We start from the raw sequence: 115,343 nt of genomic DNA, 5'->3' as shown, positions 1-115,343 counted from the left end.
TTGATTCTTCCATAGAGTTCATCAGGATAAAAGCCATCTCCAACAGCCAATGTCATAAGAAACTGAACCAAAACATCGAAACACAGAACCTGTGGTTCCCGTGGTTCAACAACTTTTTGTTTTACGGCTTCTTTTAACGCTGAAACTTCGATCAGCTCTAAAGAATGGGTTGGAACACAATATATTTTTGAAGTTTCAAAAGGGGAGTGGCCGCTGCGTCCTGCTCTTTGAAGGAAACGGGCAACTCCTTTGGCAGATCCAACCTGAATAACGGTGTCTACAGGCTTAAAATCAATACCCAGATCGAGGGATGATGTGGAGACAACAGCTTTTAACTTTCCTGAACTTAAGTTTTCCTCAATCCAGATTCTTAAATGAGCATCAATAGAACTGTGATGAATGGCAATCTGGCCTGCAAAATCAGGATGTGCATCCAACAATAACTGATACCACATTTCACTCTGACTTCTGGTATTCGTAAAAACAATGGTAGATTTTGAATCCAGAATAATGGGAACTACTTTATCAGCGAGCTTATTGCCAAGGTGCCCGGCCCATGGTAATATTTCAATTTCATTGGGAAAAACCGGGATAATATCTATCTTTTTGTGCTCTTTGGCGGTTATTTTTGTTTTTTTAATATCATAGGGAATAAGCACGTCCATGGCTTCATCCAGATTTCCGATTGTTGCCGTAATTCCCCAGATCTTCATTTTTGGGGTATATTTTCTAAGCTGTGAAATACCGAGTTCTACCATCACACCACGTTTTGAACCTAATAGCTCATGCCATTCATCCACAGCCACGCATTTCATATCGGTGAAAAAGCGTTCATTATTTTTCTGAGCGAGAAGCAAATGAAGACTTTCAGGGGTTACCACAAGAATTTCCGGCATTTTTTTCACCTGCTGCTGTCTTACTTTGGGATCGGTATCTCCGTTTCTTACACCTACCGTCCAATCGAGCCCGATTTCATCAATAGCTTCCTGCATCGCTTTTGCAATATCTTTGGAAAGAGAACGAAGAGGTGTTATCCAGATCATTTTCAATCCTTTTTTGTAATGTTCTGGATGATTGAGAAAGTCTGAAATCAAGGCTAAAAACACGGAAAAAGTCTTCCCAAAACCGGTGGGAGCAACCACCATTCCGCTATATCCGTTTCCAAATTTCTTCCAGGTTTCCAGCTGAAATTTAAAAGGGGCAATACCTTTATCGGTCATCCATTGCTGGATGATCTTTAATCCGGTGGTATGTTCAAAAGCTGCCAATTTATATTTGATTAAAATACTATTGTATTAATTTTTTAATTTCTTCCAAATCATCAATCTCATCTACCGTTTTGTCTTTTCGCCATCTTACAATTCTGGGAAAACGGAGGGCGACACCACTTTTATGACGGTTGCTGAATCCTATTCCTTCAAAAGCAATTTCAAAGACCAGTTCTGCTTTTACAGTTCTTACAGGACCAAATTTTTCAATGGCATTTTTGGTTACAAACCGGCTCACCTCCATGATTTCCTTGTCTGTTAATCCGGAATAGGCTTTAGCAATAGTTACCAATGTATCACCGTTTTTCACGGCAAAAGTATAATCGGTGTAGTAAGCACTCCGCCTGCCGCTTCCTTTCTGAGCATAAATCAGGACCGCATCAATGGTTAGCGGATTGATTTTCCACTTCCACCAGTCGCCTTTTTTCCGTCCGGAATGATAGGGAGAATTTTTTTGTTTCAGCATCAGTCCTTCACTGTTTATTTCCCTTGAATTTTCACGAAGAGCATCCAGTTCTTCCCATTTCTCAAAATACAGACTTTTTGAAATACTGATATTTTCGGGCTTTTTATTCCATAATAACTCTTCAAGAAGAGCTCTTCTTGCGGAAATAGGCTTTTCTCTCAGGTCGTTATTTTCAAGTTCCAATAAATCATAGACAAAAACTTCAATCGGAATTTCCGAGAGCATTTTTTTTGTTAAAGTTTTTCTGTTTAATCTTTTCTGTAATTCATTAAAATTTAAAACCTTACCCTCCTTTACCGCAAGTATTTCTCCATCCAGTACAAAATTACCTTTCATGGCTTTTATGACTTCTGTGATTTCAGGAAATTGTTCTGTAACAAGTTCTTCACCTCTTGACCAGATGAAAACTTCGTCATTTCTTCTGATGATTTGTCCGCGGATTCCGTCCCATTTGTATTCTACCAGCCATTCGTCGGGATTTCCCAATTCTTCAGCCGGTTTTTCCAGAGGATAGGCAAGGCAGAAAGGATAGGGTTTTGAATTGTCAGGATTCACATTTTCCGCATCAATAAGTTCTCTGAAGGAAACTTCATCCGGCAGCCATTTTCCCATTAAGCTGTGCATCAGGGCACTCGGTTCCTGGCCGGAAAACCTGGTCAGGGCATTGATCAACGTTTTGTCTGATACTCCGATTCTGAAGCTCCCGCCAATTAATTTATTGAAAATCAGACGTTCGGTATAATCCAGGCCATTCCAAGACTGCAGTACAAATTCTTTTTTTTCTGCATCTGTCCTGCCTTTTAAACTTACGATATCATTCATCCATTCTGATAAAGTACGTTCTATTTTTTCCTTGGGAGGAGGCAGTATTAAGGATAATGTTTCTCCCAAATCGCCAACAGAAGAGTAAGATTCCTGAAACAGCCAGTAAGGAAGCCGGGTAATTTCCAGTGCCCAATCTTTCATGTAATTGGTATTGACATTTCTTTTGGGCCTTTTCCCGGTAAATAAGGCGATAAACCATACTTTGTCTTCATCAGGAGCACGTTCCAGATAATCGATGATGGCATCAATTTTAGCGTTGGTCTTATTGGTGGTTTCCAAAGCGTTGATAAGTTCTGCAAAATGTCTCATGATTCCGGGGTTTCAAGGGTTTCTTTTTCAGATTCTTCTTCATCCTCACCATATAATGTTTCGACCACATCAGATTGGATTCCGATTTCGTTCAGATATTTTGAAAAAACTTCGGTTTGTCCGTGCGTTACGTGTACAAGCTCTGCTTCTGTTGCTTTCACAGTCTGTAACAATCCTTTCCAGTCTGCATGATCACTCATCGCAAATCCTGCGTCCGCACTGCGCCATCTTCTGGCACCGCGAACCTGCATCCAGCCGGAGCATATTGCAGTAGCCGGATTCGGAATCTTTTTAATTACGTTGCTGTCGAGTAAAGCAGGCGGAACAATCACAATTTCGTGTTCCACTTCTTTCGGACGTTCCCTGAAATCTGCAATGGTATATTCAGGAAGATCAATTCCCACTGCTTCAAAGGCTTCATTCAGTTTTCCGATGGAATAGTGAACGTATATTTTTCCCAGTTCTTCCACGGCTTTCATAATACGCTGGGCTTTCCCGAGAGAATATCCAATGAAAACAGAGGTTTTGTTATTTTCTTTATTCTTCAGTACCCAGTTCTGAAGTTTATTATTTAAATCCGGAACTTCCAGCCAGTTGTAGATGGGAAGCCCAAAAGTACTTTCTGTCACAAATTCATTACATTTTACCAGCTCAAAAGGAGTGCTCAATCCATCATTCTGAACTTTATAATCTCCTGAAATTACGGTTACATATCCTTTATATTCAAGCATTATCTGTGCAGAACCAATGATATGCCCTGCAGGATGAAGCGAAAGTTTTACTCCGTTAATGGTAATAACTTCTCCATATTCCACGCCCTGGCATTCGATATCCGGTCCTATTCTTTGGTACAAAATAGGTTTTGTAAAATGATGACAAAGGTATTTTTTCATTCCCCAACGGGCATGATCGGCGTGGCCATGGGTAATAACCGCCATATCCACGGGTCTCCAGGGATCAATATAAAATTTCCCTTGCGGGCAGTAAATTCCTTTTTTAGTAAATGTGATTAATTTCAATGGTGTGACTGGTTTACAAAAATACGCTTCAAAAACTTAACCAATTTTAATAATATGGTATTTTTTATTAAGTAAAAACTGATTGTTTTACGGAAAAACATCAAAAAAAGCTGTCTCCATTTGAAAACAGCTCATTATTTTATTTTTCATTCAAAACATTGTTTACATAATCAATCCATTGATAATCTGGGATGGACTGATCAATGAAATAGTCAGGCTGAATGCCTTTTCCATCAATGGCCATATCCGGAATACGGAAACTTTTGGAGAGCGAATATCCCAGTTTAAATTCGTTGCAGGGTGAATTTACAAAATACATATTGGAAATATCCAGCACTCCGGCAGTAGTTGTTCCAAAGAGTTTTACCTTTTTACTTTGTCTGGCAACGAGTAAAAACTCTTCTGCAGTACTACCATTTCCATTATTGATGATAATTCCTACATTTTTAGGGTAAGGAGAAATTTTATCCATCTTATTGATTCCTACAGTACTTCCATCATCCTGTAAACTTACATACTTACCCAGATTCTGGCTGAGTTTATCATACGCTTTTTTCAGATATTCTCTTTCGTCTTCCGGTATTCCGTATTTCTGGTAATTTTCATAAAGATCCAGCATTCTCTGATTATTCAGTTTCGTAGAATAAAACTGCGTTCTGACACTTCTGACAGGATTGGTGTAGAGATAAGGAATAATTTTAGCAAAACTGTTATCACTACCGCCTCCGTTATACCTGATATCAATAATAAGATTTTCCGTACTTTCGATTTTAGATTTGTTGGCTGTAATTACGCTGTCTATATCTTTTTTCAAAGCCCCGTTGAATGAAGGAATCCTCAAAAGCAATGTTGTTTTGTTAAGTGGTTTCAGAAAAGGTTTTTGAGCCTTTATTGCTTCATAGTGTGTTTCAATTCCTTCTTCCTTTTCAAATGCAGGGGAAACTCTTCTCAGGATAAAATCATTGATTTCAAGATAGTTTTTTCCCACCAAACGTATGCTCTTTATTTCCTGACCGGATTTATTTCTTACATAGAAAGCTCCTTTCGACCTGTCGGCACTGAAAATCAGTTTTAAGTCATTGGGTTTCCAGTTTTCAGCTCCGGATTTGATGATAAAACCTTTGTATACATCTCCAAATTTTTTAATCCCTATGGTATAAGGTTCGGTTTCCCAGATTCCTTCAATATCAGAATCTTTTTTAGAAACAATTTCTTTTTTAAATTTATCAATATCTATTGTTACCGTTTCTGTTTTTCCATTTGTGGTTGAGGCTGGTGCTTGAGACTGAGATTGCTGATTACTTTTTTCGATCATTCTGATGGAAAAATGCCCGGATCTGAAGAATGTAAGCCAATCATAAATAGTCTGGGTACATTCCGTATCAGATTTTGCATTTTTGATTTTTTTCAGAAAATCATCGTTATGGGCCTGGTAAGCTGAAATTCCCTTTTTATCAATGATATACTGATATCCGGCATCATTTTCTTCAAAAGTCTTTTTTACCCACTGATAATTACTTTCACAATTACAGTTTTGAGCATAGCTAAAAGAAGAAGAGGAGATAAAAATTAAAAGGAGTATTTTAATTTTAAGCATAGGTTGGTTTTTAGTTTTTAAAGGTTACAAATTTAACGATAAATCTATCTTTTTATGATGTAAAAAGAGGTTATTAAACAAAATCTTATTCCACTGTTTTTTTTTTGAGCTTTTCAGCAATATAAAAATGAACCTTGAGCCAATATTGCCCTTTGAAAAATTTTTGAATTTTGGAGCATCATTAAAAAAGAATACAATGAGTAAAACAATTTTAATTACAGGCGCAGCAAGCGGATTTGGAAAGATTGCTGCTTTCGAGCTTGCTAAAAAAGGGCATCAGGTAATTGCTACTGCACAGATCTATCCTCAGATGAGTGATTTAATCCGTGAAGCCAAGGAACATGGAATAACCTTGATCGTGGATAAACTGGATGTAACCAACCCAAGAGATGTGGAGTATATTGTAAAGAAATACAATGATATAGATATTCTGATCAGTAACGCAGGAATTATGGAGGGAGGTCCCATTGCAGAACAACCGGTAGATATTATCCGTTCTATGTTTGAAGTGAATGTTTTTGGTGCGTTGAATCTTGCACAGGGTTTTATCAAAAAATTTGTTGAAAAGAAAAGCGGGAAGGTTGTTTTCACCTCTTCAATGGGAGGTTTATGGACTGTTCCTTATGTTGCTGCTTATTGTGCTTCAAAACATGCGCTGGAATCTATTGCAGAAGGTTTAAGAACTGAACTTGCCCCATTCAATATCAAGATTGCAACCTGTAATCCGGGTGTATTTGGAACAGGTTTCAATGACAGGGGAGTAGATTCTATTTTCCACTGGTATGATCCGAAAATCAATTTCACTCCGGAATCTGCTTTTGATGGAGCTGCAGAATCTTTAGCGCACCAGCTTGATCCTCAATCTATGGCTGAAGTAATTGTAAATGTAGCTTTAGATGACAACAGTAATTTCAGGAATGTACATCCAAAGGAGACTGAAGATTTTGTAAAACAGCTTCAGGCAGATGCATGGAACACAAAAAGCTAATCATATGGAACTGAATTATAAAACTGCCGAAAAAGTCTTACATGCAGCAAAGGAAAAAGCATTATTGATGAATATTCCTGTGAGCATTGCCGTGGTAGATAGCGGTGGACATCTTATCGCATTAGCCAGACTGGACAGTGTTTACGGAGTGATTGATTTTGCCCTTAAAAAAGCAAGAACGGCGGCTATGTTTGGAGTTAACAGTGATATCATGGAAGAAATCATTTCAGAAACAGGTGTCCATGGCTATGGAATGCTGAACTCTAACGGAGGGCTTCTGACTATCGCAGGCGGTGTCGTATTACAGGATAAAGCCGGAAAGATTATCGGCGCAATAGGTTCTTCAGGGGGAACTCCGGAACAGGATAAAGAAATTGCCGAGGCAGGAGCGCAGGCTATTGCGTAAATTTCAGATATTTGTATCATGGAAAATACTTCTGAAATCATATTTGATAAACTGGTTTATTCATGCGCATTTGAATCTTACAGAGGTCATGAAGAGTTTATTCCTGATTATTTTCTGGGTTTTCAGATTTCAGGAGAAACGCATGCTTTTCATGAACAGGGGAAAACTGTGATCAAAGAAAATACAGTAGTTCTGGTGAGGAAAAATCAACTGATCAGAACGATCAAATATCCTTCCGCTAACGAAAAGTATCAGTTTATTTCTATTACGCTTGATGATGAAACATTAAGACAGTATGCCACGGAGAACAGAATAGCAGCAAATACACCTTTTCCGGGTAATCAGCAGTTGTTTTTTGAGCCTGATGATTTCTTTGGGAGTTATTTTGCTTCTCTTATTCCTTACATCAATAAAACAAAGGAAATTCCTCCAAAGTTAGCGGTATTAAAAGTGAAAGAAGCCATAGAGTTACTTTTGCTGAGCAATCCGGATTTTAAAAATCTTCTTTTTGATTTTTCCGGGCCTCATAAGATTGATCTTGCAGAGTTTATGAACAAAAACTATATGTTCAATGTTTCCGTAGATGCTTTTGCAAGGCTTACGGGACGCAGTCTTTCCGGATTTAAAAGGGATTTCAGTAAAATATTTAAAATGGCTCCCAAACAGTGGCTGAAAGAAAAAAGACTGAAGGAAGCCTATTATTTGATTAAAACTCAGGATAAAAAGCCTTCAGATATTTATCTTGATCTGGGCTTTGAGAATTTATCTCATTTTTATTCTTCTTTTAAAAAGAAATTCGGAGTAACGACTACGGAGCTTTAAGCATTGCTGGTTTGCCGTAAATGCAAAGACACAGGAAATACTCTTGTGTCTTTGTATTTACCTTTATGTAACGAATAAAACATTCAATAAATATTTGATTACAAATACTACACAAGAACCGGATTATTTTTCAAAATCATAAAAGTTGATTCCTGTTTCTTCATTTTTAATTTTTACAACTCTCGTTGCCAAAGGGTAAAAAATAAATTCTCCGGCACCCTGAATTTTTGCCTCCAGAAGGTGTCCGGCCAAAGCTGTGTAATCTTGTCTTCCGAGCGTAATGTGAAGGTGCAGGGTTTGTTTTCCTTCTATTTCAGAAACATTTCCGGAAATATTGGTGACTTCCATCTGTTCTTTGAAAGTCCTGTCCACATATTTTTTGGTGGCCGGATTAACGAAACGGAGAGTGGCTTCACTCACAGCTCCTATTCCTGTTACTTCTCCCGCCCGGATATTCTGATTCTGGATAAAGTCGGTTAAAGTTTCTACAATATTGGAATGATTTTCAATACTAACGATGTAAATATGATCCACTTTCCTTGCAGACCAATGGTTTCCTTTATAATTCATGATTTCCATATTATTGTATTGTTTTCAAATAATTGATGATTCCTATAACGTCATCCTGACCGAATCCTTTATCATGTGCATTCTGATAGGTTTGAACCAGAGCCTCAGACAGAGGATAATCGGCACCTGCATTTTTGGCAAGAAGGATATCTTTCAGCATCAGGTCAAGGGCAAATGCCGGAGCGTACTGATCGGCAGTCAGCATAGGTGTTTTTACTTTGGTTGCCCCGCTTCCGCTCGCACTTTCGTTGATTATTTCCAGCATGTCTGATCTTTCAATCCCCAGCTTTCCGGCCAATAAAACTGTTTCTGCAAGCCCCTGATAAATGGCAGACAGAAAATAATTGACAGATAATTTTCCTGCAATACCTTTTCCGTTTTCACCTAAATGTTTTACAGATTTTCCCATTTTCAAAAGGTAGGGTATAGCCCGTTGAAGGTCTTTTTCTTCACCTCCTGCCATAATGATCAGGGTTCCTTCCTTTGCCGGCTGGGTGCTTCCTGCTACAGGTGCATCAATAAAGGAGGCCTCTTTTATTTTCACAGCAGCAGATGTTGCTGCAGACGCTTCGGGTGAGATCGTACTCATATCTACAAAGAGTTTCCCTTGAATATTTAGTGGAAGAATTTCTTCGTATACTGCTTTTACAGCAGTGTCGTTGGTTAGCATTGTGAATATAATATCACTGTTTTGAACAAGGTCTTTAATCTGGGTGCAGACTGTAGATTTTTCTTCAAAATCTTTGGCTTTTTCAGAAGATCTGTTATACACTGAGAGCGGAAATCCAGCTTTTTCAATATTCTTTGCCATAGGATGTCCCATATTTCCTAATCCGATGAATCCGATTTTTTCCATAGTATTTTTTCTATTTTTTATTGAGTAAGTCTTAATATCCTGATTGAAGAAGAGTCCTCTGAAAGGAGATCAATGAGTATATAAAATACGTTTGTTTTGCAGCAAAATATCGACCAAACAATCCCTTTACCCAATTAAGATTTAATTATATTTTTATCCATAAGCTTTTAAAACCGGATAAACTTTCAGAAATTTGCAGCAAATAAGAATTAATGAAGATCGTAGATATAGACAACTGGAACAGAAAAGAACATTTTGAATTTTTTTCTAATATGGCAAGCCCTTATTTTGGATTTACAACGGAGGTGGACTGTACAAAAGCTTATGATACCGCCAAAGAAAAAGGGTATTCATTTTTTGCCTATTATTTTCACAAATCTATGGTGGCCGTTAATAGAGTAGATGAGCTGAAACTCAGAATTATTGATGGGCAGGTGATACAGTTTGACACTGTTCATGCCGGCAGTACAATCGGAAGACCGGATGGTACTTTCGGTTTTTCATTCACTCCTTTCTCAGAAGATTTTGAAACATTCAATGCAGCGCTACAGGAGGAAATAAAAGGAGTACATGAAACCACAGGGTTAAGATTAAGCAACGGAAGACTGGGAAAAGATCACATCAGACATACTACTATTCCATGGAATTCATTCAGTGCGATATTGCATCCTACAGATTTTAATACAACAGAATCAGTTCCAAAAATCGCTTTTGGAAGATTCAATATCCGTGGAGGCAGAAAATATCTACCCGTTTCTATTGAAGCACATCATGGGTTGGCAGATGGCATTCATATAGCCAGATACCTGGAAGAGTTCCAGAAAGAACTGAATCAGGAATAAGACATTATAACAAAAGCCGGACTTAAAACCGACTTTTGTTTTTAGTAATAAATCTTCCCACGTTCTATTTTCAAAATCTGATCCTTTTCCATCTGTTTTATGGTGCGTATAACGGTTTCCACACGTAGTCCCGTCAATGAAGCAAGCTGCTGCCGGGTAAGAGGAATCTGGAAAGTATAAGGCTTTTTATCATCATGATAGCTTTTCAGATAATCCATCAGTAGTTTTAGTCTGGAAACCGGATTTTGAAAAGAAAGGTTATAGAGCATGATATATTTATAGTACATCCTTTCTGCAAGGCACTGATAGATATTTAATGAAATTTCGGGATTATCCTGGATCAGCTTCAGAAAGTTCTGTCTCGGCATGATGAAAATACCGGAGTCTTCCATTGCAATGGCATTCATCGGGTAGGGTCTGTCTACAAAAAGTAAAGATTCTCCAAAGCTATGGCCGTCTGATAATATATTCTGGATAAACTCTTTCCCGTCTTCCATATAATTATTAAGCTTAACTTTTCCTTTTTCAATCTGGTAATAATACATTGGTAAATCTTCTTCCCGGAAAATAATATCTTCTGCTTTATAGTTTTTAATTTCGGCTCCAAATGAGATGAGTAAATTTTCAGTGATCATAGTTCTATTTTTATTTTCAGCTAAAATTTTAAATGCTCTTTAAGAGACTGTTTAATGCTTCAAAATTTATAATAATAAAGGAACTGTGATTTTCTTGATTTCCTATGCAATGTGGTACCATTAATATACCACATATAATCACTTTTTTTGAGTAATTCTTTTGTTTAAATATTGATCCAGATCATAAAAAGTAACCTTGGTAATCCACTACATTTACAACCCATCAAAAAGTAACAGTACAAACAATGGCAAACAGGCTGATAAAAGCTGTTAAGAAATTTTATTAAAAAAATAACGTGGTATCTATGTGGTACACGCTTTTAATAAAATTTTAATCATTTTTTCTTTCTTTGCCAATATAAAATTGATATAAAATTCACATGTGGAATTTTTTTAACATAATTATTCAATAAATACAACCTATACACTATGAAACATTACATTATATTAACTAAAAGTAACAGAATTTTGAATACATAAAAATTAATTTACCCTCAATTAGTAAATCAGCAAAATACAGATAGAAAAGAGAAAAAAAGACTTTGTACTGATATGCGCAAAAGATGCCGTATCTGAAATAAGTAGAGATGAGAAAGTATTATGAAAAATAAAAAACCTGAAACGAACATAGAGGATTTGAATCAAAAGATTCTTGTACAAGACGAAATTATGGCTCTTGCCAAAGCAAATTCTCCACGACTGCTGAATAAATTCAGACTCGTCTATCCCGATTTTTTTAAGAAGTTATCTGCTATACAGCCTGCACTAAAAAATTCTGAATTGATCTTTTGTATTTACCTTAAGCTCAATATGACAACAAAGGAAATTGCAACCTGTATTTTTGTAACTCCAAAAGCGATACAAAACAGGAAAAACAGGATCAGAAAAAAACTCAATATCCCTTCGGAATTTGATATCTATAAATGGTTTAATGAAATTTAAACCATTTTTTTTAAACTTCTACAATAGTTTTATCCAAATCGTGATACAAAAGGATTTTCCAGCGGTTTTCTTTTGCTTCTTTTTCCCACTTCAGCCGTAATTCCATCGCCTTTCTACCGTCAAAATCATTTTTGTAAGCTAAATGATATTTTAAATAAGAAGCCTGCGGGAGGTCATCAGCTCCATAGAAAACAGTTTCATTATTTTCTCTGATCCAGAACACCTGCATAAAAGGCGTGTGTCCGCCTGCAACTTCATAGGAAATTTCATCTGTGATCTGTCCTTTATCATCATTCATCCATGTGATATTCGGGAGCTGAATCAGTTTTTCCAGGATCTCAAAATCAAAAGACGGATTGCCTTTATTTTCCATTGCAAAATCCAGTTCGCGTTTCTGTATATAAATCTGAGCGTTTGGAAAAGCGGCTTCAAAACCATTTTCTGTGAGCTTCACAGCTCCTTCAATATGATCTTTATGAAGATGGGACAGCAATAACCTGGTGACTTGTTGAGGACGGATATTTTCCTTTTCAAGAATTTCTGAAACCACAGTTGTTCCGGTACTGTTTTTCCAGCCAATGCCAGCATCCAGAAGGATATGGTCATTCTCAGTGATGATAAGAAATGGTTGAACCGACATTTTGATTCCACCAGCCTTATCAAAATTTTCTTCTGTTAAAAGCGTAAAATCCTTGGTTTTGCTTGCCGAAAAATTGCCTTCTTTAAGTGGAATGATTTTCATGCTGCAAATTTCCTTATTATTTCTAAGATTCAAAAAGTTTTTCGTCAATATATATTATCCATAAAAACAATCAGACAGACAGAATACTGAAATCATTCTACTTATCTCAAAATCACGCAGCATTCGTAAAAATGTAAAAGAAAAGAGCAGATTATTTCCTTTTTTAATGATTATCTTTGATCTCTTAAAAATCTGACAGTATATATCGTTATCTGCTTTCAGACTACTTTCAATTCAAATAAAACTTTATACGTAATGCAGGAGAATTCTTCCAATGGTATTTCCCGGACTGTTATCTGGCTTATGGCCGTTATTTCCGGACTGGTGGTGGCGAACAATTATTATAATCAGCCTTTACTGGCCCTTATTTCAGAGGAACTGCAGGTTTCTGAGAGTGCAGCAGGTAAAATTTCTGTACTGACTCAGATCGGTTATGCGTTAGGGCTTTTGCTGATTGTTCCGTTGGGAGACAAATTTTTCCGCAAGAAACTCATTTTAATTGATTTGTTTCTTGTTTTCGGATCACTTTTATGGATGACTTTTGCTACTCAATTATGGATGCTGTATGCAGCCAGCTTACTGATCGGGACAACTTCAGTTATTCCACAATTATTTGTCCCTATTGCAGCAGAACTTTCATCAGATAAAGAAAAATCCTCCAACATCGGATTGGTAATGTCCGGATTATTACTCGGGATTCTTCTGTCCCGCTTTGTGGGAGGAATTGTAGGAGAAGTCTGGGGCTGGAGAGCTATGTTTGGAATAGCGGCAGGATTGATGGTCATTGTCTGGTTAGCTGTCTATAAGATGCTTCCGGAAATGTCGCCCAATTTTAAAGGTAGCTATAAAGAGCTGATGCAGTCTGTAGCTCATCTTGCAAGAACACAGCCTGTTCTTCAGCTGGCATCATTCCGTGGGGCAATGGCATTCGGTTCTATGTGTGCTTTGTTTACCACATTGGTTTTTCATATGGAAAAACCACCTTTTAATGCAGGTTCTTCTGTCGTGGGAAGCTTTGGATTAGCCGGGGCTGTAGGAGCTTTAGCTGCTGCTAAGGTGGGAAAACTTCAAAAGTATCTGGATATTAACAGAATTATCTTGTATTCTTTACTGATTGTCATCGGAAGCTGGGGCTTTACCTATTTTGCAGGTGAAACCTATTGGGGACTGATTGTAGGAGTAATTCTTGTAGATTTAGGGGTACAGTCAAGCCATATTATGAACCAGACCAATTATTTTTTGATTAAATCCAATGCCGTTAACAGACTGAATACAGTGTATATGGTTTCTTACTTTATTGGAGGATCACTGGGAACATGGCTGGCTTCTATTGCCTGGCAAAAGGCTCAATGGACCGGCGTATGTCTTGTAGGAACTGTATTTGGAGTACTGGCTTTGATTGCCCATATTTTGTTTTCAAAAAAAGTCAATAAAGCAAACGCAGAAATGTAATTTTTTATATTTATGATTCGTTTAAGAAGCGGGATTTTATCTTTGATAAAATCCCGCTTCTTCTATTTTCATGTTTATTCAATTCGCGGATCTGCAGAACGCAGCCAGGTTCTTCCCAGCTGTGAGGATTAAATTGTAATAATTTTTGTTACATTAAATAAAATACCCTATCTTTGTACTATTAATTTGATTTAAAATTAAATACAATGAAAATAGAAATCTGGTCGGACGTAATGTGTCCGTTTTGCTATATCGGAAAAAATAATTTTGAACAGGCTTTGAATAAGCTTCCTTTTAAAGATGAAGTAGAAATAGAGTGGAAGAGTTTTCAGCTGGACCCAACTTTAGATCCGAAAGAAACTCAGGATACCATTCAATATTTCAGAGAGAAAAAAGGAGTAGCTGAAGCCCAGGCTGCTCAAATGCTGGGACAGGTTACCCAAATGGGAAAAGGGGCCGGAATTGATTTCAACTTCGGAAAAACATTGATCACCAATACATTCAGCGCTCATAAATTGCTTCATCTGGCTAAAAAGCACAACAAATCCAATGAAATGGAAGAGGCATTATTTATCGCTCATTTTATTGACGGCAAAAATGTTGGAGATACTGAAGTTTTGACAGCTCTTGCTGAAAGCTTAGGGATTGACAGAGAAGAAGCACTGCAGGCTATTACAACAGATCAACTGGATTATGAAGTGAATCAGGATATTCAGGAGGCAAGAAACAATGGCATTTCCGGAGTTCCTTTCTTTGTTCTGAACGGTAAATATGCTGTTTCCGGAGCTCAGCCTGCAGAAGTATTTGAAAATGCACTCCAGCAGACTTACAAAGAAACAGTGAGCCCGTTTAAGGATCTTTCCGGTGGCGGCGGTGCTGCATGCGACGCTGATGGATGCAGTATTTAAGATATGAGAACCCCAAAATAAATATTTGTTTTGGGGTTTTTAATTTGAATAGAGTCTTGTATCTTTGTCTTACAGCAACAAAAGCTGTATAAATCTGATTTTACAATGATAAAAATTAACGACGAAACCCACTATTCAATTGACGATACTCTTTTTGTTTTTGCATTGGATTCTGAAGCAGGAACTGTATTTGATGATAAAAATAAATTGATTACCGGCATAGGAAAAGTAAATGCGGCCATAGAATTAACCAAAGAGATTCACGCAAGAAAACCTAAGCTGATCGTGAATTTAGGTTCTGCCGGAAGTAAGGGATTTCACAAAGGAGAAGTGGTATGCTGTACAAAATTTATTCAACGTGACATGGATGTAAGAGGGCTTGGTTTTAAATTATATGAAACTCCATTATCAGGAGTACCACCTATACTGGAATATGGTCTAAAAATGGATACTTTGAAAGAAGGAATCTGTGGTAGCGGTGACAGTTTTGAAATGAACCACTCCGAAACAGATTACAATATTGTAGACATGGAAGCCTATCCTCTGGCATTGATTTCCCAACAGGAAAACATTCCGTTTTTATGCCTGAAATATATTTCTGACGATGCAGGAAGTGACGCAGTAGATGATTGGAGCGTACAGGTACATCTGGCTTCTGAAGCCTTTAAGAAAATACTTTTTTCATAACATTTATTCTTATCATTATGAGTTCAATTATCATTAATAAAGCCTCCGCCGAAGATGTAGAAATTGTACAAAGTTTAGGAAGACAGACGTTTTCCGAAACTTTTGCAGAAAATAATACGGAAGAGGCTATGAAAAAGTATCTGGAAGAAAGCTTTAATACGGAAAAAATAAAATCAGAGCTGAATAATCCTGATTCTCTTTTCTATATTGCCTGGGAAGAAGACAATCCGGTGGGTTACCTGAAAGTGAATTCCGGGAAGGCACAGACCGAACTTCAGGACGAGACCAGCCTGGAAATTGAAAGAATCTATGTAAAGAAAAGCCATCATGGTAAAAAAGTAGGCCAGCTTCTTTATAATCAAGCTCTGGAAACGGTTAAGCAGCTTGGTAAATCATACTTATGGCTTGGGGTTTGGGAAAAAAACCTGAGAGCTTTACAATTTTACAGAAAAAATGGATTCGTTGAGTTTGATAAGCATATTTTCAGGCTTGGGGAAGAAGAACAGACCGATCTGATGATGAAAAAAGTATTGGACTAATTTTCTTCAAAATAGAAAGATTGTATTAACCACTGATTGCACAGATTTTCACAGATGATTATGTAATACAATTTTTTATACCTTCTAAATACCAAAATGAACCATTCAGAATTTACAAAACATATTAATCACTATTATCCTTTATCTGAGGAAACCATTAAAGATTTATTGGATATCTGTACAGAAGAATATTACCGCAAAAATGATCTTCTGCTGGAATCCGGTTCTATGGCCAGGTATTATTATTTTCTTAAATCAGGATTAATAGGGTATTATACAGTAGATGAACAGGGAAATAATATCTATAAAATTTTCTTTGAAGAAAACAGCTTCATAGCTTCTACAGCAGCCATTATTAAAAACGAACCCAGCGATTTCAATATGATTGCACTGGAAGACTGCTCAGTAATACAATATCCCGCAAAAGCTTACCGTGAACTGCTGAAAAAACACCATGATCTGGCTCTTTTTCACCTGCATTATCTGGAAAAAAACTGGGTGGTAAAAAAAGAACCTTTGGAAGTTTCTCTGAAGTATGAAACAGCAAAAAAAAGATATTTGCAATTGCTTGATAATGCATCTCTTTACAACCGATTAAAACAGCATCACATTGCTTCTTATCTGGGAATTACACCTACACAGCTCAGCCGGATCAAAAAAGAAGTTCAGGGAGATACCTACTAATTACATTGTATCCATATTTTTAATAATCAGCTATTAATGATTTATTTCATGTTTCTGGGATATATCTCAATATTATGTTAAATTTACATTATATCACAAATAAGAGATATAATTAAAATATTAACCAGACATGAAGTTACATCACACGTATTTCTATCATCCTGATTTTGTAGAAAATAATACAGCTGTTATTGAACATTTTGAAAACCAGGAAATTTCAATGCAAAAGATTCAGAATGCTTTAGGCAGGGCAGAACGTTTTATTATTCCGGAGAATTCTTTTGAAACAACACTTTCTATGGGAATTGAAGCTGCAAGAGGGGTTCTTAATGAAAGTAATATTTCTATTCTCGATATAGATGTTATTATTTTTGTAAGCAGTTCTCCTGAACATTATATTCCCTGTGACGCTATCCACATCCACCATGCGCTTAACGGAAAACCGGATACCTTATGTTATGATATGAACGCCAACTGTATTGGAGCATTTATAGCGCTGGATCAGGTGTCAAAATATTTAAAAGGGACCCGGTCCGGAACAAAAGCTTTGATAGTTTGTGCCGAAAAATTCTCGGGGATATTAGATCCTGACAACCCGATTACTGCTTTTTGTCTTTCAGATACTGCTTTTGCTTTTATCGTAGAAAATGATGGAGACGACACCTCAGGGTTAATAGATGTATTATATCATACAGACAGCAGCTTTTGTAATACCGTACTTTATCCACCTAAAGGAAGTTCAGGTCATCATCACGGCGATCTGACAACCTGGGATCGTATTTTCGACGGAATGGGAAGTGTCAATTTTGCACTGGAAAATATCCCCCTGTTCTTAAAGCGCAATCAGATAAATCTGAAGCAGATTGATTTGTTTTTATTTTCACAGTTTTCTATCAAGAATATCAATATAATCCGTGATTACTTTCAGCTGCCGGAGGAAAAAATTCCTTTTTACTCTAAAGAGCTTGGGTATACCGGAGCATCCAGTCCATTTTTAGCTTTAGACCAATATCAAAAAGAAGTAAAATCATTAAAAAAAGGAGATTATATTCTTATATGGACACTGGGAACAGGCTATCAGGCAGGATTAATGCTTTGGAAATATTAATCATTGACTGATCTAATTTTATTAAAAGAATTAACAAAAGCTTCAACCTATGTTGAGGCCTTTCTCTTTTTTATGCTGCAATTTTGCTCTGTCAAAGATGCATTGGTACACAATATGTTTTAAAAATTACGATACCAGTGATTATCATTAATTAAAATTTTTTCAGCATGAAGAAGCTTATCAACATTGTAGTTGTACTGACAGCATTTGTACAGTTATCAGCACAAAAAATTATTCATCAGGAAATTTTCAGTCCGAAAATGAATAAAAAAATCAAAACAGTGATCATCACTCCCAATTTACAACCTAATACCAGATATCCGTCCGTTTATATTCTTCACGGCTTCAGCGGTAATCCGGACAGGATTATCAAGCAGGATATTCCTGATCTGGTTAAAAAAGCTCAGCAATTTAAAACCATTTATGTCCTTCCGGATGGAAACTACAGTTCATGGTATGTAGACAGCCCGATTGTTAAGGATTCCCAGTATCAGACCTTTATTGGAAAAGAACTGGTAGAATTCATCGGTAAAAATTATCCTGTGAAAGCTGAGAAAAAATTCCGCGGGATTTTAGGATGGAGTATGGGAGGTTATGGAGCTACCAATATCGGGGTTACGTACAACAAGACATTTGGAATCGTGGGAAGTTCATGTGGAGCACTGGATTTCAACTCGTTCGGGGAAGGATATCAGAAATATATGGTGAATAAAGTGCTGGGACCATTGGAGTCTATCAATCCGAATTTCCTTACGGACAACAAAATAAAACTGATGGCCGCAGCAGATCAGCAATATATTTTCGACTGTGGTACAGAAGACACTCAAATGATTAATATGAACAGGAATTTTCATAAAAAGCTGACTGAAATGAAGATCCAGCATCTCTACACAGAATCTTTAGGCGGGCACGTTCCGGAATACTGGAGCAGATCATTATCTGAACAATTGTCTTTATTTGACAGGTTTTTTAAACAGTAAATTACTCCACAAAAGACACAAAGTTTTTAACCAAATAAATTTTTAGAGCAAATTTTTATGCGGAATAAGTACGCATAAGTTTTGCTAAAATCTTTGATTTTCAACTTAGTGTGAACTTTTTTTGCAGCATCATTTTAAACTTGCTTCATTGAACTAAAATGTATTAATATATAAGCTTTTGTGACTTTTGTGGTTTGTAAAGTTTTAAAATTTATAAAAAACCTTTTTGAGCTATGCCCAAAAAGGTTTTCGATTGATTGAATGTTCAAAAATGCCAACTAACCAGGCATTCTATTAAAAATGTTGAAAGTTTTTCCCCAAATGCTCCTCTATCACAAAGAACGGATCTTCCGTAAGGGTGTGTGCTCTCATATCGATAAGACTTACTTTGCTCATCATACGAAGCATGATCCTTCTTTCACATGGCTGTTCTATACCGTCAATATTTCTTATTCCCGCACGGAAGGCCGATCTTCCATGAGCACATAAGTGATTATTAACAAGAATAACATCACCAGCCTGAGGAGTAAATCCTGAATAAATCAAATGTCGGGCTTCTTCCCAGAACTCATGCAGTGTATGCTGCGCTTCATCAGACTGTCTGATGCTGGAATTGAAAAGCTGTTCAGCAGCATCGAATCTCATGAAAGGAAGGCTGTAATTGCCATACAATACAGAATCCAGGGTTTCTTCTTCACTGTTTCCCGTTTCCAGGTTGGCATCTTTCGGAATTTTATAAATAGGATCAAAAAGAGCTCTGTACTTTTCCCCGATAGACTCATGAGAACGGATGGAATATAGCGTTGAAGGAACCTGCTCTTCGTTTCTCACATACATAAAGCTTAAAAAATCAGCCTGATGTTTCAGAAAAGCGTCTTCCGTATGGACATATAAATCTGTAGAAGATCCTGATCCTGTCTGTGTTTCTTTCATTTTTTCATCAGGAATGATGGCATGGATCAGTCCGCCGCCTTTACGCTGTGAATAATATTGTACCGGTTTTGATGGAAGTGCGCCATGGATAAGGGCACATGCAAAGCCATATAAATTAAATTTTGAATAATCGGCCGCCTGCCAGTTGGGAGGAGTAGAGCCTATATTCTCCTGATCGATATCCATGAGTCCGGTAAAGATCAGTGCACCATATTGATTTTTTGAAAAGTCACTCGCAAAATCAGCCGCTATATGCAAAATTCTCTCGGGTAAAAAATAAGACGCCAGCTGATGCACATGCTTAATAAAATCACGGTTTTCATAAGTGTCATACTTTTTCTGAAGATGCAATGCCGCATCTTTTATCATTCTTCTTTCCTGAGAGGTGACTTCTATGACCGTAGGAAGCAGTTTTACAGCTGTTAAACAGTCTTTATCTAAAATTTCTGTAGAATTCATTTAAAAAAATTTGGTGTTAAATAATAATTTTTATCTTTGTTTTTAATTATTCTAAATAACAATAGTCGAGTCAAATTTAGTAATAATTATGCAATCACCAAATAAAATATAATAAAAAATGTAAAATTTAAAAACCTGACTATCAGATATATATAATCATATATCGAAAAAACCACAACAATTCAAAGATTAAAAAAATCACATTACAAAACTTTTATGAACAACAATTTAATATCCCTTGAAGAGCACGCAAGTACAACTTCACCCCACATTTCGGGGAATTTTGGGAATATTTTTCATCCTGACAATTATGATCATTATCGTAATGCTGTCAACAGTACTTTGGACCTGGTTCAGGAATTTCTTCACAGAAACAACAAACCTTTCAGCGGTATAGAAGCCAGAACAATGAAAGGAATGGTACAACAGATTGATCTAAATCAAAAATTATCCAACTATAATGAGCTTCTGGCAGAAGTAGATGAAATCTACGTGAAACATGCCACCGCTTTTCACCTTCCACAATATGTAGCTCACCTTAACTGCCCTGTAGTAATTCCGGCATTGGCAGGGGAAATCCTTGTAAGTGCCATCAATTCTTCACAGGATACTTATGATCAGAGTGCCGGAGGAACCTTCATGGAAAGAAAACTGATCGACTGGACTGCCGGTCAGATTGGATATAATACGAATGAAAGCGACGGTGTTTTCACCGCAGGAGGCTCACAGAGTAATTTAATGGGATTGGTCATGATGCGTGACTGTTTTTCTCAGAAAAAATATAACCACAATATTAAAATGGATGGTCTGCCAGTGGAAGCAAGCCGTTTCAGGATATTTGTTTCCGATAAATCTCACTTCAGCAATCTGAAAAATGCATCCATTATGGGATTGGGTGAGAAAAGTATTGTTAAAGTTCCGACCGATGACCGTTTCCGTATGGATATTTCTCTTTTAAAGAAATACATTAAGAGGGAAGAGCAATTAGGAAATATTCCTATCGGAATCGTAGCGACAGCCGGAACTACAGACTTTGGAAACATTGATCCACTGGATGATATTGCCAATATTGCAGAACACTATAACATCTGGATGCATGTAGATGCCGCTTACGGTTGTGCTTTATTATTAAGTGAAAAATACCGTGATCTGATTAATGGCATTGAAAGAGCCGACTCTGTAACGATTGATTACCACAAGTCATTCTTCCAGCCGATTAGCAGCAGTGCTTTTATTGTTAAAAACAAAAAAGAACTGTTGATTCTTAAACACCACGCCGATTATCTGAATCCAAAAGAAATGGACGAAGAGGAAATTCCGGCACAGATCAATAAATCCATTACGCAAAGTACAAGAAGATTTGATGCGTTAAAACTTTGGTTTACCATAAGGATGATGGGGAAAGAACAGTTGGCAGAATATACGGACACCGTGATTGATCTTACCAAAGATGCTGCAGCGATGATCTCTGAAGATGCTGATTTTGAACTCCTTTCAGATTCCGACTTAAGTGTTCTTGTTTTCAGATATGTAAATCCGGAAATCCGTGATCTGAATGCCTTGAATCAATACATCAAGATGAAATTGTTCTATAGCGGAGAAATCCTTGTAGCCAGTACAAAAGTGGATGGGAACTTCTATCTGAAGTTTACCTTCCTGAACCCGATTACGACTACGGAGGACATTCATCAAATTCTCACCACAATCAAAAATCATGGAAAAGACTTTAATTCAGAAAAATAAAACGGGAGAAAAAGCCCGGGAAATTACTTTCAGAATTCTGTTGAACGGAATGCTGAGAGAACTGGGAAACGGAAAATTCTATCAGGGCGTTCCGAAATATGATCTTCTTACAGCAAAGGCTCTTCAGAACAGTGATTATTCATTGTTTATGAGATTTGAAATGAAAAAAAGCGGACTGTTTTTATTTGCTCCGGTTTCCTATCGTTCCGAAACTCTTTTTCATGAATACGGATCTGTTTTGTGGGCGGTAGATCATCAAAACCAGGAAGTTTTTGAAGTGAATGATCAAAAGCTTACTGAACTGGTTTACAAAGAACTTTCTGAAACTACAAATGAAACGGGTTTCAGAAACTTTGTGGAAAGAATTCAAAGCAGCTTAAGAAATCTGGAACTGACAACAGAAGCCTGTCTTCAGGATGATCAGCTTTTAACGTATTCTTTCCTTGAATCTGAGCAAATGCTTCCCGCAGGCCACAATCTGCATCCTTTCACCAAATCAAGAATGGGATTTTCTGAGGAAGAACAGTTGTTATACGGCCCTGAATTCGGAAAAGGATTCCAGCTGGACTATTTCCTGATTCATAAAGACTGCATCACGGAAAAGTCACTTCCAGGAATTTCTGCAAAAGAAATCTTTGAAAAATGGACTTCACTGCCAGAAAGCTACGATTTTGAAAACATCAATGATTTTTACATCGTTCCATGCCATCCATGGGAGGCACAATATCTTTTATCAACAGCAGAATACCCTGAAATGCTGGGTTCCGGTAAGATCATTCATATCGGACCACTAGGTGAGGATTTTTATGCAACATCCTCCATAAGAACGGTATACAATCCGGATTTCAGCTGGATGTTGAAATTCTCTCTGCATGTTTTAATGACAGGCTCCGTGAGAGCCAATAGTTTAAAAGATCTCAACAGAGGATATGCTTCCGCTATCTGGTGGCAGCAGGAAAAAGCCTCATTTGAAAATGACTTTCCGAATTTTAAACTATTGCTGGAGCCTTCCACATTAAGCGTTCATTATGAAGGGAAGAATATGGACAGTCTGAATATACTGCTCCGTGAAAATCCTTTTTCCAATGAAGATAAAGTGATTCTATTGGCAAGGCTTTGTCAGGATGAATCTACAGATGGATTCAATTTTACGGCGCATTTCTTTAAGAATGTTGCGAATCAATTGGGTGTAGATGCAGAAAAAGCAGCTATAATCTGGTTTGAAAAGTATGTAAATCTATTGCTTTCTCCTTTGAACAGATTGTACAATCAATTAGGCATGGCGCCGGAAGTTCATCAGCAGAATCTGCTTGTACAATTGGATAATCAATTGCTTCCTCAATCTATTTATGTGAGAGATGGACAAGGTTATTTAATCAAAGAAAGTTTCAAAGGACAATATGAATCTTTGATCAAAGATTATCCTGAAGTGGAAGACCTTTTCATCAGGGATGAGCGTCTTCTGGATATTATTTCTCACCATCTTCTGGTAAGTAACCTGAGCGCACTGATTGCTTCAATAGGTAAGACGGGATTGGTGAAAGAAAGAAGATTAATCCATATTCTGTACAGGGAATTTGAAAATCTTCATGACAGTGAACCTTCATCTTTAACGGATTATGCTTTGAATCAAAGATATTGGGCCGTAAAATCAAACCTTCAGTCGGCGGTTGCTGATGTAGACGGAGGCGTGAATGCTTCTTCAATTTCTTATGCTAAAGTTCCGAACCTTCTTCACAAACATTTCTTTTCGGATCAGTTAATCAATCCGCAGGGAACAGAGGTTTTCTTCAAAAGGTATTTCCAGAAAGAGGATGTTACTATGAGTATGCGTCCTATAGATCTTGAAAATGACCTTGAAATGCTTCATGAATGGTTCAACCGTGAACATGCCGTAAAAATCTGGCAGATGAACTGGCCTATTGATGAGCTGGAAACCTATTACAGACTGATGCTTCCAAGTGATGAAGCCCACAGTTACATCATCGCAGGAAACGATGAACCTTCATGCAATATCGAGGTGTATTGGGCTTGCAGAGATATCGTAGGCGATTATTATGAAGTATTGCCAACAGATTACGGAACGCACCAGTTTATTGCACCGACTGATCCAAAGAAAAAATTCGTTTCTCCATCCACACAATCTATGGTGGATTATGTTTTTGCACAGCCACAGGTAGGAAAAATGGTTGGCGAAGGATCTGTAGACTCGCTTGCGTCTATGATGAACAAGGCCCATGTAGGCTTCAAAGTAGAAAAAGTAATTGAAATGCCTCATAAAAAAGCCAATCTGAACTTCTGTTACAGAGAATGGTACTGGGAAAAATTCCCCCAGAATAAAGAGGTACAAATCACCACAAACATCACAAAAAATGACTAACGAAGCCGTATACAATGTAATAGGCATCGGTATAGGCCCTTTCAATCTGGGGCTTGCCGCATTATCCAATCCGATTCCGGAACTGAAAACCCTTTTCCTGGACCAGAGAGATGGTTTCGACTGGCATCCGGGACTAATGATCGACCATGTAACCCTGCAGACTCCATTTTTATGCGACTGCGTATCCATGGCCGATCCAACGAATCCTTTAAGCCTTTTGAATTATCTGAAAGAAACCGGAAGACTGTATAAATTTTTTATCAGAGAAGATTTTTTCATTCCGAGAAAAGAATACAACCGTTACTGCCAATGGGTGATTGAACAGCTTCCGCAATGCCGTTTTTCTACTCAGGTAGTGGATATTACGTATGAAGACGGTTTATATCATGTAACGACTATTCATACCAAAACCAAAGAAACGACTATTTTTAAAACGGAAAGATTGATTTTAGGAACAGGAACACAACCTCATATTCCTTCTTTCATTCCGAAGGATGATTCCCGTGTTATTCATACCAGTTCTTATCTGTATAGAAAAGAGGAATTGTTATCTCAAGGAAAGAAAATTGCCATTATCGGATCCGGACAGAGTTCAGCAGAAGTTTTTTATGACCTGCTTCAAAACAGGAACGAAGAAACCCAACTGGGATGGTATTCCCGTCCGGACAGATTTTTCCCTATGGAATATTCTAAACTGACGCTGGAACTTACTTCTCCGGATTATGTTGATTATTTCTACAACAGAAGCGAGTCTGCAAGAAAAACAATTTTAAGCAAACAGCAAGCTCAGTTTAAAGGAATCAACTACGATCTGATCAATGATATCTACGATTTTATTTACGATCTGAATATCGATAATGCTGATCCTAATCTTAAAATTATCCCTAACAGCCAGCTGAACAGAGTAGACAACAGCAATCCGGATTTTATCAATCTTGAATTTACCCAACTGGAACAGGAAGTCCCTTATGATCAGGAAGCTGATTATCTGATTTTGGGAACAGGATATCGTTATCATGAGCCTGCATTCTTAAAGAATATTCAGGATAGAATTAAGAGAGATTCCAGCGGATTGTTTGATGTTAACAGAAATTATTCAATAGACCACAACGGAGGAGAAATCTATGTGCTTCATGCTGAAGTACACACTCACAGCTATATTTCTACAGATCTGGGAATGGCTGCGTACCGTAATTCCTATATCATCAATGATATTCTGGGAAGAGAGCATTATAAAATTGAAAAGAAAATTGCTTTCCAGGATTTCGATGTAGAAAAATATGCCGATTTACCAATTGTCAAAATTTAATCAAAAAATGAACACCAACTTAAAAAATACAGTAAGCCAGGAAAACTGGAATCAGGCCAACAGAAACCTAATGGCCAAAACCATCGCAGAATTGATGCACGAAGAGCTTCTAAAACCGGTGGTAACCTTTGAAAATAAAAACGGATATACTGTTTTTACCCTTGAAACCGGAGTTGAAAATATTGTCTACAGCTTCCGCGGACAGGAAAGAATGATGGATTACTGGTATATTGATAAAGACAGCATTACAAAAACAGAAAACGGTGAAGATTTGTCTTCTGTAGATGTAGCGGCTTTCTTTCTGGAAATGCAATCAGTTTTTGACTTAGACCCTTATACCATTGCAAGATATACAGAAGAATTACTGCATACTTTGTATTGTGATGCTTTAATCTTATCAAGAGGAGTGATGTCTTCAAAAGATCTTGCAGATGCGGATTATCAGACGGTAGAGCATAATATGACCGGACATCCTTGGGTAATTGTGAACAAAAGCCGATTAGGTTTTTCTCCAAGAGATCTTAAAACATTTGCCCCTGAAGCCGATGAAAATTTAAAAGTAATCTGGCTGGCTTCTCATAAAAGCAGATCATCATTCCAGTCTTTGGAACATATTGACAGAGATGAGTTTTACCGTTCAGAAATAGGAGAGGATTTATACAATGATTTTCAGCAGCAGCTATTGAGCAAAAGAAAAGTTGTTGAAGATTATCACTTTATCCCTGTACATCCATGGCAGTGGGAGCATAAGCTTCAGATTCATTTTGCCGGAGATATTGCTTCAGGACTTTTAATACAATTGGGCGAAGGTAGTGATACCTACAGTCCGCAGCAGAGTATCCGTACTTTATTCAATGTAGATCATCCTAAAAAGAGATACCTGAAAACGGCTGTTTCTATTCTGAGTACAGGAAATATCAGAGGATTATCACCTAAACAGATGAAAATTGCTCCAGCTATTACAGATTGGGTAAAAGGCTTAATTAAAGATGATGCTTACCTTGAGAACAAAGAGACTATTTTCCTAGGAGAAGAAGCTGCCATCACTTATTTACATCCACAATATGGAGCTATTGCCAGCGTACCTTACCAATATAATGAATTCCTTGGCGCATTATGGAGAGAAAGTGCTGAAAATTATCTGAAAGAAGATGAGCAAATGGTAACCATGGCTTCTCTGCTTTATGTAGATGAAAATGGAGTTCCATTGGTTCAGGCATTTGCAGAAAAAGCGGGTGTAAGTATCAAAGAATGGATTGAAAGCTATCTTGATGCTTATCTTACCCCATTATTACACATTTATTACACGCATTCATTATGTGTAACACCGCACGGAGAAAACATTATGGTGGTTTTGAAAAACGGAGTTCCGAAGAGAATCGTCATCAAAGACTTTGTGGATGATATTGTACTTACTACAGAGGCCAGAGAAAAGCTTCCTGCACATCTTGCAGACGGTTTGATCCAGTCTTCCAATAAAGAAAATATCCCATTGTTTATTTTGCTTGGAGTTTTTGATGCCTTCTTCAGATACCTGTCGAATGCTTTACATACGTATTCCAACTTTAATGAAGAGACGTTCTGGGAACTGGTTCACAACTGTGTAGAAAATTATAAAGCTGAGAATACCCACCTTCAGGAACGTTACGAAAAGTATGACCTGTATGTTCCGGCATTCAAAAGATTCTATATCAACAGTCTGCGTCTGAAAAATAACGGTTACAGTGAAAACAAGGCATTTGCCATTCCGAGAAAAGACGGAGCACTGCCTAACCCGCTGTATCAGATTGCCAATAAAAATTCAGTAGCAGCAGTATGAGGAAATTCCTGCATATCCTAAAAGAAGGAGCGGTTTTTACCTATGGAGCCATAGCCGGAAAGAAAGTTGAACTGACTTCCGGAAGTATCAACCGTTCCATCTTTAGTCTTGCCATTCCCATGGTGATGGAACTTGTCATGGAATCTGTTTTTGTGAGTATCAATCTATTGATTATTGCAAAATTAGGCGACAAGGTTCTTGGGCTTGTGGGAATAACCGATAACTACGTCAACTTTGCCTATGCCATAGCAGTAGGTTTGGGAATTGCAGCAGCAACCCTTACCGCCAGAAGAGCGGGCGAAAAAGATAAAGAAGGAATGGGAAGAACAGCCCAATATATCATCTTGCTAGCCCTGTTTTTTGCAGTGCTTATTGGTGGGGTTTCCTGCTTTTTTGCATCAGAAATTGTTGATTTTTTGGGAATCAATGCCAGTACGGTAACCGAAGGCGTTTCTTTCTCAAGACTGGTCTTTCTGAGTATCGGGCTTGTGATTCTCCGCTTGTCTGTCAATGGGCTTTTCAGAGGGGCAGGTGATGCCGATATTGCCATGAAATCACTTTGGATCTGCCATATTTCCAATATCATCTTTGCGGTAATCCTTGTTTTCGGATTAGGATTTATTCCTGCTTTCGGATTGATGGGATTGGCGTATGCTACGGTTTTATCAAGGACATTAGGAGTTGTATATCAGGCATTCATATTCGCCACAGGAAAAACCAGCATCAGCATCAGAGTTCCTTTTCAGCTTGATCTTACATTGTTACAGAAGATTCTGAAACTCGCCTTTGGAGGATTGGTTCAGTATATCATTCCTACATCCAGCTGGCTGATTATGGTGAAAATCATCTCTACTTTCGGAACAACCGCGCTGGCAGGATACATTATTGCCCAGCGTATTGCTTCGGTCGCAACAATGCCTGCCTGGGGAATAGGAAATGCAGCAGGAGTGCTTACAGGACAGAATCTCGGTGCCGGAGAACCGGAACGTGCAGAAAAAACAGTCTGGAGAGCAGGAACCATCAACATGACTTATCTGGTCATTGTAGCCTTATTCTGGCAGATTGCAGCAGAATATGTGGTGAAATTTTTCACTACAGAACCGGAAGTTGCCAGATATGCGGTTCAATACATCCATGTGGTCTCTATGGCTTATCTGCTTTTAGGATTCACCATGGTGATCAGCCGCGCATTGAATGCAGCCGGAAATATTATGCAGGTTACCCTGCTTTATATTGTCATGTTTTATGTAATTCAGCTTCCTATGGCTTATCTCTTGGGGGTAAAGCTTCATTGGGAACTGACAGGAATATTTACCGCTATCGTTTCTTCGGAAATTGTCTTAGCAGTGTTATTCCTGATGATTTTTAGAAATGGAAAATGGAAAACTATAAAAATTTAAAATGAACACTACAGAAGAATTTTATGAAATTATCGCCTCTGCCATCGCTATAAAAAAAGAATTGGTAGATGAAAAGCTTACGTATCAGGAAATCCCGGAATGGGATTCTATGTCTCATCTTCTGATCGTAGAAGCGCTTGAACAGTTTTATCAGATCAAATTTGATTTTAATGATATTCTTGAGATGGGAACCGTCGGAAAAATTCGCGAAAAAATGAAAAAATACGATGTATTCGTAGAAAACTAAGCTTATGAAAATTTTAGAAAATGTAATTGCCAATAAGAACTTGGGGTTTACAGATGCTTCCACCGGTACAACAATACCGGTGGGAACACTGTACCGGTCTTTAGGCTTAAACCCCGTAGAAAAAGGCCTGCTTTTTTTGTACAATGATAATCAGCTTCCAAGCATTGAAGTGCTCCTCAATTTTTATGGAACAGCACATACCATTGCGTTACTGGGACAGAAACTTCATGAGGAATTTAAAGAACGTATTGAGGCAGAATATCGTCCGAAATACATCTTTGATCCACAAAGGGAAACCATTGAAGGATACTCTCTGAAAGCATTCTCAGACAACATCAGAATCTTTGCAAAGGATGATTATAAAGCTGAGATTATCATTCACCCTGACATCAAAATCCTATTGAGTACTTCAGGAACTACAGGTGTACCGAAGCTGGTTAAATTATCTGATGAAAGTCTTTATCAGAACGCATTGAGCATCCTTCAGTACATGCCGATTCAGGGAACTGATGTAGTTCCTTTAAACGTACCGATCAACTTTGTATACGGATTCTCTATTTTCACGACCAACTGTATGCGTGCCGGAAGAATTGTCTGTACGGATAAAGACATTATGCAGAAAGCATTCTGGGACGAAATGGAGAAGTACGGCTACAGTACTTTAGGCGGAGTTCCCTTTCTTTATGAAAACCTGAACAGAATAGGATTTTTCAGAAAAGATTCTCCAAGTCTCAGATATTTTACCCACACCGGAGGTGTGATTAACGCGGAATTGAGAAAAACTATTTTCTCTTATTGTCATGAATTTAAAAAAGAATTCTTTGCACAATACGGACAGACAGAAGCAGGCGGAAGAATGGCTTACCTTACCACAGAAGGATTGCTGGAAGAAGAAACATCAATCGGAAATGTGGTGGAAAGAGGAAGCTTCAAAATTGATCCTGAAACGGATGAATTGCTGTTTTCTCATGTCAGTATTTTCGGAGGCTATGCCAATAAACTGGAAGATCTTGCCACTTATGAGCAGCCTTCCATACTGCATACCGGAGATACCGCCAGAAAAGGTGAAAACGGAATTTATTATATCACAGGTAGAATAAAACGTATCATGAAGCTTTTCGGAATACGCCTGAATCTGGATGAGGTAGAATTCATTCTTAAAAATGAAATGCAGGGCAATACCTTCGTATGTCTGAATGCCAATGATAAAAAAATCGTGGTGTTGTATGACAATCCGGAAATAGATCCTCAGCTCATCACCGAAACCATTAAAAATAAACTGCGTATTAATCCGCAATATGTACGCACAGAACTTATAGAAACATTTCCTTTATCACAAAACGGTAAAATAAACTATCCCCTGTTACAAAACTTACAGCATGAAAACATCTAAAACCCTTATATTACTTCTTGGTCTTGCTTTATCTTCCAACTCGCTTTCTGCACAGCAGGGCGACAGAGTTCATGGCAAAATCATGCTGTCTGAAAAAGCACCAGTAAAAAATGCTGTTTTAAGACTTGTCAACACGTCTTATCAGGCAAAAACCAATAATTTAGGAGAATATTACTTTGAAAATGTGCCACCTGGAGAATATACCCTTCAGGTGGTTTTAAATGACATCGAACTGATGAGAGAACCCATTCACATTCAGAAAGATGTCTATGAAATCCCTGCGATCTACGCTCCTTTACACAACAATGTGATTGAAGGAATTACCGTATATGCAGTGAGCAGAAATAAATTTCTGGATAAAGACAGTACTTCAGTGGCCAAAATGCCTCTGAAAGTTCTTGAAAATCCACAAGCTTATACAAGCATCAACCAGCAGATCATGAAGGAACAGCTTACTTACGATATTTCGGAAGTATTGAAAAATGTTCCGGGTATGGTAAAAATGCAGGGAAGTCCGGGAAGAGGCTCGGGAGACGGAAGTTTCTACTACAGCCTTAGAGGTTTCCCTACGAAAGTATCGATGGTAGACGGTGTTCCTGCAACCACCAATGGTGAGATCGATCCTGCAGATATTGAACGTCTTGAAGTCATCAAAGGACCTTCAGGAACGTTGTATGGAGGCGCGGTAACTTCGTTTGGAGGCCTGATTAATGCGGTAACCAAAAAACCGAAAGATTATTTCGGAGGAGAAGCTTCTTATCTGATGGGAAGCTACAACCTGAACCGTGTTACCGCCGATGTTTACGGACCGATTACAGAATCCAGAAATATGTTATTCCGTTTAAATGCGGCGTACCAGTATCAGAATGGTTTCAGGGATTCTGAATTCAGAAAATCATTCTTTGTAGCCCCAACTGTAAGCTACCAGGTCAATGAAAGGTTGAAATTTAATCTGGGAGCTCAGATTTATAATTATGAAGGAACCAATACTCCGATTATTTTTCTGACCAGAACAAGACCCTATGTTGCTCATACACCAGATGAACTTGGATTCGACTGGAAAAGATCTTACTCCAACAATGATATGACTTTAAAAGCTCCGTCTATCAATGTAAAAGCAGAGGCTAATTACAAAATTTCGGATCATTGGACTTCGCAAACGTTGCTTTCAAGAAACTTCAGAAAAACGGAAGGATTATATCAATACCAGTTTATCAGAGGGACAACCAGTGATGCCCTGCTGGAACGTAATGTACAGTGGCAGAACTCTGAAGCTTCTTCTACAAGTGTTCAGCAGAACTTTAATGGAGAATTTAATATCGGAAAAATTAAAAATAAAGTGTTGATCGGATTAGATTATTTAAATCAATCGATCAACAATAATCATTCTCCGATTGTAGTATATGATTACATTGATGGGACAAATCCTACGGGGCCGGTAGTGGCACCTGTAACCGGAGTTTATGGTAACATCTCCAGAGATCTGGCTCTTCAGAAAATTCAGACTGCAACTCAGGCTGCTATTCTGGCAGGTAAAACGCCTTTGGTAAGAAATAGCACTTCATCCAACCTTTACGGAGCTTATATTTCAAACGTAACCTATATTACAGACCGTTTGATTACGCTTTTAAGCTTGCGTATGGATCATTACGAAAGTAAAGGACAGCTTAATCTGAATGATAACAAACGTACCGGTGATTTCAGTCAGACCGCATGGTCTCCAAAAGTAGGAATTGTATATCAGATCGTTAAAGATCAGTTATCTGCCTATGGTAATTATATGAACGGCTTCAGCTATACAGCTCCTGTTACCCAGCAGTTACCGGACTATAGCGGAGATATGAAACCACAGATGGCCAATCAGTGGGAAGTAGGAATCAAGGGAAATCTTTGGAGAAACAAAGTGAATTTCACGGTTGGATACTACGATATCCTTGTCGATAATATCCAGAGAGGAACCGGAGTGATCCGTGACGGAAAAGAATACAATATTGTTGTTCAGGATGGAAAGCAAAGAAGTAAAGGGATTGAAATCGAAACCATCATGAATCCTGTTCAGGGATTAAATATCATGGCCGGATATAGCTACAATCACAGCAGATATGAAAAAGCTGATCCTGCTGTAGATGGGCGCCGTCCTGAATCTGCAGGTCCTGCCAATGTATTCAATTCATGGATCAGTTATATTCTCCCGATCAAAGGACTTCAGGGACTAGGAGTAGGTTTTGGAGTAAACCGTGTTGGAAAACAGATTACCGGAAATAAAGTGGTTACCGGGCAATTTGTATTTCCTGCCTATACTTTGGTGAATGCTTCCATTTCTCTTGAAAAAGAAAGATACAGATTAGGATTTAAAATGAATAACCTGGGCAATGCACAATATTTTGCAGGGCAGGGAGTGGTAGTCGCTCAGATGCCTCGTAATTTTGTTGCTGAGGTAAGCTTTAAATTTTAAGAATGAAGCTGAAATTTAGAAAAATTGCCTATCAGTTACATCTATGGCTCGGACTCGCGTCCGGGCTTATAGTTTTTATTATGGCCGCTACCGGATGTATCCTCTCTTTTGAAGAAGAATTAAAACATAGTGTTCACCCCAACAGATATTTTGTTGAAAATATCGGCAGAAACAAACTTTCATTGGCTGAGCTCACGGAAAAAGCAGAAAAAGCACTTCCCGAAGGTTTAAAAGTCAAAAGGGTAGTGATTCCTTCAGATCCTGCACAAACCTACGTATTCCGTACCCTGAAAATGAACGATGAAGCATGGACGTATTGGGGAACTTATCTTTATTATTACCGGATTTATGTGGATCCTTACACCGGAAAAGTGCAGGAAGTAGAAGATGCAAAAAAAGATTTCTTCGAAATTGTACTGGATCTTCACAGAAGACTTTTGCTGGGTGAGAAAATAGGAAAAGCAATTACCGGTTATTCCACACTGATACTGACGATTATTCTTTTTTCCGGGCTTGTGATATGGTATCCCCGTAAAATGAGCAAAAGCATGCTGAAAGGAATGTTTTTCATTAAAATATCGGCCAACTGGAAAAGAATCAACTATGATCTTCATAATGTGCTGGGGTTTTATTCCGTAATTCCTTTACTTATTATTTCGTATTCCGCATTGATATGGAGCTTTGAAGATGCAGACCAATGGATAAGGAATACATTAAATGGAAACATTCCAACAGAAAAGAAAGCCAAAAGTACAATTCCTTCCGAAGAATTTTCAAACCGGGAAAATATTCTCAATCTGATTGGAAATACTATGGAAAAAGGATTGAAAGACAAAAAATCTGTACTTGTCAACTTTCCAAGATCGGAAGAAGGAACCTACTATGCTGAGCTGACGTATGACGGAAGACAATACAGAAATGAACATTTTAATTTTGATCAATATTCAGGAGAAGTTTTAAAATCTCAATCGTATAAAAACAAAAATATAGGATATGGAAACGCATTAAGAGAAAGAAATTATGATCTTCACACCGGAAGTATCCTGGGACTGACCACCAGAATTATCTATTTTCTGGCAGCAATTATCTCACTATCACTCCCGATTACCGGTTTTATTATCTATTTGAATAAGAAAAAGAAGAAACCAAAACATAAGAAGAACAAAGTAGTTTTTCCTACTCATCATTAATAAAGAGAAGAGGTTATCTCAAAAGTCAAATGACGTGGTTTTTGTGGCTTTGTCATTCTGACGAAGGAAGAATCTCATTATAATTTAACTAAGAGATTCTTCACTACATTTCATTTCGTTCAGAATGACACTTTACGTAGCCTCTTCACTTTTACTATTCAAAGCAAGAATATCCAGTATCAATTTTATCGCAGATAAAATCCTCGCGCCTTAAAACACATTGTTTTGGTCATTATTTGCGCCTTCGCGTTCAAAAATAAAATAATCTTTTTTTGGAAAGTCGCAAAGGCGCAATTTTTTTAATATTCATGCATTTTTAAGACGCAAGAATATTTCGACTTCGCTCAATATTAGATTTTCAGCAGGAAATATGATGTATTTTTTCACAAACTTTATTGGTATCTATGAAAAATCTGCAAAATCTCCTAAATCTGCGAGAGATTTAATCACCCAATCAATCCCTTCACATTTTTTGAAAACACCTCAATCCCTTTATTCATCTCTTCAAAATTAAGATCTCCAAATCCCAGACGCATCGCTGTAAGACCTTTATTCTGATACAGTAACGTTTTAGGAATGAAAAGATTGTCTTTTGCACAGTTTCGGCTCAGCTGCATCAGATTCAAGGGAATATTCCATTCCAGCCATATAGCGAGCCCTCCTGAAGGTTTCTGAAAAGTAATAAAATCACCCAAATTCTCTTCTAACAACAAAGAAAAATAATCACGCCTTTCCTGATATACCTTTAAAGATTTTTTCAGATAACGGTTGATTTCTCCCTCTGCAATCATTTCTCCTAATGCCCTTTCCATCAGAATATCTCCCTGACGGTCAATAATTCCCAGATATTTACGCATTTCTGTCATCAGATTCTCAGGAGCCACAATAAATCCTGTCCTGAATCCCGGAGCCAGAGATTTTCCGAAAGAACCGATATAGATCACCATTCCGTTGGTATCAGCACTGGCAAGGGGAAGAATAGGGCTTTTATCGTAGTGAAATTCATAATCATAATCGTCTTCCAGAATAATAAATCCGTATTCATTGGCAAGTTCCAGAAGCTCGAAACGTCTTTGAGCGCTCAATGCAACCGTAGTAGGATAGTGATGATGCGGCGTAAGATAAAGCATCCTTATTTTCTGCTTTTTACAGGCTTCACGAACGCTTTCTACTATAATTCCTTCTTCATCAATCGGAATCGAAACAATATCAACACCAGCTTTCACAAAGATCATATTGACTGAAAAATAGCTCAAAGCTCCCACCAATACGATATCACCTTTGGAAAGAAGGATCTCGGAAACAATATAAATACTCATTTCCGTACTTCGGGTGATCAGCAGATTATTCTTGGAAATAGGAAGCCCCCGGGAAAGATTCAGGTATTGGGATAAATGTTCTTTAAAAAATTCACTTCCGTCATGATTATAATGTCCAAAAGCTTTCTGGCTGGATTTGCGTTTCAGGATAGAACTGTAAAACCGGGAATGCTGTCCGATTTGCGTTAAGCGGATATCCGGTACCCCATCATTAAAGACATATTTACAATTGGAATACTCAAAAGGATTATCTAAAATATTGGATGTTTTAAATGAAAAACCAGTCGAAACTGGATAATTCTGAAGGTTATTTTGCTTAAAATCATTCAATTTAACAGGTTTTTCCTGATCTTTTCCAATAACAAAAGTTCCTTTGTTGGGAAAACTCTCCGTCCAGCCCTGGGCTGATAATTCATCATATACTGCAACGGCCGTATTTCTATGGATCTCCAGCATTTCACTGAACGTTCTTGTCCCCGGCAGCTTCGTTCCAAAAGGAAGAAACCCTCTCTGAATCGCATTGATCAGCTGATTGGCAATTTGCAGATAGATAGAAGTCTCTGATTTTCTATCAATTTTTATAAAACTTTCGTAGGGAATCTTAACCGGACTATCCATAATATCAAAACTGGCACCATACAACCATCCGGCAATATACTACTTTTGACATCAAAATAAAAATCTATGGAATTTCATCATCTGTTAAAAAAAATTGTACAGGAAGGAAGTATCCACGCCAAATGGCTGAACACGCTTTCTTTTATGGAAAATGCCGGTGCAAGAAAAATATCAAAATGTGAACATCCAACCCTGGTTTCTCAGATCCAGCTGAAACATGCTGCAGAAGAACACCGTCATGCTTATTATTTAAAAAAACAAATTGGCAAAATAAACCCTGAGCTTTGCAAAACCTACGAAAGCACAGAACTTCTGGCGCCTATCGCCACAAGCCAATATCTTCACTCATTAGATATCAAAGCTTGCCGATATCTTCAGAAAGCTTTCCAACTTAATAAAACAGATATTAAATATGCTGCCTATCTTTTCGTAACCTATGCTATTGAAGTCCGTGCAGATGAACTTTACCCTGTTTATCAACAGGCACTTACCGAAGCTTCTTCTAAAATTATGGTAAAATCCATTATCCTTGAAGAAGAAGGACATCTGGAAGAAATGATTCATCAGCTCAATGAATTCTCACCAGACTGGAAGCACCATGCAGATCATATTCTGGACATAGAAAAAGAACTGCATAAAGAGTGGATTAATGCGATTACAGAAGAAGTAGCTCAATTAAATTATGCTTAGCAATACTTCCCGTTTTCAGGAATACCTTGATAAACGAAAAGAGAAGGGAACCTTAAGAAGTTTAAGGCTTCAATCCGATGGAATTGATTTTTATTCCAATGATTATCTGGGGTTTGCAAAAAGTAAAGACCTTCAGCAATTACTGTTGCAAAAGATTACAGATCATCCTCAACTACTTTCCGGAAGTACAGGTTCAAGATTGATTAGCGGGAACAGTGATATGGCGGTTTCCGTGGAAAATTATATTGCGCAGAAACATCATTTTGAGTCCGCATTACTTTTTCCATCCGGATATAATGCAAATCTGGCTTTGTTTTCTACGCTTCCCAACCGCCATGATACTGTGATGGTGGACGAACAGATCCATCGTTCAGTACATGATGGCTGCAAACTATCCAATGCTAAAAAACTGAAATTCAAACACAATGATATCGAAGATCTTGAAAATATTTTAAAAAGACAGAAAGGACATTGTTATATCGCGATAGAAAGTCTTTATTCGATGGAAGGAGATTTTGCTCCTGTTCAGGACATCGCTGTGCTTGCCAGTCAATACAAAGCCTCTCTGATTGTAGATGAAGCCCATGCATTTGGGGTTTTTGGATATGGATTGATTGAAAAATACCGCTTACATAATCATGTTTCGGCAGCGGTTATCACTTACGGTAAAGCTCTTGGAAGCCATGGAGCAGCCATTCTTTGTAATGAAACAGTGAAATCTTACCTGATCAATTTTGCAAGTCCATTCATTTATACAACATCAGCACAGGATTTTCAATGGATGAGCATCAAAACAGGATATGAATTTTTAGATCAAAATCATGAACTGGCTGAAAAACTTAAGAATAACATCAAAGTTTTCCGAAGCAGAAAATTACAGTCTCCATCGGCAGAAACAAGTCCGGTTCAGGCTATTGTGATCCCGGACAATCAAAGACTGAAAGAATTACAGGATATTTTATCTGAAGAAGGGTTTTTGACCTATGCTATATACAGTCCAACGGTAAAAGAAGGAAGCGAACGCTTGAGGATATGCCTTCACAGCTTTAATACAGAAGAAGAAATTATAAAACTGACAGGAATTATTAAAGAATTTATTTAAAACTTTCAACAGCCGAATCACGAATCCCGAACCCCGCATCACGAAAGACATGAAACTATTTATAACAGGAATAGGAACCGAAATAGGAAAAACAGTATGTTCAGCTGTTTTGGTTCAGCATTTTAAAACAGAATACTGGAAACCCATACAATCAGGCGATCTGCATTATACTGACAGCCATAAAATTGAAGCATGGACAGACACCAGCTTTTGCCATCCGGAAACTTACCGTTTAAAGCTGGCAGCATCACCACATCAATCAGCAAGAGAAGAAAATATCACCATCAATCTGAATGATTTTCAACTCCCAAAAACAGCAAATCCACTCATTGTAGAAGGAGCCGGAGGTCTTATGGTACCCATTTCAGACACTACATTTATGATTGATCTGATTGAGGAATTAAACATTCCTGCAGCGCTGGTTGTAAGAAACTACCTGGGCTGTATCAACCATAGCCTGCTTTCAATCTTAGCCTTACAACAGAGAGAAATTCAGCTGGAATATTTAATTCTTAACGGAGATTTTCCGGAAGATACAGAAAGAGTGATCTGCAGTTTTATCGAAAACGAAACAAAAATTATAAAGATTCCGGAAATCATGAATACAGATAAGGAATCTATACACCTTGCTGCAAAGCAATTAACAATAACAAAAATAGGATAATGGATACAAAAACAACATTGAGAAACAACTGGACTAAAGAAGAAATTGAGGAAATTTACCATTTACCTCTGATGGAACTGATCTATAAAGCAGCCACCGTACACCGCGAATGGCATGATCCTTCTGAAGTGCAGATTTCCACATTATTATCTATCAAAACCGGCGGATGCCCCGAAGACTGTTCCTACTGTGGACAGGCAGCCCGTTATCACACCAACATCAAAGTACAGGCTTTATTACCTACAGAAACCGTAATTGCCCATGCACAGAAAGCAAAAGATTCCGGATCTTCAAGATTCTGTATGGCAGCAGCATGGCGTGAAGTTCGTAATAACCGTGATTTTGACCGGGTGATTGATATGGTAAAAGGAGTAAACGAACTTGGCCTTGAAGTTTGCTGTACATTGGGTATGCTTACCGAAGAACAGGCCATCAGGCTTCAGGAAGCCGGATTGTACGCTTACAATCACAACCTTGATACTTCTGAACAGTATTATGAAGAGATCATCTCTACCAGAACTTTCGACAACAGGATCAACACAATAAATAACGTAAGAAAAGCAGGAATCACAGTATGCTCCGGAGGAATCATCGGACTAGGCGAAACTCACAGAGACAGAATTTCAATGCTTTTAACGTTAGCAACAATGCCAAAGCATCCGGAATCCGTTCCAATTAATGCATTAGCAAGGGTAGCAGGAACTCCGTTAGCAGATAATGAAAAAGTAGATACCTGGGAAATGGTAAGAATGATTGCCACAGCAAGAATCGTAATGCCATCTTCCATGGTGAGATTAAGCGCAGGCCGTATAGAAATGACTGAAACAGAACAGGCATGGTGCTTTATGGCAGGAGCCAATTCCATTTTCACGGGAGAAAGAGAAACCTTATTGGTAACACCTAATCCGGGAGTTTCTGAAGATATGCAGATGCTTCAGACCTTAGGATTGAGACCTATGATGAAAAAAGAAACATGCTGTTAGTAAATTATAAACGATAAATAATGAGTGATGAGCTGGATTATTGGTATTATAGAGCTTATTATAAAACTGGTTTTTGAACTTTTATAAACTGCTCTATAAGTTGGAAAACGCAAAGGCGCAAAAGCTTTTGTAGTAAGTAATACTTTAAGACGCAAGGATTTTATCTACGATAAAATTTAACATTGCAAATTTTTATTCTATTGCAGATTGTGTAAATTAAACAGATGATATAAAAAATCCACGGGAAAATTATAACACATTCCTTGCTGAAAATCTTTGATTTTCTTGCGCCTTAAAATATTCGCAATCTATGACAAAACTTTGCGCCTTTGCGATCAATCCAACATTTCAATATATTCAACTAAATTATTGTTAAATCCATCTCCATCACTCATTTCTATTTTTTACATCAAAATATGAATACAATAACAAAAGAAATCAGCCTTCAAAAAAGAGACAAAATGGTCAACTGGCATCCGTACACCCAGATGAAAACAGCTGATGATGCCATTCCTATTGTAAAAGGAAAAGGAATTTATCTTTATGATACCGAAGGAAAAAAATATCTGGATGTCGTTTCTTCATGGTGGGTAACTCTACATGGACATTCTCATCCATATATTGCCCAACGTGTTTTTGAACAGTTAAATACTTTAGAGCAGGTTATTTTTGCAGGATTTACCCATGAGCCGGCAGTACAGCTTTCAGAAAATCTGCTGAAACTTCTGCCTGATAGCCAGGAAAAAGTCTTTTATTCGGATAATGGCTCTACCGCAGTAGAAGTTGCTTTGAAAATGTGTATTCAATATGCATACAATAAAGAGAAAAAGAAAACAAAGATTTTAGCTTTTAAAAATGCCTATCACGGAGATACCTTTGGAGCCATGTCTGTAAGCGGAAAAAGCTTCTGGACAAGACCTTTTGAAAGCATGCTGTTTGAAGTTGTCTTTATTGATACACCTACTGCAGAAAATCTGGAAAATCTGCAGCAACAGATTAAAGAACTGGCCGGTGAAGTCGCTTGTTTTATCTATGAGCCATTAGTTCAGGGGGCTGCCGGAATGCTTATGTATAAAGCTGAAGACCTAAGCCAGCTGATGAATTTCTGCAGGGAAGAAGGTATTCTCATGATCCAGGATGAAGTTTTTACAGGGTTTGGAAGAACAGGTAAACTTTTCGCAGCAGATTATCTTACGGAAAAGCCGGATATCATGTGTTTTTCAAAAGGATTGACAGGAGGAACCATGCCCATGGGAATCACTACCTGTTCCAATGACATCTATGATGCTTTCCTTTCTGAAGACCGTTATAAAACCTTATTTCACGGGCATTCGTTTACAGCCAATCCTTTAGCCTGTACAGCGGCTCTTGCCAGTATGGAATTACTATTGACAAATGAAACTCAAATGAATATCAACCGCATCACTCATCAACATTCAGAGTTTGTGAAAGTACTTGCTTTACATCCTCGTGTAGAAAAGGTTCGTCAGATCGGAACTATTTTAGCGTTCGATTTCAAAACCGGGAATGATACTTCTTATTTCAATGAAATAGGGAAGAAGCTTTACAATGAATTCTTACAGAGAGGGATTATCATGAGGCCGTTGGGAAATGTAATATACCTGGTTCCGCCATATTGCATTACATCAGAAGAATTGGATTTTGTTTATCAGAATATTACGGAGGTGCTGGATCAGTTTAGAGAATAAGCGATCCCTTCCGGTAATAATTATTTTTAATTTTTTTAATATACCTTATAGGTTTTCACAACCTATAAGGTTTTTATGTTGAAGGTAAGCACCTGTATTTTTTTAAATTTCCTGTTCTGCTTTCTTCAAAATAGTTATCAATTCTTTTAATTCATCTTTATTGAATTCCTGTAAGTTCTGATTAAAATGATTGCCCGGAATTTTTATATAATTCACCCACGAAGAAAGTTTTTCACGGTAAACACTTCCGAATTCAATATTACTCATCGTTACAAACTTATATCTGGTTTCCTGGCCAGCCTTTTCGTTTTCTCTCTGTTCTACCGTCTGAAGAGCCTGAATCAGTTTTCCCAATTCATTTTTGTCAATAGTGAGTGTCTTTTTGGAGATTTCATCAAAGGTTTCATATTCATACATAATTCCAAGAAAAGTATCCGAAGAATTTTCGGAAATATCTTTCGTTACAATTTTTTGAATATTCAGGTTTTTAAACTTACCTAAATTGATGATTTTCTTTTCAATTAATGTTCCTTTTCTTGAATTGACAGTTAGGCCGCGGGGTGTTGTGTTGGATCTTTGAATCGTTGGTGGTGGCGCTATCTGCGCAGTTACCCATGTGCCTATTGTGCAGGAGATCAAAATAATGATTCTTTTCATTTGTAAAAATTGTTATTAGTTTTTAAATTATAAATCTACTACTTCTTAATAAGTTTTTTTGTGAAAATTTTCCCGTTTTTAAAAAATGTTTTTGCAAAATACACTCCTTTAGGCAGTTCAGAAATATCGGAATTATTTTCTTTTATAGTTTTCAGTAATTTTCCATCAAAAGAATAGATTTCTATTTTATTAATTTTTTCTTTTGACTGATAAACTATATCTTTTTTCACGGGGTTTTCAAAAGTGATGTCAGTATTGTTTTTTAGAGTTTCTGCTGTTGATAATACAGCTGTACTGGTTAAAAGATATTTAACGATCTCTGTTGTTGGCCCATCTCCATAAACAATTATATTATTATCAAAAACTTTGATTGCGTGAATCATGTGATAGAGTAAGCTGGAATCATTTTCTATATATTCTCCAAATACCGTATCAATAGTTCCATTTTGATTAAGTTTAGCGATATAATAAGCAGGTGCATTGTTTAAATCAGCATAACCTGCAATATAATAAGAATTATTTTTTTCATAGATATCCCAAAATTCAAGACCCAGAGCACCATTATAGTTGAATGTGGTATCTGGCGTTCCATCTGCATTCAGCCTTCCTATGGTCGCAGGGCTTGTTGATGCAAGTTGTGCATATATAATTCTATTCCCCGAATCTACCTTTATAACATTCACATTCACTCCATTAAATATGGCCACTCCATTGTTTCCAAAACCTGTCATAAGCTGTCCATCAGAAGTATACTTTTTTATAGTATTATGTTCTAAAAAAATAATATTAGATTGATTATCTAAAATAATGCGGGGAATTCCATTTGTTAACAGCTCTCCATTATTAAAGCTGTTATCTGATGTACCATCAGAATTTAATCTAAATGTATGGGTGTACCCGTCAAAAAATCCATTGGTATCCACACCGGTTCCTGAAACAATAATTTTGCTTCCTTGTTCTATGAGGTTGTTTTTTATATTGAAATTGTCCTGATAGAAATTGGCTAATGCTTTTACTCCTCCATTTGAAAACGAAGAATCTAATTGTCCATTGGAAAGTAATCGAACAACATCTAAATAATTAATACTATTTACAGAATCATATCGCCTTAACAGTAAGGTTAATTTATCATTATTATGCCTTATAAATCCAACCAGAGCGTCTGAGGTATAATTCAATGCAACTTTACCATTAGTTCCAAAAGCCACATCCAAAGAGCCATTGTAACTTGTCGCTTTAGAGATAATTAATTGATTCGTATTGGAGTCAAAGGATTGATAAAATACGGCATTGGTTGTTTCTGTCAGCTCTCCCAGATAAGAGCTTCCTGTCGGAAGATTATAAATTCCGTTCGTAGCAAACGAGGGATCTTTAGAAATAATTTGAGCAAAAAAAGTTTGTGCTACGAAAGTAAGCACAAATAATAATTTTTTTTTCATTGGTTTGTTTTTTTATAAAAATTTGAGGTTATATTATGTAACCCCTACATAAATCTATTTTTAGGTAGTGTTTCCAAATGTAGTATAAAATTTTAGAAAAGGAAAGAAATACCTACAGGCATCGAAAACCTTCGATGAATTTATCCAAAATGATTTTAACCCAATCCACTTCCCCATGAATGCAATTCCAAAAGAATAGGGCCCAGCTTCCGGCCTTTTTCAGTCAGTTTATAATAGACTTCCGGTGGGAAATTATAAACTTCAATCCTTTCAATAATAAGATCTTCTTCCAGCTGTTTCAATTGCTCTGACAGTACTTTCTTGGAAACACGGGGCATAGTACGCCAAAGTTCCGCAAAGCGGACCTGGTCATCTTCAAAAAGATTGTGCAGGATCAATGGTTTCCATTTCCCTGAAAGAATATCCAGACTTCGTCTTAATCCACAGTTTTTAAATTCCTCAAAATTCATAAGTCAATTGAATATTTATGGTTAACTTTTTGGTAACCTTCGATTGTTTTGCTGTTATTAGGTAATACATTTGTCAAACAAAAATACCCAAAATGAAATTACAATTATGGCGCAATGCGACATTACTGCTTAATATTGACGGAATTTCTATCCTGATAGATCCGATGCTCGGCGACAAAGGTTTCAGAGGAAAAATGCCCATGACAGACAGTGAATTATTAAATCCTCTTGTAGACCTGCCTTTTGATAAAGAAGAATTAAAGAAAAAGCTGGAAAGAGTAGACGCAGTTGCTGTTACCCACCTTCATCCTGATCATTGGGATGATGCTGCTATTGAACTCCTGGACAAGAATATTCCGGTCATCTGTTCCGATGTTATTTCAGGACAGATTGCAGAACAAGGCTTCACCAATATCATCGTTCTGAAGGATCAGCTTCAATGGAATACTATTGAAATATCCAAAACCAAAGGCCGGCACGGAACCGGAGAAATCGGAGAGAAAATGGGAATCGTGAATGGTTTTGTTTTTAAAAAAGACAATAAATCCGTATACATCGCAGGAGACACGATCTGGTATGATGAAATTGCTGCAGAAATTGACAAACATCAGCCACAGCACATCATTGTAGCGGGTGGAGCTGCTACTTTTTCCGTAGGAGATCCTATTATTATGACCAGTGAAGATATCGTAAAAGTATGTGAATCTGCTCCGGAATCCACTGTTTGGGTAACGCATCTGGAAACCCTAAGCCACTGCAGGGAAGACAGAAAATTTATTCAGAAAAAGATCCATGAAAACGGAATAGCGGGAAGATGCTTTATACTTGATGATGGTGAAGAGGTAAGCCTGAAATATCTATGAAATAAATACGTTTTATGGCTTATTTTTTGAATATTCCTTGATAAATAATTGGTATGCTGTCAGTTTTTCTCTTAAATCTTGATTGGAAAGAATTATTATTGGGACATGAAGAATGGTCTTTTCTTTTAGAGATCATTCTTCGTACCATGATTATGTTTCTGGCTATTATCATCGGACTTAGAATTTTAGGAAAAAGAGGGGTAAAACAGCTCTCAATCTTTGAATTGGTAGTCATTATTGGCCTGGGATCGGCAGCAGGAGATCCTATGTTTAATAAAGATGTTGGAATTATTTCGTCCCTTATTGTTTTTATTGTTATTATTCTCCTGTATTCTATTGTGACGCATTTTATCGGAAAAAGTAAAAGTTTTGAAAATCTGGTGGAAGGAAAATCCATCTGCCTCGTAGAAAATGGCGAATTTTCAATTAAAAACTTTCAAAAAGAAAACCTTGGGAGTGACGAATTCTTTGCAGAACTGAGACTAAAGGGAATTTCGCAACTTGGCCAAATTGAAATGGCTATAGAAGAAATATCAGGAGAAATCAGTGTATTTTTTTTAGAAGATGAATTTGTAAGGTATGGACTTCCTATTATGCCAGGCTCATTACATAATCCGTTACGATATATTCGTGAGGAAAGACATTACTCTTGTATATTCTGTGGGTATACTGAACATAAAAGAGAGGGTAATGCCGGACGCTGCCCGAAATGCCAAAAAGAAGAATGGGTAGCATCCAGCAATAAAAGACGTGTCACCTGACCTTTGACTATCCTAATCCTCAACATACTTATTTCTCGCTGCTTTCAATCCAAAATACAGCATCAGTATTACCGCACAGCTTAACAAATAGAATGAACTGTTCCAGGAAATATCCCAATCATGCAGTTTTCCAAACAACGGAGGCCCGAATGCAGCAATCAGATAACCTACAGACTGTGCCATTCCTGATATTTTAACTGCATTGCTGCTGTTTTTCGTTCTCGTGGAAAAAAACAGGATCGACAGGCTGAAAGACAATCCATTAGATATTCCGATAATCACAGCATTCACATAAATCCACTGAGATTTCAGAAAAACAAACATCAGTGTACTGCTGAACATCAGTGTACATATGAAAAGGATCATAAGTCTCTGATCTTTCATTTTACTGGCAATAATCGGACAACAGAATGTCACAGGAATCATCGTAATCTGAATAACAAAAAATACCCAGCCCGAACTTTCTCCCTGCATATGAAAATCAGCAAGAAAGGAGGGAAGCCATGCTACCAGGCAATAATAAAATAAAGACTGCAGTCCCATAAAAATACTGATATTCCATGCCTGGGCAGATTTGAACATATTAAAATCTGAAGTACTGAGCGCTGTTTTAGGTGGTGCCGGATTTCTTTTGTTAAATATAAATTCCAATGATAAAACAAGAAAAGCCAATGCGGCAATCACCAGCCATATTCCCAGAGAGCCTTTCCATCCAAAACCTGTCAGTTCTCCTATTTTCACGCTGAATCCGGAAGCTAAAGCTGCTGTAAGATTCATCGATACAGCAAAAATTCCTGTCATAAGACCTATCTGCTTCGGAAAATTATTCTTAACATATCCCGGAGTGACTACATTTCCAATGCATATTCCTAAACCAATGAATAGAGATCCTAAAAACAAAAGCCATAGAGATCCGGTGATTCGCAAAAATAATCCGAAGCTTAAAATAATCAGGGAATACATCAGAAGCTTGCTGATTCCAAACTTATTGGAAAATCTGCTCACCAGTACAGAACAGGCGGCAAACATAAACAGGGGAATAGAAGTAAGCAGACTCACCTGAAAATTATTCAGTTTCAAAGCCTCCCTTACTTCTCCAAGTACAGGAGCAACCGCCACAATCGGTGAACGGAGATTGCTGGAAATAAGTATAACTACCAGAACATTAATGATTAATAAAACATACGAAGCATTCTTTTTTACTTCATTCTTCATCATAATAAAAACTTTTGTACAAAATTAGCACAGTAATTTTGTTTAATTTTGCCAAAGTTTTAACCTAAAACGACATGAATGCTAATGACAGTATAAAAATAGATGAACTGAAAAAGCCTTATTTTGTATGGTTTGAAGAAAACTGGGTGCATGATAATGTTCTGCATCACCATCAGAAAGGGCAGCTCGTGTATGTAGAAAGTGGTTTCCAGTATATTACTATCGAAGAAAAAATCTATCTCCTCCCTCAAAATCATGCCGTATGGATCCCACCAAATGCAGTCCATAAAACCAATTCCCATTCTGAAAAGATCAAACTGATGATCATGTTTGCGGAGATCAGTATCCAAGAATCTTTTTATCAAGAAGTGAAGGTATTTTCTGTTCCTCCGGTTTTAAAGGAAATGATAAAATATGCAGAGAAATGGTCTAAGATGATGACTCCAGATCATCATGAAAGCCTGTTTCTGAAAGCATTGTTCAACGAACTTCCACGGTTTGTAGAACATTCCCTGACTCTTCATATCAGTCTTCCTAAAGATAAACGCCTTGCTAAAGTCATAGAACATCTCCACAGTCATTACCGAAATGAGATCAAAATGGAAGACCTGAGTGATACAGCGCTTTTATCTTTCCGTACTCTGGAGCGTATTTTCAAAAAAGAAACAGGTCTTACTTTAAGCAAATATCAGCAAATGCTTCGTATCATCAAAAGTCTGGAATATTTGAGCTCCGGGAGTCTTACGGTTTCAGAGACGGCTTATGAAGTAGGATACAAGAGTGTTCAGGCTTATACCAGAAGTTTTCAGTCTGTGATGAAGTTCAGGCCGACTGATTTTATTAAAACCATTCAATAGGTTTTAAACCTGTATAAAGACAGTTTAAATTTGTCAAAAAGAAGAGTTATTAACATTATAAAACTCATCCTATTCCCTTAAACAAAAGCAATTAGCAGGATCGAAAAATAAAATATTTCACATTTTCACCATTTTTCCACTTCAATAGTCAATATTCAATTATGATATTATTGAAAATAAAAAGGTCTCCACGAATGGAGACCTTAAAAAAACACAAATGATGAAAAAAAATTATTTCGATTCACAAATATAAACAAAAATCATGTTATGCAAAACATCATAAGCTTATTTTTTTTAAAAATTATGGATTTTATCAAAAAATAATTATTTCCTAAATCTTTCCTAATTTCTTTGAGATTCCGAAATTAGTAACACAAAAACCTATGCTAATAAATATAATTCGCCATCTGAAGAATTGTACACACGATTTTTAACCAAAATGAAGAAATACCAAAAAGTGAATTATTGTCAAAATATGTCTTATCTCGGCTAGTATTCAAACAGTTGTTTAACTATTTATATGATCCTGCGCATAAATTCTGTACGTTTTTTATGCTACTTTGCTTAAAAATCTAATATGATTCCAAAAATACTTAAGGGTGTTCCTGCACAAAAATCAGGAGGCTTTCATGACACGGAAAGCAGAAAAGTATTTGACCAGGCTCTGATTCCGGAAAAATTTGAAATATTAAAAAAAAGATTTTTTTCAGTTAATCAATGGGAAAGTTACAGCGGGAAAGCATTTGCAGCATTTAAACTGCATAATTTTAATGGTGATCCTGTCGACCGCGAACCTCTGATAGGAGATTTTATCCGGATTGATATTCCTGGCCCGGGAGAAGCAGAGGCAAAAGGATATGATTGGGTAAAAATAACAGATATCTGTTTCTATGAGGATAGTTTTTCAGAGAGCCTATCCATAACATGCGAACCTTCAGTAAATCCTCAAAATAAGAAAAGCGGTCACATTGCTCATTTTTATAGTTCTGCAGCCAGCTCAACCTTCATAATATCCAGAAGTACCGATTATCTACAAGCAGCTGTATACGGCCGAAATGAAAGACCTAACCGAAATGCTAAGTTTCTGGATGTCATCAGAAATTTCGCGATTGCTATAGGGGGAATGATGGGAATTGCAAAAATACAGTGGAAGCAGCTTACTGATAGTTTTCTGGATTTTGATTAAATGGCTGTACCTTTTTTGACTTAGATCAAAGTTTTGTGTTGATTGTTCGGAGACCTTTGCACCCGAATATTTTAAACAAAATTTATGAGTACAACATTAGAAAAGGGACCAACTATTACTTTCTATCAGGCGATTGTTCCTATTATCATTTCGGTATTTGGAGTGTATCTTACCATAGGAATTGCTTTGGGAGTAATTCCCGGATTTGTTCAGAACACTTTAGGTTTTGACAGTATTATTGTAGGTCTTGTCATCGGACTGCAGTCATTGTCTACACTTTTAACCCGAGCCTATTCCGGAAAAATTACAGATACCAGAGGTGCCAAGCAAAGTAAAATGTCGGGAGTAATATTAGCCATTGCTGCCGGGATCTTTTATATAATGGCTGTATTATTTCAGGCGCATCCTTTCCTGGCCCTTTCCTTCCTTTTGATAGCAAGAATTATTCATGGGATTGGCGAAAGTTTCCTGGTTACCGGTGCATTAACCTGGGGAATAGGCCTCGCAGGCCATTCCAGCTCAGGCAAAGTAATGACGTGGAATGGTATCGCGATGTATGCAGGAATTGCAATCGGAGCTCCCATTAGCATCTGGTTAAGTAAAGAATACAATATCCTGCCTGCTTTTCTTCTTATTGCCTTACTTCCGCTGGTAAGCTGGCTTTCTACAGCAAAACTTCCTTCTGTGGCCGTGGATAAAGATCATGTACGAACTCCTTTCTACAAAGTAATTGGTGCCATATCCGGTCAGGGACTCAGCCTTGCTTTTTCATCAATGGCATTTGGATGTATTGCTTCTTTTATTGCCTTGTTTTTCTCCCAAAAAAACTGGGGTGATGCTTCACTGTCCTTTATGGTTTTTGGAGCATGTTATGTGCTGACCAGAATTTTCTTTGCTTCTTTTCCGGATAAATACGGTGGTTTTACAATAGCCTTAATCTCTCTGATTATCGAAGTGGCCGGACAAATGCTGATCTGGACCTCTGCATCCAAAACATTGGCCATTATCGGGTGTGGGATGACAGGTGCCGGATTTTCACTGGTTTTTCCAGCTTTGGGAGTTCTTGCCATTCAAAAAGTAAAACCGCAGATGAGAGGAACAGCATTAGGAGCCTATGTAGCATTTGTTGACCTTTCATTAGGTCTCGCAGGCCCCATTGCAGGATTAATTGCAGGCTGGTTTGATTACCAGACCGTTTATCTCTTCGGAGGCATCAGCTGTATAGTGTCTATCATTATTTTACTGTTTAATAAAAAATAAAAAATGGAAAATTCTATAATAATTCAGGCAGAAAAAACGAAAAAAATCCGTTCTGCATTTATCGTTAAAAACAAGCAATATCTTACGCCGCATCTTATCCGTGTAATATTTGATATTGATGATAGCCAGGCTGAATTGCTGTCTCATGTACGCTCCGGTTCTAATAATAAAATTTTTATCCCGGCTGAAGAGGGAAGTACTCCTCTTGTCAGAACCTACACCAACAGGAAGATTGATCTGGAAAACCGGGAATTAAGCATTGATTTTGTCGCCCATGGTGACAACGGACCAGCTTCTGCCTGGGCATTAAAAGCCAATCCTGGTAATGTATTGGAAGTAGGGATGAAAGAAAGTAACAGACCTTTAATTCCTGATGCGGATTTTTACCTGATTGTGGGAGATGCAACCGCACTGCCTGTTATTTGCGCCATCGCAGAACAGTTTCCATCCTATGTAAGAGCAAAAATAATATTGGAAGTGGCAGGTAAAGAGGATGAGCTTATGCTTTGTTCTGCAGCAGATATTTCAGTTGAATGGCTGTACAATCCTCATCCCGAGCAGGGAAGCAGGCTTGCCGAAGTGGTGAAATCTGTTCAGTTTCCATCAGGTGTATTGAAAGAATATGTTTACATCGCTGCAGAATATACTACTGTACATGAGCTTCGCACCTATTTTAAAACAAACCTGAAATGGGACACCCATGCCCTATACGCCTGTTCCTATTGGAGAGCAGGGCAACCGGAAGGAAAAACTGCTGAAAGCACTTAAGAAGCAGGAACAGCAATAAGTTTTTAACATATTTATTGCTACATTTGCGGTGACTGATTTAAATAAATGGAAGACGTATTAGTTTCATATATTAAAAGCAAAATATCAATAACAGATGAAGAATTGAAAGTTATTCTTTCTTATTTCAAACCTGTCAAATTAAAAAAGAACGAGCTTCTCGTTACCAATGTTCATTCTCCCAAAAAAACATTCTTTGTTGTAAAAGGCTGTTTACGGATATTTTACATTAATAAGGAAGGGCAGGATTCTACAAGATATTTTGCTTTTGAAAATCAGTTCGCTACAGCGCTTCATACCTTTATTACTTCAGAACCTTCTGATGAACTTCTTCAGGCAGTAGAAGATTCGGAGGTCTATTATATTACCCATCAGGATTTTTATCATTTATTGGACATTATCCCTCAGTGGGAAAAATTTTACAGAATTTATATTGAAATTGCCTGTATTGCCAACACTAAAAGGCTGATGTCTTTTATGGTGCAGGATGCTCTTGAAAAATACAAACAGTTACTGGAAGAAAATCCGATTATTGTACGCCGGCTTTCCAACAAACTGGTGGCTTCCTATCTTAATATCTCACAGGAGACACTGAGCAGACTGAAGTCAAGGCTTTGATTTTTTGTTTGATAAACCTAACATTTTTACGAAGAGTTATTAATTATTTAAACTGCTTTTAAACTGGCTAAAATTCTCAAAAAATTAATACTAAAGCCCATTCAGAAAAAATTTAAGCCCTATATTTGCACTCATGTTAAAATGGTTCTCCATATTATGTTCAATGATGTATGTGCTGGCTACCACCAATGCGGGGGAAGTACTGAAAGTGCCTATGTTTGTGGAACATTTCATGGAATACCATGGAAGCTTTTCAGAATTTGTAATGGAGCACTATGATAACCACAAAGAGGATTCAGACTGGGATACCGATCAGAAACTGCCGTTTATCAATCCACCTATCGTACTTACCGTACACGCACAGCTTCCGGAGCTTTCATTCGAAATAAAAAAACCTAAGGAAATTACTGTTTCAAAGAAAAGCAGTATTTACAAGGAAAAAGACTTTTCCAACCAATACCTTTCTCAGATTTTCCAGCCACCGCGGCTTTCTTAATCGACTTCACATTGAAAATTAATGCTTTATGTTCTTACCTAAAGCAGTGAATTTTTGTTACATATCAATTAATCCGTAATGCGTTGTATTGATGCTTAAGCCTTAACCTGAAAAGTTACAAACGCTTGTTTTGATACTTTACGTTGTGGGAGAATTTCAGCTTTTATAAAGCATTCCGGATTATCAATTAATAGTTTTTCCATGTTAAATAAAATTATTGAGTTTTCTGTAAAGAATAAACTCATCATTGCTCTGTTTACAGTGGCTCTCATCCTTTTTGGAGTCTATGAAACCACTAAACTTCCCATTGATGCCCAACCGGACATCACCAATAATCAGGTTCAGATTATTACTACTGCTCCTTCTTATGGTGCAGCAGATATAGAACGTCTTGTTACGTTTCCTATCGAACAGGCCACCAGCAATATCAGCGGAATTACAGAGCTGAGAAGTTTCTCCCGTTTCGGACTTTCATTAGTTACTGTAGTTTTTGATGATAAGACGGATGTGTATTGGGCTCGTCAACAGGTTCAGGAACGATTGCAGCTTGTTCAGGACAATATACCGGCAGGAATCGGTAAACCTGAATTAGGTCCTATTTCAACAGGATTGGGAGAGATTTTTCAGTACGTGGTACGGGCAAAAAAAGGATACGAAAATGTATATGATGAAACTGAACTGAGGACTATCCAGGACTGGGTGGTCAGAAGACAGCTTCTCGGAACCAAAGGTGTGGCGGATGTAAGCAGCTTCGGAGGCAAACTGAAACAATATGAAATTGCCATTAATCCTAATAAATTACAGGCATTTGACATCAACATCAACGATGTTTTTGCAGCGTTGGAAAAGAATAACCAGAATACCGGAGGTGCATATATTGAAAAGAAAGAAACCGTTCTGTTTATCCGCAGCGAAGGACTTCTGGGAAGTACAGAAGATATCGGAAGCATTCAGGTAGCGGAAACGAAAGAAGGAATTCCTGTGCATATTAAAGACGTAGCATCTGTGAAGATCGGTTATGCAACAAGGTATGGTGCTATGACTTATAATGACACCGGAGAGGTTTCCGGAGCAATTGTTCTGATGCTGAAAGGAGAAAATGCCAATGTCGTTATCGGAAATATCAAGCAAAGACTGGAAAAAATTCAGGAGTCCTTACCGGAAGGAGTAGTGATTGAGCCTTTCCTTGATCGCGCTAAAATGGTGAATAATACCATCAGTACTGTAAAAACAAACCTTATGGAAGGAGCTTTGATCGTTGTTTTCATTCTGGTATTATTTTTAGGAAATTTCAGAGCAGGATTACTGGTGGCTTCCGTTATTCCTTTGGCCATGCTTTTCGCCATTATCATGATGAATATTTTCGGGGTTGGAGGAAATCTGATGAGCCTTGGAGCGCTGGATTTCGGTCTTATTGTAGACGGTGCCGTTATTATTGTGGAAGCCGTGCTGCATCAGCTTGCCCATAAAAAGCATTTTGGGAAAGACAATATGCTCACCAAAAAAGAAATGGATGACCAGGTTTCAAGCTCTGCGACCAAAATGGTTAACAGTGCGGTTTTCGGTCAGATCATTATCTTAATTGTATATCTTCCGATTTTTACGCTTCAGGGAATTGAGGGCAAAATGTTTAAGCCTATGGCTCAAACCGTTGCCTTTGCATTAATCGGAGCATTTATTCTTTCCCTCACTTATATTCCGATGATGAGTTCTCTGGTATTGAGCAGAAAGAAAAAAGAAAAAGAGAACATCTCGGACCGCGTCATGGGTAAAGTGGAAACCGGACATCAGCGATTACTGATGAAAGCTCTTAAATTCAGAAAAACGATCATCATTGGCGTGTTGATTCTGTTTGCAGGTGCTGTTTTTACTCTTTCCAGAATGGGTGGAGAATTTATTCCGTCTCTGGAGGAAGGCGACTTTGCTGTTGAAATGAGAATCCTTCAGGGAAGTAATATCAATGAAACCAAGAAAGCCACCACACAGGCAGCGCATATTCTTTTAACACAGTTTCCTGAAGTAGAAAAAGTAGTCATGAAAATTGGGAGTGCAGAAATTCCTACAGAACCTATGCCGATGGATTCCGGAGATATGATCGTCGTTTTAAAACCTAAAAAGAAATGGACTTCCGCAACAACATTTCCTGAACTTTCTGACAAAATGAGCAAAGCATTAAGCGTTATTCCCGGCCTCACCACCAGTTTCCAGTTTCCGGTACAAATGCGCTTCAATGAGTTGATGACCGGAGCCAGACAGGATGTGGTTTGTAAAATCTACGGCGAAGATCTGGACAGTCTTGCCACGTATGCCAAAAAGATTGGAAGCATCATCAATACCGTAAAAGGTGCTCAGGATCTTTATATTGAACCGGTAGTAGGCGCTCCACAGGTTGTGATTGATTATAACCGTTCGGAACTTTCCCGATACAATATTTCAGTGGCGGACATCAACAGGGTAATTAATATGGCTTTTGCAGGGCAGACCGCAGGTGCTTTGTATGAAGGCGAGAAAAAGTTTGATATCGTTGTCCGCATGGATAATGAACATAAAAAAGATATTACCAGCATTCAGAATCTTTTGGTTCCAACTTCTTCAGGAGAACAGATTCCTTTGTCACAATTGGCTAAAGTAGAGCTTAAAAACAGTCCGAACCAGATCCAGAGGGAAGATACTAAAAGAAGGATTATTGTAGGTTTTAATGTGAGAGGAAGAGATGTTCAGAGTATCGTGGAAGAACTTCAGCAGAAAGCAGATAAAAACCTGAAATTATCACCGGGCTACACCATTTCTTATGGAGGAGCTTTTGAAAACTTAAATGAAGCCAAAGCAAGATTGGGAATTGCTGTTCCTATTTCGTTGGTGATGATTTTCCTGTTACTATTCTTTGCTTTCGGTTCAGTAAAACACAGTTTATTAATCTATACTGCTATTCCATTATCTGCGATAGGAGGTGTGTACTTTCTGGCGTTGAGAGGAATGCCTTTCAGCATCAGCGCCGGGGTAGGATTCATTGCTTTATTTGGAGTTGCCGTACTTAATGGAATTGTTTTAATATCAGAATTTAACCGATTGAAAAAGAACGGAATAAACAACACCAGCAGAATTGTACTGATAGGTACAAAAATCAGGCTTCGTCCGGTCTTAATGACTGCGTTTGTGGCTTCTCTGGGATTCCTTCCAATGGCCATCAGCAACGGTGCAGGAGCAGAAGTACAGAGACCTTTGGCAACGGTGGTGATCGGAGGATTGATGCTTGCCACCCTTTTAACCCTGTTTGTACTCCCGATATTATACGTCCTGTTTGAACATATTAATAAAGATAAAATGAAATTCTCAAAAAAACTCAACTATAAAAAAATGTCTGTTTTCCTGTTGTTAATATCCTTTGGAACTTATCAGGCTCAGGAAAATATTACCTATGATCAGGCTTTGGAAAAAGCATACCAGCAGAATGGTACTCTTAAAAATTCAAAATTAGTCTCAGATTATCAGGAAAAACTGAAAGCCAGTTATCTGGATATTCCCCAGACGGAAATTACCGGAGGATTTGGGCAAATTCAGGGTGAGGAAACCGATAATTCATTCGGGATCTCACAGAGGTTCAGTTTTCCTACGGTGTATTCAAAAAGAAAACAGATGCTGGATGCTGAATGGTCTGCCAGTGTCATCAGTCAGAATCTGACCAAAACACAGCTTACCAAGGAAGTGACAGACGTTTTCTACAGGATACTGGTGCTTCAGGAAAAGAAAAAAGTGCTTGAATACATCAGCCAGCTTTACAATAATTTTGCAGACAAAGCCGGATTAAGATTAAAAAAGGGAGAAGCGAATATTCTGGAGGAATCCACCGCAGAAATCCAGAAAGAACAGATCAAAGTACAGTTGAATACGTTAGAAAACGACCTGAATATTGCAAAACTTCAGCTTCAGTTATTACTTCAGTCAGAGGTTCCATACCAACCAGTTGCCGATCGTCCCACGATGAATATTGGTCTACAGATTTCAGAAGAAATGGTACAACAGCATCCTGAGCTTCAATATCTGCAGCAGCAGATCAAAGTAGGAGAGGCAGAAGTACAGCTTGAAAAAAGCAGGCTGCTTCCGGATCTTCTTATAGGATACACCAATCAAAGTATGAAAAACATCAATAATAATCGGTTCAATTCGGTTCAGATAGGAGTAGGAATACCACTATTCACCAAAGGACAGAGAGCTTTGGCAAAGGCAGCACAGGCAAAAATAGCCATCTCCGAGAATCAGTACCAGAGAAAAGAAATTGAACTTAAAAACAGATTGAAACAACAGTTGACTACCTATATGAACCAACAGCAGATCATCGAAAATTATGACCAAAAACAGCTTCCAAAATCTGAAACTATTCTAAAAACGGCTCAGAAACAGATGGAAGTGGGGGAAATAGATTATCTGGACTGGGTCATACTTGTGAATCAGGCCGTAAAAACCAAAGCAGATTATATTGATCAGCTGGAAAAGCTTAATCAAACGGGAGCCGAACTTCAATTCCTAATTTCAAAATAATATATCATGCATTTCAAGAATATACCACTATACAGCCTTGCTTTCATCCTTACTTTATCTTCATGTTCCGGTAAAAAAGAAGAAGAAAAAACGGTTTACGAAAACACCAAATTTTCCAAGAACGACAAAAACTCTGTTCATCTTACAGAAAAACAGATTCAGTCTGTAGGGTTAACAACAACCAGTATTCAGAACAGGAATATGGAAAAGCTGGTAAGGCTCAACGGAAAGGCAGAAATTGCACCATCTCATATCAGTTTGGTTTCCAGTATCATGGGTGGACATATCAAATCGATCAATGTCATTAATGGAAGTCATTTCAGCAAAGGACAAGTGCTTGCAGTAGTAGAAGACCCTCAGTTTATACAGTTACAGCAGGATTATCTGGTGACCAAAGCTCAGCTCGAAGCGGCAAGACTGAATTTCAACCGTCAGAAAGATTTGAATACAAGCAAAGCCAGCAGTGACAAAACCCTGCAGACTGCTCAGGCAGATTATTCTACTTTGAATGCTACTTTAAAAGGACTTGAGGAAAAACTGAGAATCATCGGAATTAATGCCAAAGGTCTGACTACCGGAAATATCAGAAGTAAAATCAACATTTATGCTCCTTTTACAGGTTTTGTAAGCAAAATTCTGGTGAATAACGGACAATATATCAACCCGGCAGATACTTTATTTGAGCTGATTAATCCAGCTGGATTACTTTTAGAATTAAAGGTTTTTGAAAATGATGTGAATGATGTAAAAGTGGGGCAGGAAATTCTGGTGTACAACAATCAGAATCCGGATGTGAAATCCGATGCTAAAATTGTCAGTGTAGTTCCCAGTATCGAAAACGGCGGTTCTGCAACCGCAATCGCCAGATTATCTTCTGTGAACAGGGAATTTGTAAAAGGAATGTATGTGAATGCCGAAGTCAATATCAGCGGCCGTTACACTCAGGGACTTCCCAACGAAGCGATCGTTTCTTTTGAAAACAAAAATTATGTTTTTGAAGACCTTGGAAAATCCAATTACAAAATGATTCCAGTGGTCACCGGAATTGCTGACGATCAGTTTACGGAGATTGTAAAAGCAGATGCTTTAAAGGATAAGAAAATTGTACAGAAAGGGGCTTACAGTCTTCTGATGATGCTTAAAAACAAAGCAGAATAATTAATGTGAAACCACAAAAGACACAAAAGCTTTTATTTTGAAACACTTTAGCCACTTAACTAAGCTGAAAATAATGATGTAGAAAAATTTCACATAAGCGAAAATCAAAGATTTTCAAAAACTTAGGTGTACTTATTATGTTTAAGCAAGGTTCTTATGAAAAGAAGTTAAGTGTCAAAAACTTTTGTGACTTTTGTGGTTAGAATAAAACAGACAAGAAGAAAAGATCAGTTATTCAGCTGATCTTTTTTATTTCAAACAATTAAAAAAATGACATTTGACATGTTTTCAATAATTAAAATACTATTTGACGCATAATTCATTTTAAAATAATATTTTTAAGAAGTGAATAGTTGTAAAGATTTTTAGATGAACAATAAAAAACTTTTATCAAAACTTTATGACACAAAAACCTTTGCACAATTTCCATATTCCGGTAATGGGACTGGCTTATACCATAGACAGCCCGATTCGTGTTGCCCAGTATGGAATTTCTTCCGTCATCTCTATTATTGATGATGAAATCCTGGAAAAAATGAAGAACTTTTACAACAAAAAGTTCAATCTTGACTATTTCGGAATCTCAACAAAAACAGAAGATTACAGAGCAAAAAGAGTTACCGCTTATCTGGATATGGTAGATGATATCGTGAATGAAAAATTTGAATCTTTCAAACAGGAAATCAGCAAAAACAAGGAAGCTTTGAAGGAATTCATGGCTATGCTTCCGAATACATCAGACCTCAAAAACAGCCTTCAAAATCTTATCAATCAAAAAGATAACTGGAGTTCCAATATTAAAAACTTCATTGAATCGAATTTAAAACCGGGAAGTATTGATGTCAATATCATGACGAAAGTAGATAAAGACAACTATCAGAATAATGAACAGCTTCCTGTGATGTATAATGATGCTCATGCCTCACTGCGCGGATTTGCCAAAAGCAAATTATCATCATCAATGGTTCTTTCTGCAGGGATGAATCACCGTTTGTACAGCTATATGGAGGAGTTTGAAGATTTTTTCCCGGACGAAAACGGAAACATCAAAAAGAAAATTATCCTTAAAGTAAGCGATTTCCGTTCTGCAATGATTCAGGGGAACTTTCTGGCCAAAAAAGGATTATGGGTTTCTGAATACAGAATAGAATCCGGATTGAATTGCGGAGGTCACGCTTTTGCCACTGAAGGAATGCTTCTCGGGCCTATCATGGAAGAATTCAAGCAGAAAAAAAACGATCTGATACAATCAGCCCATTCCTTAATGACAGCTGCTTTGGAACAAAAAGGAAAGCATGTAGTTTCCGAACCTTTAGAAATGAAAATTACCGTTCAGGGTGGAGTAGGAACTGCTGAAGAACACGGGTTTTTACTGGCAAATTATAATGTAGACAGCGTAGGATGGGGTTCTCCGTTTTTGTTGGTACCCGAAGCAACATCGGTAGATGCAGAAACCAGAAATTTACTTTTACGATCAAAAGAACAGGATTTCTATCTGAGTAATATTTCGCCTTTAGGAGTGCCTTTCAATACAGTAAAAGGAACATCCAATGAACGGTTAAAGTTTGAAAAAGAAGCAAAAGGTAAATATGGAAGCTCGTGTCCCAAAAAACTTCTGGCATTAAGCAAAGAATTTTCTCCGGAAGGAACCTGTACCGCTTCCAGAAAATACCAGGATATCAAACTCAAAGAACTGTACGACAATAAGGAAACCCTTACAGAAAAGGAATTTAATAAAAGAAAATCCGACATTACGAATAAAGCGTGTCTGTGTGTAGGACTTGTGAATGCTGCATACATGGAGCAGAATCTGGAAATCAAAGGGGAAAAGCAAGGCGTTGTCATATGTCCGGGACCGAATATTGCCTTTTTTGATAAGGAAGTTTCTCTTTCGGAAATGGTAAAACATATCTACGGAAACTCCAATATTCTTTCAGACAACCAACGTCCGAATATGTTTATTAATGAATTAAAAATGTATGTGGATTATCTGAGAAAGGAAATCACCGAATCCACTGCACAGATTACCCATTCGCAGACAAAAAAATGGAATGCTTTCAGGAAAAATGTTCTTGAGGGTATCGAATATTATCATGAGCTTTTTAAAGCATCATCATTCTTCAGCAACGGTTTGTCAACCATTCATCATCAGTTACAGGAATATAAACTTCAGCTTATCGCTATTGACATTCCTCAGGTTGAAAAATAACCGTATTTTTAATTGATAGATAATAAAAACAGCTTTTACATGGCTGTTTTTATTTTTTTTACTAATGAAATCACATGTATTTTTGTTAGAAGCGGCAAAGGCCTAAGAACATTTCAACTTTAATCAATGTAAGATTTTCAGAAAATGATATGTTAAGAGATTCTATAGATTTTTTGCAAAAAACATAAAAATAAGCAGTATTCAATTTTATCGAAGATAAAATTTTTGCGTCTTAAAGCAGTTAGCTTTTAAATTATTTGCGCCTTTGCGCTTTTCCAACACATTCAAGTAATCAAAAAAACTGAGGAAATATCAGCATTCCCATTTATAATAACTATGGCCGGAATGGTCATTTTGAATATTTTCCAGGCTTAATATTCCCTACCTTAGAGATCACTTAGTAAAATTATTTTTATGGAAAAAAGAAAGATCAAAAACACCGATTTAACGATTGCACCCATCAACTTCGGAGGAAACGTTTTTGGATGGACGCTGGATGAGAAACAGTCTTTTGATATACTGGACCGCTTTGCTGAAGCAGGATTCAATTTTATTGATACTGCAGATACCTATTCATGGTGGGTGAACGGAAAAGGCGGACAGTCTGAAGAGATCATCGGAAAATGGATGAAAAGCAGAACTAACCGCAATGATATCGTTCTGGCAACCAAAGTAGGTTCAGAAACAAAGGAACATGGCTATGATATCAGCAAAAAACATATTTTAAAGTCTGTAGATGAATCCTTGCAAAGACTTCAGACCGATCACATCGATCTTTATTATACCCACTTTGACGATAACATTACTCCTGTAGAAGAAACTCTTTCTGCTTATGATGAGATTATCAGGGCAGGGAAAGTACGTTATATTGCGGCTTCCAACTTATCACCGGAACGTTTGAAAGCATCATTTGAAGCTGCAGAAAAGAATAACCTTCCTAAATATGTTGCTTTACAGCCTCATTACAACCTAATGGAAAGAGATGGATTTGAGCAAAATTATGCCCCTCTGGCAGAGCAGTTTGATATAAGTGTTTTTCCTTATTGGTCTTTAGCAGCAGGTTTCTTAACCGGTAAATACCGTGATGAAGCAGATCTGGCAAAAAGTGCAAGAGGTGAGGGCGTAAGAAAATATTTAAATCCTAAAGGACTGGAAGTATTAAAAGCGCTGGATCAGGTAAGTGCAAAGCATCATACAACACAGGGGACAGTTTCTCTGGCATGGCTGTTATCCAATCCTCTGATTACAGCACCCATTGTAAGCGCTACCAGTGCTTCCCAGCTTGAAACGGTATTCAATGCACCAAAACTTGTTCTGGATCAGGAAGATATTGAGCTGCTGAATAAGGCGAGCAACTAATTTTTTCAACTTTCATTACAGATTAAAAATTAAATCCGTTCAGCAATGAACGGTTTTTTTTTGAGTAGACGATGATAACCACCCCGTCAAAAATTCTTTGAATTTTTGCCACCCTCGGGAGGAGGGGGAATTGAGGTTTCCGATTGTTATATTCTGTTGTTACTATTAATCGGAATATTCTTTCAGAAGCTGTCTGTAGCTCATTAATATTGAGGATTTTGAGATAAAACCGATAAAATCATTATTGTCACTCACTACAGGTAAATTCCAAACTCCTGTATCATCAAAGGTTTGGAGAATATCCAATGGCTTATTTTCCCGATGAAGTATGGCTGGTGGGGCTTTCATGATCTGGGTAACCGTCTGGGACGTTTCGATTTCTTTGTTAAAAAGGTAAGGTCTTATATCATCCAATGTCAGAACTCCTTTCAATTTTCTGTTTTCATCCACAACGGCGAAAATATTTTTATTACCATTCTTTACCATTTCAAACAATTCTGTAACAGAAGCATTTTCATTAATGGTCTGGGAATATTTGTCAATAAAATCTTCAGTTCTTAAGGCAAAGAGAAGGTTTTTATCATGCTTATTTGTGAAAATTTTTCCTTCATCAGCCAAGGATTTTAATTCCGGAGAAATCGGGGAGAACCATTTGGCAATGAGATAGGATATGATGGAAACAATCATGAGAGGAATAAATAAATCATATCCAAAACTTGATTCAGCTATCAGGAAAATTGCAGTAAGAGGAGCATACAAAACACCGCTCATTGCTCCTGCCATTCCTACCAAAACGAGATTGGTCACCGGAACATCTGTAAACCCTAAATGTTGGCATACCAACGCAAACAGATAGCCCAGAGTTCCGCCTGCAAAAAGAGACGGAGCAAAGTTACCGCCATTTCCACCGCTAAAAATCGTAAATGAAGTAGCAAATGCCTTTAAAAGCAATACCAGAATAAGAAATATGATAATGGTCCAGTCTCCGATCTCAAAATACCTGAAAAAACTGTTTTCAATAATGGAGTAGGTGTTTCCATTCGTAAAAGCTTTTACCGTTTCATAACCTTCCCCAAACAACGGTGGAAAAAGAACGCATAACAGGGAAAGTACGGCGCCTCCAAACATGGCTTTACGCATTCTCGAAAGCTGCAGTCCTTTTATAAAATGTTCTACTTTTTGAGAAATAATCACAAAATAACGGGCATATAATCCCGTAACAATCCCCAAAATAAGATAGTACGGAACATTTTTATAGTTGAACGGATCCCTGGTATAAAACCTGAAAAGAACATCTTCCTGAAGTAAAATTCTTGATAAAAGACTTCCGCAAACCGCAGCTACAACCAACGGAATGAAATCGGTGAAAACTACTCCGGTTAAAAGAATTTCAAAGGCAAACATAATCCCCGCAATAGGAGCATTAAATGCTGAAGCGATCCCGGCAGTTGCCCCGGCAGCCAGTAACAACGTACGTTCTTTATAACTTAACCTGTAGGTTTGTGCATAGTTGGAACCGATAGCAGCTCCGGTAACGGCAATAGGGCTTTCCAATCCTGCAGAACCTCCCAATCCTACGGTAACAGCACTTTGTATCACCTGAGAATACATTTTAACGGAGGCCACAATACTGGAATTCTGTGCAATTTCGTATAAAATAGCCCCGATTCCTTTACGATCCTGACCTTTAAACAAGGTAAGAACAATCATCGTTGTCAGAACGATTCCTAAAAAAGGAAAAACAATATAGAATAAAATCTGATATTCAAAATGAACTTTATTGGTAATAAAATAATGAATATTGTGCACCAGTGTTTTCAGGATAACTCCCGCAAGACCAGCCGTGCAGCCTACCAGAATTCCGGAAAGAACAAGAAACTGATTTCTGCTCAGCCTGTTGTTCAGCCAATGCAGGATAAGCTCATAACTTCGTGCTTTTTCCAGTCCGTATTTCTGGAAATCTCTTTTAAATTTAAGGAAACTGAGGTACTTTTTTTTGTTGTGAATTTTCACCGTCGAAATATTTTACACTATCATCAGATTGATACAGTTCTGTAAATTTATGAAATATATCACAAAAAATATAGTAATGAGCCTTTTTCAAACTATAGCGATGACTGTTTATTTCTATTAATCTTCCCTTATATCTTTCGTTTTTCCTGAAAAAATAAGCCCAACAGCCAATGCTCCAATGATTCCTGCACCTGCCAAGATCAAAGGTTTTTTAGAAACAGATAATAGTGTTTTCCCATCAATTCCCATATTTCCTGAGGAAGATTGGCGGACATTTCCACCTGTATTTTCTGTCTTATTGGCTTTCTTCATTATCATTCTCATTCCTGCAGAAGATACATAACGGATGATTCCCGGAAACATTTCATATAAATTTTTAAAAACAACAGCAGACCAGTCCGGATAAGAGGCTTCAGTTGGATTTTTAGCTGTTTTCACAATAGCAGCAGCCAGCTCACGGGGATCAAACGATGGAGGAGGTGTGCTGAGCTTTATTCCTGAATAATTGGCAGCATGTTCTATTCCTGATGATTTCTGAAAACCGGGATAAAGCGCACAAATATGGATATCAGGAAAGTCTGAAACTTCACCCTGCAGCGTTTCTACCATTCCGCGAACGCCAAATTTCGAAGCTGTATACGCTGTTCCATAAGGTGCAGGCATCCATCCGCCAATAGAGATATTATTTAGTAAGACTCCTTTTTTCTGCTTTTTAAAAACAGGAAGCACTGCATGTGCCGAATGCATATACCCCAAAAGGTTGGTTTTCACAATCTGATCGCTGATATCTACCGGAATTTCTTCAAATTTTCCAAATGCAAGCACTCCTGCATTATTGACCCAATAATCAATTTTCCCGCTGAATTCCAAAGCTTCTCTGACAAGGTTCTGAACATCTTCTGCAACGGAAGTATCGGTAGGAACAGCAATCACTGTAGCTCCCAGTTTTCTGCATAATTCTGCAGTTTCTGCCAGTGCTTCTTCTCCTCTTGCTGCCAATACCAGATCAGCTCCCTGTTCGGCAAAAGCTTCTGCCGTAGCCTTACCAACTCCGCTTGAAGCACCGGTGATGACGACTGTTTCTCCAAAAAACGGAGGTCTTCTTTGATTTTTCATAATATGATAGATTTAAGTGTTTTGTTTTTTATCATGATCCGTTTCCTGTATTTCTTTTCGGAAAGAGAATAAGCCGGATGGATGGATTATTGGTGATGAATAGCCGGAACCAGTCCATGGCCAGTTGAAGTTTATTTTTAAACCCTACCAGCGGAATGATGTGGATGAAAAGCCAGGTAAGCCAGGCTATAAAACCGTTAAAGGAATTTTTCGGAAGATCTACTACCGCGTTGTATTTTGATATGATGGCCATACTTCCTTTATCATTGTACCGGAATTGTTCCAGGACTTTTCCGTCTTCTATCCGTTTAAAATTGGAAGCGAGATGTTTAGCCTGCTGAATGGCAACCTGAGCCAGCTGAGGATGTCCTTTTGGATATTTTTCTTCTGTCAGCATCAGACATATGTCTCCCAATGCATAAATATTGGTAGTTCCGGTTACTTTATTATAGTCATCCACCAATATTCGTCTGCCTTTCCCGATAGTTTCTTCCGGCAGACCGGGGATTTCTTTTCCAATGACCCCGGAAGTCCAGATCAGGGTTTCTGTTTCAATAGAATTTCCATCGCTGAGAATGACTTTACAGTCTTTATAATCTTTTACAGATACATTCAAAAGGATTTTCACACCTAATTCTTTCAGCTTCTCATAAGCCGTTTTCTGGGCCAGCTGGCTCATAGGCGAAAGTAAAGTAGGTAAAGCATCAATAAGATAAAGATTGGAAAGTCCCAGTTTGATTTCCGGATATTCTTTCTGGGCTATATATTTTCCCATTTCCGCAAGCATTCCTGCCAGTTCTACTCCTGTAGGTCCACCTCCGGCAATCACGATATTTTGAAGTTTTTCGGCTTCTTTAATGTCTTTATTTCTAGCGGCTTCTTCCAGAGTCAGCAGAATATGATTCCTCAGATAGAGTGCTTCTTCTATATTTTTCATCGGAAGCGAACATCTCTTTACATTTTCCATTCCAAAAAAATTAGTCTCTGTCCCTAATGCCAGTACCAGATAATCATAACTGAGGATTCTCGTATCAGTTTCTATGGTCTTATTTTCAGGATTTACCCTAACCAGGCTGCCCATGTGAAACTTCACATTTCTATTGTTTGAAAACAGTTTTCTGAAAGGATAACTGATATTGGAAGCTTCTATAAACGAAGTAGCTACCTGATAGATAAGTGGCGGGAAAAAATGATAATTGTTTTTATCAACCAGAGTTATTCTGAACCTTTTATCATTTCTGAGAGATTTGATAAGGTTGATGCCCGCAAATCCTCCTCCTACGATTAGAATATGCTTTTTCATAGTATGTGATTATTTCAAATGGTGTACTGAAATTCATTCAATAACAAGACCAAAGGAGCTGCGAAATAAATATTTAACATAATATTCAAAATGCTGAAATAGTTATTGTTCCGGCAGTTGGTACGGATTTCAGTGTTTAATTACAATTTTCTTTTTAACATTTCTATGGAGGGCAGCATGATGTTTGTACTGTAAAAATCATCCAACACTTTAAATATTCAACATATGAAATCAGACATTTTAACAGAAAAGCACCGACTGGGAATAGGGGGTGTAGCAATAGGAACAGCTTTTGAAAACATTACGGATGAACAGGCTCATGAAATATTACAGACGGCCTGGGATAGCGGGGTGCGGTATTATGATACTTCTCCGTGGTACGGATTAACCAAAAGTGAAAGAAGATTTGGACATTTTCTTACAGATAAAGACAGGGATGATTTTATTTTCTCAACCAAAGTGGGGAGACTTTTTCAACAGGTTCCGGAATCTGAAGTTCCTCCAACGATGTGGAAAAAGCCTCTTAACTATGACTTCTTCCATGATTATACATCTTATGCTGTACAAAAATCCATTGAAGACAGCCTGGAAAGAACCGGATTGAGTCATATTGATATTGTTTACATTCATGATCTGTCTGAAGATCAGGTAGGGGACCGTTATCCTTATTTTCTGAAACAGGCAAGAAACGGAGCTTTTAAAATTCTTTCTGAACTTCGCAGTCAGGGAATTATAAAGGCATGGGGAATGGGTGTTAATAAAATAGAACCTATTTTAGACTGTATTGAATCTGCTGATCCTGATATCTGTCTGTCGGCCACGCAATATTCTATTCTGGAGCATGAAGATGCTGTGGACCGTCTTCTTCCTGCAGTTAAAAAAGCAGGGGTAAAACTGGTTTCGGGAGCTGGGTACAATTCAGGCTATATAGCAGGAAGAGAACGCTATAATTATAAAGATATGATTCCGAAAGGAATGCATGAAAAGCGAGCCAGGATGACTTCCATTGCCGAAAAATACAATATAAGCCTTATTGATGCCGCACTGCATTTTGTACTGGCCGCTGACGAATTCGCTTCCATTATTCCGGGTGCCAGCCAGCCTGAGCAGGTGAAAGATAATATGAATGCCTTGCAAACCAACATTCCTGCCGAATTCTGGAAAGAATTAAAAAATGAGGGACTGATTTATGAAAAGGCGCAGGTTCCTGAGTAAATAAAGGTAACCATTATCGTTAACTAACTCAAAAGCCCGATTCAGGAAAGAATCGGGCTTTTCTTTATACTACCTTTGCTTTACGGATTATTTTCGCCAATAAGCCTGGAAAAAATCGTTTCAGGTAAACAGCCATCACTTCTTTACCGCCTATCACTTTCTGTTTTTTTTGTTTCTCTATGGCATAAAGCATTTTTTTGGCGAAGATATCTACGGGCATGCCATTCTTAGTAGCATCATCCATCGTGCCTTGCGTCGAACCGTCCCCGGTAACAGCATTAATAGAAATATCAGTCTGTATAAAACCCGGGCAGATCATCGTAATCTTAATATTCTGGCTGAATAATTCTGCCCGTAATGCATCAAAAAAACCGTGTAAAGCATGTTTTGCACCTGCGTATCCGCTTCTCATAGGAGCGCCAAAAATTCCCATAAGACTGGATACAACAGCAATCTGTCCTCCTTTATTTTCAAACATATAAGGTACAACTGCTTTAGTAAGTGCTACTGTTCCGATATAGTCAGTATCGATCAGCTGTTTGTCCACTTCAATATCTGTTTCCATGGCTAACGACCGTTGTGACAGTCCGGCATTATTAATAAGAATATCAATCTTTCCAAACTTCTTAGCTGCCTTCGCTGCAATGGCTGGCATTTCTTTATAATTTTTAAGATCTAAAGGAATGACCGCATACCGATCTGTACTCAGGCCGGCATTTTCAGCCACGGAATAAAGCTGTTCTTCTTTTCTGGAAGAAAGAATAATTTTTGCATTGCTGTTCCTGGAAAGCTCTTTCACTAAAGCTTCTCCAATGCCTGACGATGCACCGGTGATCCAAATGACTTTATGATCAAAATAACTGCTCATGTTCAATACTATTATTTAGTTTTAAAGTCCGCCGATATATTTTCCTGCTTTCATTCCGGAGAAGATGCAGCCTCCTAAAAATGTTCCTTCCAAAGCTCTGTAGCCATGCATTCCGCCGCCGCCAAAGCCAGCTGCTTCTCCGGCAGCATATAATCCTTCAATGACGCTGTCATCCTCCCTCAATACCTGGCCATTCAGATTGGTTTTTATTCCTCCCAAAGTTTTGCGGGTTAAAATATTAAGACGTACAGCAATCAAAGGTCCGTTTTCAGGATCTAAAATTTTGTGTGGTGCCGCTACACGCCCGAGTTTATCTCCTAAATAATTCCGGGTGTTCCGGATATAATTTATCTGGGTATCTTTTGAAAATTTATTGTTGAGTTCGCGGTCTCTGGCTTGAATCTGTGATTTTATTTTTTCATATTTCAGGAGATTATTTCCTGCCAGTTCATTCATTCTTTTAACCAGATCTTCCAGGTTATCTGATACAATAAAATCTTTTCCGTGCTCTTTAAAAGCCTCTACCGGTCCCGGAGCCTTTTTACCAAAAATCCTTTTCAAAAAAAGAGCATAATCTTTATTGGTGATATCCGGATTCTGTTCCGAACCTGAAAGAGCAAATTCTTTTTTAATAATTTTCTGGGTAAGAATAAACCAGGAATAAGAAAATCCGGTTTCCTGTATATACTGTAAAGTTCCCAATGTATCAAAACCGGGAAGAAAAGGAGCGGGGAGACGTTTTCCTTTCGCATCAAACCATAATGATGAAGGACCGGGCAATATGCGGATTCCGTGATTAGGCCAGATAGGATTCCAGTTTTGTAACCCTTCCGTATAGTGCCACATCCTGTCCGGATTGATGATATGAGCTCCGGCATGTTCTGCAATGCCTATCATTTTTCCATCCACATAAGCAGGAACACCACAGACCATATTTTCAGGTGCTTTTCCCAATCTTTCCGGCCAGTTTTTTCTTACCAGCTCATGATTGGCACCAATTCCTCCTGAAGCAATGATAATATTAGGCGCTGTATACTCAAATGCAGAGATGACATTCCTGTTCGTTGCAGCACCTCTTTCCTGGTTATCATTTTCCAGAATATCTCCTTTAAGGCCTTTCATTTTGCCGTTTTCCTCTATCAATTCAGTTACCCGATGTCTGAATTTCATCTGAAGCAGTCCTTTTTCCTGAGCTTTGTAAGCTTTTTCTACAAAGGGTTTTACCACGCCTGTGCCTGTTCCCCAACTCACATGAAAACGGGGTACGGAATTTCCATGACCCGTTGCCGAACCATCACCACGCTCTGCCCAGCCCACCATAAACATCAGCCTGATTCCCAGTTTGGAAATATAATCGTACTTTTCACCGGCAGCAAATTTCAGATAAGCTTCAGCCCACTGGCGGGGCCAGTAATCTTCCGGACGATCAAAACCAGCGGTACCTTTCCAGTCCTGCAGTGCCAGCTCATAAGAATCTTTAATTCCCATTCTTCTTTGCTGGGGGGAATTAATCAGAAATAATCCTCCAAATGACCAGAATGCCTGTCCACCGATATTCTGCTCTGTTTCCTGATCCAGAAGCAATACTTTTTTTCCGGCATTGGTAATTTCCATCGCCGCGGTAAGCCCTGCCAGTCCGGTTCCGATAATAATTGCATCGGGCTGGAATTTTTCTTCCATTGTTAAAAGTATTTGTTGTAGATAAATGTATAAAATTATTCGGAATCGAATTTAAAATTAAAAATCTAAATAAGCCTGCTTTGAGTAATCAGCCCTGAACTCTGAACTTTTCAACTTATCTTTGTGAAAAATAGAAGTATGAAGTATTTGTTTATCATTGCCTGCCTGGTTTGTTCCATATTCAGTCAGGCACAGCAAAAACAGGATCCATGGAAAGAGAGCCAGCTGATGGATCCGGCATTACTGGCTTCCAGAATTGAAAATCAAAAAACAAAAGATCTGGTCATCATTTCAGTAGGACCTGAAGCTATTGTGAAAGGTTCTGTAGACATCGGACCGACTCACGAACCTGAAAATCTGGAAAAACTGAGAAATTATCTTAAAGATATTCCTAAGAACAAAGAAATTGTGATCTATTGCGGCTGCTGTCCTTTTGTAAAATGTCCTAACATCCGTCCTGCATTTGCATTATTAATGGAAATGGGCTTCAAAAATACGAAGCTTTTAAACCTTCCAAAAAACATCAAAACAGATTGGCTGGATAAAAATTATCCTACAAATGATTAATATGAAAAACTCTTTAACAATATTATTTTTCATACTGTTTTCAGGATATATTTCTGCCCAGAACACCATAGAAGTAGGGAAGAAAGCTCCTGACATAACAATGACCAAGGCAGATGGAACTTCATTTTCTCTTTCAGCATTAAAAGGAAAACTGGTTTTGATCGACTTCTGGGCAACCTGGTGCGCACCCTGCGTAGAAGAACAACCTCAACTGAAAACAATGTATGATAGCTATTCCGGGCAGGTTAAAAAAAATCAGTTTGAAATAGTGGGCGTTTCTTTAGACAAGAATAAGGAAAGCTGGCAGAAAGCAATCGACAGGTTTCAGATCAACTGGATACAGATCAGCGATTTAAAATTCTGGAAAAGCCCTGTAGCAAAACTGTATGAAGTAGATGAGCTTCCCTTTAATGTTATTATTGACGGACAGGGAACGATTATAGCTAAAAACCTTCATGGCCAGGAACTGGAAGATTTTATTAAGAAAAATTTGACACAGAATTAAAACAAGTTATTTTTCCGGTTATAATATAAAAGAGTGGTAAGTTATTTACCACTCTTTTTAGTTGAAAAAGATAGAAGCATTTGTGTCTTAGAATCGTTTTATAACCATGTAAAATATCTTATGAAGACCGATTACTGATTATGGGGGAAATTCATTATTATGTCTTATCTGAATGTAAATATACTAAATTGTATTTATTAAATCACTTTATATTGAAATATTAAAAAGATTTAATATTGCATAAAATAGATATCAATAATAAAAATTGCAATTTATGCTGAAACTAAAACTTTTATACCTTTTTCAAAGTTGTTGATATACAAAATGATAAGTGTATGTTTTCACATATTAATTTTGTTTCTATGAAAAAGAGTTTTTACCTTCGTTTGGCACTTTCAGTGATATTACTGATGCATAGTGTGATTTCTATTTTCAGTGGGGATGTGAATGATTTCGGACATGCTTATCTGGACAGATTGGGTTTCAGCCCTGCAGGAATTTATATAGCCTGGGCCATAAAACTGACTCATCTTTTATCAGTGCCTTTACTCTGGATTGACCAATGTATCAAGCCTGTAGCGGTCTGTAATATTCTCATTTTTATTTCCGGGATTTATTATGTTCACTGGCAAAATGGTTGGTTTGTAGTAGGAGGCGGAACCAATGGGATCGAATTCAATGTCCTGCTGATCTTCTGCTTTTTCAATCTCATGTATCCTGAAGTCTCTTTATATTTTATGAATAAAAATAAGAGTTAACCTATTCCAGAATCTTTGCCACGTAAAATGATTCAGAAGAAACAGTTTGTAGATTTTTGGCTTCATTTGATAGACTTATATGTTTATATTTGGGTTAATAAATGGTACTTTGTACTTTTAAATCATCATAAGCTTGAAATCAGACAGTCAATCTAAATGGCGGATTCATTTGCTTTTTTGGATCTTGTATTATACGCTGGAAGTTTACCTCGACTTTTACTGGTCCAGGTATCAGTTTCCTGATTTCAAATGGCAGATAAGGCTTCAGAATGCCCTTATGCTGGAACTGTGTTATTTTTTGGTTAAAATTCCGTTAGCCTATGTGTTGCTGTATGTATATGAAAAGGTTAATCTTAAATTTGTTTTTAAATATATTCTCTATATTTTCATTGTAACAGCAGCTGTCTTTGGCCACCGGTTTGTAACACATTTTATCATATATCCTGATATTTACGGTGTTATTGAAACATTGGACGGCAAGCAGGTTTCCGGATTTATCAATGGTTATGTGGCTTTCAATTCTTTTATGGATCTTATTTTTATGACAGGTCTTATTTTCGGGGTTGAAATTACCCGGCAGAAAAATATACTCAAAGAACAGATCTCTCAGTTAAAGTCAGAAAAACTGGATCAGGAACTTACTATGCTGAAAGCGCAGATCAATCCCCATTTTCTTTTCAATACCCTCAATAATATCTACGGAATGGCTATGAAAAAAGCAGACGAAACTCCCGATGTTATTCTGCAGCTTTCCAAAGTAATGCGGTATAATATTTATGAAGCTGCAGAAAAAAACATTTCTATAGCCAAGGATATTGAAAATATTAAAGATTTTATACAGATTCAGAAGATCCGGTACCATCAGCTGACTGTGAATTTTTCTGAAAATATCGATAATCCTTCACAGGAAATTTCACCCCTGATATTGATACAGTTTGTAGAAAATGCCTTTAAACATGGCGTTTCTGAAAGTCTGGGAGAAGCATTTATTACCGTTGATATTCATTTAAAGAACGGAAATCTTACTTACCTTGTAGAAAATTCCAGACAGGAAAAATCTCATGAAAATTCCACCAAAATAGGACTGAAAAATATCCGGAGACAGCTTGAACTTCTTTATCCAAAACATACGCTTTCCGTGGAAGATGAGAGCAACCGCTATACTGTAACTTTAACCATTGATTTTCATGACACCATCAACCTCTAAAAAATACAATTGCATTATTGTAGAAGACGAACCTATTGCAGCAGAAATTCTTGAAAATTTTATATTACGGGATCAGGAACTGAATCTGGTAGGAAAATGTGCAGATGCAGTATATGCCAGCAGTCTTTTAAGTATTCATGATGTAGATTTAATGTTTCTTGATCTTCATCTTCCGGTTCTAAAAGGTTTTGATTTTCTAAGGAAAGTAAAAAATCCTCCTTTTGTAATTGTTACAACAGCGTATCATCAATATGCAGTAGAAGGCTATGAGCTTGATATCACGGATTATCTGATGAAACCCATTCCATATGACCGCTTTCTGACTGCTATTGATAAATTCAAGCATTTAATGGAAGCAGAAGATGCATTACTCGAAGTTTCTGAACGCGATTTTATATTCCTGAACAGTGGTAAAAAGAAGGTTAAAATTGTTCTTCAGGATATTTTTTACATCGAAAGTTTAAGAGAATACATTAATATTCATACAAAAACGGAAACTCTCACTTTTAAAATGCCCATCAGTAAAATAGAAGAAGCGTTGAATCCCAAAATGTTTGTCCGTATCCACAAATCCTATATTATTTCCCGGCCAAAAATAGAAGTAAAATCTGCCAATATTATTCAGGTGAATGGAAAAAAGCTGCCTGTGGGGAGGACTTATAAACCGTTGATTGAACTTTAAAACCAACATCAAAGCTCTTGAATTTCATCCCGATTCTCTAAAGAAGATTATTAGAAAACTTCAAAATTTTTCAGATACTGGTCCGTTGTAGATAGTTAATCCTTTATTACTTAGAATTTTAGTAGATCTTAGCCTGCCGTTGATATATTCCTTTCACTGTATTCTTCACCAATTGTTGAATTTTGATTAACAATACGTTAAAAAAATTAATAATTATGAAATACAAGTTAAAGCTTTTAAGTGTGGGAGTCGCTTTTTTCATAGGAAGCGAAACCTATTTCAGCCAGGGAAAGCAGGACACACTTACCACTAAAAATATAGAAGGTATCGTGGTAACTGCTTTAGGCATAAAAAGAGAAAAAAGATCGCTGGGATATTCTACACAGGAAGTAAAAGGAGAGGACCTCACCAGAAATCCCACAACCAATTTTATGAACAATTTATCTGGAAAAGTGGCCGGGCTTGAGATCAGACAATCAACTAATTTTGGTGGCTCCGTGGATGCAGTGTCCCGGGGATACAAATCTATCCTGGGGGACAATCAGGCACTTTTTGTAGTAGATGGTGTTCCGATCATCAACAGAAATATTAATTCTCTTGCTCAACAAAATGGATTCAACGGGTATGATTATGGCAGCCCTGTTTCAGATATCAACCCCAATGATATTGAGACAGTGAATGTACTCAAGGGTGCCGCTGCCGCTGCTTTATATGGTTCAAGAGCTCAAAACGGCGCCATTATCATCACTACCAAAAAAGGTAAAAAGAACAAACAGGGGATTGGCCTCGAGTATAGTGGGAGCTTGTCTGTTTCTTCCACTGATAAATCCACATTTCCTGAATACCAGACCCAGTATGGACAGGGATACCTGGGAAATACTTTAATCCCTTATCAAAACGGCTCACTGGTTTATTTCTGGAATGATGCTTCTTACGGAGTTCCTTATGACCCTAATCTTTCAGTATGGCAATATGATGCGTTTATTCCTGACTCTCATAATTTTGGAAGACAGACTCCATGGGTAATGGCTAAAAACGGTCCTATTACCTTTTTTGATAAAGCTACTAACCGAACCAATAATATCGCATTCAGCGGGGCTAATGACCGGGCTTCCTTCAGACTAAGCTATACCAACACCAGTGCAACGGATATTATGCCGAATTCTTATCTGGTCAAAAATAATTTGGGGGGAAATGCTTCTTATAAAATTACAGATAATCTTACAGCTAGCATTTTTGCCAATTATATTGTACAAAGTACCAAAGGAAGAAATTCCACAGGGTATGGTGACAATATTATGGGAAATTTCCGACAATGGTGGGCAACAAATGTAGATATTCAATATCAGAAATATCTCTTTGATACTTTTAATAAGAATTATACCTGGAATATGAAAAATCCTGTGAACCTGTCACCCGCTTATTGGGATAATCCTTATTTTACGAGATATAAGAATTACCAGAATGATAAGAGAGAACGCTTTGCAGGAAATTTCAGTATGAGCTATGATCTTTCCAAAGAGGTGAATATACTGGCTAGAGTAGGTACGGACGGATACAATATGATTACTGAAGAAAGAAGAGCTGCCGGTTCTATTCCTGCTTTTTTCAGTTTCAATCCAATAGAACAGCCTTCCGGATATGCAGTGACCAATCTGCGCTTTACAGAAACCAATTATGATCTCATAGCTACGTATAAAAAGAACATTGTCGAAAACCTCAATCTTCAGGTTCTTTTGGGTGGAAATATTAATGTACAAACCAGCTATTCCAATGCACAGACAACATCCGGCGGACTTTATATTCCAGGACTTTATACCATTTCCAATTCCGCGGCAACCCCGGCAAAGCCTTTGATTACAGATACTTCAAAATATATTTACGGAGCTTTTATTCAGGCTTCTGTAGGATATAAAAATACCTATTATCTGGAAGGAACTTTCAGAAGAGACCAATCTACAGCGTTGCCCAAAGGGAAAGAAGCATATTATTATCCTTCCGTTTCAGCAAGTATGGTATTTTCCAGTTTGCTAAAAAAAGAATGGCTAAGTTTCGGAAAGTTTAGGGCTGCCTATGCGGAAGTTGGCTCGGACACTGGCGCAGATCAATTAATAAACCGGTTTATTCCACAGGCTTCTTTTGCTAACAACCCGGTTTACTCTTATAATACAACTTTAAGAAATGCCGACCTTATGCCTCAAAAACTGAAGAATTTTGAAATAGGAACCAATATGCAGTTTTTCAAAAACAGATTGGGATTTGATCTTTCCTGGTTCAGGAATATTGCATTTAACCAGATTCTTCCGCTTCCTGTATCTTTAGCAACGGGTTCAGCAGCAAAAATTCAAAATACGGGAGAGTTAACCACAAAAGGAATTGAATTGTCTTTAAATATCACACCGCTAAAATTCAATAATTTCAACTGGGATGTAATGCTCAACTGGTCCAATCCTAAAACCAAAGTAACTGCACTCAGGGAAGGTATTGAAAATATAACCATCGGTACATTACAGGGAGGTATCAGTATCAATGCACCTCTCAATAAAGAATATGGAAGCATCTGGGGTGCAGATTTTGTCTATGATCCGAATGGGAATAAAATTGTAGGGAAAAACGGAGCCTATCTTCATACTGATGATTCTGATCACAATCTTGGAAGTTTTCAACCTGATTTTATCGCTGGACTAACCAATTCTTTTACCTATAAAAATTTTAATCTAAGTTTTCAGATTGACTGGAGAAAAGGAGGAAAAATATTCTCATTAGACCAGTATTATGGATATGGAACCGGACTTTATCCTGATTCTGTCGGACTAAATGACCTTGGAAACCCTATCAGAAATACACTGGATAACGGAGGTGGTGTTATTTTACCCGGAGTGATGCAGGATCCAAATAATCCGGGAATTTATATTCCAAATACGGTCAGACTTGACAAGTCTATGTCCAGCCAGACATTGGGAACTGATCCTCCTGTTGCTGCTTTTGTGTATGATGCAAGCTTTATAAAACTCCGTCAATTATCTGTTTCTTATACTTTTAATACCAATTTTCTAAGAAACACCGGCATTCAGAATCTTACTGTGGGATTTACAGGAAGTAACCTTTGGATCATTCATAAAAACCTTCCTTATTCAGATCCTGAAGCAGGGATTTCATCGGGAAGTATCCAAGGGTATCAGTCCGGAGTTATGCCGGCTACCAGAAATTTTGCCTTCAATGTGAAAGTTAATTTTTAAAAACAATAACAATGAAAAATACAATTATATTAAGTTCATTTCTGGCTTTATTCCTGGCAGGATGTACTTCCGAAGATGTCAATCTCGATCCTCATGTAGCTTATAACATGTCCCCGGAACCTCTTCTTACCTATGCAGAAAAGGAATTGAGCGATTATATGACGACTCCAAGTGTTAATGAAAATAATTTCCGTCTTATCATGCAGTACTGGCAGGAGACCACATATGTGAACGAAAGTAACTATAACTTTACGGCAAGAAATGTTTCCAACAATATATGGGGAGATAATTATGTGAATGTCCTCAACAATCTGAACAAAGCAAAAGAACTTGTGGAACAATACCAACCTGGACCATCAGAGCTGAATACATGGCCCGCAAAGAAGAAAAACCAGCTGGCTGTTATAGATATTCTATCGGTATATACATTTCAGACATTAGCAGATACTTTTGGGGATATTCCGTACAGTCAGGCACTCAATCATCATCAATTTCCTCTTCCGGCTTATGACGATGACAGACAGATTTATGAAAGTTTGATCAGCAGACTGAAAACAGATCTTAATAATTTGGAGGAAGGAGCTGGAACCTTCGGATCGGGTGATATTCTTTACAACGGTGATATTGGAAAATGGAAAAAGTTTGGAAATTCACTGCTTTTAAAACTGGGAATTGCGCTTTCAGATATCAATCCAACGTTGGCACAGTCTACAGTAAATACAGCAATTACAGGAGGTATTATTACAGATGAATCTCAAAATGGTCTTTTCCGGTATCTGGCGGAGACTCCCAATTTCAGTCCATTGTATGAAAACCTTGTGAACAGCGGAAGGGATGACTTTTTTGGAGGAAAACCCTTTATTGATTTTATGAATATGACCTCAGATCCAAGGATAACAAAATATTTTCAGGATGTAGACGGAGAATATATAGGACAGGTCATAGGTTTGGCGGGGGAGTTTTCTGCATTTTCAGCACCAGGAATTTTTGCTTATACTCCTATAACTCCAGGAAATCTGATGACGCATACGGAAGTGGCTTTTTATCTTGCTGAAGCAGCAGCCAGGTTTGGGATAGGAGGCAGTCCGGAAACTTTATATAAAAATGCAGTTAGGATTTCGTTCCGTGAATGGGGGTTTTCTGATCAGGATGCTCAAACATATCTAACAAACAATCCTTATAACGCTTCCAACTGGAAGAAATCTATCGGAGAACAGGCCTGGGTAGCCATGTACAATCATCCGGTGGTTTCCTGGAACTTTTACCGTCGTTTGGATTATCCAGCGCTACAGGCACCACCTACAGCTATTACCAATGCAGAAGGGAAAGTTCCGGTAAGGCTGCAGTATCCCACCTTAGAAGCAACGACTAATGGATCCAATTATGCCAAAGCTGCCACGGCAATTGGAGGAGATAGGCTTACCACCAAAGTATTTTGGGATAGCCATTAAATGAACAAAATCCTTAATATCTTCCTTTTTCATATCGATTATTTTGTATCCTTAAGCCTGTATAATGCAGGCTTTTTATATTATTTCAAAAAACAGTTGGTAGATAAAAATTGCCCATTTATAGCTATTTTTTTCCGGTTCATATTCATTTGTACATCTTTGAAACTGTAAATAATAAATATTTGAATTATGAAAGTAATCGGAATTTCAAAACTAAGGAGCAGATTCTTTTTAATGTTGGCTTTAGGAAGTATTTTCTTCAGCTGTAAAAACAGTGATGATGATGATCCGGCTCCCGGCTCACATGGCATTGAAGTAGCAACAGGAGTATTCAAGGGTACCATGAAAATCCAGGGGCAAGATTATTACAATGCAATAGTTAATGTTTCAAAGACAGGTGATTCCTATGTTAAAGTACAGCCTAAATCAGGTGAAGCGTATTCAGCAGCAACCTCTAAAACCTTCAATGTTACCAATTCTGCTGGAGTAAGTGTTTCGGGCAATGACAGCCAGGGTAGTTTTAACTACATGATTTCATCAAAATCACTTCAGATCAGCACTCAGAAAGCATCCGAAAATGAGGTAGCTTTTTATTTTGAAGGCGAAAAGCAATAATACAATAAAATGTGGTTGGTTTATTATTCGAATGTTGAATAATGTTTTGGCTTATGACTCATGTCTTAAGCCAATTTTTAAAATAATTTAAGTCCAACGATCCCCACGACAATCAGTAATGCTGATAATAATCTTAAAATACTGGCAGAATCCTTCTACTTATTAGGCTTGCTCACATATTTATTTCCTTTCACAAAAAAGCGCCAGGGTAAAAGCGCGTCTTCCTGTGCATAGGCAACACCTATCCGGGGACCTGCAATAATGTCATCCGGAGGATAAGAAATACCGTGATCTTCAATCCAGATTTCATGGCCGGTGAGCTCTTTTTTATTAAAGGACCGGTCAATACCTAACGCTTTGGCAGCTGATCCGGGACCTGCAGAAATAGCAGGTTTAGAGGCAGGCATATTTCTTCTATGCTCCATAATTTCTTTTCCTACCAGAGGTTCAACAGCTCTGATGAGTACTGCATGAGGCTCATCTTCCACGGATGTTACTACATTAAAAAGATGGTGAATTCCATAGCATAGATAAACATAAGAAACTCCGCCATGGCTGTAGAGCGTTTCAGTACGGTCTGTCCGTCTGCCGCCATAGGCATGGGAAGCTTTATCTATCACGCCAAAATAAGCTTCTGTTTCTACAATGATTCCTGCTGTTTTTTCACCATTGAACTCTGTAAAAAGTACTTTTCCCAAAAGATCCCGGGCCAGAAAAAGAACGTCCTGATTGGAATAGTAGGAGAGAGGTAGTTTCATGAATGACTTTAGAAATTATTCATTCAAATTTAATGATAATCCTGTAAAAACAGAAGAATATGAAGGTGAAATTAAAAAGGTACCACAAAAAGCCAGATTTCATAAAACAGTGAGTAATTTGGCACATCCATTGTTGTTTTCCAGGTACATCATTTCACACCACTATAAAAAATTATAGGTTTTGACACTTATTTTCCCTGGAGTAATCCGGGGAATTTTTATTGGTCCAAGTGTGTTGAAATAAAAAAGTCCCACATCCATGTGAGACTTTCAATTTTATCTTGCTCCCGGAGGGCAGTGTTCTTTCAGGTATTTTGTAAACATAGTAGCCAGATGCAGAGATGTTCCTTCTCCTTCATTAATAGAATGGGTACGGTTAGGATAAGACATCAGCTGAAACTGTTTGTTATATTTTACCAGTTCATTAATATATACTTCCGTATTCTGGTAGTGTACATTATCATCTCCCGTTCCGTGAACCAGCAGAAGATTTCCTTTTAAGTTTTTAGCATAGGCCAGCGGAGAACCGTTGACAAAATCTTCTCTGTTTTCCTGTGGGAGACCCATATATCGTTCCTGGTAGATATTATCATAGAATAACTGATTGGCAACGGGTGCAATTGCAATTCCTGTCTGGTAAATATCAGGATATTGTCCTAAAAGGTTCAGGGTAGAAGAACCTCCGCCGCTCCAGCCCCACACGGCAACTCTTGAAGTATCGATATAAGGCCATTTTGCGAATAAGGCTTTAGCTCCCATTGCCTGATCACGGATATTGAGCTGTCCTATTTTCCGGTAAATAGATTTTCTCCATTCCCGTCCTTTTGGAGAAGGAGTTCCGCGGTTTTCAAGGGACACGTAAAAATAGCCGTCTTCTGCCATATCACCTGTATATAAATAATTCCAGCCTGTGTAGAAATTATCGGTAACGGTTTGTGATCCCGGTTCTCCATACACTGTAAAAACAACAGGATATTTTTTATGGGGATCAAAATTTTTAGGTTTTACTACCCAGCCGTCCATTGTAACACCATCCTGTGTTGTAACCTGGAAGAATTCTGCTTTAGATCTTGCCGGGTCGACTTTTGCAGATCTTTTGGCTGCAACCAGTTCTTTATGGTCGGGAAGCGATATGACAGATCCCATGGAAATGGAATTCACACTGTTATTGGTAAACATAGCGATTTTCCCATTGGGTGAGATCGTATATTGGTTAGAACCTTTAAAAGCTTCAGGCGTTACTTTTTGAGCTTTTCCACCTTTCATACTTACTTTATAAAGATATTTCTGAGTGGCGTTATCTGGAGAAGCCAAAAAGTAGATCAGTTTATTGGGAACATCAAAAAACTCAGGTTTGATAACATCGAAAGCATCTTTTGTGATCAATGTTTCTTTACCGCTCATATCTATTTTATAAATATGTCTCCATCCGTCTTTTTCAGACAGCCATAAAAATTCTTTCCCATTTTCAATCCAGTCCCAGCCGCTTGGATCATTATCATTCCATCGGGATTTTATGTCAATCCATGCTGCATCTGTTTCTGTATGAATGGTCTTACTGCTTCCGGAATCCGCATCAGCAACAATAATTTTACTTTGATTCTGTTTTCTGTTCAGCTGCTGAAGAATGACCGATCTGGAATCCAGCACCCATTCCATTCTGGGAATATAGTTTTGTACTTCATCACCTGCTATATCAGCTTTCTTTGTTGATTGGGAAGCCAGATCATAAAACCAGATGCTGCATCCTGAAGGATTTTCTCCAACTTTCGGATATTCTACAGGAACGGTAAACGAATACAGGCTGTCCGTATTATTGATCATCAGGAAATTCTTGGTACTTCGGGCATCCATTTTCCAGTAGGCGATTTTCCCGCCGTCCGGAGACCATCTGAAACCATCCTGCGTTCCGAATTCTTCTTCATATGCCCAGTCAAAAGTACCATTGATCATTCTGTCGGTACCATCATTCGTAATTTTACTGATCTGATTATTTGAAAGATCCTCAATATAGATATTATGCTTAGAAACATATGCTACCTTTTTTCCGTCAGGTGAATATTTTGCAAACATTAACGATGAAGCCGGCAAACCTTTTCCAAGCTGGATCAGTTTTTTTGTGTTTTTGTCGAAAATCCAGTAATCTCCACGGGTATTATCCCTCCATACTTTTTTGGTATCGGCAAATAGCAACAGGCTTTTTCCATCAGGAGACACCTGAAAACTCTGTACCTGCAGAGCATTGGAACTTCCGGCAGGAATCAGTTCACTACTGTTTAAAAGCGTCTGATCTTTTCCGGGATGCAATAGATCAACAATTTCAACCCCTTTTTTAGTAAATGAATAATAAGCATTGCCATCGGGAGTCCATTGTGTCTTCTGTGCCGCCAATGGTGACAAACACAGGAAATACAATGCAATAGCTGTTAGTTTTTTTATGTTCTTCATAAATATAATTTGAATTAAGCCAGATGTTCAGCTCTGTAATTTTCAATGTCTTCAACGGATTTGATCAATCCGTTCCCCAGAAGTCTGTAACTGTCATCCGTAATCAGGAAATCATCTTCTACACGGATTCCACCGAAATTACGGTATTCATTTACTTTATCATAATTAATAAAGTCTGCGTTTTTATTTTCAGCCTGCCACATGTCAATCAGCTCCGGAATCATATAAATACCCGGCTCAACTGTCACTACAAAACCGGATTCCAAAGCTTTTCCTAAACGTAAAGATTTCAATCCGAATGTTTTGGTATCTTTTGGTTCTTCTTCAGTATAGCCAATATATTGTTCCCCGAGGTCTTCCATATCATGTACGTCAAGTCCCATCATGTGTCCCAGTCCGCACTGAAAAAACAGGGTATGAGCGTGGTTTTTTACAGCATCTTCGGGATTTCCCTTCATCAGTCCAAGATCGACAAGTCCTTCTACCAGATGTTGTGCTGCTTTCAGGTGGATATCTTTAAACCTTACTCCCGGTTTCAAAAGCTTCTGGGCTTGATTAAAAGCATTCAGAACCACTTCGTACATTTCCTTCTGCTTTGTTGTAAACGTTTTGCCTACAGGAAAGGTTCTGGTAAGATCACCTGCATATCCCATTGAAGTTTCTGCTCCGGAATCGTTCAGGAAAAGATCGCCTTCTTTCATTGTATTGAGACGATAATGATTATGCAGAATACCTCCGTTGATCGTTACAATGGGAGGATAAGACATCTGGCATTCTTTGTTGGCGGCAAGATATTGGATAGCATTGGCAATTTCATATTCTTTCATTCCCGGTTTCGCAAGACGCATGGCCAGCAAATGCATTTCATTGGATACATTTACAGCCTGTTCTATCTGTACAATTTCCTGAGAATCTTTAATAGAACGCTGTTTCACAATAGCTTTGATCATTTCGACAGAAGGCTGCAATTCCTTAATTTTAATTCCAAGAAGATCTCCCAGCAAAATTTTATTGGAAGACTGATAAGGAGGAAGGTAGTGCACTTTTCTACCAGAAGCCTGTGCTTTTACAATATATTGGGCAAGTTCTGCGTAAGGTAACGTTTCCTGAACACCGGATTTCAGACTTTTTTCCTTAAGGGTTTCCTGCCTTCCCATCCATACAATTTCATCTATACTTAGCTCATCGCCGAAAATGATAGTTTTATTTTCATCAATATCGGTAATAGCTGCAATGCGGGGTTCCTGAATCCCGAAGTAATATAAATAAGTACTGTCCTGGCGGAAATAATAAGGGTTATGCTCAAAGTTCACAGGATTCTCTATATTTCCCAGAAATAATAAGATTCCATTGGATACATTTTTCTGTAATATTGCTCTTCTTTTTTGATAAGTTTGTGCTGAAAACATATTATGAATAGTTTTTATTTTAAAACTTTAAAGTTACGATTTTGTAGTATTATAGTACTTTATTCATTAAAAATAAGAATATGTAAAATTTGGACTTTAATACGATATTTAATGTTCATATTTTGCTTATCTTCAGCAATATTTTAACCTTGCTAATCTAATAACCGGTAAAGCATTCATATTATGATGAAGAGTTTGCAATTTTCTGTTCCTGCCGATACCAACAAAAGTATACGTATTCAGGAAGATATAATGCCTAATTTCTATCCTTATTTCCACCGCCACACCGAAACCCAGATCATGTGGATCCTTAAAGGACATGGAACACTGGCCATAGAACAGAATCTCTTTAATTTTGAGGCGGGCGATATTTTCTATCTCGGAGCCAATCAATCCCATGTTTTCAGAGGTAATTTTGAAAAAAATGAAAAACAGAAGGTTCATTCCATCTCTATTTTTTTTGATCCTCATAAAAAGATCGCTGCATTTTTCGACTTACCGGAATTTGAAGAACTTAAAAACTTTATCAGTCATTCAGAGGTAGGATTCCAGGTGGCTTCCAGGCTTACAAAAAGTATCGGAGAAAATATTGCGGCTTTACAAAAAACAAAAGGTGTAGATCAGATCATAGATTTTATAAGAATTTTAAACCATCTTATGCAAAACAGACATCTGCATATTCCCTTATCTCCGGAAAAGAAACTGCCTGATCATATTTCCGATACAGACAAAAGAATTATTGATGCCCAGACTTTTATCAAGAAAAATTTCACCCAACATAAGCTTACCCTTGATCTGATTGCCAAAGAAGCCTGTATGACTCCTCAGGCTTTTTGCCGTTCTTTTAAAAAACGTACCCGCATTACTTATATTGAATATCTCAATGAGCTTCGTGTACAGCGGGCCTGCAGACTTTTAACAGCCAGCAGCATGTACAGTATTTCTTCTGTGGCTTTCAATAGTGGGTTCAATAGTCTTACCAATTTTAACAGGGTTTTCAAATCCATTATGAAATATTCCCCTAAAGAATATCTGAAACACTACAAAGAGGCTACCATACAGCAATAAAAAACAACATGTTAAAATACGGTTAGAATACATTAAAATATTAACATTTTCCGTTTTAAAATTCACCTAGTTTTGAATAAATATTATTTAATATGAGTACAAAACTAAACTGGGAAGGTATTTATCCAGCTGTATTAACGCCTTTTACAAAAGAGGGTGAGATAGACTTTGAAATGTTTGCTGTCAATACAGAAGCCCAGATTAAAGCAGGAGTTCACGGAATTATCCTTGCAGGAACATTAGGGGAAGCCAGTGCGTTGGAAACGGAAGAAAAATTTGAACTGCTGAAATACGCAAGAAAAATAACGCAGGGTAGAATTCCTGTCATTCTTAATCTTTCTGAAAATACTACCAAAAATGCGGTTCATTTTGCCCAAAAAGCAAAAGAATTGGGAGCTGATGGATTAATGTTACTTCCTCCAATGCGTTATAAAGCCGACAGCCGCGAGGTGGTAGAATATTTCAAAGCAGTGGCCACGGCTACAGATCTTCCGATCCTTATCTATAATAATCCTGTAGATTACGGAATTTATGTCACCCTTGACATGTTTGAGGAGCTTATTGAATATCCCACTATTCAGGCTGTCAAAGAATCAACAAGAGATCTTGCGAATGTAACCAGAATGATCAACCGTTTTGGGAAAAGAATCAAAATTCTTGGAGGCGTAGATACAATTTGTCTGGAAACGCTGATGCTTGGAGCAGATGGCCTTGTGGCAGGTCTTGTAGATGCCTTTCCTAATGAAACCATGGCTATGTACAACTATGTTAAAACAGGCGAATACGACAAAGCTGTTGCCATCTACAGATGGTTTATGCCATTGCTTGAGCTTGACATTCATCCTAAACTTATCCAGTATATCAAGCTTGCTGCAACAGCGGAAGGGATAAGCAATCCTTATGTGAGAGCTCCACGTCTTGAACTTCAAGGAGAAGAAGCTGAAAGAATTCAAAAAATTATTGAAGAAGGCAGAGTGAATCGTCCGGTATTATTAATTCCAGAAATACAGCTATGATGGAAGAAACATCAACACAAAATATAGACAAAAGAATTCAGATGGCGGTTGAAGCCTTCCGGTTTCTGAAAAACACCACCATCAATGAACGGGCTGAATTTATGAATGCTGTAGCGGATCAGATTGAAGCTTTGGGAGAAGAACTTTTAACAGTTACTCATGCTGAAACTTCATTGCCATTAGCCAGACTTACCGGAGAAAAGGCAAGAACAGCAGGACAATGGAGAAGCTATGCAAAAGCTGTTGCTGCCGGGATCTATACGGAGGCCAGAATTGATCTTGCCCAGCCTGAAAAACAAAAAGGAGATCTCCGGAAATACAACGTAGGCATAGGCCCTGTTGTTATTTTCGGAGCCAGTAATTTTCCTTTTGCATTTTCTACTGCAGGAGGCGATACTGCCAGTGCTATCGGTGCAGGCTGTCCTGTCATTATAAAAGCACATCCGGCACACCCACAGACTTCACAGATAATGGCGGATGCGATAAGCGCTGTTGTTAAAGCTTTCGGATGGCCTGAAGGAATTTTCAGCCATATTACCGGAACATCTTATGAGATCGGAGCTTATCTGACCCAGCATCCGGATATCCGGGCTATTGCGTTCACAGGTTCATTTAATGGCGGAAAAGCATTGTTTGATATTGCCAGCCGCCGTGAAAATCCTATTCCGGTATTTGCAGAAATGGGAAGTATCAATCCGGTATTTGCCTTTCAAAACCTGCTTGAAACCAGAGCTGAAGCATTGGCAAAGGAATATATCACTTCTTTAACGCTGGGTGTAGGACAATTTTGTACCAATCCGGGAGTATTTATTGCATTGAAAGGAGAATCGTTTAACCGTTTCATCAATACATTAAAAGAAGAAATTCAAAAAGTGGCTCCCGCTAAAATGCTTCACAAAGGAATATTAGACAATTTCGAAAAAAATAAAAGCATTGCATTAGAACAGCCTGATGTTGAAATCATTGTATCAGCAGAAACAGAAAGTTCTTCGGGCAACGCAACAGTGATAAAAACCAGTGCCGGAAATTTCTTGAATAATCCGGTATTAAGTGAAGAAGTCTTTGGTCCATTTGGTATTGTCGTAGCATGTGAAACAGATGAAGATCTCATGCAAATTGCCCGCCAGCTAAAAGGACAGTTAACCATTACCATCGCAGCTACCCATGAAGATGTTCGTGATAACAGTACATTGATTACTATTTTGAAAGATAAATGCGGAAGATTATTATTCAATGGAATGCCTACAGGAGTAGAAGTGGTGTACAGCATGCAGCATGGAGGCCCGTTTCCTTCTACTACCGATTCCCGTTTTACCTCCGTAGGACCGGATGCCGTGAAACGATTTGTCCGTCCGGTTTGCTTTCAGAACTGGCCGGATGAATTCTTACCGGATGAGTTGAAGAATGAAAATCCATTACAGATTAGCAGAATGGTGGATGGAACAGTGAATTCAGGATCATTAAAATTACAGACCACATGAACAGAACATTTTTTTGTATAGATTCACACACCTGTGGATGTCCTGTACGTCTTGTTGCAGGAGGTGCCCCAATTTTAAAAGGAAATTCCATGATGGAACGCCGGCTGCACTTTATGGAAGAATACGACTGGATCAGAAAGGGATTGATGTTTGAACCCCGTGGTCATGATATGATGAGCGGAAGTATTCTGTATCCTCCTGTAGATGAAAATAACGATATCGGAGTTTTATATATTGAAACCAGCGGATGTCTTCCCATGTGCGGGCACGGAACCATCGGAACGGTTACCATAGCTATTGAAGAAGGACTTGTTGTTCCCAAAATCCCGGGAAAATTACGTCTTGAAACACCTGCAGGACTTATCCTCATCGATTATGTACAGGAAGGAAAAAAAGTAAAATCTGTAAAACTGACGAATGTAAAGTCTTTCCTGTATGCTGAAAACCTGGAAGTTGAATGTCCGGATCTGGGATTAATAAGAGCCGATGTTGCTTATGGTGGAAATTTTTATGCGATTATAGATCCTCAGGAAAATTTCAGAGATATTTCTGATTTTACGGCCAGCCAGCTCATTCATTATGGAAAACTTATCAGAAAATTGCTCAATGAAAAGTATCAGTTCATCCATCCTGAAATTGAACACATTAAAGGATTAAGCCACATTCAGTGGACGGGTAAACCCACAGATCCTGAAGCCAGCGGAAGAAATGCAGTATTGGTGGGTGAAAATGCTTTAGACCGTTCGCCATGTGGTACGGGAACTTCGGCAAGAATGGCGCAATGGTATGCTAAAGGAAAACTGAAGGAAGGTGAAGAATTCATTCATGAAAGCTATATCGGTTCCCGATTTATCGGGAGAATTGAAGAGACTACTACTTTAGATGGGAGACCAGCCATTATTCCGTCAGTAGAAGGCTGGGCAAGAATTACCGGATACAATCATATAATTATTGATGATGAAGATCCTTACTGGCAGGGTTTTCAGGTAATGTAACAGGCATATGGCACAGAATAAAGGAAAAGCACTGATCATCGGTGCAGGAATAGCAGGATTAAGCTCAGCGTATTATCTTTTGCAGAAAGGATGGCAAGTGGAGATTCTAGAGCAGAATGATCTTAGCAACAATTGTTCTTATGGCAATGCAGGCATGATTGTACCCAGTCATTTTACCCCATTGGCAGCTCCGGGAGTTGTAGCACAGGGAATACGCTGGATGTTCGACAGTAAAAGTCCGTTTTATGTAAAACCTTCACTCAATTCGAGACTTATATCCTGGGGATTGAAATTTTTAAAACATTCCAACCAGAAACATGTTGACTATTCTGCAGCAGCCATCAGGGATCTTAACCTGGCAAGCAGCAAACTTTATAATGAGATCGCGCAAAATGATGAATTTGATTTTGAGCTTAGTCAGAATGGCATTTTAATGCTCTATAAAACCGAGAAAGTTGCAGAAGAAGAAACAGAGCTTGCCCACAAGGCAATCAGTATGGGTTTACCCGTTGATATTCTGGGTAAAAAAGAAATTCAGGAACTTGAACCCAATGTTCAACTGGACGTTATCGGAGGAGTCAATTATAAATGCGACGGCCATATGAATCCCATGAAACTGATGAAACAAATGATCTCTTATCTTAAAAATAATGATGTCGTTTTTCATACCCATCATCAGGTAACTGGCTTTGAAACTTCCGGCAGCAATATTAAAAAGGTCATAGCGAATGGTAAAGAATTTACTGCAGACCAATTTATCATGACGGGAGGTTCATTTCTCCCTGAACTGGCTCAGAAGGCAGGAATCAAAATTCAGTTGATGCCCGGAAAAGGATATTCATTCATGCACAAACCGGAAAATCCTCTTAATACTTTACAGCATGCTGCCTTATTAATTGAGGCCAGAGTTGCAGTAACTCCTATGAACGGACACATCCGTTTTGGCGGAACGATGGAACTGGCTTCCCACAATGATACAATTAATATGAAAAGGGTAGAAGGAATCACCAGGTCTATTCCCAACTATTTACCTGACTTTCAGATTGAGAAACCCAAAGAATCTGAAATCTGGTTCGGCTACAGGCCCTGCGCTCCGGATGGGCTGCCTTATCTGGGACAGTCTTCCAAACTCAAAAACCTGATTATCGCAGGTGGCGGCGGAATGATGGGACTAAGCTTAGGACCCATTTTTGGAAAAACAGTTTCAGAACTTGCCCATGACCAAAAGCCAACGGTTGAGATAAAAATATTCAACCCTGAAAGATTTAGTTAAAAAACACCACATAACACACACAAATCAAGCCAAAAACAATTTGATTATTTAAATAATTTATTAACCACCAAATCCAAAAAATTATGAAAAAATTTAAATTACTAGTACTTGTTTCCCTATTTCCAGCAATAGGTTTTGCTCAGGAAAACAGACCTCGTGAGTGTAAAGCAGATGAAATGATGAAAAAACATTTTGAGCTGCATCCCGAATCTAAGGCAGAATATGAAAACTTTGAGAAATATACCAAAGATTTCGTAAAAAAAATGGGATCAAACAAAAACTCATTGAATAATAGTAGGATGAGCAATCCAACTTACATCATCCCTGTGGTTTTTCATGTGTATGGAGAATCTCAAAGCAATGTAAAAGTAAATTACCAAAAAGTAGTTGACTTACTGCAACAAATCAACTTAAATTTCAATGGAATCAACACGGATTCAAATACTGTAGATCCTTATTTCCAATCTATCAGAGGAGCATTAAGCATTGAATTCCGGTTAGCTAAAATTGATCCAACCGGAAAAGCTACAAGCGGAGTGGTATTTCACCCTTTCAAAGGTGGATATGGCAACGGAGGTGGATATGATGCACAAATTGGCACAGATGCATGGGATAATACAAAGTATATGAATGTGTATATCCAAAATGATCTGTATGCTAATAAAGATTTATATCAATCAGGAGTTGCATGGTATCCGGATTCATACATGAGTTCAGTAAATACAGCCAGAGTGGTGTATAATGGTCGTTATATATTTAATGCTGCAGGAACAGTGGCTTCAAACGAGTTTTCTGATACATTTACTCACGAATTCGGGCATTGGTTAAATCTTCAACACACGTTCAATGTTCTGTGTTCAACTTCGAACCCTAATAATGATGGTGACGGAGTTGCTGACACCCCTGTAGAAAATGCTTCTTCCGGATTGGGATGTAACTCTGGAAACAATTGTCTTGGACAAAAAGTAAACGTTGAAAACTATATGGGATACAACGGCTCTTCCGGCTGTTATAAAATGTTTACCAATGGACAGGTGAACAGAATGCTGGCAGCATTAAACCATCCTTCGAGAATAAATTTATGGCAGCCTGCCAACTTAGCTGCAACCGGGGTTGCCAATAATCCACCAAGATTAGCCCTTAGCAACAGTACATTTACAGAGAACTTAAACAATAATGGAGTTGTGTCATTAGATGGAACAGTAGCATCTGCACCTATATCAACGATTACGCTGAACACAGCAACATTTGCCGTACCCAATGGAACAACTCTTACTTCGGGAACACATTTCACTTCTTCATTACCAGCAGGATTAACTGCAAGTATAGTAGTTACAAGCCCTACTACAGCTACACTTACCATCAATGGTGCTGCAACCAGTCATTCTAAAAGTCAGGTCTTAAATTCATCAATTACGTTCCTGAATCCGGCTATAACAGGAGGCGTAACTTCATTAGGATCAACAACAGCTTTGGCATTAACTTTTTCTTATAAAGATCCTTACAAAATAGTTACAGGAACTCCTCTGGAAAGTTATGCCAACCCAACACAAACAACAGTAACCACCAACTCAGGGGCAACCTGGAAATATTTTATCATTAACCCGGAGCTTAGTGATGATGCAGGGTATGGCGCCTGGTACTATGGAGCCAATCAATTAAAATTGGAAACTTATTGGAAAGGATTAGTGTGCCAAACAGGAACAAGAAATATTAGTTTAATTCCAGCCTGTACCACCATAACGAATGCAAATAATATAGGGTATCCAACTTGGACTCCCGGACAACTGGATGTGTATACTCCTACCTATACTACCTGGTCTGGTAAAACCGCTTATGTTGGTTTTAGAAACCAATTCGAAGGTTACGATATTAACGGCTATTTCAAAGTGAGCGTTGGGGCCAATGGTTCAAATTATTCTGTCACTGAGTTTGCATATAATACACAACCAAATGGCAGTATTACAACACCTTGTGCATTATCATTCTCCACTGCAGACGTTGATACAACCAACTCAGAAACTTCCATCTATCCAAATCCGGTTTCTGATGTATTGAATATTAAAACAAAAGGGGAAATTAAATCAATTTCTGTTTATGATATGTTTGGAAGAAAAATGAATGCAAAAGTTATTGGTGATAAGGTTGAGGTTAAACACTTCCTGAGCGGAACTTACTTAATTGATATTGAAACTTCTTTAGGGAAATCTTCCCAAAAATTCATTAAAAAATAGTTTAGTATCCATATGCAGTTGATTGGGCTTCATTGTAAGCCCAATTTTTTTTATCCTGTTTATGAGCAGTTCTTCATTTATTTATGTAATTTTATTCTTTGATAACAATATTCAATGCATTATAAAAACGACAGGATCATCATCCGTGAATTTACCCCTGAAGAATTTTCATTATTTTCCACTCTTTTTGAAAATGAAAATGTAACCCGGTATCTGCCCTACAAAACCCCGGAAGAATATAAGGAAATGTTTGACAGAGCATTGGCAGATTATGAAGAGGGACCATTCAGCAGATGGGGAATTTTCCATCCCCAGAACAATGATTTTGTAGGAATGTGTCTGGCCAGAATCTTTCTCGACAATCCAGATCAGCTGGAAATAGGCTATACTTTAGGAGAAAATTATTGGGGAAAAGGCCTCGGAACGGAAGTTTGTAAAGCGCTTGTTGACCACTGTTTATCAATAAATCATCAGAAAGATATCGTAGCAGTAACGGATCTTGATAATATCGGGTCCCAAAAAGTACTTTTGAAAAGCGGCTTTAAAAGAGTTGAAAATCTTGCACGAGAAGATAGGGAACTGGCGTATTTTGTTTTACAGAAAGAGTAAACTTGTGGCTCATATTACAGACGGAGGGCTTAGAATTCCACTCTTGTGGAGAGGTGGTGAAAATTCAAAGAATTTTTGACGGGGTGGTTAGCTTTTCCCACAGATTTCACGGATTTACACAGATGTTTGTGTATTATAAAAATCTTCGATTTTTAAACTTAAGTGAACTTCTCAGCAGTTTATCTGTACTTAAAATCAACTTAAGTGTTTTTATCTTTTGTGGCTTTTGTGGTTAAAATACAAAGTTTTCAGCTATAAAAACATTTCATTTATCAGATAATTTATCATAACTTGCAGAAATTATGATGTCGAAACGTTGCAAATATGCGCTTAAAGCAATGGTCAGATTAGCAAGGAATTATAACCAGGGCTTTCTGCCAACTTCCGTTATTGCACAGGACGAAAACATTCCCAAGAAATTTCTGGAACAGATTCTTCTCGAACTAAAAAGAGCCAAACTCGTTAACAGCAAGCAAGGCAAAGTAGGCGGGTATTATCTTTTAAAATCACCCGATGAGGTCTCATTAGCAGACATTTACCGAATCTTTGACGGCCCGATCGCTCTTACGCCATGCGTTTCTTTAAATTTTTACGAAGCATGTGATGATTGTGTAGACGAAGCAGTATGCTATCTGAGGAAAGAACTTATGATCGTTCGTGAAAAGACCAGAAAAAGCATGATGGAAGCTACCTTAACCAAGTTCATCAATAAAGAATAAAATTTTTTTTATTTAAATTCTACTATTTTGATAGGAGTTATAGAATTTTATATATATTTGCAAGACTTAAATCTCAATTCAAAATGGAAAACAGTCTGAAAAATGAATTCGAAAATCTTGTGAAAGAGGCTGATGAAGCTTCTTTTCAAACTAATGCACTGCAAATACTGACTGAAAGATTCCCGGGTAAAGTGATCTTTTCAACCAGTTTCAGTTACGAGGATCAGGTCATCACTCATCTGATTAAAGATTTAAATATTGAAATATTCACCCTGGATACGGGAAGACTTTTTGAACAGACTTATGAAACCTGGACTTCCACCAAGGCTTTCTTTAAAAAGAACATCAAAGCTTATTATCCGGATACGGAAGAGCTCAGAGAATTTGTAACAGAAAACGGCCCTGATTCCTTCTATCAATCTGTTGAAAAAAGGAAAGCATGCTGTACCATCCGAAAGGTTCATCCTTTAAGAAAAGCACTGGAAGGCTATGAAGTATGGATTACAGGTCTGAGATCCGAACATTCTCCCAACAGACAGAATATGCCTCAGCTGGAGTGGGATACTGATAACAGAATCATAAAATTTCATCCCATCCTTCACTGGACGACAGAACAGGTGACAACGTATGTAAAAGATCATCATTTACCTTACAATCACCTTCATAAAAAAGGATTTGTGAGCATAGGATGCGAGCCCTGTACCAGAGCGATCAAAGAAGGAGAAGATTTCAGAGCAGGCCGTTGGTGGTGGGAAGATGCCAACAAAAAAGAATGCGGTCTGCATATTCATCAATAAAAAAAGAAAAAAATGTCAATACATCATTTAAATTATTTAGATCAGTTAGAAGCCGAATCTATTTATATATTAAGAGAAGTCGCAGGCCAGTTTGAACGTCCGGCGTTGTTATTCAGTGGAGGAAAAGACAGTATCGTACTGGCGCATCTGGCAAGAAAGGCCTTCTTCCACGGAAAAATTCCGTTTACATTTGTTCATGTAGATACGGGACACAACTTTCAGGAGGTTTTGGATTTCCGTGATCAGCTGGTGGAACAGCTAGATGTGAATCTGGTCGTTAGGAAAGTGGAAGACACGATAAAAAGTAAAAAACTGACTGAGGCTAAAGGTAAATTCCCGAGCAGAAACTGGCTGCAAACCTACACTCTTCTTGATACTATTGAAGAATTTGAATTCGATGCCTGCATAGGAGGAGCCAGAAGAGATGAGGAAAAAGCCCGGGCCAAAGAAAGGATCTTCTCCGTTCGTGATGAATTTGGGCAGTGGGATCCTAAACTTCAGCGTCCTGAACTTTGGAATATCTTTAACGGAAAGATTCACAAAGGAGAAAATGTAAGGGTTTTCCCTATCAGCAACTGGACAGAGCTTGACATCTGGAATTATATCCGAAGAGAAAAAATTGCACTTCCTTCCATCTATTTTTCGCATGAAAGAGAAGTAATCGACTTCAACGGACAGTGGCTGGCCAATTCTTCCCATGTTGTACTGGAACCGGAAGATATTATTACCACCAGAAAAATCCGTTACCGTACCGTAGGAGATATGACCTGTACTGCAGCTGTAGAATCTAATGCTGTAACGATAGATGCTGTTATCGAAGAAATTGTAGCCACAAGAATCTCAGAGCGTGGCGAAACCAGAATTGATGACAGGGTAACAGAAGCCGCTATGGAGGACAGAAAAAAAGGAGGCTATTTTTAGTCAATGATAAAAGATAATTGATTAATGATTACACAAAGTATTTTCATCAATTATCATTCATAATTTATCACTTATCATTTATAATTACAATCGGATGGATATATTAAGATTTATAACAGCAGGAAGCGTGGATGATGGTAAAAGCACCCTTATCGGCAGACTGCTTTACGATAGCAAAAGCATTTTACAGGACCAATTGGAAGTCCTTGAAAAACATTCTAAAAACAAAAATGAAGACGGGGTAGACCTAGCGCTTTTAACAGATGGCCTCCGTGCAGAAAGAGAACAGGGAATCACCATTGATGTTGCCTACCGCTATTTTTCAACAGCAAAAAGAAAATTTATCATCGCCGATGCTCCCGGTCATGTACAATATACCCGGAATATGATCACCGGAGCATCCAACTCAGATCTGATGGTTATTCTGATTGATGCAAGAAAAGGAGTGATTGAACAAACCAGAAGACATTCTATCATCGCTTCTTTATTACAATTAAAGAAAGTAGCTGTAGCCATCAATAAAATGGATATGGTAGATTATTCGGCAGAAGTTTTTGAAAATATAAAATCAGAATATGCAAAAATTGCAGAAAATCTTGGACTGAATGATGTAAGTTATTTCCCGATCTCTGCATTAAAAGGAGATAATATTGTTTCAAAATCTTCCAGAACAGACTGGTATGAAGGAAATTCTTTACTGGAATATCTTGAAGAAGTAACGATCAATGAAGAAAAAAATAACGGAAGCCGTTTTCAGGTTCAGTACGTGATTCGTCCTCAAACCGAAGAACTGCATGATTATAGAGGATATGCCGGACAAATATTAAGTGGAAAATTCACCAAAGGAGATAAAATTCACATTCTTCCGGCGGACCTGACCACTGAAATCACCAAAATTGAGATCAATGGCATTGAAAAAGAAGAAGCCTTTGAAGGCCAGCCAGCCGTTATTCATCTTGCTCATGATGTTGATATCAGCCGTGGAGATATTTTTGCCACGGAAGAACATGTTCCCACCGTTGAAAAAGATCTTGAAATCCTTTTATGCTGGTTGGATCAGAAACCGTTGCAGCCAGGAAACAAATACCTTTTGCAGCAAAACAGCAGACTGATAAAAGCAGTAGTAAAAGAGGTTGATTACAAGATCAATGTGAATACTCTTATAAGGGAACAAGCCGATGGAGAGATCAAACTGAATGAAATTGTAAAAGTTACCCTGCGAACGGCACAGCCTTTGGTCTATGACAGCTTTACCAATAATAAAACAACGGGCTCTGCCATTCTGGTGGATGAAACGTCCAATTCAACGGTAGCAGCCTGCATAATTCAATAGAAAAAAATGGCAATTTCCGATCAATTAACAGAGAGAATTCATCAGACTAAGCAAAACAGTATTCATGGATTCTTTGATAAAATAAAGACTAAAAAGTGGGTGAAGGATTTGTATGAAACACTTTTCCTTCCTCAGCATGACAATACTGAAGATGAGCTGAAAAGAAATTTTGAGGCACTGCAGGAAACACTTTCAGAACTTATCAATACGGTAACAGGAGATAAAACCCTTACTGAAAAACAGGTTAATCGGTTTTTTGAAGCTTTACCAGAAATTTATGATCAGCTGGTGCTGGATGCAAAATCCATTCTGGAATTTGATCCTGCTGCTGACTCACTGGAAGAAGTATACCTGGCATATCCCGGCTTTTTTGCCACGTATGTCTATCGTATCTCGCATCAGCTCTGGAGTCAGGAAGTGAAAATTTTACCAAGGGTCATCTCAGAATATGCCCACAGTAAAACGGGAATTGATATTCATCCGGGAGCCACCATCGGAAAGTCTTTTTTCATTGATCACGGAACAGGAATTGTGATCGGAGAAACAACGATTATCGGAAATAATGTCAAAATCTATCAGGGAGTAACCCTCGGAGCCTTGAATGTCTCCAAAGAAAAAGCCCATCAGAAAAGACATCCCAATATTGAAGATGATGTGATTATCTATTCGGGAGCTACTATTCTGGGAGGCGAAACCACTATAGGCAGGGAAAGCATTATCGGAGGAAATGTCTGGGTTACACAGGATGTTCCTGCCAACTCTCTGGTCTACCATAAAAGTGAAATAAAAATAAAGGATAATTCTTCATTACCGGAATCATTAACCTTTGTGATCTAAAAAAACAAAAATAAAAAGTACATTGATATGAAATTTCAGAATGCATTAGAAACGATTGGGAATACACCCGTCGTGAAAATCAACAAACTCTTCGGTTCAGATCATGAAATCTGGATCAAACTTGAAAAAAACAATCCCGGCGGAAGCATTAAAGACAGAATCGGACTGGCGATGATTGAAGATGCAGAAGCCAAAGGATTATTAAATAAAGACAGCGTTATCATAGAGCCTACCAGCGGAAACACGGGAATAGGACTCGCTTTGGCTGCTGCCGTGAAAGGATACAAACTAATCCTTGTTATGCCTGAAAGCATGAGTATAGAACGCCGTAAAATCATGGAAGCGTACGGAGCAGAATTTTTGCTTACCCCAAGAGAAAAGGGAATGAAAGGGGCTATCGAAAAAGCCAATGAGCTTGCTGAAGAAACACCCAACTCATGGATTCCCAGACAGTTTGACAATCCTGCTAATGTAAAAGTACATGTAGAAACCACCGCTCAGGAAATTTTAAAAGACTTTCCGGACGGCCTTGATTATATCATTACCGGAGTAGGAACCGGAGGACATATCACCGGAATAGCAAAAGTGGTTAAAGATAAATTTCCTAACGTAAAAGTAATTGCTGTAGAACCGGAATTATCTCCTGTATTAAGTGGAGGAAACCCGGCACCACACCCGTTACAGGGATTAGGAGCAGGCTTTGTACCTTCCATTCTGGATATTACTCTTTTAGACGGAGTGATTACAGTAGGCAAAGAAGAAGCTTATGAATATGCCCTTAACGCAGCTAAAAAAGAAGGTCTTTTTGTCGGAGTTTCCACAGGAGCCGCTTTAGCAGCCATCGCCAAACATTTACCGCAAATACCACCTAACGCTAAAATCCTGACAATTAATTACGATACCGGAGAGAGATATCTATCGGTAGAAGGACTTTTCTAATTCCTTAATTAACAACTACTTCAATGAAAACAAATATAAAATCACCAAAGGTCTTCCTTATCGGTGCAGGGCCCGGCAACCCTGAACTGATCACTGTAAAAGCTGTAAAAGCAATCGCAGAAGCAGACGTTGTCTTATGCGACCGTCTTGTAAGTCCTGAGATTCTGGAAACCTACGTCAATAAAGACACAGAAATTATTTATGTAGGCAAAGAATGCAGCAAAAATGCTTCCACCCCTCAGTCTCATATCAATACTTTAATGGTGAAATATGCTCGTCAGAATAAAACGATTGTAAGACTCAAAGGAGGGGATGTTTCCATATTCTCGAATATTCTTGATGAGTTACAGGCTTTAAAAGAAAATCATATTCCTTACGAAATCATTCCGGGAATTACAGCCGCTTTAGGTGCGGCAGCATTTGCAGGGATGCCTTTAACGGCCAGAGGATATTCCACATCCGTTCGTTTTCTGACGTACTATAAATCAGAGATTGTAACTGAAGAGTATTGGAAAGAACTTGCTCTCACCAATGATACCCTTGTTTTCTATATGTCTAAAGGAAACCTTACTCCTCTTGTGGAAAAGCTGAAAGCACTTCAGATTTCAGGTGATAAAAAAATTGCAGTCATTGAACAGGCTACGACTCCTTTCCAGAAGGTGTATACGTCATCATTTGATGATTTTAACGAAAAATTCGGAGACAAAAACTTTGCTTCCCCTTCATTGGTGGTAGTGGGCAAAATTGTAAACCTCCATGAAAAATTTTCATGGCTTGAAAATGCCGAGCAGGAAGGTCTTTATTTCAAATCAGTGGAAAACGGAACTCTAATCCCTACAACTCAAAATTTCTTTGAATATGCTGTCTGAATCTAAATTAAATGTATTAAAACAAATCTCCGGAGACCTCTCCAGAGACGAAGCCATCTGGGCAAGCGGATATCTTGCGGGTATTGCCGGAGGGTCCTCAATTACAGCCGTTCTGCCACCACTGGAAACGAATACCACTACACAGAATGCTGTAAAGAAAATAACGCTGGCTTACGGTACAGAAACCGGAAACAGTAAGAAACTGGCTACTGCACTGGCCGGTATCGTGAAGAAAAAAGGGCTTCAGGTAAAGCTGGCTGACCTTTCCCAATATAAGCCTAAAGATCTTGCAAAAGAGGAGTTCTTTTTTGTCGTCATCAGTACTCAGGGAGAAGGTGAACCGCCTGCTCTTGCTAAAAAATTCTACGATTATATTCATGAAAATGAAATTGATCTCAGCGGACTTAAATACGGAATTCTGGCATTGGGAGACAGTAGTTACCCTCTGTTCTGCCAGACTGGAGAAGATGTGGATTCACGCTTTGAAATATTAGGTGCCCAGCGTATTATTCCATTGAAAAAGTGTGACATTGATTACGAACAGGAAGCTTCCCATTGGATAGAGCATGTATTTGAAACAGTCAATAAAAATGCGGTGCAGAGTACAAAAAATGCTTTAGCTCCAAAGGTTTCTACCGGAAGAAAGAAATTTCAGGGAAAAGTTTCAGCCATCATCAACCTTAACGATATTACCTCAGAAAAAGAAACCTATCATATTGAAATTGAAACAGAAGAAGCGCTTAGTTACCGCCCCGGTGCAGCTTTGGGAGTGATCCCTTTCAATTCAAAAGATGTTGTAGATGAGATTATTACGCTCACAGGAATTAATCCTAAAAAACAGGTTGAAACAGCAAAAGTTACAGACACTGTGGAAGAACTCCTACTCAAGCATCTTAACATCAGCTATTTACTTAAATCTGTAGTGGCTCAATATGCAAAAATAACAGGGCATTCCATTCCGGAAGTCAGATTAAGTCTTCTTGATCTTCTTAGAATTTATCCTGTAAAAAATGCAGACGAATTTGAAGAAATCTTACAGATATTAACCGCTCAGGCACCACGTCTGTATTCCATTTCTTCCTCTGTGGAAGCTCATGGTGATACGGAAATTCATATTACGGTTGCTAAATCAGAATTTTTTATTGACCATCAGAAACATAATGGGTTATGCAGTGGCTTTCTGAGTGAATTTAAAGAAGGAGAAGAGGTGGAATTTTATATTCAGGAAGCAAGGCATTTCAAATTACCGGAAGCGGATAAAGATATCATCATGATTGGTCCGGGAACAGGGATTGCGCCTTTCAGATCATTCCTTTGGGAACGTGATGCCACAGGTGCAGAAGGAAGAAACTGGCTGTTTTTCGGAGACAGGAATTTTGTTTCAGATTTTCTTTACCAGGCAGAACTGCAGGATTTTCTTAAAACAGGCAGTCTGACCCATTTAGATCTTGCTTTTTCCAGAGATACAGCTGAAAAAGTATATGTTCAGCACAGGTTGGAACAAAAAGCCCAGGAAGTTTTTTACTGGCTTGAAGGCGGAGCATCGGTGTATGTATGCGGTGCTAAAGAACCAATGGCCCGTGATGTAGAACAAACGCTTCTCACCATTATCCAGACTGAAGGAAAACGCAGCAAAGAAGATGCTGTAACCTACCTGGAAGAAATGGAACTGAGCGGCAGATATGCTAAAGATGTGTATTAAAAAGAAATACCCGTAAAAATTAAAGGAAACGATTATGAACAACAATAAAGAGAACCTTTCACCGGTAGAAAAAATTAAAACCGGCAGTAACGGACTCAGAGGAACTTTAAAGGAAAGTCTTGCAGATAACTTCACCGGAGCCATCAGAGAAGATGACCAGACTGTGATCAAATTTCACGGAATGTACCAGCAGGACGACAGAGACAGAAGGGAAGAGCGTGTCTCCAAAAAACTGGAATGGCTGTATTCTTATATGATCAGGTTAAGACTTCCCGGTGGTTTTTTAACTCCGGAGCAATGGGTAGGATTGAATGAAACGGCTGAAGATCATTCTACGGGAACGATAAAAGTGACTACCAGGCAAACCATTCAGCTGCATGGTATTTTAAAATCTCATTTAAGACCTACCATTCAAAGTTTCAATCTTCAGCATCTGGATTCAATTGCCGCTTGTGGAGATGTCAACAGAAACGTAACCTGTACAGCCAATCCTTCGGAATCCCCTTTACAGCAGGAAGCCTACGAACTGGCAGGTAAAATCAGTGAAATGTGTCTTCCGAAAACCAAAGCTTATTATGATATCTGGATTGATGATGAACTTCTGGTAGACCGTAAAGCAGAGGAAGATCCTTTGTATCAGGACAGATATCTTCCTAGAAAACTGAAAATAGGAATAGCCGTTCCACCCAATAACGATGTGGATGTATTCATCAATGATATTGCTTTAATCGCGATTATCGAAAATGATAAAATCGTAGGTTACAATATTGCTGCCGGAGGGGGATTAGGGGCCACTCACGGAAATGAAGCCACGTATGCCCGTCTTGCTTCCATCCTTGGATTTGTGGATACCGAGGAAAAAGTATTGAAAGCCGTGTACGAAATTATAACGGTACAAAGAGACTTTGGTAACAGAAGCGACCGGAAATTATCAAGATTAAAATACACCATTGATAAATTAGGTATCGACCAGTACAGAGCTGAAGTAGAAAAGAGAGCAGGCTTCAGTTTTGAGCCGGCCCGTGAATTTAAGTTTACACAAAGAAAAGACCGTTACGGCTGGATACAGAATCATGAAGGGAAATGGTTTTACACCGTATTTGTAGAGCATGGAAGAATCCTTGATATTGAAGGATATCCTTTAAAATCGGGACTATTAAAAATTGCACAGACAGGGAAAGCCAATTTCCGTTTTACCTGCAACCAGAACCTTATTCTGGCTGATATTGATGAAAAAGACAAAGCTGAAATTGAACATATTTTAAAAGAATATGGTATTTCAGATTCTACCAATGGGGCCAGTGCTTTACGTAAAAACTCTGTTGCATGCGTAGCCTTGAACACCTGTTCACTGGCTCTGGCTGAGGCCCAGCGTTATCTGCCTTCCCTCGTCACCAAAATAGAACCTATCCTTGAAAAATATGGTTTGTTGGAAGAAGATATCACGATCCGTATGACAGGTTGTCCCAATGGCTGTGGAAGATCTCCCAATGCTGAAATCGGATTTGTAGGTACAGCTTATGGGAAATATAATCTTCACATTGGGGGAGACCGCCTGGGAATGCGGCTGAATACAAAATTTAAAGAAAATATTGGTGAAGAAGAAATTTTGACCAATCTGGATGAACTTTTCGGGATTTATGTACAGAAAAGACTTGCAGAGGAAACATTTGGTGATTTTTCATACCGTTACTTACATACCTTAAATTAATTATATGGCTAATTTTCATTATGATCTGAAAAAAAACAAAAAAACTCAACCTCTTCATTTTGGCGGACGAATGTGTATGTGTTGTTGATTCTCAAATAACAATACAAACAAGCTGTTTGAAGTTTTTCGATTCAAAACCGCAAAAGTCACAAAAGTTTTAAACACTTAAGCTTTTTAAGAGCCAAACTTTGTGCATAATAAGTACACCTAAGTTTTGTAAAATCTTTGATTTTCATCTAATGTGAACTTTTCTACAGTGTCATTTTTAAACTTACATAATTGAACTAAATTGTTTTAAAATGAAAACTTTTGTGCCTTTTGTGGTAAAAATAATCAATGTAAAAATTCAGGCAGCTTCATTCTCAACCTTAAAAATGAAGAAAAAATGAAAAACAAAAAGCAGGGAAATTTTCTACCAAAAGCAGGCATTATTGCATTTACATTTCTATTTTTTAACCTGGCAGAAGCTCAGCAGCAGCTTATAGAGCTTAGCGGAAGCATCAAGAACACAGGAACACACAAAGGTCTTGACTCCGTAAAAGTACAGATCGAAAATACACAGGATAACGCATTCACGGATCAGTTGGGTAACTTCAAAATCAGAACAAGAGTTACCATTCCATTCCGGGTGGTTGTTCAGAAAGATGGTTTTAGCAGTCAAACTGTTGAAATCCTTTCGCCTTCCAACAAAATAACGATAGGCTTAAACCCTCAGAATACCATTATTGATGATGTGGTAATTTCTGCCTCCAGAGTTCCGGAAAAAATATTAAGATCTCCGATCGCCATTGAAAAAATTGATATCAAAACCATCAGGGAAAGTCCGGCTGCTTCGTTTTATGAAACCCTGGAAAATGTAAAAGGACTACAGCTTTTAACCTCAAGCCTTACGTTGAAAATTCCTAATTCAAGAGGTTTTAATTCGCCCAATAATTTCCGGTTCATGCAGCTGGTAGATGGAGTAGATGTACAGTCGGCAACATTGGGAGTGCCGCTGGGAAATGCTATAGGACCTACAGAACTGGATATTCAATCTATGGAAGTGACTCCGGGAGCGGCTTCTGCATTGTACGGAATGAATGCCATCAACGGACTGGCAAGTTTACAGACCAAAGATCCGTTTACCTCTGAAGGGATAAGTGTTTATTTCCGTGGCGGAGTAAATCATGTAGACAATGTGAACCATAAAATAAGTTCTTTGGGAGAAAGTGCTGTCCGTTTTGCAAAAGTGATCAATAAAAACTTTGCAGTGAAAGTCAATGCCTCTTATTTCAGTGGAACCGACTGGATATCCAATAATCTGACAGATCAGAATCCAGGATCATTAGTCACCGCCAATCCTAATTTTGCTTTGCCCAACAATCCCGCAGAAGATCTTTGGAATAAGTATGGAGATGAAAGAAACAACCGCGTTGCCGTAAAAGTAGATTACAATGGAAAACCTACCACATTCAATGTTTCCCGGACAGGATATCTGGAAAAAGACCTGGTAAGCCCTGACGTGAAAAATATCAAGTTCGATGCTGGATTATATTACCGTTTCGGAGATCAGTGGAGAACATCTTATGTATACCGTTACGGCTTGCTGGACGGAACTTTCCAGAGAGGGAATAAAATCCGTTTGCAGAATGCCACAGTTCAGAATCATAAAGTAGAACTCACAGGAAAAGAATTAACCTTCAGAGCTTATGTATCCATAGAAAATACAGGAGATTCCTATAATCTCAAACCTTTGGCAGATAATCTTGATCTGACAAATCTTTCCAATACCAACTGGAAAAATATATTCCAGACCGCACTTCAGAACAGCCTGAATGCCGGAACCAATCTTAATGAAGCGTTTACTCTCGCCCGTCAGGAAGCTGATAAAAACAGGGTTGTACCAGGAACTGCAGCCTTTGAACAGCTAAAAAATACCATTATCGGAATTAATAACTGGGATTCAGCCAATGGAGGCGTAGCAGGAGCTCCGGCAACAGGAGGAGCCAAGCTTGAACAGAAATCCCGCTTTTATCAGGGGGAACTGACCTATGATTTCAGCAGGTTTGTGAAGATATTCAACCTTCTTGCAGGAGTAGATTACCGTTTGTACAGCATTACTCCGGATGGAAATAACTTTGTTGATTTCAACCGTCCGGTCAATGAAAGAAACATTCCTTTAGCCAATGGTACTTTCGGGAAAGATGTTATCTATCAGAAATATGGGGCTTTTGCACAGATTACCAGGCTTTTCTTCGATGATAAAGTAAAAATTAATGCCGCTTTACGGATCGACAGAAACCCGGAATTTGAAGCCAAACTAAATCCAAGAATAAGTGTAGTGTATTCCCCAGTAAAACAGCATAATTTCCGGGCCTCTTTTCAAAACGGCTATCGTTTTCCATCTTTATTTGAAGCCCTTTCATTCGTGAATAACGGAAATGTAAGAAGAGTAGGCGGACTTTCAAAAGTGAATGATGGATTAGGCTATCTGGAAAACTCTTATACGCTGGCATCCATCGATAAATTTACCTCAGCAGTAAACGCTGATGTTGACGCAGGAAAAACCCAGGCTCAGGCAGCTCAGGATAACAAACAGCTTTTAACGGTAGCGAATCTTCAGAAATTACAGCCGGAGAAAATCAATTCGTTTGAAGTAGGGTATAAGTCTACTTTTTTCAATAATAAACTGGTGCTGGACTGGGATTTTTATTACAATACCTACGAAGGATTCCTGGGCCAGGTAGAAGTGGCTGTTCCTAAAAACAGCCAGGTAGGAAGCAATACCGCTGTTCTTGCCATGCTCGACAGAAGTAAACAGGACCGATACAGGGTTTATACCAACAGCAACAGTACCTACAAAAGCTACGGAACATCTTTAGGAATCCGATATAATATCACAGGAAATTACAATATCAACACCAATGTTTCCTATAATGATCTGGCTTCCAACAATTCTTCAGACCTGTTTATTACAGCTTTCAACACTCCGAAATGGATGGTAAATGTAAGCTTAGGAAACAGAGAGATTGTTAAAAATATAGGATTCACTCTTGTAGCCAGATGGCAGAGCGGTTTTATGTGGGAAAGTCCTTTAGCATCCGGAGAAATTCTCGCTTATTACACCATTGATGCACAGGCAACATGGAAGCTTCCTGAAATCCGTGCAAATATTAAAATAGGAGCTACCAATCTGCTGAACCGCCGTTACTTTCAGTATGCAGCAGGTCCTGAAATCGGAGGACTGTATTATCTCGCTTTTACGTATGACTTAAAACTGTAATCAGGATGAGCAATTCTTTATATCCCATATTTTTAAAACTTGAAAACCTGTCGCTGCTGATCATTGGCGGCGGCAAGGTTGCCCTTGAAAAGCTGGAATCTGTTCTGGGCAATTCACCGGAAACATCCATCAAACTGGTAGCCAAAGAAATCATTCCGGAGGTCAGAACTTTACAAAATCAGTTTTCCAATATAACACTGCATGAAAGAGCATATGACGATCATGATTTTAACGATACTGATCTGGCCATTATTGCGGTAAATGATATTGAACTGGCCGGGGAAATCAGAGAAAAAGCCCAGCAAAAAAGTGTACTGGTCAATATTGCGGATAAACCTGATCTTTGTGATTTTTATTTAGGATCCATTGTTAAAAAGGGAAGTCTTAAAATAGCTATTTCCACCAACGGAAAATCTCCAACCATCGCTAAAAGATTAAGAGAAACCTTTACCGAAGTGATTCCTGACGAAATGGATCATGTATTGGACAATATGCAGCATATCCGTAATCAACTGACAGGCGATTTCAATTATAAAGTAAGAGAACTTAATAAGATTACAACAGAATATCTGTCCGACGGAAAAGCTTCTTCAAAACCGGATATCGAAATTCAAAAGCTGATCAGTATCACCAAAACAGCCCAGAGAAAAGCCAATATTTATCTGGCCATCATTGGTGTTCTACTTCTTTTCGCGTTATTTGGCCTTGTCGTGTATCAGTTCAATTTATCTGATGATATTCAGCATTTTCTGAACAAAGATGGCCATATTTTTTACTGGATGCTGTTTGCGGGCTTTATGGCAGAAATTGTCGCCGGATCTATGGGAATGGGCTACGGAGTGATATGTACTACAATTCTTTTATTACTAAATGTTCCGCCGCCGGTTGTAAGTGCCAGCATTCACTCTGCGGAATCGTTTACCACAGCGGCCGGAAGTTTCAGCCATTATAAATTGGGAAACGTGAATAAAAAAATGGTCTGGGTGCTGTTTCCATTGGCTATTGTGGGTTCTGTTATCGGTGCTTTAACACTGTCTCATTATGGTGAACATTATGCTCACATCGTAAAACCAATTATTGCCTGCTACACGCTCTATCTTGGAATTAATATCTTAAACAATGCATTTAAAGATAAAAAAACCGGACAAGCGAAAGCCAAACGCAGAACCAATCTCAGAATATTAGGATTGGCAGGCGGCTTCATAGATTCTTTTGCCGGCGGCGGCTGGGGACCTTTGGTAACCGGAACGCTGATCAAAGAGGGAAGGATTCCCCGATATGTAGTGGGAAGTTCCACTGTTGCAAAGTTTTTACTAACCATTACCAGTGCCATTACCTTTATTTTTACGATAGGTATCCACCATTGGAATATTGTTCTGGGACTTTTATTGGGTGGTGTTTTTACCGCTCCGTTTTCTGCGATGCTTACATCAAAGCTTCCGACAAAGAAAATGTTCGTGGTAGTGGGAATAGTAGTAATTATAATGAGTCTGGTGACAATAACAAAATCATTTTTATCATAAGAACAAATATAAAAACAGAAAAAAAGTATTAAACGCAGAGATTTTAATGTTTACTTTATTTTGAGGCATCAGGGGGGAAATTAATGATGCAGTGTATTGACACTATCATTACTCATTTTTAGTAAGAATCTGAAACCATTAAAACTTTGCGTTTTTTTATTTTTTTTTAAACTACATATAAAATGTTTTTGGAAAACGCAAAGACGCAACATGATTAATAAAAAACTGCTGTAAGGCGCAAGAATTTTATCTCCGATAAAATTAAATACAGGATACCTTAGTCTCTCATCAATTATTTAGATTTCGCAATTGATTCTTTTTGAGCGCATGTATAGCCAAACCTTCATCAGCGACATAGTCGCAACCATTTGCTCACTTTATTAAAAAGCTTACTTTTTTAAGCTTTGCGTTTTACTTTTCGCTTTATCTTACAACATATATTGTACTGTCAATCCCCGCTCTTTATTTTTCAAGCTCACGAATTACTACTTTAGCCATTTCTTTAGAACTGAAAGGATTTTGCCCTGTAATCAAATGTCCATCAACAATAACGTTAGAAGTCATTGGAATAAATGCTTTTTTGTAATGTACGTCCCGTTCTTTAAGAGTGGCTTCCAGGTTAAAAGGTACTTCATTTTTTCTTCTGGCCAGGGTTTCTTCAAACCAGTCAAATCCAGTAATCGATTTACCTTTAATCATATATGCTCCTCCTGAAAGCTCTACATTCAACAATCCTCCAACTCCATGGCAGATTGCAGCAACCATTTTATTATTTTCATACTGATCTCTGAGTATAGTCTGTAAAGTAGTATTATCAGGGAAATCATACATCGTTCCATGTCCGCCGGCCAGATAAATGCAGTCGAAAGATTCATTCTTTACCTCATTGAGACTTTTTGTATGGGCCAGTTCATTCATGAATTCAGGATCTTCATAATATTTTTTTGAAATTCCATCAAGGACCAGAGGTTTCAGGCTTTCGGGGTCAACAGGAGTATTTCCTCCTTTTGGAGAAGCTATGGTGATCTGCCATCCTTTTTCCTTTGCCGCATGATATATATGGGTAAGCTCGCTCAGCCATAAACCTGTTTTAAACTTACCACTGGCATACTGATCTATATTCGTTACGATTAGCAATATTTTTTTCATCATGATACGATTAATTAAAAGATTTTCTGAATTCTAAAGGTGAAACAGTAGTTTGGTTTTTAAACAAACGGTGAAATGACTGCGGATGTTCAAATCCTAAATGATAAGCAATTTCAGAAACAGATAAAGTAGTAGTGGAAAGCAGTTCTTTGGCCTTTTCAATCACTCTGTTCTGAATATGCTGTTGTGTGGTCTGTCCTGTATGAACTCTTAACATATCACTCAGATAATTGGGGCTGATATTCATCTGAGCTGCCACAAATTGTACAGTAGGAATCCCGTCAATCAGCAGTTTTTCATTTTTAAAATAATCATCCAGTAAAGTTTCAAGCTGTGTCAAAAGATCATGATTCACCTTTTTCCGTGTTAAAAACTGGCGGTTGTAAAATCTGTCGCAGTATTTTAACAGTAAATCAATGTTGGAAACCAGCAAATCCTGGGTGAAATTATCCATGTTGGCTTCTATCTCCCTGCTGATATTATCCATGATATCCGTTACGGATTTTTCTTCCTTTTCGGAGAGATACAAAGCTTCATTAGCAGAATACGAAAAATAACCATAATTCTTTATGATAGCGGCCAATGGATAACCTTGTAAAAAATCAGGATGAATAACCAGTACACTTCCTCTTACTTCGGAAAGCAGAATATCTTCAAACTGTAATACCTGATGGGGAGCAATAAAATACATGATTCCATCCTCAAAATCATAATAATGCTGTCCGTATTTACATCTCCCTGCACAATCTTTTTTAAGGGAAACCACGTAAAAATCTGTGGTCACAGTACTCAGAACAGTCTTCGGATCTATAGTTACTTCATTAAAATCAAACACACTGATCAAAGGATTAGACGGTCTTTTCAGATTCAGATACCTGTGTAATGCTGTGATGGAGGTTACTTTTTCTGGAGCTTTCATTTTATTTCTTTTTTACCACCCCGTCAAAAATTCTTTGAATTTTCGCCACCCCTCCGGAGGATGGGAATATTTTGTCCTTCGGTTGTGGTATTGGTGTTTCTAAGGTACTCATTTTAAGTGATTATTTTGTCGCTTGCTGTTCTTTTTTAATCTGTTCAATTCCCTGTCTGTAAGTAGTTACCGGAAATTCCGGGAATCTCTTTCTGAATTTTGAATCATCAAACAGGTTATCATATTGATATCTTGGAAGCAGTTCCAACAGCTCTTTTGCATTTTTATTGAATAAGGATCCGATTGAAAAGGCGAGCTTTGGAATAACCGAATATTTCAGTTCTTTTCCATAAACCTCAGAAGCCAGCGCAATGAATTCCTTATAATTCAGCTTATGATCATCTACAGGTAAATGCCATGTCTGTCCATAAGCATCCGGTGTATTTCCGATCAAAGCAGTGGCACGGCTCGCATCGGGAGTCCAGATCAGGCTTCGTAATTTATCATCTCTTAAAGGGACTTTCAGCTTTTTGTCTTCTTTAATGGCATTAAAAACAAGACTGTTGGTAATACTCTGCGTTTTTCCGGGACCATAAAATTCAGGAGCTCTGCAGATGACTGCTTCTATGGTTCCTGCTTTCATTTCTTTTAAAAGCATTTCGGCCATCTGTTGTCTTACCCTTCCTTTTCTTCCCACAGGAGCGAATCCGGTTTGTTCCGTTAAAACTTCATTATTTTGAGGATACATATAGGTATTATCAAAAAACACCAGCTTTGTTCCGTTGATTTTACAGGCTTCAATAACATTTTTCATGATGGTCAGAAACTGCTTTTCCCATAAACCTGTATCCATAGGAAGTCCCAGGGTAAAATAAGCGATTTCACTTCCTTTCACAGCTTCAACTGCCTTCTCCCTGTCTGATAAATCTGCGGAAAAAACAGTATCTGTATCATTTACTTTTTTTGCCTTTCTGCTGACGATACGGAGATCTGAAGTATAATTCCTTTTCAGTTCTCTTGCCAGCTCTTCACCAATCTGGCCGTTGGCTCCTAATATAGTTTGCATCATTTTTAAATTTTGAGGGTTACCTATTTCACTGAAAATAAACCCAATACTTTCAGTTTCTTTTATTTCTGATACAAAATTCGGGCATAACTATAAAAACAGAGTAACTGAATCTAAGGAAGTTGTAACATAATCTCTGAACAATGTAAAAAAGCAGGAAAATAATTAGGCTGAGAAAATAAAAATACTGCATTGAATCATTTTTAACCACAAAAGGCACAAAAGATTTAAATACTTCAATTTTTTCAGAGCCACACATTGTGTGTAATAAGTACACCAAAGTTTTGTGAAAATCAAAGATTTTCATCTTATGTGAACTTTCCTGCGATATCATTTTACCTAAATAAACTTAAGTGTATTAAAATGAAACCTTTTGTGACTTTTGTGGTTGGATAAAGAGTAAAAAAATTTATACTAATCAGGTAATTCTTTACTTTTTTCAGCCTTACTGTTTTTATTTTCGATCCAAGGCCAGGTAATTATCCTCAATTCTGCTGATCAGAATATAGAACAGGCCTGCATAGATCATCTGAATGCCCATTGCTTCCCAGTTTTCAACAGTACTGCTTCCAAAAAGGAGCAGGATAATCAGAGAAGCTCCGGCCATCGCCGCAATACGGGTTTTAAAACCAATGATCAGCAGAAGGCCGATTGTAAATTCGAGAAAGGGGAGAGTGACACTAAAAAGATGGACCAATGGCTGCGGAAGCCAGCTTGTTTCAAAACCCTTCATCATTCCTGATGCAAAGTCCTGCAATTTCATGAGACGAACCAATCCGTGTCCCAAAAGGTTAATTCCCATCGATACACGAAGGAAAAAATAGGCTGTTTTTGTGTTATTCATAAAGGTATTTTTTTTAGGATGGAAACGGGAACCCGGATGCTGGAAGATATAAATCTGCTGTGATTCACTTTTACTGTGTTTTTCAATCATTCTCTAATTTGTTTTTACAGACTTCGATAACTTCAATCTTCCAGCTTCCTTACTTATATTTTTTGGATGGAAGCGGGAAGCTGGATGCTGGAAGGCATAGATCTGCTATGATTCACTTCTACTGTGTTTATCATTATTTCAATTATCTCTAATTTGTTTTTACAGACTTCGATAACTTCCTTCCTCCAGCTTCCAGCTTCCTTACTTATTAAACTTTTCTTCACTATTATCAACCGGAGTATACGGATCGTTCATCACCATTTTGGCAATATCATCTTTTCTCATAAAAACGACTCCCTGTTTTTGTTGTGTATATTGAATAAATTCCTCCATGGCATGTACCATTGCAGGAGTTCCACCGATTCTGTCATGAAAACTGATACTCATCATTCTCCTTTTGGAAGCTCCTTCTTCATACAAGCGGTCAAATTCAAATTTCAGCTGGGCCAAAAACTGCTCCGGGCTCCATTGTTTCCCTTCAATATTGACAATATCATTGTTACGAAGCGTATAAGGAACGACTACAAAGTTTTTTCCTTTTACTTTAGTTATAAAAGGTTCATCATGGCTTAGATCATCAATATGATACAGAAAACCCAGTTCCTGTAATACTTTAAGTGTATTCGGGCTTCTTCTCAACCAGTTGGCATTATAACCAACAGCTTTCTGCCCTGTAATTTTTTCAACAACATCCACACCTTTCTTTACGAAATTCAGTTCGTCAGCATAATTTTTATTCCACTGGTTATCCCAGGTAAAGCCATGAGCTGCAATTTCATGACCTCCGTTTGCAATAGCTTTAGCGACTTCAGGATACTTTTCAGCAGCAGTTCCTACGACATGAGAGGTAACTTTAATGTCATATTTTTTCCATAAATCCAGCATACGGTAAATTCCTTCATTTCCTCCGTAGCGGTACCAGCTTTCTGCGGGAAGATCCGGCTGTCCTTTAGGAAGAGGAGTTCCACTGAAAGGACTTTCAGCGCCTTCCGGCTGTCCGCCGGTCTCAAACTGCATAGAAACGGAAATGACCAATTGAGCACCATTCGGCCAGTATTTTTTTGCCGGAGCCTGTTTTTCATGCTGTTGCTTTTTTTCTTTTGTATCCCTGTCATGATGATCAGAAAAAGACATCAGAACAATTGTTGAGGCAAGCAGCAATACTGATTGTTTTATATATTTCATTTTGAATGTATTGATAAGGCAAAATTCATCAATAATCCATTGGCATATATTGTAAAAATTAATGGTAATTTTGTAAAAATTCATTCTGCTATGAAACGAATCGTTAATTTCAACTCTTTTAATGTTTTCAGCATTGAAAAGGAAAACTGGGATGTTGAATATCACAATCATAATTTTTATGAACTGATCATCATAGAAAGCGGAAAAGGATTTCATCACCTCAACAACATTACTTTCCCTTATAAAAAGGGTGATGTTTTTCTCCTGAGACCCAGTGACGGACATGAATTTTCAATTAAAAACAAAACAAAATTCATTTATATAAAATTTACAGAACAGTATATCTGGGAAAATCTTCTGCTAAATAAAAAAAATGAACTTAAAAAGATTGTACAGCTCCTGATGGAAGATCATTCCTTCGTGTACGAATCGGCGATTAAGAGTAAAACAGACAGGGAGCATCTTTTACAGCTTGCCCGGATTCTTCTGTATGAATTCAGCCATAAAAATACCTATAACAAAGAGATAACTACTGATCTGTTTTCAAGCATTATGACTATTTTGATCCGGAATACAATGCAAAATGCCACTGCAAAAAACTGGCTCACCCAAAACCTTAACAAAATTGAAAAGATCATGTACTATATCAATGTCAATGCTCTCGATGCTGATAAAATGAAAATTGAGAACCTGGCTGAAGAATTTATGCTTTCTCCCAATTATATCAGCATTTATATCAAAAAACAGACAGGCTTCTCCATACAACAGCATATTATACAATATAAAATAAAAACGGCTGAAAAGCTTTTACTTCAGAGTCATTATAATATCAGTGAAATTGCTGACAAGCTGGGTTTCAATGATGCCAGCCACTTTAATAAAATATTCAAAACGTACAAACAAATGTCACCCTCTCAGTTTAAAAAGAAAGGCTGATCTTATTGATCATCTGATTATATTTTTTTTATATCTTTAATAATCAAATCTTTAAACCCATGAAAACAAGTTCCGGGATTCTGCTCTTTAAAAAAGAAAAAGACAGTCTGTATTACTTTCTGGTTCATCCCGGCGGCCCTTTCTGGAGAAATAAAGATTCTGGCGCATGGTCTATCCCCAAAGGAGAAATTCTTCCTGATGAAGATCCATTAGTGAGGGCATTAACGGAATTTAAAGAAGAAACAGGTACAACAGCAGAAGGCCAATTCATAGAATTATCACCCATCAGACAAAAAGGAGGAAAAATAGTTTATGCATGGGCCCTGGAAGGAGATATTGATACATCAGACCTTTACAGCAACAGCTTTCCACTAGAATGGCCGCCTAAATCCGGCAAAATAATTGAAATTCCCGAAGTGGACCAATGGGAGTGGTTTGCTTCAGAGGAAGCACAAAAACGGATCAATCCGGCACAGAAAGATTTCATTACAGAACTTGAAAGTATATTAAAAAATCACTAACACCTAACAACAAAAACCATGAAAAAATTAAACAGAAAAACATTAAAAAACATGATCGGAGCCATTGGAATAGAGCTGAATCTTCCTCTTCCTGTAGGCGTTTGCCTTGGCAATCTGCTTTCCCTTTGTCCTCCTCACTCTCATTGCCGAGCAGATGAAAGGTGCTATCCTGATGCTGCCGGCCCTTGCATCAACGGGCTTTGTCCATCAGGCTACCACTGCCATTCGGGAGAATGTGTCAGATAGAATAAGAAAACAAAAAACCTTTATCAGTGCTGATAAAGGTTTTTCATTATTATATAGTACAACTATTATTTATCGTTTTATTCCAATTGCTTTTAATGCACTGGATGTTAAAAAGATATCATCAAACACCGTCAGTGATTCTACATCATTGAAACCTGTAGGGATCAGATCATTTTTATTAAAAGACAATTCGATAGAAGGGTCGTATGAAGCAATGATTCTCACTTTTGAATATCCATTATAATCTACCTTAAAACCTTCAAACATACAGTTCTGCTCAGCCTTCTGGTACTCTGCATATTCTTCAAAACCTACAATATCCGTTCTTCTTCCATCGTTATGGTCAAGAGATTTCCATGCGGTATAATTTTTCGGTTCTTTCAGAATATTTCCTTTACGGTCTACAGGAACAAACATTCCAAGAGTTAAACGCTTCTTTAAGAAATTGGCATAATTATTCATCAGATTCAAAATCTGAAGATCGGCATATCCTTCGTGTGAATAATATTCCAGCACGAAAGTTGTCATCGGAATCAGCTTAAGAGAAGCATCAGTGGGCATAATGAGTTTTTACTTTTTTGGCCGATAAAAATAGTATTTTTATTTACTTTACCCAATGGGAACAGATGAATAGGATGGAATTTATACCCATTCTGAATAACAATAACTTTGGCATAAACCCTGATTTTTCATTATTTTTGAAGGAATAACCACAGAAACCATTATGAACCATCTGCAAAAAACAGGATCGTTTTTGTGGATATGCATTACAATATGTTGAATAAGATACTATTGGCAGCCGGCATTTTTCAGTGCTGCTTTTATAATACCATGGCACAAAGCCCTGGCCAACGCCCTGTTTATACGTCAGAATGGGGATATCTCTTTCGTGAAAGTGGAAAAAATAAAGATCTTTTAGGAATATTTTCTACCGAAGCTCCTGTTTATGTTCTGGATTCAACCCAAACGCAATACAAAGTACAGGTAAGCAACGGTGATATTGGATTTATAGACCGTCAGCCGTTACAAAAAAGCATGCGTGGGAAAAAGTCTGCCGGCGAACCCGCTCAGTATTTTTATAGAGGAACAGAAGGACATCAATGTCCACATTTTTATGTGCAGGTATCTGAGCTGCGTGTACGAAAAGCTCCTACCACAGAAAGTACAGCCATACGCAGGGCTGCTTTAAACGAACTTGTCTGTATAGATTATGTTCCTTTATATGAGGACGGCTGGATTTATATCGGGGATCATTTTCATGAGAATCCGGAATATATCCAGATGAAATACTTGGGAACCGGACTTACTTACGACAGAATTCTTAAAGATTATCTCGCAGTTAAAGGTAAAAACAAGGAAAAAGAACTGGCTCAGGTGGGAAGATTACGTGAAATTGCATGGCAGGAAGATAAAAACCTTAAACAAGCATTACAGTACTGGAAAGAATCCAATACCAGTGTAGAAAATCCAAAAGTAGATATTGATTTTGAACTTCTTCTGGCAGATCAACTGGCAAAAAAACCTGGAACTGAAGCTTATGAAAAAAAGCTGAAAGCCTTAAATATGCATTTTGTATGGAAAGAAACCAAGCTTTTTGACGGAAAAATCACTGATGCACAGATGAAACAGCTGGAGATGCAGAAGGTAAAAGACATTCCCAATACCCCTGAATGCGGCTGGGATCCTCAATATTTTTACAGAACCTCTGATATGATGGTTGCTTTTGAAGAATATAAAGGAAAAGTTTCCGGAAGCATTTACAAAATGTCCTTCAACAATGGCGAAGCTGTGATTCTGGGAAATGAACGTATGGATTCTAATTATAACGAAAAGGATTTTGTCAACCATTTTGGCGAATTGCTTTCAACACGCTGGATTTCTTCTCCACACGAATATCACATTCAGAATGGAGATGCCGGGCTCTTTATTTTTACTTTTAAAGAGGGGAAACTTTTCAGCTATGAATGCATGTATTATTGTTAAATGAATTGTTAATTATATTGATCAATAGAGGCGGGTTTTAACCCGCACATTTTATTATTTATTTTTCAAAGGTTTCAGCCTGAACTTAGCCAATATTAAGTTTTGGCTGAAGCCAACGTATCTGTATCTAATTGTTAAAACGGGCTAAAGCCCGTTCCTATTGAATATTTACATTTGTCTCTGCTATAATACCAGAATTATATATCAATAGAAGCGGGCTTTAGCCCGTTCAAATAAATAAACAAAAATCCACCGGCTTTAGATTCTGTGTTAACTTCCAAATATTTTTTATACATTTATATTTATAAAAGCGACCTTGAGTTAGCTTGCGTAGGGTGAACGTCTTTGATTTTTACCCT

97 protein-coding genes (1 of these 97 running past the window's edge) are annotated in these 115,343 nt (G+C 37.9%); 69 read left to right on the top strand and 28 right to left on the bottom strand.

Annotated elements, in window-relative coordinates:
- From AC59HC_RS12960 to AC59HC_RS12945, 4 genes are all read right to left on the bottom strand, one after another.
- Positions 1-1,268 carry the 5' portion of a ligase-associated DNA damage response DEXH box helicase gene (locus tag AC59HC_RS12960; protein ID WP_496558755.1) on the bottom strand. Its footprint begins 1,186 nt before the window's first position, so the window shows 1,268 of its 2,454 coding nt (coding positions 1-1,268); the start codon lies at positions 1,266-1,268; the stop codon falls past the left edge of the window.
- A 19-nt stretch (positions 1,269-1,287) separates the two neighbouring features.
- Positions 1,288-2,868, bottom strand: a complete 1,581-nt coding sequence (locus tag AC59HC_RS12955; protein ID WP_496558754.1) for an ATP-dependent DNA ligase — start codon at positions 2,866-2,868, stop codon at positions 1,288-1,290.
- Complete coding sequence (locus AC59HC_RS12950) at positions 2,865-3,887, bottom strand: ligase-associated DNA damage response exonuclease (RefSeq protein WP_496558753.1); 1,023 nt, start codon at positions 3,885-3,887, stop codon at positions 2,865-2,867. The genes AC59HC_RS12955 and AC59HC_RS12950 overlap by 4 nt, the downstream gene beginning before the upstream one ends.
- A 139-nt stretch (positions 3,888-4,026) precedes the next feature.
- On the bottom strand, positions 4,027-5,484 hold the full coding sequence (locus AC59HC_RS12945) for a S41 family peptidase (protein WP_496558752.1): 1,458 nt from the start codon (positions 5,482-5,484) through the stop codon (positions 4,027-4,029).
- A gap of 196 nt (positions 5,485-5,680) precedes the next feature.
- Here AC59HC_RS12945 and AC59HC_RS12940 point away from each other — a divergent pair, with 196 nt between their 5' ends.
- From AC59HC_RS12940 to AC59HC_RS12930, 3 genes are read left to right on the top strand one after another with little or no spacing between them, the layout of a single operon-like run.
- Positions 5,681-6,472, top strand: coding sequence for an SDR family oxidoreductase (locus tag AC59HC_RS12940; RefSeq protein WP_227942082.1), 792 nt, complete (start codon positions 5,681-5,683; stop codon positions 6,470-6,472).
- A gap of 4 nt (positions 6,473-6,476) precedes the next feature.
- Complete coding sequence (locus AC59HC_RS12935; protein WP_343638465.1) at positions 6,477-6,878, top strand: GlcG/HbpS family heme-binding protein; 402 nt, start codon at positions 6,477-6,479, stop codon at positions 6,876-6,878.
- Between the two features lie 18 nt (positions 6,879-6,896).
- On the top strand, positions 6,897-7,700 hold the full coding sequence (locus tag AC59HC_RS12930) for a helix-turn-helix domain-containing protein (RefSeq protein WP_496558751.1): 804 nt from the start codon (positions 6,897-6,899) through the stop codon (positions 7,698-7,700).
- A 123-nt stretch (positions 7,701-7,823) separates the two neighbouring features.
- Here AC59HC_RS12930 and AC59HC_RS12925 read toward each other — a convergent pair whose 3' ends face one another.
- Entirely contained in the window at positions 7,824-8,270 is a 447-nt protein-coding gene (locus AC59HC_RS12925) for a PPC domain-containing DNA-binding protein (protein WP_496558750.1), read from the bottom strand.
- 10 nt (positions 8,271-8,280) lie between these two features.
- Positions 8,281-9,126, bottom strand: coding sequence for an NAD(P)-dependent oxidoreductase (locus AC59HC_RS12920; protein ID WP_496558749.1), 846 nt, complete (start codon positions 9,124-9,126; stop codon positions 8,281-8,283).
- A gap of 212 nt (positions 9,127-9,338) precedes the next feature.
- Between AC59HC_RS12920 and AC59HC_RS12915 the strand changes: the two genes are divergently transcribed.
- Positions 9,339-9,968, top strand: coding sequence for a chloramphenicol acetyltransferase (locus AC59HC_RS12915; protein WP_202840271.1), 630 nt, complete (start codon positions 9,339-9,341; stop codon positions 9,966-9,968).
- A gap of 41 nt (positions 9,969-10,009) precedes the next feature.
- Here the strand turns inward: AC59HC_RS12915 and AC59HC_RS12910 are convergent, their stop codons facing one another.
- Entirely contained in the window at positions 10,010-10,603 is a 594-nt protein-coding gene (locus AC59HC_RS12910; protein ID WP_202840273.1) for a Crp/Fnr family transcriptional regulator, read from the bottom strand.
- A 600-nt stretch (positions 10,604-11,203) separates the two neighbouring features.
- Between AC59HC_RS12910 and AC59HC_RS12905 the strand changes: the two genes are divergently transcribed.
- Complete coding sequence (locus AC59HC_RS12905; protein ID WP_202840275.1) at positions 11,204-11,545, top strand: helix-turn-helix transcriptional regulator; 342 nt, start codon at positions 11,204-11,206, stop codon at positions 11,543-11,545.
- 10 nt (positions 11,546-11,555) lie between these two features.
- Here AC59HC_RS12905 and AC59HC_RS12900 read toward each other — a convergent pair whose 3' ends face one another.
- A complete protein-coding gene (locus AC59HC_RS12900) occupies positions 11,556-12,287 on the bottom strand; it encodes an MBL fold metallo-hydrolase (protein WP_496558748.1) in 732 nt (243 codons plus the stop codon).
- Between the two features lie 255 nt (positions 12,288-12,542).
- Between AC59HC_RS12900 and AC59HC_RS12895 the strand changes: the two genes are divergently transcribed.
- The 7 genes from AC59HC_RS12895 (at position 12,543) to AC59HC_RS12865 (ending at position 18,645) form a co-directional block, all read left to right on the top strand.
- On the top strand, positions 12,543-13,739 hold the full coding sequence (locus tag AC59HC_RS12895) for an MFS transporter (RefSeq protein ID WP_343638453.1): 1,197 nt from the start codon (positions 12,543-12,545) through the stop codon (positions 13,737-13,739).
- Between the two features lie 206 nt (positions 13,740-13,945).
- Positions 13,946-14,647 carry a DsbA family oxidoreductase gene (locus AC59HC_RS12890; RefSeq protein ID WP_496558747.1) on the top strand — a complete coding sequence of 234 codons (702 nt, stop codon included), beginning with the start codon at positions 13,946-13,948 and terminating at the stop codon, positions 14,645-14,647.
- 105 nt (positions 14,648-14,752) lie between these two features.
- Positions 14,753-15,334 carry a 5'-methylthioadenosine/S-adenosylhomocysteine nucleosidase family protein gene (locus AC59HC_RS12885; RefSeq protein WP_496558746.1) on the top strand — a complete coding sequence of 194 codons (582 nt, stop codon included), beginning with the start codon at positions 14,753-14,755 and terminating at the stop codon, positions 15,332-15,334.
- Positions 15,335-15,351: 17 nt separating this feature from the next.
- Positions 15,352-15,873 carry a GNAT family N-acetyltransferase gene (locus AC59HC_RS12880; protein WP_496558745.1) on the top strand — a complete coding sequence of 174 codons (522 nt, stop codon included), beginning with the start codon at positions 15,352-15,354 and terminating at the stop codon, positions 15,871-15,873.
- A 96-nt stretch (positions 15,874-15,969) separates the two neighbouring features.
- Complete coding sequence (locus AC59HC_RS12875; RefSeq protein WP_482399876.1) at positions 15,970-16,557, top strand: Crp/Fnr family transcriptional regulator; 588 nt, start codon at positions 15,970-15,972, stop codon at positions 16,555-16,557.
- Positions 16,558-16,687: 130 nt separating this feature from the next.
- A complete protein-coding gene (locus tag AC59HC_RS12870; RefSeq protein WP_496558744.1) occupies positions 16,688-17,665 on the top strand; it encodes a 3-oxoacyl-ACP synthase III family protein in 978 nt (325 codons plus the stop codon).
- A 167-nt stretch (positions 17,666-17,832) separates the two neighbouring features.
- Positions 17,833-18,645: an alpha/beta hydrolase gene (locus tag AC59HC_RS12865; RefSeq protein ID WP_496558743.1), complete on the top strand. Its 813-nt coding sequence runs from the start codon at positions 17,833-17,835 to the stop codon at positions 18,643-18,645.
- A gap of 294 nt (positions 18,646-18,939) precedes the next feature.
- On the opposite strand, the gene AC59HC_RS12860 is transcribed toward AC59HC_RS12865, so the two are convergent.
- The gene (locus AC59HC_RS12860) at positions 18,940-20,037 is read right to left on the bottom strand and encodes a TauD/TfdA family dioxygenase (protein ID WP_496558742.1); all 1,098 of its coding nucleotides are present in this window, start codon (positions 20,035-20,037) and stop codon (positions 18,940-18,942) included.
- A gap of 216 nt (positions 20,038-20,253) precedes the next feature.
- Between AC59HC_RS12860 and AC59HC_RS12855 the strand changes: the two genes are divergently transcribed.
- The 9 genes from AC59HC_RS12855 to AC59HC_RS12815 are packed head-to-tail and all read left to right on the top strand — an operon-like array spanning position 20,254 to position 33,973.
- Entirely contained in the window at positions 20,254-21,780 is a 1,527-nt protein-coding gene (locus AC59HC_RS12855) for a pyridoxal phosphate-dependent decarboxylase family protein (protein WP_496558741.1), read from the top strand.
- Positions 21,752-24,160, top strand: a complete 2,409-nt coding sequence (locus tag AC59HC_RS12850) for a GNAT family N-acetyltransferase (RefSeq protein WP_496558740.1) — start codon at positions 21,752-21,754, stop codon at positions 24,158-24,160. Before AC59HC_RS12855 ends, AC59HC_RS12850 begins: the two co-directional genes overlap by 29 nt.
- Positions 24,153-25,469, top strand: coding sequence for a lysine N(6)-hydroxylase/L-ornithine N(5)-oxygenase family protein (locus tag AC59HC_RS12845; protein WP_496558739.1), 1,317 nt, complete (start codon positions 24,153-24,155; stop codon positions 25,467-25,469). Before AC59HC_RS12850 ends, AC59HC_RS12845 begins: the two co-directional genes overlap by 8 nt.
- Positions 25,470-25,476: 7 nt before the next feature.
- Positions 25,477-27,288 (top strand): IucA/IucC family protein, encoded by a 1,812-nt coding sequence (locus AC59HC_RS12840; protein WP_496558738.1) that lies wholly within the window; start codon positions 25,477-25,479, stop codon positions 27,286-27,288.
- Positions 27,285-28,688 (top strand): MATE family efflux transporter, encoded by a 1,404-nt coding sequence (locus tag AC59HC_RS12835; protein ID WP_496558737.1) that lies wholly within the window; start codon positions 27,285-27,287, stop codon positions 28,686-28,688. The genes AC59HC_RS12840 and AC59HC_RS12835 overlap by 4 nt, the downstream gene beginning before the upstream one ends.
- Before the next feature lies 1 nt (position 28,689).
- Positions 28,690-28,935: an acyl carrier protein gene (locus tag AC59HC_RS12830; protein ID WP_002979498.1), complete on the top strand. Its 246-nt coding sequence runs from the start codon at positions 28,690-28,692 to the stop codon at positions 28,933-28,935.
- A 4-nt stretch (positions 28,936-28,939) separates the two neighbouring features.
- The gene (locus tag AC59HC_RS12825) at positions 28,940-30,328 is read left to right on the top strand and encodes an AMP-binding protein (RefSeq protein ID WP_496558736.1); all 1,389 of its coding nucleotides are present in this window, start codon (positions 28,940-28,942) and stop codon (positions 30,326-30,328) included.
- Positions 30,315-32,783, top strand: a complete 2,469-nt coding sequence (locus AC59HC_RS12820; protein WP_496558735.1) for a TonB-dependent siderophore receptor — start codon at positions 30,315-30,317, stop codon at positions 32,781-32,783. Before AC59HC_RS12825 ends, AC59HC_RS12820 begins: the two co-directional genes overlap by 14 nt.
- A gap of 2 nt (positions 32,784-32,785) precedes the next feature.
- Complete coding sequence (locus AC59HC_RS12815) at positions 32,786-33,973, top strand: PepSY-associated TM helix domain-containing protein (RefSeq protein WP_496558734.1); 1,188 nt, start codon at positions 32,786-32,788, stop codon at positions 33,971-33,973.
- 446 nt (positions 33,974-34,419) lie between these two features.
- Here the strand turns inward: AC59HC_RS12815 and AC59HC_RS12810 are convergent, their stop codons facing one another.
- Complete coding sequence (locus tag AC59HC_RS12810) at positions 34,420-35,910, bottom strand: aminotransferase-like domain-containing protein (protein WP_496558733.1); 1,491 nt, start codon at positions 35,908-35,910, stop codon at positions 34,420-34,422.
- 66 nt (positions 35,911-35,976) lie between these two features.
- Between AC59HC_RS12810 and AC59HC_RS12805 the strand changes: the two genes are divergently transcribed.
- The 5 genes from AC59HC_RS12805 (at position 35,977) to bioA (ending at position 41,058) form a co-directional block, all read left to right on the top strand.
- Positions 35,977-36,600: a hypothetical protein gene (locus AC59HC_RS12805; RefSeq protein ID WP_496558732.1), complete on the top strand. Its 624-nt coding sequence runs from the start codon at positions 35,977-35,979 to the stop codon at positions 36,598-36,600.
- A complete protein-coding gene (locus AC59HC_RS12800) occupies positions 36,593-37,702 on the top strand; it encodes an aminotransferase class I/II-fold pyridoxal phosphate-dependent enzyme (protein WP_496558731.1) in 1,110 nt (369 codons plus the stop codon). The genes AC59HC_RS12805 and AC59HC_RS12800 overlap by 8 nt, the downstream gene beginning before the upstream one ends.
- A gap of 49 nt (positions 37,703-37,751) precedes the next feature.
- On the top strand, positions 37,752-38,366 hold the full coding sequence (gene bioD / locus AC59HC_RS12795; RefSeq protein WP_496558730.1) for a dethiobiotin synthase: 615 nt from the start codon (positions 37,752-37,754) through the stop codon (positions 38,364-38,366).
- Positions 38,366-39,349, top strand: a complete 984-nt coding sequence (bioB, locus tag AC59HC_RS12790) for a biotin synthase BioB (protein WP_496558729.1) — start codon at positions 38,366-38,368, stop codon at positions 39,347-39,349. The genes bioD and bioB overlap by 1 nt, the downstream gene beginning before the upstream one ends.
- A 416-nt stretch (positions 39,350-39,765) precedes the next feature.
- Positions 39,766-41,058 carry an adenosylmethionine--8-amino-7-oxononanoate transaminase gene (bioA, locus tag AC59HC_RS12785; protein WP_496558728.1) on the top strand — a complete coding sequence of 431 codons (1,293 nt, stop codon included), beginning with the start codon at positions 39,766-39,768 and terminating at the stop codon, positions 41,056-41,058.
- A 102-nt stretch (positions 41,059-41,160) separates the two neighbouring features.
- Here bioA and AC59HC_RS12780 read toward each other — a convergent pair whose 3' ends face one another.
- The 3 genes from AC59HC_RS12780 to AC59HC_RS12770 all read right to left on the bottom strand — a co-directional run bounded on the left by AC59HC_RS12780 (position 41,161) and on the right by AC59HC_RS12770 (position 43,624).
- Positions 41,161-41,715: an RNA-binding protein gene (locus AC59HC_RS12780; RefSeq protein ID WP_496558727.1), complete on the bottom strand. Its 555-nt coding sequence runs from the start codon at positions 41,713-41,715 to the stop codon at positions 41,161-41,163.
- A gap of 38 nt (positions 41,716-41,753) precedes the next feature.
- Complete coding sequence (locus tag AC59HC_RS12775; protein ID WP_202840312.1) at positions 41,754-43,154, bottom strand: T9SS type A sorting domain-containing protein; 1,401 nt, start codon at positions 43,152-43,154, stop codon at positions 41,754-41,756.
- A gap of 155 nt (positions 43,155-43,309) precedes the next feature.
- Positions 43,310-43,624 (bottom strand): winged helix-turn-helix transcriptional regulator, encoded by a 315-nt coding sequence (locus AC59HC_RS12770; protein WP_202840313.1) that lies wholly within the window; start codon positions 43,622-43,624, stop codon positions 43,310-43,312.
- A 92-nt stretch (positions 43,625-43,716) separates the two neighbouring features.
- Between AC59HC_RS12770 and AC59HC_RS12765 the strand changes: the two genes are divergently transcribed.
- Both AC59HC_RS12765 and AC59HC_RS12760 read left to right on the top strand, forming a co-directional pair.
- A complete protein-coding gene (locus tag AC59HC_RS12765; protein WP_496558726.1) occupies positions 43,717-44,487 on the top strand; it encodes an MBL fold metallo-hydrolase in 771 nt (256 codons plus the stop codon).
- A 53-nt stretch (positions 44,488-44,540) separates the two neighbouring features.
- Positions 44,541-45,248: a DUF421 domain-containing protein gene (locus AC59HC_RS12760; RefSeq protein WP_311229514.1), complete on the top strand. Its 708-nt coding sequence runs from the start codon at positions 44,541-44,543 to the stop codon at positions 45,246-45,248.
- A 12-nt stretch (positions 45,249-45,260) separates the two neighbouring features.
- On the opposite strand, the gene AC59HC_RS12755 is transcribed toward AC59HC_RS12760, so the two are convergent.
- Positions 45,261-46,466 (bottom strand): CynX/NimT family MFS transporter, encoded by a 1,206-nt coding sequence (locus tag AC59HC_RS12755; RefSeq protein ID WP_496558725.1) that lies wholly within the window; start codon positions 46,464-46,466, stop codon positions 45,261-45,263.
- 71 nt (positions 46,467-46,537) lie between these two features.
- On the opposite strand from AC59HC_RS12755, the gene AC59HC_RS12750 reads away from it, so the two are divergent.
- From AC59HC_RS12750 to AC59HC_RS12705, 10 genes are all read left to right on the top strand, one after another.
- Positions 46,538-47,320, top strand: coding sequence for an AraC family transcriptional regulator (locus tag AC59HC_RS12750; RefSeq protein ID WP_202840319.1), 783 nt, complete (start codon positions 46,538-46,540; stop codon positions 47,318-47,320).
- 577 nt (positions 47,321-47,897) lie between these two features.
- Positions 47,898-48,506 carry a hypothetical protein gene (locus AC59HC_RS12745; RefSeq protein ID WP_202840321.1) on the top strand — a complete coding sequence of 203 codons (609 nt, stop codon included), beginning with the start codon at positions 47,898-47,900 and terminating at the stop codon, positions 48,504-48,506.
- 84 nt (positions 48,507-48,590) lie between these two features.
- Positions 48,591-49,766, top strand: coding sequence for an MFS transporter (locus tag AC59HC_RS12740; RefSeq protein WP_496558724.1), 1,176 nt, complete (start codon positions 48,591-48,593; stop codon positions 49,764-49,766).
- 3 nt (positions 49,767-49,769) lie between these two features.
- The gene (locus tag AC59HC_RS12735; RefSeq protein WP_227942121.1) at positions 49,770-50,534 is read left to right on the top strand and encodes a siderophore-interacting protein; all 765 of its coding nucleotides are present in this window, start codon (positions 49,770-49,772) and stop codon (positions 50,532-50,534) included.
- 66 nt (positions 50,535-50,600) lie between these two features.
- Positions 50,601-51,170, top strand: coding sequence for a Crp/Fnr family transcriptional regulator (locus AC59HC_RS12730; RefSeq protein ID WP_062669523.1), 570 nt, complete (start codon positions 50,601-50,603; stop codon positions 51,168-51,170).
- Positions 51,171-51,303: 133 nt separating this feature from the next.
- Entirely contained in the window at positions 51,304-51,666 is a 363-nt protein-coding gene (locus tag AC59HC_RS12725; protein ID WP_131797460.1) for a hypothetical protein, read from the top strand.
- Positions 51,667-51,867: 201 nt separating this feature from the next.
- Entirely contained in the window at positions 51,868-56,205 is a 4,338-nt protein-coding gene (locus AC59HC_RS12720; RefSeq protein ID WP_496558723.1) for a CusA/CzcA family heavy metal efflux RND transporter, read from the top strand.
- Positions 56,206-56,211: 6 nt separating this feature from the next.
- Entirely contained in the window at positions 56,212-57,363 is a 1,152-nt protein-coding gene (locus AC59HC_RS12715) for an efflux RND transporter periplasmic adaptor subunit (RefSeq protein WP_202840329.1), read from the top strand.
- Between the two features lie 400 nt (positions 57,364-57,763).
- Positions 57,764-59,572 carry a hypothetical protein gene (locus tag AC59HC_RS12710; RefSeq protein WP_496558722.1) on the top strand — a complete coding sequence of 603 codons (1,809 nt, stop codon included), beginning with the start codon at positions 57,764-57,766 and terminating at the stop codon, positions 59,570-59,572.
- A gap of 414 nt (positions 59,573-59,986) precedes the next feature.
- The gene (locus AC59HC_RS12705) at positions 59,987-60,931 is read left to right on the top strand and encodes an aldo/keto reductase (RefSeq protein ID WP_496558721.1); all 945 of its coding nucleotides are present in this window, start codon (positions 59,987-59,989) and stop codon (positions 60,929-60,931) included.
- A 165-nt stretch (positions 60,932-61,096) separates the two neighbouring features.
- On the opposite strand, the gene AC59HC_RS12700 is transcribed toward AC59HC_RS12705, so the two are convergent.
- The 3 genes from AC59HC_RS12700 to AC59HC_RS12690 form a co-directional block, all read right to left on the bottom strand.
- Positions 61,097-62,944 carry a chloride channel protein gene (locus AC59HC_RS12700; RefSeq protein ID WP_496558720.1) on the bottom strand — a complete coding sequence of 616 codons (1,848 nt, stop codon included), beginning with the start codon at positions 62,942-62,944 and terminating at the stop codon, positions 61,097-61,099.
- Positions 62,945-63,061: 117 nt separating this feature from the next.
- Positions 63,062-64,060 (bottom strand): SDR family oxidoreductase, encoded by a 999-nt coding sequence (locus tag AC59HC_RS12695; protein WP_496558719.1) that lies wholly within the window; start codon positions 64,058-64,060, stop codon positions 63,062-63,064.
- Positions 64,061-64,091: 31 nt separating this feature from the next.
- Complete coding sequence (locus tag AC59HC_RS12690; protein ID WP_496558718.1) at positions 64,092-65,363, bottom strand: NAD(P)/FAD-dependent oxidoreductase; 1,272 nt, start codon at positions 65,361-65,363, stop codon at positions 64,092-64,094.
- 225 nt (positions 65,364-65,588) lie between these two features.
- On the opposite strand from AC59HC_RS12690, the gene AC59HC_RS12685 reads away from it, so the two are divergent.
- Entirely contained in the window at positions 65,589-66,578 is a 990-nt protein-coding gene (locus AC59HC_RS12685; protein WP_496558717.1) for an aldo/keto reductase, read from the top strand.
- Positions 66,579-66,642: 64 nt separating this feature from the next.
- On the opposite strand, the gene AC59HC_RS12680 is transcribed toward AC59HC_RS12685, so the two are convergent.
- Together AC59HC_RS12680 and AC59HC_RS12675 are read right to left on the bottom strand one after the other, a co-directional pair.
- Positions 66,643-67,446, bottom strand: coding sequence for an SDR family oxidoreductase (locus tag AC59HC_RS12680; protein WP_496558716.1), 804 nt, complete (start codon positions 67,444-67,446; stop codon positions 66,643-66,645).
- Positions 67,447-67,467: 21 nt separating this feature from the next.
- Positions 67,468-69,126, bottom strand: coding sequence for an FAD-binding dehydrogenase (locus AC59HC_RS12675; protein ID WP_496558715.1), 1,659 nt, complete (start codon positions 69,124-69,126; stop codon positions 67,468-67,470).
- Between the two features lie 138 nt (positions 69,127-69,264).
- Between AC59HC_RS12675 and AC59HC_RS12670 the strand changes: the two genes are divergently transcribed.
- The 8 genes from AC59HC_RS12670 to AC59HC_RS12635 all read left to right on the top strand — a co-directional run bounded on the left by AC59HC_RS12670 (position 69,265) and on the right by AC59HC_RS12635 (position 78,150).
- A complete protein-coding gene (locus AC59HC_RS12670) occupies positions 69,265-69,693 on the top strand; it encodes a rhodanese-like domain-containing protein (RefSeq protein WP_496558714.1) in 429 nt (142 codons plus the stop codon).
- A 1-nt stretch (position 69,694) separates the two neighbouring features.
- On the top strand, positions 69,695-70,198 hold the full coding sequence (locus AC59HC_RS12665; RefSeq protein ID WP_496558713.1) for a TlpA family protein disulfide reductase: 504 nt from the start codon (positions 69,695-69,697) through the stop codon (positions 70,196-70,198).
- A gap of 362 nt (positions 70,199-70,560) precedes the next feature.
- Positions 70,561-70,956, top strand: coding sequence for a DoxX family protein (locus AC59HC_RS12660; protein WP_411413161.1), 396 nt, complete (start codon positions 70,561-70,563; stop codon positions 70,954-70,956).
- Between the two features lie 169 nt (positions 70,957-71,125).
- Positions 71,126-72,163, top strand: a complete 1,038-nt coding sequence (locus AC59HC_RS12655) for a sensor histidine kinase (protein ID WP_496558712.1) — start codon at positions 71,126-71,128, stop codon at positions 72,161-72,163.
- Positions 72,144-72,845, top strand: a complete 702-nt coding sequence (locus AC59HC_RS12650) for a LytR/AlgR family response regulator transcription factor (RefSeq protein ID WP_395973632.1) — start codon at positions 72,144-72,146, stop codon at positions 72,843-72,845. The genes AC59HC_RS12655 and AC59HC_RS12650 overlap by 20 nt, the downstream gene beginning before the upstream one ends.
- Before the next feature lie 215 nt (positions 72,846-73,060).
- Positions 73,061-76,084: a SusC/RagA family TonB-linked outer membrane protein gene (locus tag AC59HC_RS12645; RefSeq protein ID WP_496558711.1), complete on the top strand. Its 3,024-nt coding sequence runs from the start codon at positions 73,061-73,063 to the stop codon at positions 76,082-76,084.
- An 11-nt stretch (positions 76,085-76,095) separates the two neighbouring features.
- Positions 76,096-77,535, top strand: a complete 1,440-nt coding sequence (locus tag AC59HC_RS12640; RefSeq protein WP_343638357.1) for a SusD/RagB family nutrient-binding outer membrane lipoprotein — start codon at positions 76,096-76,098, stop codon at positions 77,533-77,535.
- A gap of 189 nt (positions 77,536-77,724) precedes the next feature.
- Positions 77,725-78,150, top strand: a complete 426-nt coding sequence (locus AC59HC_RS12635) for a hypothetical protein (protein ID WP_202840360.1) — start codon at positions 77,725-77,727, stop codon at positions 78,148-78,150.
- Positions 78,151-78,305: 155 nt separating this feature from the next.
- Here AC59HC_RS12635 and AC59HC_RS12630 read toward each other — a convergent pair whose 3' ends face one another.
- From AC59HC_RS12630 to AC59HC_RS12620, 3 genes are all read right to left on the bottom strand, one after another.
- Positions 78,306-78,908 (bottom strand): DNA-3-methyladenine glycosylase, encoded by a 603-nt coding sequence (locus AC59HC_RS12630; RefSeq protein ID WP_202840362.1) that lies wholly within the window; start codon positions 78,906-78,908, stop codon positions 78,306-78,308.
- Positions 78,909-79,184: 276 nt separating this feature from the next.
- A complete protein-coding gene (locus AC59HC_RS12625; protein ID WP_496558710.1) occupies positions 79,185-81,356 on the bottom strand; it encodes a S9 family peptidase in 2,172 nt (723 codons plus the stop codon).
- 14 nt (positions 81,357-81,370) lie between these two features.
- Positions 81,371-82,765 (bottom strand): aminopeptidase P family protein, encoded by a 1,395-nt coding sequence (locus tag AC59HC_RS12620; protein ID WP_496558709.1) that lies wholly within the window; start codon positions 82,763-82,765, stop codon positions 81,371-81,373.
- Between the two features lie 183 nt (positions 82,766-82,948).
- Between AC59HC_RS12620 and AC59HC_RS12615 the strand changes: the two genes are divergently transcribed.
- The 18 genes from AC59HC_RS12615 to AC59HC_RS12530 all read left to right on the top strand — a co-directional run bounded on the left by AC59HC_RS12615 (position 82,949) and on the right by AC59HC_RS12530 (position 106,054).
- A complete protein-coding gene (locus AC59HC_RS12615; RefSeq protein WP_228406565.1) occupies positions 82,949-83,833 on the top strand; it encodes a helix-turn-helix domain-containing protein in 885 nt (294 codons plus the stop codon).
- Positions 83,834-83,925: 92 nt separating this feature from the next.
- The gene (locus AC59HC_RS12610) at positions 83,926-84,849 is read left to right on the top strand and encodes a dihydrodipicolinate synthase family protein (RefSeq protein WP_202840368.1); all 924 of its coding nucleotides are present in this window, start codon (positions 83,926-83,928) and stop codon (positions 84,847-84,849) included.
- Complete coding sequence (locus tag AC59HC_RS12605) at positions 84,846-86,330, top strand: aldehyde dehydrogenase (NADP(+)) (RefSeq protein WP_496558708.1); 1,485 nt, start codon at positions 84,846-84,848, stop codon at positions 86,328-86,330. The genes AC59HC_RS12610 and AC59HC_RS12605 overlap by 4 nt, the downstream gene beginning before the upstream one ends.
- On the top strand, positions 86,327-87,325 hold the full coding sequence (locus AC59HC_RS12600; RefSeq protein ID WP_395973647.1) for a 4-hydroxyproline epimerase: 999 nt from the start codon (positions 86,327-86,329) through the stop codon (positions 87,323-87,325). Before AC59HC_RS12605 ends, AC59HC_RS12600 begins: the two co-directional genes overlap by 4 nt.
- 7 nt (positions 87,326-87,332) lie before the next feature.
- Positions 87,333-88,598: an NAD(P)/FAD-dependent oxidoreductase gene (locus AC59HC_RS12595; RefSeq protein ID WP_395973649.1), complete on the top strand. Its 1,266-nt coding sequence runs from the start codon at positions 87,333-87,335 to the stop codon at positions 88,596-88,598.
- Positions 88,599-88,681: 83 nt separating this feature from the next.
- The gene (locus tag AC59HC_RS12590; protein ID WP_496558707.1) at positions 88,682-90,832 is read left to right on the top strand and encodes a zinc-dependent metalloprotease; all 2,151 of its coding nucleotides are present in this window, start codon (positions 88,682-88,684) and stop codon (positions 90,830-90,832) included.
- A gap of 114 nt (positions 90,833-90,946) precedes the next feature.
- Entirely contained in the window at positions 90,947-91,441 is a 495-nt protein-coding gene (locus tag AC59HC_RS12585; protein WP_202840378.1) for a GNAT family N-acetyltransferase, read from the top strand.
- A gap of 302 nt (positions 91,442-91,743) precedes the next feature.
- The gene (locus AC59HC_RS12580; protein WP_062669451.1) at positions 91,744-92,160 is read left to right on the top strand and encodes an RrF2 family transcriptional regulator; all 417 of its coding nucleotides are present in this window, start codon (positions 91,744-91,746) and stop codon (positions 92,158-92,160) included.
- An 83-nt stretch (positions 92,161-92,243) separates the two neighbouring features.
- Positions 92,244-92,957, top strand: a complete 714-nt coding sequence (locus AC59HC_RS12575) for a phosphoadenylyl-sulfate reductase (RefSeq protein WP_496558706.1) — start codon at positions 92,244-92,246, stop codon at positions 92,955-92,957.
- 12 nt (positions 92,958-92,969) lie between these two features.
- On the top strand, positions 92,970-93,878 hold the full coding sequence (gene cysD / locus AC59HC_RS12570; RefSeq protein WP_496558705.1) for a sulfate adenylyltransferase subunit CysD: 909 nt from the start codon (positions 92,970-92,972) through the stop codon (positions 93,876-93,878).
- 94 nt (positions 93,879-93,972) lie between these two features.
- Entirely contained in the window at positions 93,973-95,211 is a 1,239-nt protein-coding gene (locus tag AC59HC_RS12565; protein WP_496558704.1) for a sulfate adenylyltransferase subunit 1, read from the top strand.
- Positions 95,212-95,217: 6 nt separating this feature from the next.
- Positions 95,218-96,048, top strand: coding sequence for a serine O-acetyltransferase EpsC (epsC, locus tag AC59HC_RS12560; protein ID WP_496558703.1), 831 nt, complete (start codon positions 95,218-95,220; stop codon positions 96,046-96,048).
- A 27-nt stretch (positions 96,049-96,075) separates the two neighbouring features.
- Positions 96,076-96,987 (top strand): cysteine synthase A, encoded by a 912-nt coding sequence (gene cysK, locus AC59HC_RS12555; protein WP_496558702.1) that lies wholly within the window; start codon positions 96,076-96,078, stop codon positions 96,985-96,987.
- A 23-nt stretch (positions 96,988-97,010) separates the two neighbouring features.
- A complete protein-coding gene (gene cobA / locus AC59HC_RS12550; protein WP_496558701.1) occupies positions 97,011-97,856 on the top strand; it encodes a uroporphyrinogen-III C-methyltransferase in 846 nt (281 codons plus the stop codon).
- Positions 97,846-99,558 carry a diflavin oxidoreductase gene (locus AC59HC_RS12545; RefSeq protein WP_496558700.1) on the top strand — a complete coding sequence of 571 codons (1,713 nt, stop codon included), beginning with the start codon at positions 97,846-97,848 and terminating at the stop codon, positions 99,556-99,558. Before cobA ends, AC59HC_RS12545 begins: the two co-directional genes overlap by 11 nt.
- Positions 99,559-99,592: 34 nt before the next feature.
- A complete protein-coding gene (gene cysI / locus AC59HC_RS12540; protein ID WP_496558699.1) occupies positions 99,593-101,269 on the top strand; it encodes an assimilatory sulfite reductase (NADPH) hemoprotein subunit in 1,677 nt (558 codons plus the stop codon).
- Positions 101,270-101,654: 385 nt separating this feature from the next.
- Positions 101,655-104,531: a TonB-dependent receptor gene (locus tag AC59HC_RS12535; protein WP_496558698.1), complete on the top strand. Its 2,877-nt coding sequence runs from the start codon at positions 101,655-101,657 to the stop codon at positions 104,529-104,531.
- Between the two features lie 5 nt (positions 104,532-104,536).
- Positions 104,537-106,054: a TSUP family transporter gene (locus AC59HC_RS12530; RefSeq protein WP_343638315.1), complete on the top strand. Its 1,518-nt coding sequence runs from the start codon at positions 104,537-104,539 to the stop codon at positions 106,052-106,054.
- Positions 106,055-106,516: 462 nt separating this feature from the next.
- On the opposite strand, the gene AC59HC_RS12525 is transcribed toward AC59HC_RS12530, so the two are convergent.
- The 5 genes from AC59HC_RS12525 to AC59HC_RS12505 form a co-directional block, all read right to left on the bottom strand.
- Entirely contained in the window at positions 106,517-107,206 is a 690-nt protein-coding gene (locus AC59HC_RS12525) for a type 1 glutamine amidotransferase domain-containing protein (RefSeq protein WP_496558697.1), read from the bottom strand.
- A 7-nt stretch (positions 107,207-107,213) separates the two neighbouring features.
- Positions 107,214-108,122 carry a helix-turn-helix domain-containing protein gene (locus tag AC59HC_RS12520; RefSeq protein WP_343638311.1) on the bottom strand — a complete coding sequence of 303 codons (909 nt, stop codon included), beginning with the start codon at positions 108,120-108,122 and terminating at the stop codon, positions 107,214-107,216.
- A 121-nt stretch (positions 108,123-108,243) separates the two neighbouring features.
- Entirely contained in the window at positions 108,244-109,179 is a 936-nt protein-coding gene (locus tag AC59HC_RS12515) for an NAD-dependent epimerase/dehydratase family protein (RefSeq protein ID WP_496558795.1), read from the bottom strand.
- 454 nt (positions 109,180-109,633) lie between these two features.
- Entirely contained in the window at positions 109,634-110,113 is a 480-nt protein-coding gene (locus AC59HC_RS12510) for a DoxX family protein (protein WP_496558696.1), read from the bottom strand.
- A 201-nt stretch (positions 110,114-110,314) separates the two neighbouring features.
- Positions 110,315-111,298: a polysaccharide deacetylase family protein gene (locus AC59HC_RS12505; RefSeq protein ID WP_496558695.1), complete on the bottom strand. Its 984-nt coding sequence runs from the start codon at positions 111,296-111,298 to the stop codon at positions 110,315-110,317.
- Between the two features lie 90 nt (positions 111,299-111,388).
- On the opposite strand from AC59HC_RS12505, the gene AC59HC_RS12500 reads away from it, so the two are divergent.
- Genes AC59HC_RS12500 through AC59HC_RS12490 form a run of 3 tightly spaced genes read left to right on the top strand, consistent with a single transcriptional unit; the run spans position 111,389 to position 113,001 of the window.
- On the top strand, positions 111,389-112,234 hold the full coding sequence (locus AC59HC_RS12500) for an AraC family transcriptional regulator (protein ID WP_395973667.1): 846 nt from the start codon (positions 111,389-111,391) through the stop codon (positions 112,232-112,234).
- Between the two features lie 59 nt (positions 112,235-112,293).
- Positions 112,294-112,755 (top strand): NUDIX hydrolase, encoded by a 462-nt coding sequence (locus AC59HC_RS12495; protein ID WP_343638303.1) that lies wholly within the window; start codon positions 112,294-112,296, stop codon positions 112,753-112,755.
- 18 nt (positions 112,756-112,773) lie between these two features.
- Positions 112,774-113,001 (top strand): hypothetical protein, encoded by a 228-nt coding sequence (locus AC59HC_RS12490; RefSeq protein ID WP_062669420.1) that lies wholly within the window; start codon positions 112,774-112,776, stop codon positions 112,999-113,001.
- Positions 113,002-113,070: 69 nt separating this feature from the next.
- On the opposite strand, the gene AC59HC_RS12485 is transcribed toward AC59HC_RS12490, so the two are convergent.
- Positions 113,071-113,562 carry a hypothetical protein gene (locus AC59HC_RS12485; RefSeq protein WP_062669418.1) on the bottom strand — a complete coding sequence of 164 codons (492 nt, stop codon included), beginning with the start codon at positions 113,560-113,562 and terminating at the stop codon, positions 113,071-113,073.
- Between the two features lie 213 nt (positions 113,563-113,775).
- On the opposite strand from AC59HC_RS12485, the gene AC59HC_RS12480 reads away from it, so the two are divergent.
- Positions 113,776-114,984 (top strand): SH3 domain-containing protein, encoded by a 1,209-nt coding sequence (locus AC59HC_RS12480; RefSeq protein ID WP_411413146.1) that lies wholly within the window; start codon positions 113,776-113,778, stop codon positions 114,982-114,984.
- The last annotated feature ends 359 nt before the right edge of the window (positions 114,985-115,343 follow it).

Source organism: Chryseobacterium sp. DZ-32 (assembly GCF_059587025.1).
This window is presented reverse-complemented; position numbering and strand designations above follow the sequence as displayed.

Coding starts and splice junctions, on each gene's coding strand:
- AC59HC_RS12955 (WP_496558754.1), bottom strand. CDS start 2,868: ATGAGACATTTTGCAGAACTTATCAACGCTTTGGAAACCACCAATAAG.
- AC59HC_RS12945 (WP_496558752.1), bottom strand. CDS start 5,484: ATGCTTAAAATTAAAATACTCCTTTTAATTTTTATCTCCTCTTCTTCT.
- AC59HC_RS12940 (WP_227942082.1), top strand. CDS start 5,681: ATGAGTAAAACAATTTTAATTACAGGCGCAGCAAGCGGATTTGGAAAG.
- AC59HC_RS12935 (WP_343638465.1), top strand. CDS start 6,477: ATGGAACTGAATTATAAAACTGCCGAAAAAGTCTTACATGCAGCAAAG.
- AC59HC_RS12930 (WP_496558751.1), top strand. CDS start 6,897: ATGGAAAATACTTCTGAAATCATATTTGATAAACTGGTTTATTCATGC.
- AC59HC_RS12925 (WP_496558750.1), bottom strand. CDS start 8,270: ATGAATTATAAAGGAAACCATTGGTCTGCAAGGAAAGTGGATCATATT.
- AC59HC_RS12920 (WP_496558749.1), bottom strand. CDS start 9,126: ATGGAAAAAATCGGATTCATCGGATTAGGAAATATGGGACATCCTATG.
- AC59HC_RS12915 (WP_202840271.1), top strand. CDS start 9,339: ATGAAGATCGTAGATATAGACAACTGGAACAGAAAAGAACATTTTGAA.
- AC59HC_RS12910 (WP_202840273.1), bottom strand. CDS start 10,603: ATGATCACTGAAAATTTACTCATCTCATTTGGAGCCGAAATTAAAAAC.
- AC59HC_RS12905 (WP_202840275.1), top strand. CDS start 11,204: ATGAAAAATAAAAAACCTGAAACGAACATAGAGGATTTGAATCAAAAG.
- AC59HC_RS12900 (WP_496558748.1), bottom strand. CDS start 12,287: ATGAAAATCATTCCACTTAAAGAAGGCAATTTTTCGGCAAGCAAAACC.
- AC59HC_RS12895 (WP_343638453.1), top strand. CDS start 12,543: ATGCAGGAGAATTCTTCCAATGGTATTTCCCGGACTGTTATCTGGCTT.
- AC59HC_RS12890 (WP_496558747.1), top strand. CDS start 13,946: ATGAAAATAGAAATCTGGTCGGACGTAATGTGTCCGTTTTGCTATATC.
- AC59HC_RS12885 (WP_496558746.1), top strand. CDS start 14,753: ATGATAAAAATTAACGACGAAACCCACTATTCAATTGACGATACTCTT.
- AC59HC_RS12880 (WP_496558745.1), top strand. CDS start 15,352: ATGAGTTCAATTATCATTAATAAAGCCTCCGCCGAAGATGTAGAAATT.
- AC59HC_RS12875 (WP_482399876.1), top strand. CDS start 15,970: ATGAACCATTCAGAATTTACAAAACATATTAATCACTATTATCCTTTA.
- AC59HC_RS12870 (WP_496558744.1), top strand. CDS start 16,688: ATGAAGTTACATCACACGTATTTCTATCATCCTGATTTTGTAGAAAAT.
- AC59HC_RS12865 (WP_496558743.1), top strand. CDS start 17,833: ATGAAGAAGCTTATCAACATTGTAGTTGTACTGACAGCATTTGTACAG.
- AC59HC_RS12860 (WP_496558742.1), bottom strand. CDS start 20,037: ATGAATTCTACAGAAATTTTAGATAAAGACTGTTTAACAGCTGTAAAA.
- AC59HC_RS12855 (WP_496558741.1), top strand. CDS start 20,254: ATGAACAACAATTTAATATCCCTTGAAGAGCACGCAAGTACAACTTCA.
- AC59HC_RS12850 (WP_496558740.1), top strand. CDS start 21,752: ATGGAAAAGACTTTAATTCAGAAAAATAAAACGGGAGAAAAAGCCCGG.
- AC59HC_RS12845 (WP_496558739.1), top strand. CDS start 24,153: ATGACTAACGAAGCCGTATACAATGTAATAGGCATCGGTATAGGCCCT.
- AC59HC_RS12840 (WP_496558738.1), top strand. CDS start 25,477: ATGAACACCAACTTAAAAAATACAGTAAGCCAGGAAAACTGGAATCAG.
- AC59HC_RS12835 (WP_496558737.1), top strand. CDS start 27,285: ATGAGGAAATTCCTGCATATCCTAAAAGAAGGAGCGGTTTTTACCTAT.
- AC59HC_RS12830 (WP_002979498.1), top strand. CDS start 28,690: ATGAACACTACAGAAGAATTTTATGAAATTATCGCCTCTGCCATCGCT.
- AC59HC_RS12825 (WP_496558736.1), top strand. CDS start 28,940: ATGAAAATTTTAGAAAATGTAATTGCCAATAAGAACTTGGGGTTTACA.
- AC59HC_RS12820 (WP_496558735.1), top strand. CDS start 30,315: ATGAAAACATCTAAAACCCTTATATTACTTCTTGGTCTTGCTTTATCT.
- AC59HC_RS12815 (WP_496558734.1), top strand. CDS start 32,786: ATGAAGCTGAAATTTAGAAAAATTGCCTATCAGTTACATCTATGGCTC.
- AC59HC_RS12810 (WP_496558733.1), bottom strand. CDS start 35,910: ATGGATAGTCCGGTTAAGATTCCCTACGAAAGTTTTATAAAAATTGAT.
- AC59HC_RS12805 (WP_496558732.1), top strand. CDS start 35,977: ATGGAATTTCATCATCTGTTAAAAAAAATTGTACAGGAAGGAAGTATC.
- AC59HC_RS12800 (WP_496558731.1), top strand. CDS start 36,593: ATGCTTAGCAATACTTCCCGTTTTCAGGAATACCTTGATAAACGAAAA.
- bioD (WP_496558730.1), top strand. CDS start 37,752: ATGAAACTATTTATAACAGGAATAGGAACCGAAATAGGAAAAACAGTA.
- bioB (WP_496558729.1), top strand. CDS start 38,366: ATGGATACAAAAACAACATTGAGAAACAACTGGACTAAAGAAGAAATT.
- bioA (WP_496558728.1), top strand. CDS start 39,766: ATGAATACAATAACAAAAGAAATCAGCCTTCAAAAAAGAGACAAAATG.
- AC59HC_RS12780 (WP_496558727.1), bottom strand. CDS start 41,715: ATGAAAAGAATCATTATTTTGATCTCCTGCACAATAGGCACATGGGTA.
- AC59HC_RS12775 (WP_202840312.1), bottom strand. CDS start 43,154: ATGAAAAAAAAATTATTATTTGTGCTTACTTTCGTAGCACAAACTTTT.
- AC59HC_RS12770 (WP_202840313.1), bottom strand. CDS start 43,624: ATGAATTTTGAGGAATTTAAAAACTGTGGATTAAGACGAAGTCTGGAT.
- AC59HC_RS12765 (WP_496558726.1), top strand. CDS start 43,717: ATGAAATTACAATTATGGCGCAATGCGACATTACTGCTTAATATTGAC.
- AC59HC_RS12760 (WP_311229514.1), top strand. CDS start 44,541: ATGCTGTCAGTTTTTCTCTTAAATCTTGATTGGAAAGAATTATTATTG.
- AC59HC_RS12755 (WP_496558725.1), bottom strand. CDS start 46,466: ATGATGAAGAATGAAGTAAAAAAGAATGCTTCGTATGTTTTATTAATC.
- AC59HC_RS12750 (WP_202840319.1), top strand. CDS start 46,538: ATGAATGCTAATGACAGTATAAAAATAGATGAACTGAAAAAGCCTTAT.
- AC59HC_RS12745 (WP_202840321.1), top strand. CDS start 47,898: ATGATTCCAAAAATACTTAAGGGTGTTCCTGCACAAAAATCAGGAGGC.
- AC59HC_RS12740 (WP_496558724.1), top strand. CDS start 48,591: ATGAGTACAACATTAGAAAAGGGACCAACTATTACTTTCTATCAGGCG.
- AC59HC_RS12735 (WP_227942121.1), top strand. CDS start 49,770: ATGGAAAATTCTATAATAATTCAGGCAGAAAAAACGAAAAAAATCCGT.
- AC59HC_RS12730 (WP_062669523.1), top strand. CDS start 50,601: ATGGAAGACGTATTAGTTTCATATATTAAAAGCAAAATATCAATAACA.
- AC59HC_RS12725 (WP_131797460.1), top strand. CDS start 51,304: ATGTTAAAATGGTTCTCCATATTATGTTCAATGATGTATGTGCTGGCT.
- AC59HC_RS12720 (WP_496558723.1), top strand. CDS start 51,868: ATGTTAAATAAAATTATTGAGTTTTCTGTAAAGAATAAACTCATCATT.
- AC59HC_RS12715 (WP_202840329.1), top strand. CDS start 56,212: ATGCATTTCAAGAATATACCACTATACAGCCTTGCTTTCATCCTTACT.
- AC59HC_RS12710 (WP_496558722.1), top strand. CDS start 57,764: ATGACACAAAAACCTTTGCACAATTTCCATATTCCGGTAATGGGACTG.
- AC59HC_RS12705 (WP_496558721.1), top strand. CDS start 59,987: ATGGAAAAAAGAAAGATCAAAAACACCGATTTAACGATTGCACCCATC.
- AC59HC_RS12695 (WP_496558719.1), bottom strand. CDS start 64,060: ATGAAAAATCAAAGAAGACCTCCGTTTTTTGGAGAAACAGTCGTCATC.
- AC59HC_RS12690 (WP_496558718.1), bottom strand. CDS start 65,363: ATGAAAAAGCATATTCTAATCGTAGGAGGAGGATTTGCGGGCATCAAC.
- AC59HC_RS12685 (WP_496558717.1), top strand. CDS start 65,589: ATGAAATCAGACATTTTAACAGAAAAGCACCGACTGGGAATAGGGGGT.
- AC59HC_RS12680 (WP_496558716.1), bottom strand. CDS start 67,446: ATGAGCAGTTATTTTGATCATAAAGTCATTTGGATCACCGGTGCATCG.
- AC59HC_RS12675 (WP_496558715.1), bottom strand. CDS start 69,126: ATGGAAGAAAAATTCCAGCCCGATGCAATTATTATCGGAACCGGACTG.
- AC59HC_RS12670 (WP_496558714.1), top strand. CDS start 69,265: ATGAAGTATTTGTTTATCATTGCCTGCCTGGTTTGTTCCATATTCAGT.
- AC59HC_RS12665 (WP_496558713.1), top strand. CDS start 69,695: ATGAAAAACTCTTTAACAATATTATTTTTCATACTGTTTTCAGGATAT.
- AC59HC_RS12660 (WP_411413161.1), top strand. CDS start 70,561: ATGAAAAAGAGTTTTTACCTTCGTTTGGCACTTTCAGTGATATTACTG.
- AC59HC_RS12650 (WP_395973632.1), top strand. CDS start 72,144: ATGACACCATCAACCTCTAAAAAATACAATTGCATTATTGTAGAAGAC.
- AC59HC_RS12645 (WP_496558711.1), top strand. CDS start 73,061: ATGAAATACAAGTTAAAGCTTTTAAGTGTGGGAGTCGCTTTTTTCATA.
- AC59HC_RS12640 (WP_343638357.1), top strand. CDS start 76,096: ATGAAAAATACAATTATATTAAGTTCATTTCTGGCTTTATTCCTGGCA.
- AC59HC_RS12635 (WP_202840360.1), top strand. CDS start 77,725: ATGAAAGTAATCGGAATTTCAAAACTAAGGAGCAGATTCTTTTTAATG.
- AC59HC_RS12630 (WP_202840362.1), bottom strand. CDS start 78,908: ATGAAACTACCTCTCTCCTACTATTCCAATCAGGACGTTCTTTTTCTG.
- AC59HC_RS12625 (WP_496558710.1), bottom strand. CDS start 81,356: ATGAAGAACATAAAAAAACTAACAGCTATTGCATTGTATTTCCTGTGT.
- AC59HC_RS12620 (WP_496558709.1), bottom strand. CDS start 82,765: ATGTTTTCAGCACAAACTTATCAAAAAAGAAGAGCAATATTACAGAAA.
- AC59HC_RS12615 (WP_228406565.1), top strand. CDS start 82,949: ATGATGAAGAGTTTGCAATTTTCTGTTCCTGCCGATACCAACAAAAGT.
- AC59HC_RS12610 (WP_202840368.1), top strand. CDS start 83,926: ATGAGTACAAAACTAAACTGGGAAGGTATTTATCCAGCTGTATTAACG.
- AC59HC_RS12605 (WP_496558708.1), top strand. CDS start 84,846: ATGATGGAAGAAACATCAACACAAAATATAGACAAAAGAATTCAGATG.
- AC59HC_RS12600 (WP_395973647.1), top strand. CDS start 86,327: ATGAACAGAACATTTTTTTGTATAGATTCACACACCTGTGGATGTCCT.
- AC59HC_RS12595 (WP_395973649.1), top strand. CDS start 87,333: ATGGCACAGAATAAAGGAAAAGCACTGATCATCGGTGCAGGAATAGCA.
- AC59HC_RS12590 (WP_496558707.1), top strand. CDS start 88,682: ATGAAAAAATTTAAATTACTAGTACTTGTTTCCCTATTTCCAGCAATA.
- AC59HC_RS12585 (WP_202840378.1), top strand. CDS start 90,947: ATGCATTATAAAAACGACAGGATCATCATCCGTGAATTTACCCCTGAA.
- AC59HC_RS12580 (WP_062669451.1), top strand. CDS start 91,744: ATGATGTCGAAACGTTGCAAATATGCGCTTAAAGCAATGGTCAGATTA.
- AC59HC_RS12575 (WP_496558706.1), top strand. CDS start 92,244: ATGGAAAACAGTCTGAAAAATGAATTCGAAAATCTTGTGAAAGAGGCT.
- cysD (WP_496558705.1), top strand. CDS start 92,970: ATGTCAATACATCATTTAAATTATTTAGATCAGTTAGAAGCCGAATCT.
- AC59HC_RS12565 (WP_496558704.1), top strand. CDS start 93,973: ATGGATATATTAAGATTTATAACAGCAGGAAGCGTGGATGATGGTAAA.
- epsC (WP_496558703.1), top strand. CDS start 95,218: ATGGCAATTTCCGATCAATTAACAGAGAGAATTCATCAGACTAAGCAA.
- cysK (WP_496558702.1), top strand. CDS start 96,076: ATGAAATTTCAGAATGCATTAGAAACGATTGGGAATACACCCGTCGTG.
- cobA (WP_496558701.1), top strand. CDS start 97,011: ATGAAAACAAATATAAAATCACCAAAGGTCTTCCTTATCGGTGCAGGG.
- AC59HC_RS12545 (WP_496558700.1), top strand. CDS start 97,846: ATGCTGTCTGAATCTAAATTAAATGTATTAAAACAAATCTCCGGAGAC.
- cysI (WP_496558699.1), top strand. CDS start 99,593: ATGAACAACAATAAAGAGAACCTTTCACCGGTAGAAAAAATTAAAACC.
- AC59HC_RS12535 (WP_496558698.1), top strand. CDS start 101,655: ATGAAAAACAAAAAGCAGGGAAATTTTCTACCAAAAGCAGGCATTATT.
- AC59HC_RS12530 (WP_343638315.1), top strand. CDS start 104,537: ATGAGCAATTCTTTATATCCCATATTTTTAAAACTTGAAAACCTGTCG.
- AC59HC_RS12525 (WP_496558697.1), bottom strand. CDS start 107,206: ATGATGAAAAAAATATTGCTAATCGTAACGAATATAGATCAGTATGCC.
- AC59HC_RS12520 (WP_343638311.1), bottom strand. CDS start 108,122: ATGAAAGCTCCAGAAAAAGTAACCTCCATCACAGCATTACACAGGTAT.
- AC59HC_RS12515 (WP_496558795.1), bottom strand. CDS start 109,179: ATGCAAACTATATTAGGAGCCAACGGCCAGATTGGTGAAGAGCTGGCA.
- AC59HC_RS12510 (WP_496558696.1), bottom strand. CDS start 110,113: ATGATTGAAAAACACAGTAAAAGTGAATCACAGCAGATTTATATCTTC.
- AC59HC_RS12505 (WP_496558695.1), bottom strand. CDS start 111,298: ATGAAATATATAAAACAATCAGTATTGCTGCTTGCCTCAACAATTGTT.
- AC59HC_RS12500 (WP_395973667.1), top strand. CDS start 111,389: ATGAAACGAATCGTTAATTTCAACTCTTTTAATGTTTTCAGCATTGAA.
- AC59HC_RS12495 (WP_343638303.1), top strand. CDS start 112,294: ATGAAAACAAGTTCCGGGATTCTGCTCTTTAAAAAAGAAAAAGACAGT.
- AC59HC_RS12490 (WP_062669420.1), top strand. CDS start 112,774: ATGAAAAAATTAAACAGAAAAACATTAAAAAACATGATCGGAGCCATT.
- AC59HC_RS12485 (WP_062669418.1), bottom strand. CDS start 113,562: ATGCCCACTGATGCTTCTCTTAAGCTGATTCCGATGACAACTTTCGTG.
- AC59HC_RS12480 (WP_411413146.1), top strand. CDS start 113,776: ATGTTGAATAAGATACTATTGGCAGCCGGCATTTTTCAGTGCTGCTTT.